At 63.4% G+C, this 111011-nt stretch carries 106 protein-coding genes, 1 tRNA gene and 2 pseudogenes (1 of these 109 cut by a window edge); 48 read left to right on the top strand and 61 right to left on the bottom strand.

Annotation, left to right across the window (positions count from 1 at the left end; genetic code table 11):
- Window positions 1–458: 458 nt before the first annotated feature.
- Window positions 459–1193: a class II aldolase and adducin N-terminal domain-containing protein gene (locus tag ACL9RJ_RS18505; protein ID WP_017129434.1), complete on the top strand. Its 735-nt coding sequence runs from the start codon at window positions 459–461 to the stop codon at window positions 1191–1193.
- Window positions 1194–1236: 43 nt separating this feature from the next.
- Here the strand turns inward: ACL9RJ_RS18505 and ACL9RJ_RS18500 are convergent, their stop codons facing one another.
- From ACL9RJ_RS18500 to ACL9RJ_RS18490, 3 genes are all read right to left on the bottom strand, one after another.
- A complete protein-coding gene (locus ACL9RJ_RS18500; protein WP_017129435.1) occupies window positions 1237–2268 on the bottom strand; it encodes a GlxA family transcriptional regulator in 1032 nt (343 codons plus the stop codon).
- A 30-nt stretch (window positions 2269–2298) separates the two neighbouring features.
- Window positions 2299–3960 carry a choline dehydrogenase gene (locus ACL9RJ_RS18495; RefSeq protein ID WP_422765535.1) on the bottom strand — a complete coding sequence of 554 codons (1662 nt, stop codon included), beginning with the start codon at window positions 3958–3960 and terminating at the stop codon, window positions 2299–2301.
- A 62-nt stretch (window positions 3961–4022) separates the two neighbouring features.
- Window positions 4023–5192: an aromatic ring-hydroxylating oxygenase subunit alpha gene (locus ACL9RJ_RS18490; RefSeq protein WP_017129436.1), complete on the bottom strand. Its 1170-nt coding sequence runs from the start codon at window positions 5190–5192 to the stop codon at window positions 4023–4025.
- A 272-nt stretch (window positions 5193–5464) separates the two neighbouring features.
- Here ACL9RJ_RS18490 and ACL9RJ_RS18485 point away from each other — a divergent pair, with 272 nt between their 5' ends.
- The 3 genes from ACL9RJ_RS18485 (at window position 5465) to ACL9RJ_RS18475 (ending at window position 7209) form a co-directional block, all read left to right on the top strand.
- Window positions 5465–5815, top strand: coding sequence for a hypothetical protein (locus tag ACL9RJ_RS18485; protein WP_042937104.1), 351 nt, complete (start codon window positions 5465–5467; stop codon window positions 5813–5815).
- Window positions 5805–6119, top strand: a complete 315-nt coding sequence (locus ACL9RJ_RS18480; protein WP_017129438.1) for a helix-turn-helix domain-containing protein — start codon at window positions 5805–5807, stop codon at window positions 6117–6119. The genes ACL9RJ_RS18485 and ACL9RJ_RS18480 overlap by 11 nt, the downstream gene beginning before the upstream one ends.
- A gap of 148 nt (window positions 6120–6267) precedes the next feature.
- Window positions 6268–7209: a cupin gene (locus ACL9RJ_RS18475; RefSeq protein ID WP_042937106.1), complete on the top strand. Its 942-nt coding sequence runs from the start codon at window positions 6268–6270 to the stop codon at window positions 7207–7209.
- Between the two features lie 6 nt (window positions 7210–7215).
- On the opposite strand, the gene ACL9RJ_RS18470 is transcribed toward ACL9RJ_RS18475, so the two are convergent.
- The 5 genes from ACL9RJ_RS18470 to ACL9RJ_RS18450 all read right to left on the bottom strand — a co-directional run bounded on the left by ACL9RJ_RS18470 (window position 7216) and on the right by ACL9RJ_RS18450 (window position 12172).
- Window positions 7216–8136, bottom strand: a complete 921-nt coding sequence (locus ACL9RJ_RS18470) for a LysR family transcriptional regulator (protein ID WP_177086687.1) — start codon at window positions 8134–8136, stop codon at window positions 7216–7218.
- A 44-nt stretch (window positions 8137–8180) separates the two neighbouring features.
- Complete coding sequence (gene hcnC / locus ACL9RJ_RS18465) at window positions 8181–9449, bottom strand: cyanide-forming glycine dehydrogenase subunit HcnC (RefSeq protein ID WP_177086685.1); 1269 nt, start codon at window positions 9447–9449, stop codon at window positions 8181–8183.
- 3 nt (window positions 9450–9452) lie between these two features.
- Complete coding sequence (gene hcnB / locus ACL9RJ_RS18460) at window positions 9453–10850, bottom strand: cyanide-forming glycine dehydrogenase subunit HcnB (protein WP_212809904.1); 1398 nt, start codon at window positions 10848–10850, stop codon at window positions 9453–9455.
- On the bottom strand, window positions 10847–11161 hold the full coding sequence (gene hcnA, locus ACL9RJ_RS18455; RefSeq protein WP_017129443.1) for a cyanide-forming glycine dehydrogenase subunit HcnA: 315 nt from the start codon (window positions 11159–11161) through the stop codon (window positions 10847–10849). The genes hcnB and hcnA overlap by 4 nt, the downstream gene beginning before the upstream one ends.
- 105 nt (window positions 11162–11266) lie before the next feature.
- Window positions 11267–12172 carry a LysR family transcriptional regulator gene (locus tag ACL9RJ_RS18450; protein WP_422765534.1) on the bottom strand — a complete coding sequence of 302 codons (906 nt, stop codon included), beginning with the start codon at window positions 12170–12172 and terminating at the stop codon, window positions 11267–11269.
- Between the two features lie 102 nt (window positions 12173–12274).
- Here ACL9RJ_RS18450 and ACL9RJ_RS18445 point away from each other — a divergent pair, with 102 nt between their 5' ends.
- The 3 genes from ACL9RJ_RS18445 to ACL9RJ_RS18435 all read left to right on the top strand — a co-directional run bounded on the left by ACL9RJ_RS18445 (window position 12275) and on the right by ACL9RJ_RS18435 (window position 15047).
- On the top strand, window positions 12275–13117 hold the full coding sequence (locus tag ACL9RJ_RS18445) for a type 1 glutamine amidotransferase domain-containing protein (RefSeq protein WP_177106589.1): 843 nt from the start codon (window positions 12275–12277) through the stop codon (window positions 13115–13117).
- Window positions 13118–13234: 117 nt separating this feature from the next.
- Window positions 13235–13606, top strand: coding sequence for a hypothetical protein (locus tag ACL9RJ_RS18440; RefSeq protein ID WP_017129446.1), 372 nt, complete (start codon window positions 13235–13237; stop codon window positions 13604–13606).
- Window positions 13593–15047 carry a hypothetical protein gene (locus ACL9RJ_RS18435; RefSeq protein WP_212809906.1) on the top strand — a complete coding sequence of 485 codons (1455 nt, stop codon included), beginning with the start codon at window positions 13593–13595 and terminating at the stop codon, window positions 15045–15047. The genes ACL9RJ_RS18440 and ACL9RJ_RS18435 overlap by 14 nt, the downstream gene beginning before the upstream one ends.
- Before the next feature lie 41 nt (window positions 15048–15088).
- Here ACL9RJ_RS18435 and ACL9RJ_RS18430 read toward each other — a convergent pair whose 3' ends face one another.
- From ACL9RJ_RS18430 to ACL9RJ_RS18415, 4 genes are all read right to left on the bottom strand, one after another.
- Window positions 15089–18208, bottom strand: a complete 3120-nt coding sequence (locus ACL9RJ_RS18430) for an efflux RND transporter permease subunit (protein ID WP_422765533.1) — start codon at window positions 18206–18208, stop codon at window positions 15089–15091.
- Window positions 18205–19455, bottom strand: coding sequence for an efflux RND transporter periplasmic adaptor subunit (locus tag ACL9RJ_RS18425; protein WP_178990812.1), 1251 nt, complete (start codon window positions 19453–19455; stop codon window positions 18205–18207). Before ACL9RJ_RS18425 ends, ACL9RJ_RS18430 begins: the two co-directional genes overlap by 4 nt.
- Window positions 19452–20717 carry a TolC family protein gene (locus ACL9RJ_RS18420; RefSeq protein WP_177086669.1) on the bottom strand — a complete coding sequence of 422 codons (1266 nt, stop codon included), beginning with the start codon at window positions 20715–20717 and terminating at the stop codon, window positions 19452–19454. Before ACL9RJ_RS18420 ends, ACL9RJ_RS18425 begins: the two co-directional genes overlap by 4 nt.
- A gap of 100 nt (window positions 20718–20817) precedes the next feature.
- Entirely contained in the window at window positions 20818–21159 is a 342-nt protein-coding gene (locus ACL9RJ_RS18415) for a hypothetical protein (protein WP_017129451.1), read from the bottom strand.
- A gap of 142 nt (window positions 21160–21301) precedes the next feature.
- Here ACL9RJ_RS18415 and ACL9RJ_RS18410 point away from each other — a divergent pair, with 142 nt between their 5' ends.
- Entirely contained in the window at window positions 21302–21847 is a 546-nt protein-coding gene (locus tag ACL9RJ_RS18410; RefSeq protein ID WP_177118795.1) for a hypothetical protein, read from the top strand.
- Window positions 21848–21885: 38 nt separating this feature from the next.
- On the opposite strand, the gene ACL9RJ_RS18405 is transcribed toward ACL9RJ_RS18410, so the two are convergent.
- Window positions 21886–22308: a hypothetical protein gene (locus tag ACL9RJ_RS18405; protein WP_017129453.1), complete on the bottom strand. Its 423-nt coding sequence runs from the start codon at window positions 22306–22308 to the stop codon at window positions 21886–21888.
- A gap of 127 nt (window positions 22309–22435) precedes the next feature.
- Window positions 22436–24985 (bottom strand): ATP-binding protein, encoded by a 2550-nt coding sequence (locus ACL9RJ_RS18400; protein ID WP_017129454.1) that lies wholly within the window; start codon window positions 24983–24985, stop codon window positions 22436–22438.
- Window positions 24986–25283: 298 nt separating this feature from the next.
- Between ACL9RJ_RS18400 and ACL9RJ_RS18395 the strand changes: the two genes are divergently transcribed.
- The 7 genes from ACL9RJ_RS18395 to ACL9RJ_RS18365 all read left to right on the top strand — a co-directional run bounded on the left by ACL9RJ_RS18395 (window position 25284) and on the right by ACL9RJ_RS18365 (window position 31218).
- Complete coding sequence (locus tag ACL9RJ_RS18395; RefSeq protein ID WP_017129455.1) at window positions 25284–25832, top strand: hypothetical protein; 549 nt, start codon at window positions 25284–25286, stop codon at window positions 25830–25832.
- Between the two features lie 67 nt (window positions 25833–25899).
- The gene (locus tag ACL9RJ_RS18390) at window positions 25900–26481 is read left to right on the top strand and encodes a hypothetical protein (protein ID WP_146049236.1); all 582 of its coding nucleotides are present in this window, start codon (window positions 25900–25902) and stop codon (window positions 26479–26481) included.
- Between the two features lie 37 nt (window positions 26482–26518).
- Complete coding sequence (locus tag ACL9RJ_RS18385) at window positions 26519–26860, top strand: hypothetical protein (protein WP_017129457.1); 342 nt, start codon at window positions 26519–26521, stop codon at window positions 26858–26860.
- Between the two features lie 126 nt (window positions 26861–26986).
- Window positions 26987–29773: a hypothetical protein gene (locus ACL9RJ_RS18380; RefSeq protein ID WP_422765532.1), complete on the top strand. Its 2787-nt coding sequence runs from the start codon at window positions 26987–26989 to the stop codon at window positions 29771–29773.
- Window positions 29760–30356, top strand: coding sequence for a phage tail protein (locus ACL9RJ_RS18375; RefSeq protein WP_158683279.1), 597 nt, complete (start codon window positions 29760–29762; stop codon window positions 30354–30356). Before ACL9RJ_RS18380 ends, ACL9RJ_RS18375 begins: the two co-directional genes overlap by 14 nt.
- A 59-nt stretch (window positions 30357–30415) precedes the next feature.
- Window positions 30416–31075: a glycoside hydrolase family 19 protein gene (locus ACL9RJ_RS18370; protein ID WP_017129460.1), complete on the top strand. Its 660-nt coding sequence runs from the start codon at window positions 30416–30418 to the stop codon at window positions 31073–31075.
- Between the two features lie 67 nt (window positions 31076–31142).
- A tRNA-Asn gene (locus ACL9RJ_RS18365) sits at window positions 31143–31218 on the top strand.
- Between the two features lie 136 nt (window positions 31219–31354).
- On the opposite strand, the gene ACL9RJ_RS18360 is transcribed toward ACL9RJ_RS18365, so the two are convergent.
- From ACL9RJ_RS18360 to ACL9RJ_RS18335, 6 genes and pseudogenes are all read right to left on the bottom strand, one after another.
- On the bottom strand, window positions 31355–32716 hold the full coding sequence (locus tag ACL9RJ_RS18360) for a cytochrome c (protein WP_017129461.1): 1362 nt from the start codon (window positions 32714–32716) through the stop codon (window positions 31355–31357).
- A gap of 12 nt (window positions 32717–32728) precedes the next feature.
- Complete coding sequence (locus ACL9RJ_RS18355; protein WP_042937110.1) at window positions 32729–34504, bottom strand: GMC family oxidoreductase; 1776 nt, start codon at window positions 34502–34504, stop codon at window positions 32729–32731.
- 2 nt (window positions 34505–34506) lie between these two features.
- Entirely contained in the window at window positions 34507–35250 is a 744-nt protein-coding gene (locus tag ACL9RJ_RS18350; protein WP_017129463.1) for a gluconate 2-dehydrogenase subunit 3 family protein, read from the bottom strand.
- Window positions 35251–35412: 162 nt separating this feature from the next.
- Window positions 35413–35901: pseudogene (locus tag ACL9RJ_RS18345) on the bottom strand (methyl-accepting chemotaxis protein); the annotation flags it as partial.
- Between the two features lie 369 nt (window positions 35902–36270).
- Window positions 36271–36978, bottom strand: a pseudogene (locus tag ACL9RJ_RS18340) (cache domain-containing protein); the annotation flags it as partial.
- Window positions 36979–37219: 241 nt separating this feature from the next.
- Window positions 37220–38140 carry an alpha/beta fold hydrolase gene (locus tag ACL9RJ_RS18335; protein ID WP_422765531.1) on the bottom strand — a complete coding sequence of 307 codons (921 nt, stop codon included), beginning with the start codon at window positions 38138–38140 and terminating at the stop codon, window positions 37220–37222.
- Window positions 38141–38248: 108 nt separating this feature from the next.
- On the opposite strand from ACL9RJ_RS18335, the gene ACL9RJ_RS18330 reads away from it, so the two are divergent.
- Together ACL9RJ_RS18330 and ACL9RJ_RS18325 are read left to right on the top strand one after the other, a co-directional pair.
- The gene (locus ACL9RJ_RS18330; RefSeq protein WP_422765530.1) at window positions 38249–39145 is read left to right on the top strand and encodes a LysR substrate-binding domain-containing protein; all 897 of its coding nucleotides are present in this window, start codon (window positions 38249–38251) and stop codon (window positions 39143–39145) included.
- Between the two features lie 182 nt (window positions 39146–39327).
- Entirely contained in the window at window positions 39328–39948 is a 621-nt protein-coding gene (locus ACL9RJ_RS18325; protein WP_017129467.1) for a glutathione S-transferase family protein, read from the top strand.
- Between the two features lie 13 nt (window positions 39949–39961).
- On the opposite strand, the gene lepB is transcribed toward ACL9RJ_RS18325, so the two are convergent.
- The 3 genes from lepB to ACL9RJ_RS18310 form a co-directional block, all read right to left on the bottom strand.
- Window positions 39962–40630, bottom strand: a complete 669-nt coding sequence (gene lepB, locus ACL9RJ_RS18320; protein ID WP_017129468.1) for a signal peptidase I — start codon at window positions 40628–40630, stop codon at window positions 39962–39964.
- A 104-nt stretch (window positions 40631–40734) separates the two neighbouring features.
- Window positions 40735–41508 (bottom strand): L-iditol 2-dehydrogenase, encoded by a 774-nt coding sequence (locus ACL9RJ_RS18315; RefSeq protein ID WP_017129469.1) that lies wholly within the window; start codon window positions 41506–41508, stop codon window positions 40735–40737.
- 58 nt (window positions 41509–41566) lie between these two features.
- Window positions 41567–42883, bottom strand: a complete 1317-nt coding sequence (locus ACL9RJ_RS18310) for an ABC transporter substrate-binding protein (protein WP_422765528.1) — start codon at window positions 42881–42883, stop codon at window positions 41567–41569.
- A gap of 287 nt (window positions 42884–43170) precedes the next feature.
- Here ACL9RJ_RS18310 and ACL9RJ_RS18305 point away from each other — a divergent pair, with 287 nt between their 5' ends.
- Entirely contained in the window at window positions 43171–44121 is a 951-nt protein-coding gene (locus ACL9RJ_RS18305; protein WP_017129471.1) for a helix-turn-helix domain-containing protein, read from the top strand.
- A 95-nt stretch (window positions 44122–44216) separates the two neighbouring features.
- Here the strand turns inward: ACL9RJ_RS18305 and ACL9RJ_RS18300 are convergent, their stop codons facing one another.
- The 8 genes from ACL9RJ_RS18300 to ACL9RJ_RS18265 form a co-directional block, all read right to left on the bottom strand.
- Window positions 44217–45551, bottom strand: coding sequence for an acetamidase/formamidase family protein (locus ACL9RJ_RS18300; RefSeq protein WP_017129472.1), 1335 nt, complete (start codon window positions 45549–45551; stop codon window positions 44217–44219).
- A gap of 75 nt (window positions 45552–45626) precedes the next feature.
- Entirely contained in the window at window positions 45627–46685 is a 1059-nt protein-coding gene (locus tag ACL9RJ_RS18295; RefSeq protein ID WP_422765527.1) for an alpha/beta fold hydrolase, read from the bottom strand.
- A 31-nt stretch (window positions 46686–46716) separates the two neighbouring features.
- Window positions 46717–47463, bottom strand: a complete 747-nt coding sequence (locus ACL9RJ_RS18290; protein ID WP_422765526.1) for a putative DNA-binding domain-containing protein — start codon at window positions 47461–47463, stop codon at window positions 46717–46719.
- The gene (locus tag ACL9RJ_RS18285; protein ID WP_422765525.1) at window positions 47460–48311 is read right to left on the bottom strand and encodes a DUF692 domain-containing protein; all 852 of its coding nucleotides are present in this window, start codon (window positions 48309–48311) and stop codon (window positions 47460–47462) included. Before ACL9RJ_RS18285 ends, ACL9RJ_RS18290 begins: the two co-directional genes overlap by 4 nt.
- A 158-nt stretch (window positions 48312–48469) precedes the next feature.
- Entirely contained in the window at window positions 48470–48736 is a 267-nt protein-coding gene (locus ACL9RJ_RS18280) for a hypothetical protein (protein WP_017129476.1), read from the bottom strand.
- A gap of 47 nt (window positions 48737–48783) precedes the next feature.
- On the bottom strand, window positions 48784–49548 hold the full coding sequence (locus ACL9RJ_RS18275; RefSeq protein ID WP_103033063.1) for an alpha/beta fold hydrolase: 765 nt from the start codon (window positions 49546–49548) through the stop codon (window positions 48784–48786).
- 64 nt (window positions 49549–49612) lie between these two features.
- Window positions 49613–50050 carry a DoxX family protein gene (locus ACL9RJ_RS18270; protein WP_017129477.1) on the bottom strand — a complete coding sequence of 146 codons (438 nt, stop codon included), beginning with the start codon at window positions 50048–50050 and terminating at the stop codon, window positions 49613–49615.
- Window positions 50047–50322, bottom strand: a complete 276-nt coding sequence (locus ACL9RJ_RS18265; protein WP_017129478.1) for a DUF2282 domain-containing protein — start codon at window positions 50320–50322, stop codon at window positions 50047–50049. The genes ACL9RJ_RS18270 and ACL9RJ_RS18265 overlap by 4 nt, the downstream gene beginning before the upstream one ends.
- 300 nt (window positions 50323–50622) lie before the next feature.
- Here ACL9RJ_RS18265 and ACL9RJ_RS18260 point away from each other — a divergent pair, with 300 nt between their 5' ends.
- The 4 genes from ACL9RJ_RS18260 to ACL9RJ_RS18245 are packed head-to-tail and all read left to right on the top strand — an operon-like array spanning window position 50623 to window position 53676.
- Window positions 50623–51846 (top strand): SpoIIE family protein phosphatase, encoded by a 1224-nt coding sequence (locus tag ACL9RJ_RS18260; RefSeq protein WP_042937205.1) that lies wholly within the window; start codon window positions 50623–50625, stop codon window positions 51844–51846.
- The gene (locus ACL9RJ_RS18255; protein ID WP_017129481.1) at window positions 51839–52408 is read left to right on the top strand and encodes a SiaB family protein kinase; all 570 of its coding nucleotides are present in this window, start codon (window positions 51839–51841) and stop codon (window positions 52406–52408) included. The genes ACL9RJ_RS18260 and ACL9RJ_RS18255 overlap by 8 nt, the downstream gene beginning before the upstream one ends.
- Before the next feature lie 19 nt (window positions 52409–52427).
- The gene (locus ACL9RJ_RS18250) at window positions 52428–52817 is read left to right on the top strand and encodes a DUF1987 domain-containing protein (protein ID WP_017129482.1); all 390 of its coding nucleotides are present in this window, start codon (window positions 52428–52430) and stop codon (window positions 52815–52817) included.
- 22 nt (window positions 52818–52839) lie between these two features.
- On the top strand, window positions 52840–53676 hold the full coding sequence (locus tag ACL9RJ_RS18245) for a GGDEF domain-containing protein (RefSeq protein WP_017129483.1): 837 nt from the start codon (window positions 52840–52842) through the stop codon (window positions 53674–53676).
- Here the strand turns inward: ACL9RJ_RS18245 and ACL9RJ_RS18240 are convergent.
- The 3 genes from ACL9RJ_RS18240 to ACL9RJ_RS18230 form a co-directional block, all read right to left on the bottom strand.
- The gene (locus ACL9RJ_RS18240; RefSeq protein WP_017129484.1) at window positions 53655–54980 is read right to left on the bottom strand and encodes an OprD family porin; all 1326 of its coding nucleotides are present in this window, start codon (window positions 54978–54980) and stop codon (window positions 53655–53657) included. The genes ACL9RJ_RS18245 and ACL9RJ_RS18240 overlap by 22 nt on opposite strands.
- Window positions 54981–55397: 417 nt before the next feature.
- Window positions 55398–56372, bottom strand: coding sequence for an ornithine cyclodeaminase (locus ACL9RJ_RS18235; protein ID WP_178992052.1), 975 nt, complete (start codon window positions 56370–56372; stop codon window positions 55398–55400).
- Window positions 56369–57502: an aminotransferase class I/II-fold pyridoxal phosphate-dependent enzyme gene (locus tag ACL9RJ_RS18230; RefSeq protein ID WP_177086645.1), complete on the bottom strand. Its 1134-nt coding sequence runs from the start codon at window positions 57500–57502 to the stop codon at window positions 56369–56371. The genes ACL9RJ_RS18235 and ACL9RJ_RS18230 overlap by 4 nt, the downstream gene beginning before the upstream one ends.
- A gap of 278 nt (window positions 57503–57780) precedes the next feature.
- Here ACL9RJ_RS18230 and ACL9RJ_RS18225 point away from each other — a divergent pair, with 278 nt between their 5' ends.
- Window positions 57781–58476: a helix-turn-helix transcriptional regulator gene (locus ACL9RJ_RS18225; protein ID WP_177086643.1), complete on the top strand. Its 696-nt coding sequence runs from the start codon at window positions 57781–57783 to the stop codon at window positions 58474–58476.
- Here the strand turns inward: ACL9RJ_RS18225 and cfa are convergent.
- Window positions 58458–59645, bottom strand: a complete 1188-nt coding sequence (gene cfa / locus ACL9RJ_RS18220; protein WP_017129488.1) for a cyclopropane fatty acyl phospholipid synthase — start codon at window positions 59643–59645, stop codon at window positions 58458–58460. The genes ACL9RJ_RS18225 and cfa overlap by 19 nt on opposite strands.
- 376 nt (window positions 59646–60021) lie before the next feature.
- Here cfa and ACL9RJ_RS18215 point away from each other — a divergent pair, with 376 nt between their 5' ends.
- A complete protein-coding gene (locus ACL9RJ_RS18215) occupies window positions 60022–60483 on the top strand; it encodes a DUF1640 domain-containing protein (protein ID WP_177086641.1) in 462 nt (153 codons plus the stop codon).
- Between the two features lie 123 nt (window positions 60484–60606).
- On the opposite strand, the gene ACL9RJ_RS18210 is transcribed toward ACL9RJ_RS18215, so the two are convergent.
- Window positions 60607–61803, bottom strand: coding sequence for an amino acid aminotransferase (locus ACL9RJ_RS18210; protein WP_017129490.1), 1197 nt, complete (start codon window positions 61801–61803; stop codon window positions 60607–60609).
- A gap of 325 nt (window positions 61804–62128) precedes the next feature.
- Here ACL9RJ_RS18210 and uvrB point away from each other — a divergent pair, with 325 nt between their 5' ends.
- Window positions 62129–64144: an excinuclease ABC subunit UvrB gene (gene uvrB, locus ACL9RJ_RS18205; protein ID WP_017129491.1), complete on the top strand. Its 2016-nt coding sequence runs from the start codon at window positions 62129–62131 to the stop codon at window positions 64142–64144.
- 51 nt (window positions 64145–64195) lie between these two features.
- On the opposite strand, the gene ACL9RJ_RS18200 is transcribed toward uvrB, so the two are convergent.
- Window positions 64196–65005: a sulfite exporter TauE/SafE family protein gene (locus tag ACL9RJ_RS18200; RefSeq protein ID WP_422765524.1), complete on the bottom strand. Its 810-nt coding sequence runs from the start codon at window positions 65003–65005 to the stop codon at window positions 64196–64198.
- Between the two features lie 109 nt (window positions 65006–65114).
- Here ACL9RJ_RS18200 and ACL9RJ_RS18195 point away from each other — a divergent pair, with 109 nt between their 5' ends.
- The gene (locus ACL9RJ_RS18195; protein WP_422765523.1) at window positions 65115–65891 is read left to right on the top strand and encodes an AraC family transcriptional regulator; all 777 of its coding nucleotides are present in this window, start codon (window positions 65115–65117) and stop codon (window positions 65889–65891) included.
- Between the two features lie 26 nt (window positions 65892–65917).
- Window positions 65918–67156, top strand: coding sequence for a cytosine deaminase (codA, locus tag ACL9RJ_RS18190; protein ID WP_017129494.1), 1239 nt, complete (start codon window positions 65918–65920; stop codon window positions 67154–67156).
- Window positions 67157–67175: 19 nt separating this feature from the next.
- On the opposite strand, the gene ACL9RJ_RS18185 is transcribed toward codA, so the two are convergent.
- Window positions 67176–67634: a GNAT family N-acetyltransferase gene (locus ACL9RJ_RS18185; protein WP_017129495.1), complete on the bottom strand. Its 459-nt coding sequence runs from the start codon at window positions 67632–67634 to the stop codon at window positions 67176–67178.
- Window positions 67635–67717: 83 nt separating this feature from the next.
- Between ACL9RJ_RS18185 and ACL9RJ_RS18180 the strand changes: the two genes are divergently transcribed.
- A complete protein-coding gene (locus ACL9RJ_RS18180) occupies window positions 67718–68689 on the top strand; it encodes a hypothetical protein (RefSeq protein ID WP_422765522.1) in 972 nt (323 codons plus the stop codon).
- Window positions 68690–68695: 6 nt separating this feature from the next.
- Here ACL9RJ_RS18180 and ACL9RJ_RS18175 read toward each other — a convergent pair whose 3' ends face one another.
- Both ACL9RJ_RS18175 and ACL9RJ_RS18170 read right to left on the bottom strand, forming a co-directional pair.
- A complete protein-coding gene (locus ACL9RJ_RS18175; protein WP_017129497.1) occupies window positions 68696–69286 on the bottom strand; it encodes a hypothetical protein in 591 nt (196 codons plus the stop codon).
- A gap of 196 nt (window positions 69287–69482) precedes the next feature.
- The gene (locus ACL9RJ_RS18170; protein ID WP_422765521.1) at window positions 69483–70475 is read right to left on the bottom strand and encodes a diaminopimelate epimerase; all 993 of its coding nucleotides are present in this window, start codon (window positions 70473–70475) and stop codon (window positions 69483–69485) included.
- A 165-nt stretch (window positions 70476–70640) separates the two neighbouring features.
- On the opposite strand from ACL9RJ_RS18170, the gene ACL9RJ_RS18165 reads away from it, so the two are divergent.
- On the top strand, window positions 70641–71294 hold the full coding sequence (locus ACL9RJ_RS18165; protein ID WP_177086629.1) for a carboxymuconolactone decarboxylase family protein: 654 nt from the start codon (window positions 70641–70643) through the stop codon (window positions 71292–71294).
- On the opposite strand, the gene gudD is transcribed toward ACL9RJ_RS18165, so the two are convergent.
- Window positions 71291–72643, bottom strand: a complete 1353-nt coding sequence (gudD, locus tag ACL9RJ_RS18160) for a glucarate dehydratase (RefSeq protein ID WP_177119318.1) — start codon at window positions 72641–72643, stop codon at window positions 71291–71293. The genes ACL9RJ_RS18165 and gudD overlap by 4 nt on opposite strands.
- A 28-nt stretch (window positions 72644–72671) precedes the next feature.
- Complete coding sequence (locus tag ACL9RJ_RS18155; protein WP_017129501.1) at window positions 72672–74027, bottom strand: MFS transporter; 1356 nt, start codon at window positions 74025–74027, stop codon at window positions 72672–72674.
- Window positions 74028–74376: 349 nt separating this feature from the next.
- Here ACL9RJ_RS18155 and ACL9RJ_RS18150 point away from each other — a divergent pair, with 349 nt between their 5' ends.
- Window positions 74377–75093: a FadR/GntR family transcriptional regulator gene (locus ACL9RJ_RS18150; protein WP_422765520.1), complete on the top strand. Its 717-nt coding sequence runs from the start codon at window positions 74377–74379 to the stop codon at window positions 75091–75093.
- A gap of 76 nt (window positions 75094–75169) precedes the next feature.
- Here ACL9RJ_RS18150 and ACL9RJ_RS18145 read toward each other — a convergent pair whose 3' ends face one another.
- Entirely contained in the window at window positions 75170–75613 is a 444-nt protein-coding gene (locus ACL9RJ_RS18145; RefSeq protein WP_103033061.1) for a winged helix-turn-helix transcriptional regulator, read from the bottom strand.
- 98 nt (window positions 75614–75711) lie between these two features.
- Here ACL9RJ_RS18145 and ACL9RJ_RS18140 point away from each other — a divergent pair, with 98 nt between their 5' ends.
- Window positions 75712–76926 carry an MFS transporter gene (locus ACL9RJ_RS18140; RefSeq protein ID WP_177129402.1) on the top strand — a complete coding sequence of 405 codons (1215 nt, stop codon included), beginning with the start codon at window positions 75712–75714 and terminating at the stop codon, window positions 76924–76926.
- A gap of 140 nt (window positions 76927–77066) precedes the next feature.
- Here the strand turns inward: ACL9RJ_RS18140 and ACL9RJ_RS18135 are convergent, their stop codons facing one another.
- Both ACL9RJ_RS18135 and ACL9RJ_RS18130 read right to left on the bottom strand, forming a co-directional pair.
- Window positions 77067–77606, bottom strand: coding sequence for a cytochrome b (locus ACL9RJ_RS18135; protein ID WP_178963875.1), 540 nt, complete (start codon window positions 77604–77606; stop codon window positions 77067–77069).
- On the bottom strand, window positions 77603–78682 hold the full coding sequence (locus tag ACL9RJ_RS18130) for a catalase family peroxidase (RefSeq protein ID WP_422765519.1): 1080 nt from the start codon (window positions 78680–78682) through the stop codon (window positions 77603–77605). Before ACL9RJ_RS18130 ends, ACL9RJ_RS18135 begins: the two co-directional genes overlap by 4 nt.
- A gap of 181 nt (window positions 78683–78863) precedes the next feature.
- Between ACL9RJ_RS18130 and ACL9RJ_RS18125 the strand changes: the two genes are divergently transcribed.
- Window positions 78864–79370: an RNA polymerase sigma factor gene (locus ACL9RJ_RS18125; RefSeq protein ID WP_042937213.1), complete on the top strand. Its 507-nt coding sequence runs from the start codon at window positions 78864–78866 to the stop codon at window positions 79368–79370.
- Window positions 79367–80116 carry an anti-sigma factor family protein gene (locus tag ACL9RJ_RS18120; RefSeq protein WP_017129508.1) on the top strand — a complete coding sequence of 250 codons (750 nt, stop codon included), beginning with the start codon at window positions 79367–79369 and terminating at the stop codon, window positions 80114–80116. Before ACL9RJ_RS18125 ends, ACL9RJ_RS18120 begins: the two co-directional genes overlap by 4 nt.
- A gap of 58 nt (window positions 80117–80174) precedes the next feature.
- Here ACL9RJ_RS18120 and ACL9RJ_RS18115 read toward each other — a convergent pair whose 3' ends face one another.
- Window positions 80175–81014, bottom strand: coding sequence for an IclR family transcriptional regulator (locus ACL9RJ_RS18115; protein WP_177086884.1), 840 nt, complete (start codon window positions 81012–81014; stop codon window positions 80175–80177).
- A 241-nt stretch (window positions 81015–81255) separates the two neighbouring features.
- On the opposite strand from ACL9RJ_RS18115, the gene ACL9RJ_RS18110 reads away from it, so the two are divergent.
- From ACL9RJ_RS18110 to ACL9RJ_RS18080, 7 genes are read left to right on the top strand one after another with little or no spacing between them, the layout of a single operon-like run.
- Entirely contained in the window at window positions 81256–82284 is a 1029-nt protein-coding gene (locus ACL9RJ_RS18110) for an ABC transporter ATP-binding protein (RefSeq protein ID WP_177086617.1), read from the top strand.
- Window positions 82281–83156 carry an ABC transporter permease gene (locus ACL9RJ_RS18105; RefSeq protein ID WP_017129511.1) on the top strand — a complete coding sequence of 292 codons (876 nt, stop codon included), beginning with the start codon at window positions 82281–82283 and terminating at the stop codon, window positions 83154–83156. The genes ACL9RJ_RS18110 and ACL9RJ_RS18105 overlap by 4 nt, the downstream gene beginning before the upstream one ends.
- Window positions 83157–83951 carry an ABC transporter permease gene (locus tag ACL9RJ_RS18100; protein WP_017129512.1) on the top strand — a complete coding sequence of 265 codons (795 nt, stop codon included), beginning with the start codon at window positions 83157–83159 and terminating at the stop codon, window positions 83949–83951.
- Window positions 83952–83958: 7 nt separating this feature from the next.
- Complete coding sequence (locus tag ACL9RJ_RS18095) at window positions 83959–84249, top strand: (2Fe-2S)-binding protein (protein WP_017129513.1); 291 nt, start codon at window positions 83959–83961, stop codon at window positions 84247–84249.
- Window positions 84246–85601, top strand: coding sequence for an FAD-dependent oxidoreductase (locus tag ACL9RJ_RS18090; protein ID WP_422765518.1), 1356 nt, complete (start codon window positions 84246–84248; stop codon window positions 85599–85601). The genes ACL9RJ_RS18095 and ACL9RJ_RS18090 overlap by 4 nt, the downstream gene beginning before the upstream one ends.
- Entirely contained in the window at window positions 85598–86713 is a 1116-nt protein-coding gene (locus tag ACL9RJ_RS18085; protein WP_177107615.1) for an NAD(P)/FAD-dependent oxidoreductase, read from the top strand. The genes ACL9RJ_RS18090 and ACL9RJ_RS18085 overlap by 4 nt, the downstream gene beginning before the upstream one ends.
- Before the next feature lie 33 nt (window positions 86714–86746).
- Complete coding sequence (locus tag ACL9RJ_RS18080) at window positions 86747–87799, top strand: ABC transporter substrate-binding protein (RefSeq protein ID WP_017129516.1); 1053 nt, start codon at window positions 86747–86749, stop codon at window positions 87797–87799.
- Between the two features lie 18 nt (window positions 87800–87817).
- Here the strand turns inward: ACL9RJ_RS18080 and ACL9RJ_RS18075 are convergent, their stop codons facing one another.
- From ACL9RJ_RS18075 to ACL9RJ_RS18040, 8 genes are all read right to left on the bottom strand, one after another.
- On the bottom strand, window positions 87818–88789 hold the full coding sequence (locus tag ACL9RJ_RS18075; RefSeq protein ID WP_017129517.1) for a Csu type fimbrial protein: 972 nt from the start codon (window positions 88787–88789) through the stop codon (window positions 87818–87820).
- A 16-nt stretch (window positions 88790–88805) separates the two neighbouring features.
- Window positions 88806–91115: a fimbria/pilus outer membrane usher protein gene (locus ACL9RJ_RS18070; protein ID WP_422765543.1), complete on the bottom strand. Its 2310-nt coding sequence runs from the start codon at window positions 91113–91115 to the stop codon at window positions 88806–88808.
- A 58-nt stretch (window positions 91116–91173) separates the two neighbouring features.
- Entirely contained in the window at window positions 91174–91968 is a 795-nt protein-coding gene (locus ACL9RJ_RS18065) for a fimbrial biogenesis chaperone (protein WP_017129519.1), read from the bottom strand.
- Window positions 91969–92003: 35 nt separating this feature from the next.
- A complete protein-coding gene (locus ACL9RJ_RS18060; RefSeq protein WP_422765517.1) occupies window positions 92004–92504 on the bottom strand; it encodes a Csu type fimbrial protein in 501 nt (166 codons plus the stop codon).
- A gap of 5 nt (window positions 92505–92509) precedes the next feature.
- Entirely contained in the window at window positions 92510–93046 is a 537-nt protein-coding gene (locus ACL9RJ_RS18055) for a Csu type fimbrial protein (RefSeq protein WP_042937119.1), read from the bottom strand.
- A gap of 20 nt (window positions 93047–93066) precedes the next feature.
- A complete protein-coding gene (locus tag ACL9RJ_RS18050; RefSeq protein ID WP_017129522.1) occupies window positions 93067–93591 on the bottom strand; it encodes a Csu type fimbrial protein in 525 nt (174 codons plus the stop codon).
- Window positions 93592–93693: 102 nt separating this feature from the next.
- The gene (locus ACL9RJ_RS18045) at window positions 93694–94206 is read right to left on the bottom strand and encodes a Csu type fimbrial protein (protein WP_017129523.1); all 513 of its coding nucleotides are present in this window, start codon (window positions 94204–94206) and stop codon (window positions 93694–93696) included.
- 248 nt (window positions 94207–94454) lie between these two features.
- Window positions 94455–94793, bottom strand: coding sequence for a hypothetical protein (locus tag ACL9RJ_RS18040; protein ID WP_212809923.1), 339 nt, complete (start codon window positions 94791–94793; stop codon window positions 94455–94457).
- A 332-nt stretch (window positions 94794–95125) separates the two neighbouring features.
- Between ACL9RJ_RS18040 and zapE the strand changes: the two genes are divergently transcribed.
- The gene (gene zapE, locus ACL9RJ_RS18035) at window positions 95126–96265 is read left to right on the top strand and encodes a cell division protein ZapE (RefSeq protein ID WP_177086602.1); all 1140 of its coding nucleotides are present in this window, start codon (window positions 95126–95128) and stop codon (window positions 96263–96265) included.
- Between the two features lie 70 nt (window positions 96266–96335).
- A complete protein-coding gene (locus ACL9RJ_RS18030) occupies window positions 96336–97646 on the top strand; it encodes a leucine-rich repeat-containing protein kinase family protein (protein ID WP_017129526.1) in 1311 nt (436 codons plus the stop codon).
- 179 nt (window positions 97647–97825) lie between these two features.
- Here the strand turns inward: ACL9RJ_RS18030 and ACL9RJ_RS18025 are convergent, their stop codons facing one another.
- Window positions 97826–98530, bottom strand: a complete 705-nt coding sequence (locus ACL9RJ_RS18025) for a YebC/PmpR family DNA-binding transcriptional regulator (RefSeq protein ID WP_017129527.1) — start codon at window positions 98528–98530, stop codon at window positions 97826–97828.
- 216 nt (window positions 98531–98746) lie between these two features.
- Between ACL9RJ_RS18025 and ACL9RJ_RS18020 the strand changes: the two genes are divergently transcribed.
- Window positions 98747–100630 carry a type VI secretion system Vgr family protein gene (locus tag ACL9RJ_RS18020; RefSeq protein WP_422765516.1) on the top strand — a complete coding sequence of 628 codons (1884 nt, stop codon included), beginning with the start codon at window positions 98747–98749 and terminating at the stop codon, window positions 100628–100630.
- Window positions 100631–100658: 28 nt separating this feature from the next.
- On the opposite strand, the gene ACL9RJ_RS18015 is transcribed toward ACL9RJ_RS18020, so the two are convergent.
- Entirely contained in the window at window positions 100659–101516 is an 858-nt protein-coding gene (locus tag ACL9RJ_RS18015) for a LysR substrate-binding domain-containing protein (RefSeq protein ID WP_422765515.1), read from the bottom strand.
- 113 nt (window positions 101517–101629) lie between these two features.
- Between ACL9RJ_RS18015 and ACL9RJ_RS18010 the strand changes: the two genes are divergently transcribed.
- Both ACL9RJ_RS18010 and phnX read left to right on the top strand, forming a co-directional pair.
- Complete coding sequence (locus tag ACL9RJ_RS18010) at window positions 101630–102799, top strand: 2-aminoethylphosphonate--pyruvate transaminase (protein ID WP_177086596.1); 1170 nt, start codon at window positions 101630–101632, stop codon at window positions 102797–102799.
- A 5-nt stretch (window positions 102800–102804) separates the two neighbouring features.
- A complete protein-coding gene (phnX, locus tag ACL9RJ_RS18005; protein WP_177129431.1) occupies window positions 102805–103632 on the top strand; it encodes a phosphonoacetaldehyde hydrolase in 828 nt (275 codons plus the stop codon).
- Window positions 103633–103654: 22 nt separating this feature from the next.
- Here phnX and ACL9RJ_RS18000 read toward each other — a convergent pair whose 3' ends face one another.
- Window positions 103655–104758 (bottom strand): DUF2855 family protein, encoded by a 1104-nt coding sequence (locus ACL9RJ_RS18000; protein WP_422765514.1) that lies wholly within the window; start codon window positions 104756–104758, stop codon window positions 103655–103657.
- A 55-nt stretch (window positions 104759–104813) separates the two neighbouring features.
- Between ACL9RJ_RS18000 and ACL9RJ_RS17995 the strand changes: the two genes are divergently transcribed.
- The gene (locus ACL9RJ_RS17995) at window positions 104814–105476 is read left to right on the top strand and encodes a TetR/AcrR family transcriptional regulator (protein WP_017129532.1); all 663 of its coding nucleotides are present in this window, start codon (window positions 104814–104816) and stop codon (window positions 105474–105476) included.
- 3 nt (window positions 105477–105479) lie between these two features.
- Here the strand turns inward: ACL9RJ_RS17995 and ACL9RJ_RS17990 are convergent, their stop codons facing one another.
- Complete coding sequence (locus ACL9RJ_RS17990; RefSeq protein WP_017129533.1) at window positions 105480–106037, bottom strand: NADPH-dependent FMN reductase; 558 nt, start codon at window positions 106035–106037, stop codon at window positions 105480–105482.
- Between the two features lie 217 nt (window positions 106038–106254).
- Here ACL9RJ_RS17990 and ACL9RJ_RS17985 point away from each other — a divergent pair, with 217 nt between their 5' ends.
- Window positions 106255–106494: a hypothetical protein gene (locus ACL9RJ_RS17985; RefSeq protein WP_017129534.1), complete on the top strand. Its 240-nt coding sequence runs from the start codon at window positions 106255–106257 to the stop codon at window positions 106492–106494.
- A gap of 100 nt (window positions 106495–106594) precedes the next feature.
- Window positions 106595–107491, top strand: a complete 897-nt coding sequence (locus ACL9RJ_RS17980; RefSeq protein ID WP_177086590.1) for a LysR family transcriptional regulator — start codon at window positions 106595–106597, stop codon at window positions 107489–107491.
- A gap of 31 nt (window positions 107492–107522) precedes the next feature.
- Here the strand turns inward: ACL9RJ_RS17980 and ACL9RJ_RS17975 are convergent, their stop codons facing one another.
- The 3 genes from ACL9RJ_RS17975 to dnaQ form a co-directional block, all read right to left on the bottom strand.
- Complete coding sequence (locus tag ACL9RJ_RS17975; protein WP_042937128.1) at window positions 107523–108083, bottom strand: GNAT family N-acetyltransferase; 561 nt, start codon at window positions 108081–108083, stop codon at window positions 107523–107525.
- 14 nt (window positions 108084–108097) lie between these two features.
- On the bottom strand, window positions 108098–110353 hold the full coding sequence (locus tag ACL9RJ_RS17970) for an Orn/Lys/Arg decarboxylase N-terminal domain-containing protein (protein ID WP_177107607.1): 2256 nt from the start codon (window positions 110351–110353) through the stop codon (window positions 108098–108100).
- Between the two features lie 118 nt (window positions 110354–110471).
- Window positions 110472–111011, bottom strand: partial view of a DNA polymerase III subunit epsilon gene (gene dnaQ / locus ACL9RJ_RS17965; RefSeq protein ID WP_017129538.1) — the 3' portion only. The gene runs 216 nt beyond the window's last position; 540 of the gene's 756 nt are visible here — the last part of the coding sequence; the start codon falls outside the window, past its right edge; it ends in the stop codon at window positions 110472–110474.

Below are 111011 nucleotides of genomic sequence, written 5' to 3'. Positions count from 1 at the left end.
TCGCCATTGAGGCGGGCATTGTCCTGCAGCAGGGCGCGATGGTGGCTGGCACGTACAAATATCATGGGGAGGTCCGTAGCTGAGGCTGATGCCATCTTGCCACTCATGATCCGTGCCAGTTGCCGGGGCCTTTAAAATCAAGGCCTGTGAGAGGCCTGGAGTCGTTATGACTCGATGAAAAATGCGGTCATATCGACCATGGGAGTCAGTATGACTACCATGGGCTTGTGGCGTTCTGGAGGTCCTCTTCGCGGGCGAGCCCGCTCCCACAGTGTTCGAGTCGAGGCGAGGGTTTGTGCACGACCCGAAACTTGTGGGAGCGGGCTTGCCCGCGAAGGGGCCGGCAGCCTTTACCCCCCATCGGAAACAATCACGTCAACAAAAGTCGCTTCCCATCAAGCCTTGATCCCCAGCCGCCCTAGACTCTGCAGCATCCGCCGATTGCCCAGGAGCCCGCCATGCCTTCGCCCCTCGATCACCCGTCGCTGCGCAGCCAACTGGCCTGCGCCTTTCGCTGGGCCGCACGCCTGGGCCTGCACGAATCCATCGCCAATCACTTCAGCGTGGCCGTCTCCGACGATGGCCGGGACTTCCTGATCAATCCCTATGGCCGGCATTTTTCACGAATCCGTGCCAGTGACCTGCTGCTGGTCAAGGCCGATGACCCCAGCACCCTCGACCGCCCGGATGCCCCGGATATCACCGCTTCGGCCCTGCACGGCGCGCTGCATCGCAACCAGCCCCAGGCCCGCTGCATCCTGCATGTCCACTCGAAATACGCAACGACCCTGGCCTGCCTGGCGGACTCGCGCCTGCCGCCCATCGAGCAGAATTCCATGCGTTTTTTCGAGCGGGTGGTCATCGATGAAGGTTTCGATGGCATGGGGTTGGGCGACGAGGCCGAACGGGTCAGCCGCCTGCTGGGGGACAAGCCGATCCTGCTGATGGGCAATCATGGCTTGCTGGTCGCCGCGCCCAGCGTGGCCCAGGCGTTCGACGACCTGTACTACTTCGAGCGGGCCTGCGAGGTGTATGTCACGGCGCTGTCGACAGGACGCCCGCTGCGTATCGCCAGCGATGAGGTGGCACGCAAGACGGCACGACAATGGCTCGACTACCCGGGATTTGCCGAGAAGCATTTCGCGGCCCTGCGGGGGATCCTGGAGGAGGAGGAACCGGAGTTTGCACGGTAGGAACCGGCTTGCCGGCTCCCACACAGGTATTACCGGCAACCTGTCATTCTTCGATCAGCGAAGAACGCAGTTCACGGCTCAGCGGCTGGCGCATCACGGGGGCACTGAACACCTGGCTGCGATCCTCGCTGGGCGGGCAACCGAAACGTGCCCGGTAAGTGCGGGAAAAATGCTCCAGCGAACCGAACCCGGAACAGGCCGCGACCTGGGCCACGCTCATCTGTGTCTGCTGCAACAGGCTGTGGGCCCGCGCCAGGCGCAGGGTCATGTAGTACTTGAGCGGCGACAGGCCGGTGTGCTGCTTGAACTGACGTTCCAGCTGGCGCTGTGACAACCCCACCTGGCGAGCGATGGCTTCGCAATCCAGCGGTTCTTCCAGGGCCTGCTCCATCAGCATCACCGCCCGCCGCATCTTCGCCCCCTGCAGCCGCGGGCTGGCCGGACCATCGTCGAGCTGGTTGTCCATGGGCTGGCGTACCCGCCCCATCAGCAGGTGCATGGCGATCTCCCGCGCCAGGTCGCTGTCGACGCTCTGCCCCAGCCAGGCGATCATCATGTCCAGGGTCGAGGTGGCACCGGCACAGGTCAGACGCTGGCGTTCCAGGGTGTAGAGCTGGGGCCGGGCCTTGACCCGGGGATAGCTTTCCTGGAAGCCCTGCAGGTTGTCCCAGTGCACCGCCGCTTCGTGGCCGTCGAGCACCCCGGCCGCGGCCAGCAGCTCGGTTCCGGTTTCCACGCCCATCAGCACCGCGCCGAACAGTGCCTGCTTGCGCAGCCAGCTTTTCAGCGACTGGTTGCGGCTGTGCTTGTGCACATCGAAACTGGCGATCACCAGGCAGGCATCGAAGCCCTGCCCGGCCTCGGGACAACCACTGACCGCCGTGCTCAGGCCGTTACTGGCTGGAACGGGCTGACCATCGAGGGACAGCAGCGTCCATCGGAACAGCGTGCGCTGGCTCAACCAGTTGGCAATCGCCAAAGGCTCGATAACCGCCGCCAGCCCCAACTGGGAAAAGGCCGGCAGCAGCAGCACGGCGATATGCAGCGGCGGTGTATCGCGTGACTCGTGGCTCATCAGTGAACTCCCTCCACCCAACCCGCAGGCTCAGCGTTGCTGGCTCTGCCAGTGCGGATGCACCCACACCGGCACCGAGAGCGCCGGCAACGGCGGTTGCCCGCGGATCATATCGCTGGCCTTCTCGGCAATCATCACCGTCGGCGCATTGGTATTGCCGCTGACGATCATCGGCATGATCGAGGCATCCACCACCCGCAGCCCTTCCACGCCATGGACCCGCAACTGCGGATCGACCACCGCCGCGGCATCGGCGGCGGGTCCCATCTTGCAGGTGCCGCTGGCATGGTAACCGGTTTCCGTGACCCGCCGGGCCCAGGCATCGAGTGCCTCATCGCTCTGCACATCCGGACCGGGCACCAGCTCCTCGCCGGCAAAGGCCGCCATGGCCAGTTGCCCGAGGATTTCGCGCACCAGTCGCGCACCGGCACGCATGTCGGCACGGTCCTGCTCGGTGCTCAGGTAGTTGAAGAGGATCTTCGGTGGCTGGCGCGGATCGCGACTCTTGAGGGTGACACTGCCCAGGCTGGTGGGCCGCATCAGGTCGATATGCACCTGGAACGCATGGGCAGGCACCAGGTCCACCGTGCCCGGTTGCACCGCCAGGGGCATGAAGGTCAGTTGCAGGTCCGGGTGCTCGACCCCGGCCCGCGAACGGATAAAGGCCCCGGCCTCGAAATGGTTACTGGCCGCCAGGCCGTCATGGCGGATGAACCAGCGCGCGCCGATCCACCACTTGCCCGGTGCGCTGGTCCACGGGTACAGCGACACAGGCTTCTTGCACAGGTACTGCACCACCGTATCCGGATGGTCGTTGAGACGCTTGCCGACGCCGGGCAGGTCGTGCAGGACCGTCAGCCCCAGGTCACGCAGCTCCGCGGCCGGGCCGATGCCGGACAACAACAGCAACTGCGGCGAACTGATCGCCCCGGCGGTCAAGAGCACTTCGCGCCGGGCCCGGGCCTGCCAGACGTGACCGTTCTGCTCGTACTCGATACCACAGGCCCGCTTGTCCTTGAACAGGATGCGCAACGCCAGGGCACCGGTCGCCACCTGCACATTGCCGCGCTGCAAGGCTTCGCGCAGGTAACCGCGGGCGGTGCTCCAGCGCCTGCCGTGGCGAGTCGTGCGGTCCACCGGGCCGAAACCTTCCTGGCGATAGCCGTTCAGGTCGTTGCTCGGCGCATAGCCGGCCTGCTCCCCGGCCGCGACGAAGGCGGCACACAACGGCGTGCTGATATCCCCCGGCGTGACATGCAGATGCCCCTGCGCACCGCGATAACTGTCAGGTCCATCGGCATGGTTCTGCGCGCGGATGAAATACGGCAGCACTTCCTGGTAGCTCCAGCCGACGCAGCCCTGCTCCGACCAGTTGTCGTAATCCCGGGCATGCCCGCGGATATACACCATGCCGTTGATCGACGAGGAACCGCCGAGGGTACGCCCACGGGGCGTGCCGATCCGGCGGCCGTCGAGCCACGGTTCGGGTTCCGAGCTGAAACCCCAGTTGTAGCGCGTGCCGCCGACGACCACCCCCACGGCGGAGGGCATGTCGATGGTCCAGCTGTTGTCGGCCGGTCCCGCCTCCAGCAACAGGATCCTGAGCTCAGGGTCTTCCCCCAGGCGGTTGGCCAGGACACAGCCGGCGGACCCGGCGCCGACAATCAGGTAATCGAATTCGTGCTCGGACATGACCGGGCGTGCTCCATCAGAAGGTCTGGGGCGATCGGCGACGCCGATCGCGACAAGCGAACTCAACGGTCGGCAGTACCGTGGATACCCTGGAACACCAGGCGGTGAAAGTGATGCACCAGATGCTCGCTTTCATTGCTGCGCTGCGCGTCGATCATGTAGCGACCCTGGTCGTAGCCCAGCGAGCGCAGGCCCTTCTGCACCGAGATATTCAGCGCGATATCTTCCGGTCCCAGGTCCTCGTTCATCCACTTCATGCAGGCGGTGCTGACCTCGGCCGTGCGGGCGTTGGAGGAGTAGTAGCCGAAGCGCAGCAGCGAGCGCTCGGCATCCAGTGGAATCATCATGAACGAGCCGAGGAACTCGGAAAACGGAAAGGTATAGAAGGTGTTGTTCGGCCACATGCCGATATTGAAGAAGCACTCATCGGGATTCAGGTCGCTGCGCAGCTTCACCCCATAGGCTTCGGTCGCCGACAGGTTGGCCGGGGCCGCATAGGTCCACCAGTTGTCCCGCTTGATCAGCTCGTAGCCCTTGAAGTCGATCAGTCTGGCCAGGTCGATGTGGCACGGGCCGGAGAGCTTGAAGTGATAGCCCTCGATGGAGTTGTCCATGATCACTTTCCAGTTGGCCGGCACGATCACGTCCTGCTCGTCGATCAGTTGCATCTGTTCCAGGTCCGGGAAGACCCGGCGCATTTCCTCGTCGGCGCCGGGGAACAGTTCGCGCAGGGACGGCGCCTGGGGATCGAGGTTGAAGTAGATGAAACCGCCCATTTCCTCGATCCGTACCTTGGGAATATTGAACTGCTGCAATTCGAAGTTCTTCATCCGTTCGCAACGGGGCGCGCCGCGCAGGCTGCCATCCATTTCATAGCACCATGAGTGATAGGCACAGCGCACCACTCCGCCGGTGGTACCGCGCCGCTCTTCCAACAGGCGGTTGCCGCGATGCTGGCAGACGTTATGGAAGGCATGGACCTGTCCTTCACGGTTACAGGCGACCACGATGCTCTGGTCGAACAGGTCGCAGACCACGTATTGCCCGGGCTGGGCGAACTCGTTCCTGTGCCCCGCCACGTGCCAGGCGTGCATGAAAATATTGTCGCGCTCGGCCTGGAACAGTCCCTCATCGAAGAAATAACGCGATGGCAGGGTGAAGGCCTCCTCGGGATTCTGCTGATCCCAACCTTCGACCCGGGATTGTTGTTTCTGGATATGAATAGGTTGCATGGACGTGCTCCTCGACCAGAGTTGAGCGCTCGGTTCGGCTGCCGGCGTTGGAACCTAATCTAGAGCGCCATCCCTGGCCGGGATTGATGGAAAACGACCCGTTGGGCAGGAAAAACATCAATCGCCCTTGACCACCATCCTCTGGCAGGTGCCGCCGCCTAAAGCTGCAAAACGGCAGGAAAAGTCCTGCAAATGAGCTGTCAGGCCTCAACTAGGGTGAAGAGCAGACATATTTTTCCCCTTTATATCCATACGTAAGTAGCGTACAAATAATGAATGCTTTGTTTATCGAACTGCCGCCCTTCGAACGCCATCGCAGAGACTACCTGGGCGACGAGGCATTCCGCTGTCTCCAGCTCGCCTTGCTGCACAACCCAGAAGCAGGCGAGGTCATCCAGGGCACCGGCGGGCTGCGCAAGGTCCGTTGCGTTGACCTGCAACGACACAAAGGCAAACGAGGCGGCATCCGGGTGATCTACTACAGGTGGCCGCAAGGCTCCCAGTTCTGGCTATTCACCCTGTACGACAAGGACGAACGGGATGATTTGAGTCCACAGCAGAAGCACATCCTGAAACAACTGCTGAACAGAGAGATAGAGGCGAGAAACCACCATGAAACGTGACATTTTTGCAGAACTGGTCGAGGGCTTCGATGCACTGGCCGACCAGCGCCAGGGGAAAGTCACCCTGCGTACCCACAAGGTCCAACTGGGCAAGCTGCAACCGATCAGCGCCGATGAACTGGTGGCGATCCGCACCCAGTTGAAACTGTCTCGGGCAGTGTTCGCCCTGTACCTGCGCACCAACACCCGGACCCTGGAGAACTGGGAGCAGGGCCGCGCCAGGCCCAATGCCCAGGCCACCACGCTGATCCGGCTGGTGGAGAAGTACCCCGAAACCGTCGAGCACCTGGCCTCCCTGGGCTGAGGCAACATGAGGATTTGCAACCGGGCATCACGCTCTCACTGCCCTTTTGCACATAACTGCTGTTCCCCACGGGGCCTTAATCCCCGTCGGCGGGCTTCGTATAGTGAGCGCTCAGTGCCCCATAACCAGAACGTCGAGAGGCCCGAGCATGAACCGTCCACAGCCGATGATCGCCAGCACCGAACTGCCCGCCTGCGAGCAGGACGCCGAATACTTCGAATACAGCAAGGCCGCCAACCCGATCAGCGCCGGATTGATCTCGCGCATCCCCTACCAGGACTTCCCCGCCTCGCTCTACGACAGCGGGCCGTCGCGGCTCGTGCCCCTGGACCTGAGCGAAGCCCTGGGTTGCGAAGGTCCGGCTACCGGCCCCGGGCTGTGTGCCAACTTTATCCGGCTCAACGCCGGTGACACGCTGACGCTGCAACCCAACGCCACCTCCCAGGTGCTCTATGTGATCGCGGGACATGGCAGCCTGGCCCAGGGCGAGAGCCGGTTCGACTGGTACAAGGGCTGCTTTGTCGCCCTGCCCGGCCGCCAGTCGGTGGAACTGGCCGCCAGCGAGGACAGCCGTTTCTACTACGTGCATGACGAACCGTTGCTGCGTTACCTCGGTGTCAGCAGCCAGCAGGATCGCTTCAGCGCCACCCTGTACCCGGCGCAGATCGCCAACGCCAAGCTGCGCGAAGCCGCCGACGACCCGCGCGCCCAGGACCGCAGCCGCATCAGCATCCTGCTCGGCAACCGGCATTTCCCCCAGACCCGCACCGTGACCCATGTGCTCTGGGCGATGTACGGCCTCCTGCCGCCGGGCTCGGTCCAGAAACCCCATCGCCACCAGTCGATCGCCCTTGATTTCATCATCGACTGCCCGCCCGGTTGCTACAGCCTGGTGGGCACCGACGTCGACGAACAGGGACAGATCCGCAACCCGACCCGGGTCGACTGGGCGCCTGGACTGGCGTTCGTCACCCCGCCGGGTTACTGGCATGCGCACTACAACGAGTCGGACCGCGAAGCCTTCCTGATCCCCATCCAGGATGCCGGTCTGCAGACCTACCTGCGCGCCCTGGATATCCGCTTCAGCTGAGCGCTCTCAACGCTGCCAGTAAGGCGGTGTGCCGATACGTTCGAGCATGAAGTCGATAAAGCTGCGCACCTTCGACGAGACGGTGCGCTTGGGCGGATAGACGAACCACAGCGACGAGGCGATCTGCGTGGCCTGGGCCTGCCAGTCGGGCAGCCAGTGCAGCAGTTCGCCCTGCCTGAGCAAATCATTCACCAGCCAGTCCGGCAACAACGCCATGCCCAGGCCCTGGCGCACCGCCAGCAGTTGCGCATCCAGATCGTTGATGCGCAGATCCCCCCTGAGCACGACACGCTCGGCCTGGGCCCCTGGCGCCTGCCGCGGCACAAAAAACACTTCGTCGGGCAGGTTGCCGTTCAACAGCGTGCCACACTCCGCCAGCTCCTGCGGTGAGCCCGGTGCCGGATGCTGCCGGGCATATCCAGGGCTGACGCACAGCAGCGTGTGTTCGGCCGCCAGCTTGCGGGCCTTGAGCGAAGAGTCCGGCAACACACCGACGCGCAGCGCCAGGTCGACGCCGGCACTGATCAGGTTGACGTGGCTGTCTTCCAGGGTCAGCTCCAGGCGAATTTCCGGAAAGCGTCTGGCAAAGTCGCCGAGCAGCGGCAACACATGGTGGCGGGCGAAGGCCGGCGGCAGGTTGAGCTTGAGCAGGCCCCGGGGTTGCTGGTTCAGCGCCGAGGTCGCGGCCCTGGCCTGATCCAGTTCGGCCAGTACCCGCAACGCATGGTGCAGGAAGGTTTCACCACCCTCGGTCAGGCGCAGGGTACGGGTCGAACGATTGAACAGGGCGATCCCCAGGTCCTGCTCCAGGTCCTTGATGTAGCGCGATACGGTCGAGGCCTTGATCGAGAGCTTCTCGGCCGCCCGGGAAAAGTTGTTGGCCTGGGCGGCTTCGACAAAGGCCGTCAACGCGGCGAAATAGTCCATACGGGTATCCACTCGGGGGCGGCTCGGCGCTTGAGCCGCGGGAACTACCGAGTAGATACCGCTATCTGCCGCCTTTGGGCAAGCCCGTCGGCAAAATCGAAGCGATCCGCCAGGAACGGCGTGATGTCCAGCGGCAACGACTGCTGATGGAGCAGGCGTTCGAGCATGACCCCGGTGATCGCCGACGTGAGAATGCCGGTGCGGAAATGCCCGCAGGCATTGAGGTAGCCGTCGACACCCGCCATCGGCCCGAGGATCGGCAGCTCGTCGGGCGACCCGGGACGCAGGCCGGCCCAGCAGCGCTTGAGATTGATCTCCCCGAGTTGCGGCACGCAGCGAATCGCCCCCTGCACCAGCGCCGTTACCTCGGGGAAGGTGGTACTCACGTCGAAGCCCTTGTCCTCGGTGGTGCTGCCAATGAGGATTTCCCCGTTGTCCTTCTGCGCCATGTAGCAGTCACTGGTGGTCAGGCAGCCCTGCAACAGGCTGGGCAGGCGCTCGGTCAGGAGAATCTGGCCCTTGACCGGCCTGACCGGGATCGCGATGCCGGTGGCCTGCCGGCTGAGCTCGGCCGCCCAGGCGCCGGCGGCGTTGATCAGGGTCGCGCAATGGAACTCGCCCGCCTCCGCGGTCCGCACGCCACTGACACGCTCGCCCTGATGCAGGACTTCGGTGACGTTGGTATTGAAGTACAGGTCCACGCCATTCTGCCGCGCCGCCTCGGTATAGGCATCGGCCAGGCGGAAGGGACTGACCTGGTGATCACAGAGAAACTCCAGCGCGCCTTGCGCCTCGGGGCTCACCGCCGGCTCGGCTTCGCGCAGGGACTCGCGATCCAGCCAGCGCAACTGGTCCGCCAGGTGCGGGATGCGCGAAACGATATGCTCGGCATACAAACGATCTTCATCGTCGTAGATCACGTATTTCAGGCCGGTGCGTTCGAACTTGAAATCCATGCCATGGCGCTCGATCAGCTCGCGATGCAGTTCCGGGTACAGCGCATTGGACTGCAAGGCAAACTCGAAGAAGGCCGGTGGCAGGATATGCGGCGTGCTGGCGTCCACCGCCACCGCCGCGCCATGGGCCTCGCGACGGCGTTGGGCGGACATCATGCGAAAGAAGATCACCCCGCAGCCCAGCCCCACCGATTCGCCGATGGCCCACAGGCCGCCGGCCGAAGCGCGGGTCGCGTTGCCCGGACGCTTGGCGTCGATCAGGGCAATCCGCAGTTTCTTCTGGCGCGACAGATGATAGGCACAGGAAGCACCGATCACACCGCCACCGGCAATCACGACATCGTAGGTTCTGCTCATGGTTCAGGCGTCCTTGCCCAGGTGCTGGAAAGCGGAAAAGGGAATCGGCTCGATGGGAAAACGTGGCCGCAACCAGCCGACATCGGCGCGCCCGGTGGCCTCGCGCAGACGGTCGCTGCAATAGCCGACACACATCCGCCCCTGGCAATCGCCCATGCTGACGCGGGTGCGCATCTTCAGGCCGGCCATGTCCTCGACACCCTGGGACAGCGCCCGGTCGATATCGGCCCGGGTCGCATGTTCGCAACGGCAGATCACCGTGTCGGCCTTCGCCAGGTCGATCTGCCGGATACCGCGCCGGGTGTAGCGGTCGACCCCCGAGCGGAATTTCCTGATGCCCGCCAGCTTGTCGAGATAGACCTGGCGCAACGCCAGGGCGGCCTCGGCGTCGAGGACATCGCGTTGCATCAGGATCGATACCGCGGCGATCCGCCCGGCCAGCATCGCCGCCTCGCCACCACGAATACCGCCCATGTCCCCGGCCAGGTGGATATGCGGCTCGCTGCTCTGCTGCCAGATATTGGTCTCGGCACACAGGTAGCCGTCGGCATTGAAGCCATGGCCCAGGCCCATCTGCTGGCTGAGCTGGGTGCGCGGGATAAATCCGTAGCCGACGGCCAGGGTCTGGGCCTCGACCTGATGGGCACGCCGCAGATCCGCTTGCCAGTCAGCGGAATAAGGCGCCAGGGTCACGCGCATCAACTCGTCCTGGCCCTGTGCCTCGACCACACCCCAGCCATAGTGCATGGCGATGCCGTGCAATTTCAGGTAGGCGAGCATGCTCAGGCCATCGAGGAACATCTGCGGCTTGTGCAACAGCGCCAGGCTTTCGCGGGCGATCCGAGCGAAGGCACTGGCCTCGTAGACACCGGCAATCGCTACGCCCGCCGCGTGCAACTGGCAGGCCACCAGCGGCAGCAACGGCCCGGTACCGGCGATCACCGTGGCCCCCAACGGCTTGACCACGCCGCTCTTGATTTGCAGTTGCAGGCCGCCCAGCAGCATCACCCCGGGCAGGGTCCAGCCGGGAAACGGCACATTGCGCTCATGGCAGCCGGCCGCCAGCAGCAACTGCGGGTACTCGATCTGTTGCAGGGACTCGTCGGCATCCAGCGCCATCAGCGTCCGCGCGCCCTCACCGCCGACGATACGGGTGTTGCAACGCACCTCGACGCGATCGACGCAGGTGGCGAATTCACCGTGGAGTTTCTCCAGGGTCGCGCTGTAGCGCGCGCCCAGGTAACCAAGGTCGACCCCGCTGCGCAGCGGCCCGCGATAGACCACGCCTCCCAGCCGCGAGGCCTCTTCGAACAGCACGCTGGACACCCCGTGGCGGGCCAGTTCAACCGCGGCGGCCATGCCTGCCGGGCCACCGCCGACGATCACTGGAGGCAGGCTCATAGCACCTCCAGCACGGCAAACCGGCTGACTCCGGTCTCGATGCGCATGCCCGGCCGGACCAGGGTCTGGCAGGCCCGGCGCTTGAGCCGGCCGTCAATCGATACCAGACAGCTCTGGCACACCCCCATGCCACAGAAGGCACCTGCCACTTGCCCGTGATCGTTGCGCGAAACCTGGCGCAGTCCGACCGACTGGAGTACCGAGAGCACTGTCTCGCCTGCCGCCGCCACTACGCTCTGGCCGTTCAGATGGAGGGTCATATCCGCCCGGACAAGGGGCTGGATATCGTATTTTCGATCCAGGTCGTGCATGGTCCGTATCATCCGTGATTGACATAATCGTCCATCACGATAAGGAGTCTGCCCGGGCAAAACCTTGATCCAGGCCAGTAAAGCCTTGAAAAGCAGGACCGTGTATCAGCTCGCCACCGCCGTGCTCATGAAATCGATAAAGGCCCGGCACGCCGCCGACAGTTGCCGGTGTGGCGGATAGATCAGCGAGAACGGCCGGGTACGTCCGCTCCAGGGCTCCAGCAGCTTGACCAGGCGGCCATTGGCAAGGCGCTCGCGGACGATGAACTCGTAGGTCTGGCAGAGACCCAGGCCGTGCTCGGCCAGGGACACGATGCCCAGCACATCGTCGGTCACCTCGATACCGGCCGCCGGCGCCCAGTCGACCTCCCGCTCACCGTCGCGAAACAGCCAATGGCCGACACGCCCGCTGCTGGGCATGACAAAGGGCAGGCACTGGTGCCGGGCCAGTTCCCCGAAATGCAGCGGCGTGCCGCAGCGCTTGAGGTAGTCCGGCGCGGCCACCACACAGAGCAGCGCATCCTCCAGCTTGCGGCCGATCAGACCGCTGTCGGGTAACGCCCCCAGGCGAATCGCCAGGTCATACCCTTCGGCAACCAGGTCGACATTGCGGTTGGTGATGCTCAATTCGATCCGCACACCGGGATGCGCTGCGTGGAAGCGCTTCAGTAACGGTGGCAGACGATAGTGGCCGTAGGTGGTCGGTACGCTCAGGCGGATGCGCCCGCTCAGCGCGCCATCCTGTCCCTGGATGGCGCGCTCGGCGTCGTCGATCAGGCTGAAGGCCTGGCGCGACTGCTCCAGATACAGACGCCCGGCCTCGGTCAGGCTCAGGCGCCGGGTAGTGCGCCGCAGCAACTGGACGCCGAGCCGGCTTTCCAGCCGCGCAATCGCCCGGCTGATCACCGAGGGCGTCGTTCCCAGAGCCACGGCCCCGGCACTGACGGTGCCCTGCTCGACCACCGTGACGAACGCCTCGACATCGCCAAGGTAATCGAATCGCCGCGCCATTATTGCCTCCAGAGGCCAGATGAATTCCTGCAAGGCTACTTTATCGCCCATCCAGGCATCAATAAAGTCGTCAGCCTGTTCATTCGCACTTCGGAGCCTCACATGAAACCCACACTCAAACTGGCCATGGCCATCACCCTCGCCACCGCCAGCCTTGGCGCCCAGGCCGCCAATGTGCTGGTGGTGCTGTCGGATGCCAACCATCTCGACCTGCAGGACGGCAAGGTATTCCCCACCGGTTTCTATCTCAACGAACTGATGCAACCGGTCAAGCGCCTGCTGGACGCCGGCCACCAGGTGACCTTCGCCACGCCCAATGGCGATGCCCCGACGCTGGACAAGAGTTCGCTGGACCCGATGTATTTCAATAACGACCAGGCGGCAATGAATACCCACGCCGCGTTGCTGGAACGGCTCAAGCTGACCTCGGCCGGGGAATCGCCGGTGATCAGCCTGTCGCGGGTCGAGCAGATCGGCTATCGGCATTTCGATGCGGTCTATATCCCCGGCGGCCATGCGCCGATGCAGGACCTGCTGACCAGCCCGCGCCTGGGCAAGCTGCTGGCGGACTTCCATGCCCGCGGCAAGACCACGGCACTGGTCTGTCACGGGCCGATTGCCCTGCTCTCGACCCTGGCCGACGCCGACGGTTTCAAACAGCAGATGGAAAACGGCGGGAAAGCAGCCGGCAAGCCGGACTGGATCTATGCGGGCTACAAAATGACCGTGATCAGCAATCAGGAAGAAGAACTTGCCAAGGGCCTGCTGGCCGGCGGACGCATGAAGTTCTATCCGCAGACCGCCCTGGAACAGGCTGGCGGGCTGTACAGCAGCAACACCTCACCCTGGGCCGCCCATGTGGTGGTCGACCGCGAACTGATCACCGGCCAGAACCCGGGCTCGGCGACCGCGGTGGGCGATGAGTTGCTCAAGCGCCTGAAGTGATCACTGCACAGCCTTGAAAATCCATGCCCCTGGGCACCGACTAACGGTTTGACAGGATTGGAGCTAGTCTTCAGGCGCACCTGACCCACTCGCGCCTGCCGACCGATGGAGCACGCCATGCTGGTGATAAGAGAGGCTCAATGGCGCGCAATCGAATCGTCGCTCCATAGCGCCTTCGAGACGCGCGCAATCGCGCAGTTGCGCGCGTCCCGTGCACACCACCTGCACGAGCTCGACGATGACACCTTGCGCATCTGTGTGCACAACGGGATCCGTGTTGCAGTGGATCATGGCATTTCGGATGAAGCGTTCGTCATGGCCCTTCTCGAACTGATGGTCGATTTTGGCTGGAACTTTCAGAGTTCCACGCAAACCTCATGGGCAATGGACATTCTTTCGCGGAGCGAACTCACGGAAGACGAGAAAATCGCCGAGCTGCTGCGTCACCGGTTATCCCTCATGCTGGAGAAACGGAATGCGCTCGGTTGACCCCGACAATATCAATAAGATTGCCTTCGACAGGGCATCGCACGCCGTCTTCATCAAGACTCGCGGACGAACGAATACTCCCGACACGGAGGAGCTGCGTGAACTCTGGTTCAACCGCTATGAGGAAGAAGGCGGAAAAGTCATCATCGTCAAGAAACAGGAGAAGCCCCTGACTCCCATGGTGGTGCCATGCGAGGCCAGCAAGCCACTACCAGAGCCCAAGGTCATCCCTCCCCTCACGCTCAAGATCATTGAACTGACGTTCCTCTCGGACCATGGGCTGCTCAAGGACAATACGACCGACTGGAAAAACACCGGTGCCTTATATACCAAGCCGGATTGGACGCCGGGCAAATCCAATATGATCAGCCACAGCATCAACACGAAATTCCGCGTCCGGATTGTGATCGAGGCCGAGGGAGAAGCGCCGGATGACGGTAGCATCGAAGGGGCTGTCGGACCCGTTCGATTTTCCTCCGCCGCCGTAACCTTCAACATCGGCAGGAACACGCTGGATCTGACCTCGGACTCAGAACTGCCGAACATCGCCAGCGGAGTGTTCAAGATTGCCTGGACGGCCACCACCAGGCGTGGAGCACAGGTGTCGATAGGCGCCACAAGCAATCATCTTTTTCTGACCTTTTCGACCCCACGTTTGCGCCCATCCGAGCCGGATGATGGGGTTACCTCCTACCGCATGAAACACTCGATCGCGGCAGTCAAGACGATCGGGCTGAGCGCGCCCCACAAGATCGTCGAGACACTGATGGGCTATTTCCCGACCTATACGCTTGAAAAGAACGCGAATGTTCCCGACGAGCTCGGTCATCCGTATTACACACATCCGGAAATCGGCGCCTGGGCCCTTGGCCAGTATCGGAAATACACGGCTGAGTGCCAGGCCATCTGCCGGTTCGTGCGTGGCCTCCTCGAGCAGATCGGATGTCCCGGTACGGTCGAACCTATCGTCGTGTGGGCCGATCCGTTGGACAAGATAGTGAAAGAAGCAGAGTACGGCAGCTCGAGAAGCGGCCTGCGCTTCGTGACCAAGACGGTTCAAATCGAAACGGAAGTGGACGAGGAGTACGAGGTTCCACCCACCGGACTGTTCGGGTCGATCTTCGGCAGTCCGACCAAAAAAATCAGGAAGAAAAAAATCAGGGTGCCGCAAACCTGGAACGCATTTCTGACCACCAGCGCTGCGACGGTCGGGGAGGATGCAACGGACAGTGGCCTGAACCTGTACGAAGCCTGCCTGAAATTCACCCACGCGGGGATCGTCAGATACTACGGGGGTGGAGCGGGAGTATTCAAGACGAAAGAGAAGGTCGTGGCAGCCTTCCATTCGCTGATCTGGGTTCACAGGAAAGCACAGGATCCGGACGACAGGCTCAGCCCGATGATCCCGGTCTGCAAGGAAATATTCCATAGCTGGCGCTAGCGGACGCGTTCCCACGCAGAGCGTTGGAACGCTTTCATGGCCTAGCGCCGACGCTTCATCAGCCAATACGCCGCCGGCAGCACGAGCATCGACAACAGGGGGGCGGTGATCATCCCGCCGACCATCGGCGCGGCAATCCGCTTCATCACCTCGGAGCCGGTGCCGCTGCCCCAGAGAATCGGCAGCAGGCCGGCGATGATCACCGCCACGGTCATCACCTTGGGCCGCACCCGCAGCACCGCGCCCTCGCGAATGGACTCGAGCAGGCCGGCGTTGTCATCCCGCCCCTCCTCCAACCGCGTGGCCCAGGCGTTCTTCAGGTACAGCAGCATGATCACGCCGAATTCCGCCGACACCCCGGCGAGGGCGATAAAGCCCACGCCGGTCGCCACCGACTGGTTGAACCCGAGCAGATAGAGCAACCACACCCCGCCCGACAGGGCGAACGGCAACGTGACCATGATCAGCCCCGCTTCGCTGAAGCGCCCGAAGGTCAGGTACAGCAGCACGAAGATGATCAGCAAGGTCGCCGGCACCACCCACATCAACCGCGCATTGGCCCGCTCCAGGAACTCGTACTGGCCGGAGTAGGACACGGTCATCCCCGGCTTGAGCTGTACCTGCTGCGCCACTTGCTGTTGCAGGTCGCGGGCGGTGGACGCCAGGTCACGGCCACGCACATCGACATAGATCCAGCCGGACAAGCGCCCGTTCTCGCTGCGCAGCATCGGCGGCCCGGCGCTCACGCCGATATCGGCCACCGCGCCCAGGGTGATCTGCTGGCCGCCAGCGGTCAGTATCGGCAATTGCCTGAGGGCCTGGGGACTGTCGCGCCATTCCCGTGGATAACGCAGGCTGATGGGATAGCGCGCCACACCTTCGACCGTCTCGCCGACCGTGCTGCCACCTACCGCCCCGGAGACCACCGCCTGCACATCGGCGATGCTCAAGCCGTAGCGTGCCGCCGCCAGGCGATTGATCCCGATATCGAGATAGCTGCCGCCGGTCAGGCGTTCGGCCAGGGCCGAGGTCACGCCGGGCACCTGCTTGGCGACGCTCTCGATCTGGTGGGCGATGTCATCGATATCGGCCAGGGAAGTACCGGCCACCTTGACCCCGATCGGGCTCTTGATGCCGGTGGCGAGCATGTCGATACGGTTGCGAATCGGCGGCACCCAGAGGTTCGACAGCCCCGGCACCTTGACCGCCTGATCCAGGGCCTCGATCAGTTTTTCCGGGGTCATGCCCGGCCGCCACTGGTCACGGGGCTTGAACTTGATGGTGGTCTCGAACATCTCCAGCGGCGCCGGATCGGTGGCGGTCTCCGCCCGCCCGGACTTGCCGAAGACATGCTCGACTTCCGGCACGCTGCGAATCATCCGGTTGGTCTGCTGCAGCAGTTGCGCCGCCTTGCTGACCGGCAGGCCGGGCAACGCCGAGGGCATGTAGAGCAGGTCGCCTTCGTCCAGCGCCGGGATGAACTCGCCTCCCAGCTGGCTCAACGGCCAGAAGCTGGACAGGAAGATCACGGTCGCCAGCGCCAGGGTCAGTTTCGGCCATTTCAGTACCGCTTCCAGCACGGGCCGATAAGCCGCGATCAACCAGCGATTGAGCGGGTTCTGCTGCTCGGTGGGAATGTGCCCGCGAATCCAGTAGCCCATCAGTACCGGCACCAGCGTCACCGACAAGCCCGCCGCCGCCGCCATCGAATAGGACTTGGTAAACGCCAGCGGACCGAACAACCGCCCTTCCTGGGCCTGCAAGGTGAACACCGGCAGGAACGACAGGGTGATGATCAACAGGCTGAAGAACAGTGCCGGGCCGACCTCCGCCGCCGCCTCGCCGATCACCCGCCAATGGGTTTCGCCCTGCAGCTTCTGGCTGGGGTGTCGCACTTGCCAGGCCTCGATATGTTTATGGGCGTTCTCGATCATCACCACGGCGGCATCGACCATCGCGCCGATGGCAATCGCAATACCGCCGAGGGACATGATATTGGCGTTGACGCCTTCGATGCGCATGACGATAAACGCCATGAGCACCCCCAGCGGCAAGGTGATGATCGCCACCAGCGAGGAACGCAGGTGCCAGAGAAACACCAGGCACACCAGCGCCACCACGCCGAACTCTTCCAGCAGCTTGAAACTCAGGTTGTGGATCGCCCGGTCGATCAGTTGCGAGCGATCATAGGTGGTCACCAGCTCGACACCCGCCGGCAGGCTGGAGCGCAGGTCGGCGAGACGGGCCTTGACCGCTTCGAGGGTCTCGTGGGCGTTCTTGCCCGAACGCAGGATGATGACGCCCCCCACCGCCTCGCCTTCACCGTCGAGTTCGGCGACTCCCCGGCGCATTTCCGGGCCGAGCTGGATCGTCGCGACCTGCCCGAGCAGCGTCGGCACGCCGGTGGCCGAGGTCTTCAGCGGGATATTGCGAAAGTCATCCAGGGTCTTCAGGTACCCGGTGGCGCGCACCATGTATTCGCGCTCCGCCAGTTCCAGCACCGAACCACCGGCTTCCTGGTTGGCATTGCCCAGGGCCTCGCCGACCTGCTGCTGGGTGATCCCGTAAGCCACCATCTTCTGCGGGTCGAGCAGCACCTGGTATTCCTTGACCATGCCGCCGATGGTGGCGACTTCCGCCACGTTGGGCACGGTCTTGAGTTCGTACTTGAGGAACCAGTCCTGGATCCCGCGCAACTGCGCCAGGTCATGCTGGCCACTGCGATCCACGAGGGCGTACTGGTAGATCCAGCCGACCCCGGTGGCATCCGGCCCGAGGGCGCTGGTCACCCCCTTGGGCAGGCGTCCCTGGGCCTGGTTCAGGTACTCCAGCACCCGCGAGCGGGCCCAGTACAGGTCGGTGCCGTCGTCGAAAATCACATAGACGAAGGAGTCGCCAAAAAACGAGTAACCACGCACGGTCTTCGCCCCCGGCACCGAGAGCATGGTACTGGCCAGCGGGTAGGTGACCTGGTTCTCGACGATCTGCGGTGCCTGCCCGGGAAAGCTGGTGCGGATGATCACCTGGGTATCGGAAAGGTCCGGCAGCGCATCCAGCGGGGTGTTGCGCACCGACCAGATACCCCACGCCACGATGAACAGGGTCGCCAGCAGCACCAGGAAGCGATTGCCGATGGACCAGTGGATCAGGCGCTTGATCATTTCATGCCCTCCATCGCGTTCATCGATGGCGTGGCGGACGTCGCTTCCTGCGGCTCGGCGAGGCCTTGCAGGCTGGCTTCGGAATCCAGCAGGAACTGGCCGGAAGTCACCACCTGCTGCCCTTCGGTGAGGCCTTCGAGGACTTCGATGCGCCCTGCCGACTCACGTCCGGTACGGACTTGCACCGGTTTGTAGCGCCCCTTGTCCCCGGCCAGCATCACCAGGTCGCGCTTGCCGGTACGGATCAGCGCTTCACTGGGGATCAACAGGCTCGGACGCGGGTCGGTCGCAGCGAAGCGCACCGAGGCAAACATGCCGGGACGCAGGCTGCCGTCGGTATTGGGCAACTGGCTGCGCACCGTCAGGGTACGGCTCTGCCCATCGACCCCCGGCAGGATCGCCAGCACCTTGCCCTGTACCCCACGACCGGGATAAGCCGACAACGCCACCGCGACCTGCGCGCCCACCGCCACCGAAGAAGCCAGGGCCTCCGGCACCGAAGTATCGAGCCAGACGCTGGACAGGCCATTGATGCGCGCCAGGCTCATCCCGGCGGAGACGGTCATCCCGGCACGCACTTCGAGGCTCTGCAGTTCGCCGGCAATCGGCGTGGACAGGGTCAGCACCGGACGGACCTTGCGGGTCTTCGCCACCTGGGCGATCACCTCGTCGGGCATGCCCAGCAGGCGCAGGCGCTCGCGGGTGGCCTGGACCAGCCGGCTGTCACCGGTGGCGAGTACCGCGACAAACTCCAGTTGCGCGGCGGACCATTCCGGGATCAGCAGATCCACCAGCGGTGCGCCGGCCTGCAGGACATCGCCGGGTGCGCGATCGTAGACCCGCTCGACAAAACCGGCGGCACGGGCTTGCAGGTTGACCACGTCGCGCTGGTTGTAGGCCAGCGCGCCGACGGCCTCCAGGCCGCCGGGCAGAGATTCGCGAACCACCGCGGCGGTACGCATGCCGAGGTTCTGCGCCAGTTGCGGCGATACGCTGATGGACGTGCTGTCCTCGGCGGCATCGACATACTTGGGCACCAGTTGCATGTCCATGAACGGTGACTTGCCCGGGGCATCGAAATGCTGGGTCGGGTACATCGGGTCGAACCAGTACAGCGCCGGGCGTTCCTTCTTGCCGGCATCGGTGGTGGCGGACATCGCGGTCCCGCCGTGGCCGAGCCAGTAGCCACCGGCAACACCCAGTCCCGCCAGCGCGAGGGTCAGTACGGAATAAGCGAGCGTCTTCATTTGAGGCCCTCCACATAGGCGAAATAGAGGCTGGCGGACAGTTGGCCGAGTTGGGCCTGCTGACTGATCTCGCGCAGGTGGGCTTCGATCAGTTCGCGGCGCGCGCTGATCACCGCGTTCAATGGACTTTTCCCGGCCTTGTAGGAGGCCAGTTCCAGGTCGCTGCGCCGGCTGGCCAGCGGAATCGACGATTGCTGCGAACGTTCGACGGCTTTTTTCAGGCGCTCGAGCTCGGCCAGACCACTTTCCAGTTCGGCCCGATGCTCGCGCAACATCACTTCCTGCTCGGCTTCACGCTGTTCGAGCGCGTGTTGCCGGGCATTGATTCGCGGCCCCTGGCGGGAGCCGACGAACAGTGGCAGGTCGAAAGTGAACTGCAACGACGCCATGTCGCCGCCAAACTGGCGGTCGCGATGGCCGTATACCAGCTCGACACCCCAGTCGGGTTTCTTCTCGGCGATGGCCTCGGCCAGTTCGGCATTGGCTTCGCCGACCCGGGCGGTGGCGGCTTGCAGGTCCGGATGACGACCCAGGGTGTGTTGGCTGTGGGGCAGGATTGGCGCCCAGGTCGGTGGCCCGTCCTGCAGCGGTTGATCGGCGTCGGCACCGATCCAGCGGCGCAGTTTCGCTCGGGCGACGGCGATGTTCTGCACCAGCTCGTCGCGACGATCCGCCAGGCTCAGCGCTTCCTGGTCAGCCTGCAGCAGATCCCCGGCCTGGGCACCGCCACCGGCGATGCGCGAGGCGGTGGTGGTGCGCAGCAAGGCGACCTGATGGTCCAACTGATCGAACAGGCTCACGCTGCGCTCGGCGTAATAGACCCCGAGCCAGGCCAGTGCGGTTTGCCGCTTGACCTCCAGCAGGGCCGCGCGCTGCTCGGCCTCGGCGACGTCGACGGACGCCAGGGCGAGGTTCTTGCGGGCCAGGCGCTTGTCGCTGTTGGGAACTTCCTGGCGCAGCCCGATCTGCCGTTCGGTCATCGAGTCACCGTTGAACGAATAGCGACCGGAGCCCTGGATCGGCAGGTCCTGGATGCCCAGCATCAGCTTGGGATCGGGCAGCGCATCGGCCGGCCCGACGGAAGATTGCGCCGACTGCACCTGTGCCATGCGGGCAAGGTTCTCCGGCGCGGTATGTTCGGCGAGTTGCTGTGCCCGCTCGAAACTCAGGGGCTCGGCCTGGACGGCCAGCCACGGGCTCGCGCCCAGGACAACAGCGATCACACCGGCCAGCAGGCGGTGTGAGGGAATGAAAGCGAACATGCGTTCGTCTCCAATGCAGATGATCGAGGTGTCCGCCGTCACAGGCGCACACACAGGCCCCCGCGCCCTTTACAGGGAACGTGGAATGAACATCAGGGCATCAGACGTAACGCGGAGGGCGCCACAGGTCGGCCGGCTCGGACTGGAGCACGGTGGGCGTTGGCAGGGTGAGCGGCAACGGTGGCAGCGAAGAGAAGGTGCCGATATTCAGGATCCGGACCAGGCCGCCGATCTTGCACTCCTCCCCCGACTTGCATGGCGACTTGGAGACGGTGCCGTGCTGCATGTCATTGCAGCAGGGGGCATGGCTCATTGCCGAGCCGTCATGACTCATCAGTGGCATCGGGCAGGGTTCGGCAAAAGACGCGGCCGCGGCCACGCTACCGAAGATCGGCAGCATCAGGCTGAGCACCAGGGTCAAGATCAATCGAAACCTGAACATCGGAAACGCCAACTGAAAAGGAGGGTTGAGGGAAAAGATACGCTATTTGAAGGGGCGCGGGTTAAGTAGAGATTAATGTTCTACGCTTCGTTGCGCCGAAGCCGCACGGACTTCCGGCTGTCCCGTTCCCAAGGAGCTCTTCATGGCCATCACACTGCACAATCAGACCGGCTATATCAGCCAGTTTGTCGTCAAACAGGGAGATCTGATCATCGCCCGTTTACCGGGGCTGGAACCCGATGCAACCCTTATCGTCCCCTTGGATGACACTCGCCAAGTCAATGCCAGCACGGTGATCGACGGCAATACCTATGTTTCGGCCCCGCTGGAAATACGCGGCAGCATGGGCTTTCTCGCTCAGGTCCTCCAGGTGCCCAGCCAGGGAAGCTATGAGTTCGAGGTCGTCGAATCACCGAGCCCGGTGGCTGACCAACTGAGCTTTCAGAAAACCTGCCTCAACCCGGTGACATTTACCCTGACCAGGGACGATAAACCTCTGCAAAACGTGGTGGTGAGCGATTCTTTCAGGGTCGAGACACTGAACATCGGCCATACCTTTTCCGCCTATGCCATCATCAACGGGATCACCACGGCTACCGTCTCGACCAGCAATCCCAACGCGACCATCAGCGCAGTGCAGGACACCTCCACGCTGGAAAGCGGCTACTTCACCCTGGTCGTTCAGTAATCAAACAGCATGCAGAGGGCAAGGACGCCCATGACGCGCTATTCCGCAACCGCCTGCAACATCCACCCGCCTTCGCGCTCCTCGATCAGGCCGCAAGCCAGCAACAACGGACGCAGGCGAATATGCAACTCGGGTTTGACGAACTCCTGTACTGCCGGGAGGTCCAGCAGTCCGGGAACCTCCAGGTCGGTCTTGAAGAACGACAGCCAGGCCTTCTTCAGCACCAGCAGGACCTCGCTCGGGGTGGTCCTGGCGAACTGGCGGTTGACCACCTTGCCCAGTTCGAAGGTGTGCTGGAAGGCATAACCGCTCTCGCTACCCGCCGCGTCCACGCAGCGCATGCACTGGCACGGCCCATCGGCAAACGCCTGGAGCAGGAAGGCATTGAAGTCCGTCACGGGCTTGAGGGAGAGCCGCTTGTCTACCTGGAACAAATCGTCCTGCTGTGCCATTTCGGCCATCGTGCCCTTCCTTAACAATAGAGTGCGCGTGCCCGCGAACGTCGGGAGTCGCGGGTAAAAAGTCGCGAAGTTAATACCTCGACTTTCGGAAGTCAAAGCAACCCGTGTTTCGCCTGACACCCGGCGCTCAATCCTCCAGTTCGGATGCCGTCGGCATCACCTGCTCGACGGATTGCCTGGACAATGCCAGAGTGCAGAACATCTCACGGTCCATGCGGGCGCCTTCGACCATCAGTCGGGAAATGAATGGTTTGTCCAGGCGTTTGAAGATCATATGCGAGTTGCGCACACGGATTCTTGTCGTGCCGAAATCCCGTGCCCCCGCGGCGTCATAGGCAAGCTTTGCATACCCCATCAGGCGGGCGGCAGCGGCGAGCCGGTTCTCCAGTGCCGCCAACCAGACAAAAAGATCGGTATACAGACCGAACCACTCCCAGCCCAGGCGCCTGGACTCGGCCACGAAGTCCACCAGCACCTTGCGCGCCTCGCGCATTTTGCCCAGCGAGAGCAAAGCCATCGCCATCGTGGCCAAGGCATGTGGCAGGACGATGTTTCGATGGATACCACGCTGGCGGCACAATGCCTGACTGCGCTGCAGGGCACGCTCATACTCGCCCCTGGCCAGGTTGAGCTTGGCCTGGGCATTGAGTGCCAGCCGCTCAATGCTTTCCAGCCCTGCCGACAGCGCCAACAGGTGCAGGGACTCCAGGGCGAAACAGGCTTCTTCGGGTTGCTCGCAACGCTGGTACAGGCTGACTTCCGCAATCAGTCGCTCGGCCCGCAGTCGAGGCGACCAGTCGGCAGACTCGATTTCGATAATCTCCTCGAGAATGCAAGGTGCCTCGCCAGATGGCAGGAACGCACAGTCCATGGCTCGACACAGCGCCAGGAAAACCCCACGCGGATCATCCAGCGAGCGATAGAACGCCAGTGCCCGGGGAGCAAAATCCGTCGAACGGCATGTGCCGTTCCCCGCATGCAGCCGACTGAACTCCAGCCAGTACCTGGCCAGCAGTGTCTCCAGCTCGAAGGGTGAAGCCTCCAGCACAAGAGTCCGATCCAGTGCCAGGGCAACGGACTCAAGCGCAAGAAAACGCTGGCGACCTTCACTGACCAGCCCTTGCTGGAAGAACAGCGGGCCGGATACACCAAGCAACCTCAAGGCCAGTTCCGGCTGGTGTTCCAGGCTCCAGTCCAATGCCGCCCGGACGTTGTCGGTGTCCGCTGCATAGTCCTCCAGCCAATACTTGTCACCGCAGTCCCAGTAAGCCTCATACGCCCGGATCATCAACTCGGTGCAACTCAACGCGTGCCGATGACGCAAAAGCTCTGTTTCCCCCGCCTGGTGCAACCTGGCCCTGGCGTACTCGACTACATACTCGCAAAGTTGGTAACGCCGGACCGGACCGTCCTGAACCTCGACCAGCGATCGATCCACCAGGGCATCCAGGGCATCTATCGCGGTCCATTTATCCAGCGTGATCTCACCACATACCGCCGTCGCCAACTCCAGGGTGAAGCCTGCGACAAACACCACGCAGCGACGCAACAAGGTCTGCTCCGGGGTAGAGAGCAGGCTATAGCTCCAGTCGAGTCCCGCACCAACGGTCTGCTGGCGACTACCGCCGCCACCTCGCCGGAGACCGTTCAACATCCCCAGACGTTCCCCCAGCCGCGATGCCACGCCTCGCACCCCGAGCAAGGGCAACCTGGCGGCAGCCAACTTGATCGGCAAGGCCATGCCGTTGAGCTGCCGACACACGGAAATCACGGCGGCGACATTCTCGGGGGTGACCCTGAAGGTACGGTCGACCGCCTGTGCCTGGTCGGCGAACAAGCTCACCGCCCCATACTGCATGGCTTCGTGGGCCGACACATCGGTGCCGGGCACCGACAGGCCTGCGAGCCGAAAGACCCGCTCGCTTTCGCCCCTGATCGCGGCCTGGCTGGTAATCAGCAATCGAACTCCAGGCGCTTTCTTGCCAACGGCCCCGGCGAACCGGGCGATGGCCTCCAGCAGATGTTCGGCGCCATCAAGGACCAGCACGGCCCCGAGGGGGCCCAGGGCCAGAAGTAATTCGCCCAGTGGCTCATCGGTTCGGATCGGCAGCATCGCAGCGCGCGCAATCGTCTGCACCAACTGCTCCGGATCGGTGACACCGGAGAGCTCGACCCAGACGGCAGGTTTCAACTGGTGGGCCGCCGCCAGCGCCAATGCACTCTTGCCTATCCCCGCCGCCCCGACGACAGACACCAGCGGGTAAGCCTGGACGAGCTCCAGCAGATCGACGAGCTCTCGATCCCGCCCCATGAGTTTTCGCAGCGCCGCGGGCAGGCTTGGCACAAGCGCATCAACGGCCCCGGCAGAGGGTAAAGGCGGTTCCTCCACCACCATTGCAAAGCGGTAGCCCTGGCCAGTCACCGTGACCACCGCCTGTCCTCCCAACACCTTGCGCAATGTCGAAACCTGAACCTGCAGGTTGTTTTCCTCGACGAACAGGTTCGGCCACACCAGCTCAAGCAGCTCGCCTTTGGTCACCATGCGCTCGCGGCGCTCGATCAAGGCCAGTAATACATCAAAAGCACGAGTTCCCAAGACAATGGGACTGCCATCGACATACAACCTCCGCTCGGCTGGGCGAACTTCAAATCGTCCAAATCGGTAGTCGCGCGTCATTTTCTTCCCTGTAAACAACCTGCTCGAGCCTCTGCCCCTTCGAGCCAGGGCGAACATCGATCTTCAGAAAATTTCAGCCCGATTTCAGGGCGCTTAAGGACTTGGGCCCCCTCCTTACCCGAAAGTCACTTCCGTCAACCGGCCAGGCCTCCAGAGCACCGATCCTGAGCCAGGATTGCGCTGACACAACAAAACTGACAACCCGGTTTTCAAGTGTGTTGGAACCGGAAACCGACACGTTGCACAGGCCACCCAACCCCATTCGGGCGAAGGCCAAGCCCACACCCAGGAGCTGTTCATGACTATTACCTTGCTCAACCAGACCCAGTTCGATGCCCAGTACGTCGTCAAGAAGGGTCAGCAGATCATTTCCAACCTGCCGGCCATCCAACCGAACGCCATGCAAACCGTCCCAGTGGGCGACACCTACCAGATCACCGCTACCACCCTGATCGAAGGCAACACCTACACCTCTGCACCACTGGATGTGTCAGGCAGCATGGGCTTCCTGGCGCAAGTCCTGCAGGTCAAGGCTCAGGGAACCTATGAGTTCGATGTGGTTGAATTCCCGAGCAACGTCTCCAACCAGCTGAGCTTCCAGAAAACCTGCATCAATCCGGTAACCTTCACCATCCTCAAAGATGGCAAGCCGCTGCAAAACATCGTGGTGAACGACAGTGGCCAGAACCAGACCCTGGACATCAGCAACACGTTCTACATCTATGCCGTGATCAACGGTGTCACCACCGAGACACTGGTGACCTCCAGTCCTAAAGCCACCGTCACCGCCGTCACCAACGGTTCGATCCTTGAGCGCGACTATTACTCGCTGACCATCACCGGCTAAGCAGGCATCAGAAGCAGCCATAATGGCACATCGCCCTTATGGCTGCCTTGCCGCCAGGATAATTCCCGTGACTCTACACGCTCGGACGTCCGCTCTCAGGGTTCTCAATCGCAGTCTTTGTGCCGTGCAGCTCAGGTTCTACCAGGAAAACTGCCTGATCTGGGACTCCTGGCTCGGTGCCGGTGCCGGCCTGTCGATTCCCGATCCCGAGGGCAGTGGCATCGATATCCGAGCCTATTTCACCGATGAAAACACTTGCGTGACCCATATGGCTCCCGCGCATCCGCCGGCAAAACCGGGACGTCTGGTCGCCAAGATGCAAGCCCGGGGGGATACCTACCAGTTCCGTCTCGACGACGAAGCACCAGGCACCGCCGAAGGTATCGAGCTGTACAACCAGTGTGCGGGCAGCGTGCGGTTTGAAGTCCGCTTCCTGCGCAGTCCTTTCGCCAGGACATTCGAGTTGCCGAGTAGTCGTAGCACTCTGCTGGCCGCAGCGGGCATGGAAGTCGTGGCCCTCGTCAATGGGGTCACCACCGCCCGTGTACCGATCAAGCAGTGGTACAGCGACCTTCTGATCGATACCCGGACACACCAGGGCAATACCAGCCCCATCATCAACCTGATAGTCCGCAGGCATCACCGATGATGCCCGACACCTACGCCTTCTGGCAGGAATGAACAACATGGCCGACCCGACAAAACTGACACTCACCGCCGACACTACGGACGCCCAGGTGACCTACCTGATAGCCGACGACAAGGATCAACTGACCATGCTGACGCTACCGCCCGGTGGCCAGGCGACTCACCCGACCGATCCGGACAGTGGCGGATGGCGCGCGTATGCCATCGTCACTTCGAACAAAACCAAGGTCAGCATCCTGACACCCGAACTGAGCCCGACCTCCGCCAACGCAACGCTTTTGTGCTCGGCAGTGGCGGACGAGGCCACGTACAGGCTGACACAGGTCACCCAGGGCGATGAGGCCAAAGCCGGCGACACCAGGCCGCCTCAAGACAACTGAACGCATCAAAAGGACAGCCCATACCGGACAGCGCTCTCATGCACGGCGCCAGCCGCCCTCTCCATGCCTTCGGAGTCAGGACAACTGGCCCAAACCGCTGCCCAGGACTTATTGCAGGAGCACACCATGAGCAACAACGAAGCGGTGGAGATGGCGCACCGACAGTCCCCATGGAAAATCGTCGCACGCGGCGGTATCGAGCTGGAAATCTCCTGGATCGTGGGCGATGACAAGACCTCAGTCAGTGGTCAGATCCTCTACCGCAACCTCAACGAAGCATACCCCTTCCAGCTCGGAACCCCTGCTCACCCGGAGCGCTGGGTGGAAAAAAAGGTAGGCAACATAGAAGTCACACTGACACTGGATATCGCCCCCGGGGAAGCGCACCTGATAGGCAACCTGCCCCTGAGCCATGACAAGTTTCTCAACACCGCCATTGGTGGCTGGTTACTGGACGCCCAACCTCACGAGCTCATTGACGAAGACGGGCAGTCATTCACCGAAATGCCTCACGAGGCCATGGATCTGCCGCCCTTCATCTGGCTGCATCCACTCACGCCGGGTGAACGCGCCGACATGCAACTGCGCTTCATCCGCCTCAAGTCACCGGAGAGCCTGCCGCTCTATACCAGCCTGAGCCAGTGCACCAATACGGCCGAAAAACAGGCCGCCGCCCTGGCGTTCGGCGGTTTCATCAGTGATATCTCGACCCTGCCGGCCCCCATCAACCGCTTTCCGGCACTACGCCTGGAGTTGCTGGCCACACTCCCCGGCGAACAGTCATTACCCGATATCTGGAAACAGACCGAGTTGCTGCTGGGTGAAGAGATCGATCATTTCCTCGCCAGCGCGGACTGGACCAGCAGTCAGGCCAGCGTCTGGCAAAGCCTGTTTGTCCTGGCCCTGACAGGTACAAGCCAACAGGCCGGTCTCGCAGCGCAGTTGATCGACATATTGCGTACAGGACACTTCCTCGACCGCCTGGAGCAGTGCGACCCCCGCCTCGAAGCCCCCGGGACACGGACACTGGTACTGTCGGCAATCACCGCACTTCCCGACGCCGTCACCACCACCGACCTGGCCCTTGCGGCGCCCGCGACCGACAGCACATGGAGCATACTGGGACCGGCCACGCTGAAGCGCGCGCACCAGTGCCTGCTGGGTTATAGCCCGGGGGAACTGGCCGATGTCGTCAACGTCATGCCCCATGAGCGCCAGGAACATCAGGAACAATCGCGCAGCTATCGCCAGGAGCACGACGACAACGACACCGAGCGGCAAAGCGTACGTGACCAGAGCCAGCAGACATCCGCCAGCAGCGACCTCACCAATGCCCTTCAGGAAGTCATGGCCAGCGAAGGGGTTGCACGCAACCTGAGCGATGTCTCACCGAGCTATGAAAACCTCAATGAGTACCTCAGCGGCAGTTGGACAGGCGCCAACGCCGGTGCCTCGTGGGCAGAGCAGGATCGCTCGCAACGGATACAACAACTGACCGAAAAGGCCGCCCGGCATATCGGCGATCGGGTGACCCGGCATCGTGGGCATGTCTGGCGGCAGGCCTGCGAGCGTCGCCGGAGCAGTCTGATCGACAATGCCGGCAACCAGCGTCTGGTTGGCATCTATCACTGGGTTGACAAGTTGATGCAGGTGCATTTGGTGGATATCGGCCGGCGCCTGGTGCTGGAGTTCAAGATAAAGGAACCCGCCCAGAGCTGGACCGAACAAGTTCTGCAGTCCTGTTCCCCACCCCTTTGCGCGCCCCTTTCCCTGGCCGACTCAACGCCTGCAATCGACAGTTACAGTGATGTGCTGCCGAGCAATTATCAGGCCCTGGGCGCACAATACGGGCTCAGCGACATGGCCCCACCGCCGGCGGACACGCGCCGAGTGGTCGTCACGGTCAACCAGATGCTGGTGGGTGACCTGAGCGTCCTGAGCGTTCCCAAAGGTTATCTGGGCGTTGACGGGCAGATGACCCTTGCCCTCCTGGACAATCAGCACAACCTGACCTGCGCCGTTGCCGGCCAGGTCCAGACTATTCCCGGCACAACGAGCACACCCGCGGTACTGACCGTCGTCACACCGAGCACCAACAGTTCGACCAGCGTGGGCAACGTGGTGATCACACCTACGCCGATGCCGGTCTCGCAGGTCAGCAGCGTGGAACTGCAGCATGTCGCAGGTCTCATCGGGGCTATTCCCGTGACAGCCATGTCGGCCGCCGCCGTCTGGGGTGTGACGCTCGAAGTGAACTGCAAGCGCGACACCACAAATGGCGACCCATTGCTGGTGTCCTGGCAAGTGCGTACCTACGAACGTCTGCAGCAGGCCTGGCAACAGGCCCAGGATGACTATCAGGCGGCACTGGCCCGACAGATCGCCAGTACCAGCGCCGGGCATACCACTGAAATACAGCGTACAACCCTGATGCAGGGCTGCCTGGCATTGCTGGCACCCGCCCCGGCTACCGACGCCGGGTACCTGGCGGCACAACTGCGCTGGACTGAAATGGGTTGGCATTACGAAGCGCAGATCGTTGGGGAGGACCCGGTGGGCGCTCTTGCCATCACCGCGTCCACCTCCGAAAAACTGTTCACGCGCTTCTTGCAAGCCAGCGTTGCCACCGCACGGATACCGGTCGCTCCGGGGCATGAGGCCCGACTGCTGTTTGCCCTGCAATTCCCCCAGCCCTGGATCGGTGATATCCACTGCACTCCCGTCACCGAAGGCACGCTCTTTTTGCTGGAAGAACTACAGGGACCAGAGCCCGACTACGTCGCGCGCACACGTCGGCGTTGGACCGTACGGCTACCGACCTCGCTGCTGTACTTGCAGCAAGGGGCGCAACTGCCGGCAATGCCGACCACCGCTCAAGAGCCGACACAGGCGATCAATCATGGACATGAATGATTGTTTCCCGGTGGGAGCGGTTGTCCCCTATGCGGGTCCCCTGGCCAGCTCCGATTCCGGGGATGGCGTCAACCTGGATCAGATCAGGACCAACCTTGCCCGCGCCGGTTGGTTGTTCTGTAACGGCGCCTCATTGAATCGTCAGGATTATCCGGAGTTGTTTGGTGTGATCGGCCAGGCATATGGCTACAAGGATGCCGATCATTTCAATCTGCCAGACCTGCGCGGTCGATTCATCCGGGGCGTCAGCGCCGATAGTTCGACAGACCCCGACAAAGATTCGCGCAAGGCATCGAGTTCCGATGGAAAAGGGGCGGTCGGCAATCGGGTCGGGACATTGCAGGCCGATGCCTTCCAGGGGCACGAACACCATTACACCGCCCTGGTCCAGAAAGGGCCGCCGGCAGTCGGGGAAGGTACGCCAGGCTGGATCCTCGACCCTGCCCCCAAAACCACCGCCGACATTGTCGAGGACACCAGCCCGGACTACGACACGCCACGCACGGCCAAGGAAACGCGCCCGGTCAATCTGTATCTCAACCACATCATTCGTTATCGGTATCGCATCCACCATCGCGGTTGAGCAAAACCGACAGCCCGCCGCGCAACACCGTGCAGACATAACTCTCAGAGGAAACAGGGATGACCATCACTCTAGAAGTATTACGGGCGATCCTGCCGAAATCGGGCGACTCCGCCGCCTTGTTCATCGCCCCTCTCAATGAAGCCATGCAGAGGTATGCAATCGACAGCCCGCTGCGTATCGCCGCCTTTCTCGCCCAGGTAGGTTATGAAAGTGAGCAGTTACGCATACTGAGCGAAAATCTCGACTACAGCGCAGCCCAGTTGATGCTTCTCTGGAAAAATCGCTTCAATTGCAAGACAGCCAATGAATGCGCGTACAAACCAGACATGATCGCCAACATCGCCTACGCTTCCCGCTACGGCAACGGGCTCGCCAATACGGGAGACGGCTGGAAATACCGCGGGCGCGGCCTGATTCAACTGACCTTCCGCGATAACTATCGCGATTGCGATGCAGAACTCGAACTGGGCCTGATCGACAACCCTGGCCAGCTTGCCGAGCCATCGGGAGCTGCGTTGTCCGCCGGCTGGTTCTGGAAATGCAACAATCTCAATCACCTGGCGGACCACAGGTGTTTTGAGGAAATCACCCAAATCATAAACGGCGGTTCGAATGGCGCAGACCAGCGACTGGCGCTTTACCACACCGCCCTGCAAGTGCTGAAAGTACCTGTCGAGTCAGATGCCGCCGATAACCCGACCCCTGACCGGAGATAGGTCGCGATTTGCGCGCATCACTTTCCAGGCTTGACTTCTCTTTTTATATCAGTAACATACATCTCATTCCGCGATAGCTCAGTTGGTAGAGCAAATGACTGTTAATCATTGGGTCCCTGGTTCGAGTCCAGGTCGTGGAGCCAGACAAGGTTGCGGGGAAGGCTTTAAAAATCTCTGAAACCACCGAAAAAACCGCCTTCTGGCGGTTTTTTCGTTTTGGCCACATCGGCAAGGCTGACGCCTTGCACGTCAGCCCACCCTCTTCAACTATCGCACCGCCTATGGCCTGGCGATATCCGTGCGCGAAACATCAGGTGACGACTTCGGCAAAGTGTCCCGCAGTTGCTTGACCTGTGCTGCGTTGACGGTCGGCGCCTGGTTGCCCCAACTGGTGCGGATGAAGCTCAGCAGTTGTGCCACTTCTTCATCCGACAGGCGCCAGGCGAAACCCGGCATCCCCAGCTCAGAAGGCGCGGTAGTGGTGGCAGGTAATTTACCGCCCGCCAGCACCAGGCGGATCATCGACACCGGATCTTCAGACAGCACCGACGAGTTACCGGCGATTTTCGGGAATACCCGCGCGTCGCCCTGACCGTTGGTACGGTGGCAGGCCGCACAGTTGTCGATGTACAGCTGCGCACCACGGCTGCCCTCCTGACCCGCAGCCAAGGCCTTGGCGGTGGCCGGGTCGGCGCTGAAACCCGATACCTGACGCTCGCCGGCAGGCAGCGTTTTCAGGTACGCCGCCATCGCGTGCAGGTCGCTATCGTTGAGGTTCTGGGTGCTGTGAACCACCACATCGCCCATCGCACCACCCAACACTGCATGGGTTTCGCTGCGGGCACTGCGCAGGGTCGCGACAATGTCGTCGAGGCTCCAACTGCCCAGGCCGTCCGCCGGACTACCGCGCAAATTCACTGCCAGCCAGCCATCGATCACTGGTCCACCAGACAAGTAGGCCGGACTGGACTCATCCTGCGCCTTCTCCTGCAAGGTCACCGCACGCGGTGTGTGGCAACTGCCGCAGTGGCCCAGGCCCTGGATCAGATACGCACCACGTGCCACCCCGGCGTCCTTGTAGCCATCGGCCTTGAACACCACCGCATCGGGGTCGGGCGCAAACACCTTGCGCCAGATCGCCAGCGGCCAGCGCATGGACAACGGCCACGGCACCGCGTTGGCGCGGTTCTCGGCATTGACCGGCGTGACGCCGTGCATGAAATAGGCGTAGAGCGCCCGCAGGTCATCGTCGTTGACCTTGGCATACGCCGGGTAAGGCATGGCGGGGTACAGGCTGCTGCCATTGGCCGCGATACCGTGACGAACCGCGCGGTCAAAATCCTCCAGTGAATAACCGCCGATACCTGTGGTTTTGTCTGGCGTAATGTTGCTGCTGTAGAGCGTGCCGATTGGCGAGGCAATCGCCAAGCCACCAGCGAACGGTTGCCCCCCCTTGGCGGTGTGACATGCCGTGCAATCACCTGCGTCAGCCAGGTAGCGCCCTTTCTCGATCAACGCGGCCTGCCCGGCTTCAGGTGCCGTTTGCAATGCCCGTGTGTGTGTCGGCCAGAAAGCGAACACCAACAATCCAACCAAAACCGCCACAGCCAATCCAACCAGGCTCAGGAGAAACTTTTTCATCGGTCTTTCTCCTTATGCCTGAACCAGCGGGCCGGGGTTTTTGAGGTACTGCTCACGAATCGCCGAGGCAGACCAATACGCCAGTGCGCCGACCATGCCGGTCGGGTTGTAACCGTTGTTTTGCGGGAACGCGTTGGCGCCTATGGCGAACACGTTATGCACGTCCCACGACTGCAAGTAGCGGTTCAATGCCGAGGTTTTCGGGTCGCTGCCCATGATCGCGCCACCACAGGTGTGGGTACTCTGGTACTTGGTGATGTTGTAGTGCTCACCCGGCTTCTTGGCGTCGCCGGCCATGGCGGTCGGGTTGAGGATCTTCGACATTTCCAACGCCTTGCCGACCAGGAATTGCGACGCCTTGATCTCGTTGTTGTGCCAGTCGAAGTTCATCCGCAGCAGCGGCCGACCGAAACCGTCCTTGTAGGTTGGGTCCAGGCTCAGGTAGTGCTGGCGGTAAGACATGCAGGCGCCCTGCACTTCGAAGTAGAACGAGTGACGGAACGCATCGCTGGCCGCCTGTTTCCACTGCGTGCCCCAGGCGGGCGTGCCCGGCGGTACGTTGATCCCGCGTACCGGGCCGGCACCCGGCTGGCGTGCCCAGATGATCCCACCGCCGACAAAACCGGCCTTGGCATTGTCCAGCTGGTTACCGTTGAGGTTGTCCATGGTGGTGCCCGCGCCGCCGATCCCGATGAATTGGTTGGCCTGCACTTCCTTGCCAAAAAACAGCACCACTCGGTTGAGGTTCTGGTAGGAGTAATTGCGCCCGATGGTGCCTTCACCGCTCAGTGGGTCGTAGGGTTTGCCGATCCCCGAGAGCAGCATCAAGTGCACGTTGAACAACGAAAATGCGCAGAGCAGCACCAGGTCGGCCTGTTGCTCCACTTCACGCCCCTGGGCATCCAGGTACGTCACACCAGTGGCCTTCTTGCCATCGCTGTCGAGATTGACCTTGAGCACTTGCGCATGGGTACGCAGTTCAAAGTTCTTGCGCTGGCGCAGCACCGGCAAGATGCTGATGTTCGGGCTGGCCTTGGAGTAGTTCAGGCAACCGTAATCACTGCAGAAACCGCAGGCGTTGCACGGGCCCATCTGGCAGCCGTAGGGGTTGACGTAAGGCGCCGATGCATTGGACGCAGGGATCGGGTACGGGTCCCACCCCATCTCGCGGGCCGCACCGTAAAACATCTCTGCACCAAGGTAATCACGGTTCGGGCCCAGCGGGAACTCACGCGAGCGCGACCCTTCGAACGGGTTGCCGCCCGCCTGTTTCACCCCTTGGATCACACCGGCCTTGCCGGACGTGCCACACACGTGTTCGAAATGATCGAAGTGCGGTTCGAGGTCTTCGTAGCTGACCGGAAAATCCTGGATGGTCATGTCGTCGGGAATGAATTTGGCGCCATAGCGCTGCTCGGTATTGCTGCGCAACTTGAAGTCTTCCGGCAGCGCGCGGAAGTGGCAGCCAGACCAGTGGCTACCTGCCCCGCCGACACCCGTGCCCGGTTTGAACGAGCCCATCTGCCGATACGGCACAGCCGTGGAGGTCAGGTTGTGCCGCGCGGTGACGGTTTCCTGGGACAAGCTTTGCAGGTACCGGCGATGTACCGAACCTTCAAGCTCATCGACCACTTTCGGGTAAGCGAAATCAGGCTGCGTGTCACGGTCGGCGCCGCGCTCAAGTACCACCACATGCAGTCCTGCATCGGTGAGCTCCTTGGCCATGATCGCCCCGGTCCAGCCCATACCTACAATCACTACGTCTGCTTTTGCCTTGATGTTCGCCATGCTCAACCCCTTCGCCCGGCCAGATCAACCGGCGGCAACGGGTACGGCTTGTCACGCACCGTTACCCAGTCCATGTAATCGGCACGCATGCCGGGATAACCGATCATCTTCCACGCCCCCATGTTTTTATTGCCGCCGTGGGACGGGTCGGCGAAATAGCCGTTGCGCACTTCGTTGAGCAGGTTGCTGAAAAACAGCTTCGAGGAAATGTCTTCCAGCGCCAGCTTGCCGCTCTCGGCGTTTTTCAACAGGTCTTCCTGCTGGGCGGTCGAGAGCTGGGCGAAGGCTTTGCCGGCGAAGTTTTTCTGGCAACTGGCGTCAATGGCCTTGATCCCGACCCGCAGGGTTTCGCGCAACGTGAGGCGGCCCTGGTAGCCAAACTCCGGCGCCGCTTCGATGAATGGCCCCTGCATGTACCAGATGCCGCCATTGGCATAGGGCGTCTGCATGTGCCGGTCGAGAAACTCCGGTACGCCGAGTTCGACGGCACCAGGGCCAACCTGATCGGACGGAATCAGGCGGTCGCAGGCTGCAATCAGGAAGGCCCACTCCTGCGGGGTGAAGAACGTCGGTTTGTAGTCAGCGACCTTGGCTGGTACCGGCGTACCGGTCTGGCTGTCGCTTGCCGGGGTCTGCGCGAAGGCGCCAGTGGAAAGGCCGGTACTGGCCAGTGTGACAACAGGGATCATCGTCAACGACTTGCGTAGAAAGTCGCGACGCCCTGGGGAGGTATCGTTCTCGGACATCGGTTACTCACTCCTGGGTCTAAACACGGGTGTACATGGGTTTTTCTTATGATTTGCCGTGGGAAACGGCAAATTGATTGCTACCTAATTATTATCAAGCTAACAAATAACCCGTAGCTAAAACGGTTATCACCACCTGTTTCAGGGTAATGGCGCACTTGTTCAGATCTTGAATTGGCGTACCAGGCCGTTCAGGTTGGCACCCAGCGAAGACACATCACGCATGGTGCGCGCGCTTTGCTCGGTTTCATCGGCCAGGCTTTCCACCGCGCCAGCAATCTGATGCACGCTGCGGTTGATCTCTTCGGCGACCGAGGTCTGCTCTTCGGCGGCACTGGCAATCTGCGCGTTCATCGCGTTGATCGTGCCGATCAGGTCCGAGATCGAATCCAGCGAAACCCCCACTTCGTTGGTCTGCTGGTTCGCACCCTCGCCGGCTTCGGTCGAACGATGCATCGCGGCGACCGAGGCAGTGGTACCCGCTTCCAGGCGCGTGATCATGTCCTGGATCTCTTGAGTGCTTTGTTGCGTGCGGCTGGCGAGTGCGCGAACTTCATCGGCGACCACCGCAAAACCACGACCGGCTTCACCAGCACGCGCGGCTTCAATCGCGGCGTTGAGCGCCAGCAAATTGGTCTGGTCGGCAATCGAGCGAATCACATCGAGCACCGAGACAATGGAGCGCACGTCCTGTTGCAGGTTGTCGAGGCTGGTACCGCTCAGGCGAATATCCGATACCAGTGCGCTCATTCCCTTGATGTTGTCGCCCACTACCTTGCGCGCGACATGGCCTTGCTGGTCGGTCTCTGCCGCAGCCTGGGCAGCACGCTGGGCACTGACCGCGACTTCCTGGGCTGCCGCCGACATTTCATGGATAGCGGTGGCGACCTGGTCGGTCTCGTTGCGCTGGCGCTGCATCGCTTGTTCAGAACGCAAGGTTTGCTGGGTCGCCTGATGCACCAGACCGTCGAGGTCGGTAGTCATCTTCGCCACCTGGCTGACCATGGTGTGGATCTTGTCGACGAACCGGTTGAACGAGGCGGCGAGATCACCCAACTCATCGTTGCTGGTGATCGCCAGGCGATGGGTAAGGTCACCGTCCCCGGCGGCAATGTCATCCAGGTTGGTCTTGAGCACACGCAGCGGGCGGACAACACCATTGGCGGTCCAGATACCGGCCGTTGCGGTTACCAGCAACAGCACCAGGGTCACCAGGAAGATGCTGCCCAGCAGAGCGCGGGTGCGTTCGGTTACCGCTGCCTGCTCCAGCACCATGGCGGCGTCGATGTCATCCATATTGATTGCGCTGCCGAGCACCATGTCCCATTTTTCCAGGTAAATGGTGTAGCCAAGCTTGGGCACCTGAACACTTTCCTGGCCTGGTTTTGGCGCGAAGTAATCGACGTAGTGCTTGCCGTTTTTAGCCACTTCGACAAAGGTCTGGTAGTGGAAGGAACCGTCCGGATCCTTGGTGTCCCAGAAGCTCTTGCCGATCCCGGCGGTGCTGTCGCCACGGAAGATGCGCACGCCTTTGGTGTCGTAACCGAAGAAGTAGCCTTCCTCCCCGAACTTTACCGGTTTGAGCAATTCGAGGGCCTTGTCACGGGCCGCCATATCGCCCTTTGCCGAGGCATCGTGCAGCGGCTTGATGGTGGTCAGGGCCACCTCGACATAGTTCTTCAGCACGTCACGATTGCGCTTGATCAAACCCTCCCGGGTTTCGAGCATTTGCTGGTCGGCAGTGCGCTGCAACATCCACGACGCAAGGCCGCTGATAATCAATGCGAACAACAACGAGGGGATGATAGCCAGACACAGCAATTTGCCTTTGACTGTAAGCTTCATGAACGATATGTCCTCCAGGTCAGTGTGGTTTTTCAGCGTATCGACCCGGTTAGAAATATCTTGATAAAAATGATGGCATTTTGACGTCAAAAATTAATCGACGTACTCCGCGTATGAAAATTCCTCAGCGCCTCTCCTCTATAACCGGCAGCTCCCGAGTCCCGGCCCTGAGAAACCTCAGGATCTCGTACGCGACAATCTCCGGTGCCTCACGCTGGGGAAAGTGCCCCGCTCCGTCGATCAGCACGCGTTCGTAGCGCGCCGAGAAGTAGCCTTCGCGTCCCTTGGAACTGTCCGGGTGATTGCAACTGTCCGCGCCACCGTGCAGCACCAGCGTGGGCACCGACAATACCGGTGCCGGGTTGAGCCTGGCTTCTTCGGCATGGGAGGCCGGGTCACCGTCGACGAAACCCCAGCGATGCCGGTAGGAATGCAATACCACCGCAGCCCAGTCCGGCCCTGCGAAGGCGCGACAGGCGGTCTGGAAATCCTGCTCCGTGTACCAGCCGGCGGGCGACCAGGTGTCCCACATCATGCGGGCGAAGACATTGCGCTCGTGCTCGACGACCTGCTGGCCGCGGGGTGTCGCTATGAACCAGTGGTACCAGTAATTGCGCGCCTGCTGCAGGGAAATCACCTGGTTCGGATCGTTGGTGCCGTAGCCGACCGACAGCATCACCAGCCCCGCGGCCACACCGGGCCTGAGTCCACAGGCATTGGCCACGGCCCTGGCGCCCCAGTCATGCCCGACCAGTACCGGACGATCGAGCCCCAGGGCATCGATGAAATCCAGCAGGTCCATGCCCAGCGCTGCCAGCGCGCCACTGCGCGGCGTATCGTCATGGCGAAAACGCGTCGGTGCAAAACCCCGGAGTGCCGGCGCCAGCACCCGGTAGCCGGCTTCGGCCAGATGGCCGGCAGTGCGTGTCCAGGTCTCGGGACTGTCCGGCCAGCCATGGACCAGCACGGCCACCCGGGCTCCAGCGGGGTTCCACTCCAGGTAGGCGATGTCCAGCAATGGCGTAGTGACAAATGAGTAGTTCATGGCGATTCCTGCGGAGTTGGCGGTTGTCTGGAGAAAGACTACCGTCGCCACCACGAATCATTCATGATGAGTAAAGGCCTATTATCAATTTTTCAAGTTGAATCAGTGATGAACACGGACCGCTCCCTCGTCGCCCTTTCCGCCTCCCTCGACATTGCCTTGCTGCGCACGTTTCTCACGGTGGTCGACACCCACAGCTTCGCCTCGGCCGCCGACCTGCTGGCGCTGACACCCTCGGCGGTGAGCGGGCATATCAAGCGCCTCGAAGACGATGTCGCGGTGAAGCTGCTGTCGCGTACTACGCGCCGCCTGTCCCTGACCGCCGAGGGCGAGATCCTCTACACCTATGCCCGCAATATCCTCAGCCTGGAACGCGAGGCCCGGGCAAAACTGCGGGGTACCCATATTCAAGGGCGGATCCGCGTCGGCTCCTCGGAAGACTTTGCCGGCACCTGGCTGGCCGCCGTGTTGCAGTCTTTCAGCCGCAGCCATCCACGGGCCTCCATCGAGTTGAAGGTCGGCATCACTTCCGATCTGGTGCAACAGCGGCAACTCGGCCAGCTCGACGTGGTGTTCGGCAAACAGTGCAGCCGGGTGGACGAAGGCGGCGAGTTGCTATGGGAAGAACCGCTGGTCTGGGCCTACGCCGCGAAAATCCCCCTGGATACCGCGATCCCCTTGCCCCTGGCCGTCTTTCCGGAACCTTGCGTCTACCGGGAGGCCGCCATCCAGGCGCTGGCCCTGGCGGGAACGCCCTGGCGCCTGGCGTTTGAAAGCAGCAGCATGGCCGGTTGCATTGCCGCGGCCCTGGCGGGCTTCGCCGTAACCCCGATTGCCCGCAGCCAGTTGCGCGACGGACTCAGGGAGCTGGGCCCGGCCGAGGGTCTTCCAGCGCTGGCGAACGCACGTTTCCATGCCTTTTCCGACCGCGCCGACCCGGCCATCCATGCGCTGATCGAGTCCGTGCAGGAGATCGGCAGGCGCCGGCGTTTCATCGATCAATAAGCTTCGACCTCCCCCCACGTATCACAGTGTGTACAGCCTTGCGCCGGACACACTGACTCAAGCTGTCGCCGCCAGCGGACACACCGTGGATACATCCACGCGATGAACTGTGCCGGTCCCAAGCCACCCGCACCGGGTGGCCCGATCATCACAGTGCAGGGTTCACCCAGGAGGTCATCATCATGAGCATCACCCTTTACGGCTACAGCGGCAGCACCTACGTGCGCACCGTCAGAATGCTTCTCGCCGAGAAAGGCGCGGACTATGAACAGGTTCCGGTCGATGTCCTCCAGGGCGAACCCCACTCTCCCGAACACCTGTTGCGTCATCCCTTCGGCAAGGTACCGGTGATCGACCATGACGGTTTCCGGGTGATCGAGAGCGGAGCCATCACCGCCTATCTGAACGAGGTGCTGCCGGGACCGTCACTGATACCGGAAACCGCCCGGGACCGCGCCCGTGCCAACATGGCCATCGGTATCTACGACTCCTATGGCTACGGTGCGCTGGTGTCGGTGGCCGGTTATCACCTGTTCCCCGACTTTATCGGCGGGCAGAACGAAGAATCCCGGCGCAACGGCATAGAGAACTCGCGCCGGGTCCTGCGCGAGCTGATGAAGATCAAGGGGCAAGACCGCTTTATCGCCGGGCCGAATGTTTCGCTCGCCGACTTCTACCTGGTGCCGTTCTGCACCTATATCGCCCTGACCCCGGATGCCGCGCAGGTATTCGACGTCGAGGGTTTTGCCCAGTGGTGGCAACAGGTGCAGGCCCTGCCCAGCTTCAAGGCGACGCTGCCCTGAAGCCTGTCCTGCCTCAGAGAATACGCTTGCCGGTGCGATCCAGGCGCGGCATCCAGTGCCCGAGGATATCGGCCGAAACCACGATGTGATGGGCCCGGCCGATCAGCAGGTGGCGTGGCACGAAACCGATATAACGCGAGTCGGCACTGTTGTCGCGGTTGTCGCCCAGCATGAAGTAGCTGTCCGCCGGCACGGTGATCGGCCCGAAATCCCGCGCGGCGGCAACGCCGCGCAGGAACTGGACCCGGCGCACGCTGCTGTCCGCCGCCTCGGTGACGGACACGCCGGGAATGCTCGTGTCGTGGGCACCCGGCTCGGCGATATCGCGCGCATCGCTGTAGTGGGCCGCCACACCGTTGACGAACAGCACCTCGTTGCGCATTTCCAGCACGTCGCCCGGCACCCCGACCAGCCGCTTGATCAGCCGCACGCCGTCCTTGGGCGAGGTGAAAGTCACCACATCGCCGCGCCGGGGAGTACCCAGGGCCGCGAGGGAGATATCGCTCAGCGGCAGCTTGAAGTCATAGGCCAGCCGGTTGACCAGCACCACATCGCCTTCAAGCAGGGTCGGTCGCATCGAACCCGACGGAATCGGGTTCCAGTCCGCCATGGAAGTCCGAAAGATGCCGAAGCACAGGAGAAAGATCAGCAGCCCGCGGTTATTGACGATCCAGCGCTTCATATCGACCTCTGAAAGGAATAACGTTTTCAGCGATTCTTGTAGCACCGTGCCTCGGGCCGAGCCAAGTCCCTTGTACGCCGATCAGCGAGTTTTCATGATCGCTGCTAGCTCATCCAGTTGCCGCCGTCGACGTTATAGGTTTGCGCCACGACGAAGTCGCTCTCGGCACTGGCCAGGAAGATCGCCATGCCGGTCAGGTCCTCGGCGGTGCCCATGCGGCCATAGGGCACTTCCTGTCCCACCAGTCGTTTCTTTTCCCCCAGCGGCCGCCCCTCATGCCTGGCGAACAGGGCATCGACACCGTCCCAGTGCTCGCCGTCGACGACGCCAGGCGCGATGGCATTGACGTTGATGCGATGGCCGATCAGGTTCAGGCCCGCCGATTGCGTCAGGCTGATCACCGCCGCCTTGGTGGCGCAATACACCGCCACCAGCGCTTCGCCGCGCCGTCCGGCCTGGCTGGCCATGTTGATGATCTTGCCGCCGTGGCCCTGGCTGATCATCTGCCGGGCAGCCGCCTGCAGGGTGAACAGGGTCCCGGCGACATTGATCGAGAACAACCGGTCATAACTGTCGCGGGTGATCTCGGTAATCGGCGCCAGGTCGAACAGCGCGGCATTGTTGATCAGGATGTCCAGCTTGCCGGCATGCCCGACCACCGTGGCGATGGCCGCGTCGATGGAGCCCTGGTCGGTCACGTCCATCTTCACCGCATAAGCGTTCGGTCCCAGTTCGGTGGCCGTGGCCCGGGCACGCGCCAGGTCGATGTCGGCGATCGCCACGGTGGCGCCTTCGCCGATGTAGGCCTGGGCGAACGCTCGCCCGATACCACGGGCAGCACCGGTCACCAGGGCACTCTTGCCTTCCAGTCGTTTCATTGAGGGTTCATCCATTGCGTCAGATTGGGGGAATGCGCCCGGCGACGGGCGCCGGCGATCAGCCCTTTTTCGGGTAACCCGCACGTTTCATTTCACGCTCGGTATTGGCCTGGGCTTCGGCCAGGGCCTGCTCGACCGTCACCTGCCCGGTCAGCGCCGCCGAGAACGACTTGCCGACCGAAGTGCCGATGGCCTGGAACTCGGGAATGGTCACGTACTGGATCCCCACATACGGCACCAACTGCGCCGAGGGGTGCGTCGGGTCGGCGTGCTGCATCATCTGCAGGGTCACCCTGGCGAACGGCGCGGCCTTCAGGTAGGCGTCGCTGTAGGTGGACAGGCGGGTGCCCGGTGGTACGTTGGTGATGCCATCGGTGTCGGTGACCAGCTGGATATATTGCCTGGAGGTCGCCCACGCCACGAAGGCCTTGGCCGCCTCCTTGTGCCGCGAGGTGGTGGGTATCGCCAGCGACCAGGCGTACAGCCATGAGGAGCCCTTGTCGGTCGCCTGCGTCGGCGCCGCGACAAAGCCGACGTCGTCGGCCACCTTGCTCTGCGCCTTGTCGGTGGTGAAGGAACCGGCGACGCTGGCATCGACCCACAGCGCACACTTACCGCTGTTGAACAGCGCCAGGGTTTCGTTGAAGCCATTGCTCGATACGCCGGGCGGACCGTATTTTTTCAGGGTATTGACGTAGAAATCGGCGGCGGCGGTCCATTCCGGGCTGGTCAACTGCGGCTGCCACTGTTCGTTGAACCAGCGCGCACCAAAGGCATTGGCCATGGTGCTCAGCAGCGCCATGTTCTCGCCCCAGCCGGCCTTGCCCCGCAGGCACATGCCGTATTGCTCCTTGTCCGGCTGATTGAGCCTGGCGGCGAATTCGCCGAGCTGGGTCCAGGTCGGATGCTCGGGCATGCTCAACCCGGCCTGCCTGAACAGGTCGGTGCGGTAATAGGTGACCGTACTTTCGCCATAGAACGGCAAGGCATACAGCGTACCGCCGACCGACAGGCCCTGGCGCACCGAGGGGAAAATGTCCTCGACATCATAATCGGCGGGCAACCCGGTCATCGGCTCCAGCCAGTGCTTGGCCCCCCACAGCGGTGTTTCGTAGGTGCCGATGGTCAAGACGTCGAACTGGCCGCCCTGGGTGGCGATATCGGTGGTCAGGCGCTGGCGCAGGACGTTTTCTTCCAGCACCACCCAGTTCAGCTTCACCTCGGGGTGCTGTTGCTCGAATACCCTGGACAGGCGTTGCATGCGGATCATGTCACCGTTGTTGACGGTGGCGATGGTCACGGTCTCGGCGGCCTGGCAGGCCCAGGCGGCCGAGAGGCCAGCGGACAGGGCAAGCGCGGTGGCAATCAACTTCATCGTGTTCTCCGGCCTGGGCGCCAGGCACTGTTATTTTTGTTGTTGACCACGGCCGGACGAACGCTGGCCAGCGGTGGCGGACGCTTCGATTACAGCAACTTCCACCGGGACGGACAAACGAATCGGGGATGCCCTTCCGATACTTTTTTAACCGGCCACGGTGAAGCCCCCGGCGATCAAAAAAGTACCGGTCGTGGGCAGGACAGGCGCTAGCGAACCCGGGTGGAGACGGCGTATGGTCAAGGGCTGCACGACAATGAGCTGCATAACAACAAGAGGCACAAGCCATGGCTGACAGTCGAACAGCCCTGTTCGAGCAACGACCGGCCGAGCTGGAAGTGATCCTGCCGCAACCCGACCACGGCTTTCGCTGGCATGAACACGACTATCCTTCGCCGCTCGCCCGCTGGAACCATCATCCCGAATTCGAGCTGCACCTGATCCGCCATGGCAGCGGCAAGCTGGTGGCGGGCGACTACATCGGTGCGTTCGGTCCCGGCCATGTCGCGCTGATCGGTCCCGACCTGCCCCATGACTGGATCGGCGACCTGACGCCCGGCGAGTACCTGGTGGGCCGCGATGTCGTCCTGCAATTCGACGGCGCCGCCCTGCTCGCCCTGCGTGCCACGCTACCGGAACTGGGGAGCCTGCAGAGCCTGTTCGAACGCGCCCGGCGCGGCCTGGAGTTCACTGGCGCGACCGCGTTGCAGGCTGCCCGGCTGATGGAGCAGATTGGCCGCGCCGAGGGCCTGGAGCGCCTGATCCTGTTCCTGCAACTGATCAATACCCTGGTGCAGGCTCCGGAGCCGGAGGTGCATCTGCTGGCCAGCGTCTGTTATGCCCCGAGCCTGGATGCACGCAGCTCCGAACGGATTCACAAGGCCTTCGACTACCTGCTGACGGAACTGACCGGCGACCTGCGGCTGTCGGTCATCGCCCAGCGCCTGGGGATGAGCGAGCCGGGCTTTTCCCGCTTCTTCAAGCGCATCACCGGGCACGGCTTCATCGACCTGATGCGCAAGTTGCGGGTGCAACGTGCCTGTCGGTTGTTACTGCAGAGCGAGATGTCGGTGGCCGATATCTGCTTCGAAGTCGGTTACGGCAACCTGTCCAACTTCAACCGGCACTTTCGCTTCGAGATGAACCAGACGCCCAGCGACTATCGGCGTGGAGCGGCCATGACTCTGCTCCGGCACAACGGCGCCTACCCGTCCCTGCCTGTGGGTCAGCGGCATTGAGCAGGCGAAAAAAACGGCCCCGATCGAAGAGCCTGATCGGGGCCGGGGATACAGACGTCTATCCAGACTTGCAGGGAGCACTGCGTGATGGAGGTCTAGGCCAACTGATACTTTTCCCGCACCAGATGGCCGATGCCCATCCGGTCCAGCACCGGCAACGGACACAGGAAGGTCACCCGTACGGTACCGGGCAAGCGGCTGATGTCGATGGAACCGTTGAGCGTGGCACGATTGAGCACTTCATCGTAAGGCAGGCCGGTGGCCGCGGCGGCACGACGCAAACCGTTCTCCGTCGCCACATTGAGGTTCACGCCACTGCCGATAAAGGTGATCGGGCCGCTCTCCTCGACCTCGTGCTGGCCCCACAGGGCCCCCAGCTCACGGACCTTCTGGCGCTGTTCGGCGTTCATCGGCCGGGCCATGGGCGGCAGGTCATCGAGATTCTGCAACAGGATCGGGCCATCGATCGCCAGCCCCTTGATCACCTCTACCGTCAGTTCGGTTTCGCCGGAGACGTCGGTGGCATGCCCGGCGATTTCGCCATTGCCCTGCTGCGCATGCATATCCCCCATGTACACGCCGGCCCCCGGCACTTTCACCGGGCAGATCAGCACGCAGCCTTCGCGGACCGAGTTGGTGTCCATGTGGCCGTCGGTCTTGGCTTCGTGCAGTTGCTCATGGGTCATGCCATAACGATGGGGCGCGCCCACGAGGTACTGGCCGAAATCCGCGCAGTTGTGCGAGTCCGGCAGGTCCCGCGACGGTGTGGTGCCGATGTTGCCGAGAAACGGCCGCATGTGTGCCGCCAGTCCCGGAATGTCGGCACGGGCCAGTGACAGGATCGAATGCTGTGCAGCCATGTCCGGCAACGCCGACATCTGCGCGGCATTGCCCGCCAGCCGGTCGGCGACCGCCTGGTTGACGGTGAGACTGACCTGGTTCTCGGCATCCAGCACGATCACGTAGCCATGGCTGAAACGAAACGCGCTGACTTCCGCACCGCAGTTGTTGCAACGGATCGCGTCCTCGCCGATGCCCTCGACATGGCTGGCCGGATGTTCGGTACCGCAGGCCGCGCAGAACTTGGCGACAAACGGATCGCCGTGATAACGCCCTTCGACAAAGCTCATCACGCCCGAGGACGTCGCCAGGGAAGTGACTCGCATGCGGCGGATCTTCAGGGCGACGGCATCGCCCACTTCGGCGCCGGCAATCGCCACTGGCTGCGTCACTTCATGGCCACCCTGGAAGGCCGGCGTGATCATCGGCCCCCAGCAGCCCGGCGGCGTGCCGGTAATCAGGGTGCCGCCATCGGCCAGCGGGCCGAGCATGGCCTGGCTCGGGCCGATCAGGCCCTGGGTGTAACTGTCGACACGCAAACGGTCTACCGGCGTCGGTGCGGCGCTTGCTTCAGAGAGGGTGTTGTTCATGTTCTATCTCCTTGCCTCCACGGATACGGAGGGATCAACCAGGGGTGGGACAACAGGCTGCGCCGGGGCAGCCGATCAGGTTCGCCATTTGCCGCCGCGCACCAGTTCGGTCACGGCGTCGGCAAACACCTTGGGGGCTTCCTGGGGCAGGTTGTGACCCACGCCGGGAACCTGCCGATGACTGCGCGGACCGCTGAAACGCGGCGCCGAGGCCTTGCCGTCGGTGGCCGCGATCACGCCATCGGCGACACCGTCGAGGGTGATGGTCGGCACGCTGATCGCCGGCAACAGCGCGAGCTTCTGCTCGGCCTCGGCGTAATCCGGATAACCCGCCGCCAGCCCCATGCGATGGCGATAGGAATGGATGACTACGTCGACATAGTCGGGGTTGTCAAAGGCCTCGGCCGCGCGGTCGAAGGTGCGGTCATCGAAGTGCCAGGTCGGCGAGTTGTTGCGCCAGAGGATCCGCGCGATATCGCGACGGTTCGCCTCGAGCCCCGCGCGACCGCGCTCGGTCTGGAAGTAATGCTGGTACCAGAGTCCCCATTCGACATGCGCCGGCAGCGGGCTGGCAGCCTTGGCGATGTCCTGGATCAGGTAGCTGTTGACCGAGACCAGGCCGACCACGCGACTCGGACGCAAGGCCGCCGCGACACAGGCCGCACGACCGCCCCAGTCGTAGCCGGCGAGCACCGCCTCGGGGATATGCAGCGCATTCATCAGGTCCAGTACATCCTGGCCGAGCGCCGCCTGCTGGCCCGAACGTGGCGTGGCACTGTCGAGGAAACGGGTGCTGCCGTGCCCGCGCAGGTGCGGCACGACCACTCGAAACCCCTGGGCCGCGAGCAGTGGCGCGACCTCGACATAACTGTGGATGTCGTAGGGATAACCATGCAGCAGGATCACCGGCCGACCGTTCTCCGGGCCGGTCTCGTGGTAGCCGATATCCAGCAGGTCGGTACTGACCTGGCGAATCGGAAAACGCGTCAGCGGCTTGCTCGACCGATGCTGGTAAGGCGCCGTGCCCTGGCTCGCCGACGCCAGTGCCGGGGTCATATCCGCCAGGCCGATGGCCGCCGCTCCGGCAGCGGCGGACAGCAGGAAACGACGACGATTGAACGGGTACTCGGACATGATGGGGTTCCTCGGATCAGGGGGACAGGAATCAGGTGATATCGACGATCAGTTCGCTGGCGAGCCAGCCGGCCAGCAGCGCACCGGCCCGGGCAACGCCCTCGGTTTCACCGAGGCGCTCGACCAGCCACTCGCACAGGGCGGCGAAACTGCCGTTGGCCTGCAGGTGCAGCAAGGCTTCGTATTCCAGTTGCTCCAGCGGACGCAGCCGCGAGGTGAATTGCCGACGCCAGACGATCACCCCGCCCGGTTCGGCGAGCATCTCGCTTTCCGGTGGTGTCGCCTCGTCACACAACGCGGACCAGATCGCCTCGGCGTTGGTGGTCAGGGCATGGCTGCGCAAGGACGGCGCCAGGCGCAGCCGCGCCGAATCCCAGTCGATCGTCGCCAGGGCCTCCAGTGACAGGGCCTCGGCATCCGCGGCGACAAACGCGTCATTGAGTGCCGCCTCGATCCAGGCCAGCTCCTGGACATCCGGGTTGTTCGGGAACAGCTCCACCAGGCTGGCGTGAAAACCCTCGGGATAGGCATCCAGGGTCCAGGCGTGGGGCGGTTGCCGGTCGATATGACTGACCGCTGCGGCGAGGAACGCCTCGTCGCCGAGCCAGCGGCGCAATTGCGTAAACGCCTGTTCCAGGCAACCCACCAATTGCGCACGATAGTTGTTCTGGTACACCGCCAGGCCCGCGGCCACGTTGCTGCCGAGGCGTCGCGCGACACTCTCGTCCGCGCTGACCAGCCAGTGATGGAACTCGCGTTGCAACTCGGCCAGGTTCATGACGCCCTCCTTGAGCAGCCGCGGGTGTCCAGCGAGCCGAGGGCACGGGCCATGTCCAGCTCCTTGAGCAGGTCGGCCAGCGGCGGGATCCGGTCGTCCCGCTCGATCATGGTGGCGACCGGGCCGAAGCGTGAAACCGCCAGGGCGTAGAGTGCCCAGACCTCCTGGCAGACCGGACTGTCGTGGGTGTCGATCAGCAACTCGGCCCCCTGGCTGTGTCCGGCTAGGTGGATCTGTCGCACGCGATCAGCCGGCAGGCCGTCGAGAAAGGCCAATGCGTCGAAACCGTGGTTGGTCGCACTGACGAAGATATTGTTGACGTCGAGCAACAGCCCGCAGCCGGTGCGCTCCGACATCCGCGCGATGAACTCCCATTCGGTCATCGTCGCACCGTCGAAGGCCAGGTAGCTCGACGGGTTCTCGAACAGCATCGCCCGGCCAAGGAAATCCTGGGCCATGGAAATATTGCGGCAGACGCTGTCCAGGGCCTCTTCGGTATAGGGCACCGGCAGCAGGTCATGGGAGTTGAACCGGTCGATGCGCGACCAGCTCAGGTGATCGGAAACGAACAGCGGATCGATCTCGTCGACCAGCGCCTTGAGGCGGCGCAGGTAGTCGGGGTTGAGCCCGTCCGCCGAGCCGATGGACATCGACACGCCATGCAACGCCACCGGATGCCGCTCGCGGATCTGGCGCAGGATATGCCGGGGCTGGCCGCCCGCGACCATGAAGTTCTCGGAGATGACCTCGACGAAATCGACAGGGACCTCGGTCTCCAGGAAATCCCGATAGTGTTCCTTGCGCAGACCCAGGCCGTAGCCCGGAAAAACAGGAATGGAGATGGACATTGCGCGTGCTCGGCTTGAGAGAAAGGGAAGACCGACCGAAGAACACCACGCCCCTGTGGGAACCGGCTTGCTGGCGATACAGACGACACGGTCTGGCAGACACAAGGCGTCGATACCCTCGCCAGCAAGCCGGCTCCCACGGGGTCATGGATTCAGGCTTACTTGGGCTCGGTCAGGGTGCCGCCGGCCTTCAGGCACTCGCTTGGGGTCTTGACCACGACGCCCTGCCCCTTGCAACTGTTCAGGCCCTTGCAGTCATTCTTGGCGGTGGCGCAGAGGCTTTCGCCCTTGCAGCTGTTGACGCCGTAGCAGCGGCCCGGCTGCTCCTTGTCGGCGGCGCTGGCGGAGACGGTGAAAGAAGCGCAAGACAGTGCGATCAGCGCGGCGGCGGTAGCGATGCTCAAGCGGGAAGCGGTGGTAGCCATGGTGTTTCTCCAGATAGATAAGGGTTGCAACAGGTCGGGTTGGGGGTTTACTTGGCGTTCAGCGCGGCTTCTTCGATGACTTTCGCCACCGCTTCTGGCTGCGAGATGTACAGGGTGTGGCTGGCCTTGATCTCGGTGACCTTGGAGCCGGCACGCTTGTACATCCAGCGCTGCAGGTCCGGGTTCAGGGCCTTGTCTTCGGTGGCGACAATCCCGTAGCTCGGCTTCTTGTGCCAGGCGGCGGCCCAGTTCTGCGCCCCGAAAGTGGCGGTGGTCGCCGGGACCTGCGAAGCGGCCAGGAAGTCGGTGCGGTTGGTGGTCTGGTCGGCGGCGAAGTCTTCGCCGAACTTGGCGCGGTCGACGAACAGCAGACCGTCGCGGGTGCCATGGATGTCGTTGCTCGGTGACGGCATCGAACTCAGCAACTGGCCCAGGGTCTCGCCGACTTCCGGTTGCAGCGCGGCGACGTAGACCAGTGCCTTGACCTTGTCCCGCTCGCCAGCGATACCGATCACCGCACCGCCGGAACTGTGGCCGACCAGCACCACCGGGCCGACCTGCTGGTCGAGGATTTCCCGAGTAGCGGCCACATCGGCGTCCAGGCTGGTGGCCGGCTGATGCACGACGCTGACGTGGTAGCCCTTGTGGATCAGGATGTCGTGGACCACCCGCCAGCCCGAGCCGTCGACGAACGAGCCGTGCACGATGACGATGTTCTTGGCACCTGTCGGCGGAACCGGATCGGCCGCACTGGCAAACAGTGGCGCGCTCATGGCCAGGGCACTGAGGGCCAGGATGGGTAACTTACGCATGGTGCTTCTCCTCAAGCCTTCGGCCTGATGTTGTGGTTGAAAGTCATGTTCCGAGAGGGCGGTGTCAGGCCGGTCGGCGGCGCAGCAGCGCATCCAGCGACCAGTTCCCGCCGCCATGGGCGATCAGCGGCAGCAGCAGACCCGCCCAGCTCAGGTGCGTCGGCCATGCATCGGGGTACACGAACACCTCGATCACCGCGGTCATGCCCAGCAAGGCCAGGGCCGCGGGCCGGGTCAGCAAGCCCAGCACCAGCAGGACCGGGAACAGGTGCTCGGCATAGGTCGCCAGGTGGGCCGCCAGGTCCGCCGGAATCAGCGGCAGCGCGTACTCCGAGCGGAACAGCACGTAGGTCGAAGGTTTCAGCGTCAACAGGCCTTCGACCTTGGTGCGTCCCGACAGGAAGAACACCGAGGCGATCCCGACACGGGCTACCAGCAGCAACAGGGACTCGGGCAACAACCGGCCGAGGCCGGCACTCACTGCCCCGGCGCCGCGGCTCATGGCTGCTCCGTCAGGGACCCGAAGCCCTTGGGCGTCTTGATCTGGGTGCAGGTGCCCTTGTCCACCAGGACCCAGGCATTGCCCTGGTAGTCGGCGGTGGCGGTGCCCGCGCAGGAAGTGCCTTTGCCGGCGGCGCAATCGTTCTGACCGGCCTTGGACACGCCGTAGCATTTTTCCTGGGGAGTCTGTCCATCGGCGGCCTGGGCACCGACGGCAAACGCGCTGAGTGAAATGGCGAGGGTGGCTGCGAGGGCCGCGTATCTGCTCTTCATGGATATCTCCCGATCAACAATGGATTGAGCGAATCAGCAGCGTCTTGGGCTGCGTTGTTCGACCAGCAAAGTTAATCGCGAGCGTGTATCCCTTCTGTGTCCCGGAACCGGGCAGGAGGTCGCGGGATGTATCAGCCCCGAGTTCGTACACACTCTGATACACGAAGGGCGGTATACGACCCCCCGTCGCCGCTCGGCGACCCAGCGAAGATTCGTAACATAAGGTTCATATTGCGGGGATAGCATTGTGCCTTCACTTTGCCCGGCGACCCCAGCATGCGCGCAGAAACCTTCTCCTTCATGCGTCCACAACGGCCCAAGGATCACCGCTGTGCCGGCGATCTGTGCACGGAAGTGCCAGCGATCGACTGGAGCAGCAGCAATGCCCTGGTCATGGAGACTTTCAGCTCACAGAAGGAGATGGTCTGCCTGGCGGTGCTGGAAGATGAGCGGCCCATCGGCCTGATCAATCGCAATATCTTCCTGTCGATGATGAGCAAGCCGTTTCACCGCGAGCTCTACGACAAAAAAAGCTGCATTGCCTTCATGGACAAGGAACCGTTGATCGTCGATGCCGGCATGAGCATTGAAGAATTGACCTTCAAGACCGTGGAATCCGGCGAAAAGACCCTCGCGGACGGTTTCATCATTACCCGCAACGGCCAGTTCGCCGGGCTGGGCAACGGCCTGCAACTGATGGCCGTGGTCGCCGCCATGCAGGCCGAGAAAAACCGCCAGATCATGCAGAGCATCGAGTACGCGAGCGTTATCCAGCGCTCCATGCTGCGAGCCTCGCGCGATACCTTGAAGTCGACCCTGGAAGACGCCGTCCTGTTGTGGGAACCGCGGGATGTGGTCGGTGGCGACTTCTATCATTTCTGCGCCTATCCCGACGGCTGGTTCGGGGCAATTGCCGACTGCACCGGCCACGGCGTTCCCGGTGCCTTCATGACCCTGATCGCCTCCTCCTCGCTGACCCAGGCCCTGGTGCGCTTCGGTCCACGGGATCCGGGCGTGCTGTTAGCGGCGGTGAACAAAAGCGTCAAGGAACTGCTGGGACAGGTGCAGAGCGGCGCGCAGATCCCCGAGTCCGACGATGGCCTGGATGCCGCGTTTCTCTGGTTCGACAACGCCAGCCAGACCCTGAGCTTTGCCGGTGCGCGCATGGCCCTTCATGTCTTGCCGCCCGACGCCCGGCAGATGGAAACCCTGTCCGGGCAGCGCGTGGGTGTCGGCTACGTGGACAGCGCCATCGACTACCAGTGGCCGGTCAGCCGCATCGCACTGTCGCCGGCCAGCCTGGTGTTCATCGCGACCGACGGCCTGACCGACCAGATCGGCGGCCCGCGCAACATCGCCTTCGGCAAGAGCAAGGCCTTCGACACGATACTGGAACATCGCAATCAGCCGGCGACCGTCATCTGCGAAGCCTTGCAACGCACGCTGGCCAATTGGCAGGGAGAGCAAACCCGCCGTGACGATCTCACCCTCTTCTGCGCGCGTCTTGGAAACGATCATGATTAATCCGAATGCTGTCCACTCCGACTGCCACTTCTTCGACCTGGCCCAACAGCGCAATGTGATTTTCTATCACATGGGGTATTTCTCCCACACGATCATCACCGCCATGGCCGAAGTGGTCCGGCTGCAGCTGGAAATCTCGGGGGTCAATGGGCCGACGCGACGCAAGCTGTTCTCGTCTTTCGTCGAGCTGTCGCAAAACATCATTCACTACTCCTCCGACTCGTTGCCCACCGACCCCGGTGACGAATCGTCGCTGCGCCAGGGCGCGGTATGCATCAGTGCGGACGGCGATCGCCACCTGATGCTCTGCGCCAACCCGATCGCCACCAGCGACGTCGATCGCCTGCGTGAAAAGCTGGAGCCCCTGCGCAACATGTCGCTGGAAGAGATCAAGCAGGCCTACAAGGTGACCTTGCGCGCGGAAACCCCCGTCGACAGCAAGGGCGCCGGCCTGGGTTTCCTGACCATGGCGCGCGATGCCTGTGCCCCGCTGGAATTCGATTTCTACCCGAGAGCGGACGAGCCCGGAACCACGCTGTTCTGCCTTAAAGCCACCATTTGAGTAGAGTGACGCAATCACCATGGATAATTTCTACATCGAAGCAACTGCCACATCGCCGGAAGTCGACTTCCGTTTCGATCAGAACCTGCTGACGATAAAGGGCGAGTCCTATCCGGAGAACGCCGCCGCCTTCTATGCCCCCGTGCTCCAGCAACTGCGCGGCTACCTCGCCTCCCGCGAGGACACCACCATCAACGTCCATATCGCATTGGCCTATTTCAACAGTTCCAGCACCAAGATGCTGTTCAGCATCTTCGATGCGCTGGACAAGGCCGCGCAATCGGGCAACGAGATGCAGGTGAACTGGTACCATGACGAAGAAGACGAAACCATTTTCGAGTTCGGTGAAGAACTGAAGGCCGACTTTACCGCCATCATCTTCAACGACCACGCCACGACTCTCCAATGACACCCCGAGAAGGATGATGAGCATGACCGCTTCAGTCACTTTCGCTGGCGCACAGGATGACGCTGAACCGGACCTGTTCAAAAGCGAAACTGACGCGCTTGAACATGCCCGTTCCATTCTGGCCCTGACTGAAGCAGAGGCTCCGGTGTACCAGCAGGCACTCGCCGACCTGACCGTGCACTTCGAGCGACTCATGCGCGAGACACGCCGCCTGATACGCCGCAGCGACCGTGCCGAGCGCGAGATGAACGCGCTCAATGCCCAGTTGCAGACCCTGGCCCATCAGCTCGAATACCGCGCCACCCACGATGCGCTGACTGGCGTGCTGAACCGTGGCGCGGTCATTGACCTGACCGTCCAGGCCCTGCAGAAAACCGGTGCGGTGATGGTGGTGCTGGATATCGACCACTTCAAGCAGGTCAACGATGAGTTCGGCCACCCCGCCGGCGATGCGGTGATCCAGGGCATCGTCGGTTGCCTGCGGCGTGTCGTCGGCAATGGCGGATTCATCGGGCGCGTGGGCGGCGAGGAATTCACCGTGCTGATGCCCGCCGGCACGCTCGAAGAAGGCCTGGCCCTGGCCGAAACCCTGCGCGACACGATTGCCTCGCATGTTTTCGGCCAGCCGGTAAACCGCCGGATCACCGCGAGTTTCGGCGTCAGCGCCAGCCCCGTCGGCACCCGTTTCGACAGTGCCTATGGGCTGGCGGATGCGGCGTTGTACCAGGCCAAGCGCTCCGGCCGCAATCGCGTCGAGGCGGCGCGGGCAGACGCCGCGGCCTGTACGCCGGAACACGCGAAAGAAGAGAACCCGCGCCCTCCTCTTCCCGTTCCCGATCAGAAGATCGAGATAGGGTAGTCGGCGATCAGGCGCAGCTCGTTGTTGTCGCCTTCGGCCTGGTCGGCATTGCCACGGTGGATAGACTCGCGCAGGCGCAGGGACAGGTCCTTGGCCGGGCCGTTCTGCACCACGTACTTGGCTTCCACATCGGTCTCGTGGTGCTCGCCGTTGGCGCCATAGCCGTAGGCATGGTAAGGGCTGTCCGCGGCTATCTTGCTGCCGTCGATATCATCGCCGTGGATGTAGCGGGTCATGAAGCTCAGGCCCGGAACGCCGTAGGTCGCCATCTTCAGGTCATAACGCGCCTGCCAGGATTTCTCGCCAGGACCGTTGAAGTCCGAGTACTGCACGGAGTTGGCCAGCAGGATCGAGTCGCCGCCGTCGCCAGGACCGTTGGTCCCGAAACCGACATAGTCGAACGGGGTATTGCCATGGACTTTCTGGAAAGCCAGGGTCACGGTGTGGGCGGTCAGGAAGGTGTACGCGGTGGCGAAGGAGAACGCGGTGTTGTTGATCGGGCCGGCCTTGGCCTCGCCCTCATCCAGGGTGCGGTAGAGGTTGAAATCGAAGTTCAGCGACTGTGCCTGGGAAATCGGCAAGGTGTAGTTGGCGTTGGTGTAGTACTGGCGCCAGACGTCCTCGAACTCGGAACCGTAGAGGGTGAAGTTGAGGTTGTCGTTGACGGTGTATTTGCCGCCCAGGTAGTTGACGGCACTGGTGGTGACGTTGGCATAGGTGGCGAACAGGTCATGGTCGCTGCTGGTGGTGACCACCCCGGTACCACTGGTGAAGTGGCCGGCTTCCAGGTCCAGGTCCTTGATCTCGCTGCTGAGCAGGTTGAAACCGGTGGCGGTTTCCGGGATCAGCCGCGTACCACCGGCAGCGAACACCGGTGCGGTGGGTTGCATGTCACCGTAGAGCAACTCGGTCTTGGAGACGCGGATCTTCACCGCGCCACCGGCCTTGGCGTAATCGTCTTCGGGAGAGCCGTTGCGTCCCACCGGCAGGTTGCCGGTACCGGCCGTGCCCGGCCCGCCGTCGAGCTTGATGCCCCAGTAGCCGAAGGCGTCGACGCCGAAACCGACCGTACCCTGGGTGAAACCGGAGCTGTAGTTGCCAAAGATCCCCTGGGTCCAGTCACTGAGGTCGGACTTGTCATTTTTCCGGTCGCGGTTGAAGTACTGGTTCTTGAGGTGCAGGTTCAGACTGCTGTCGTCGACGAAGCCCTTGGCGTCGCTCTGGTCGGTCACGGTGGTCGCCATGGCGAACTGGGTCATGCCCAGCGACACCGCCAGTGTGAGCAAGTTGATTTTTACCGACATCGTTGTAATTCCCCTGGTTAATAAAGTTTCACTCTCTTGTTAGTGCGAACGACAGAACGCACTCCGTCATCCGCGAGGAGAGTGGAAACATGGAACAATCAATGGCAGAAGTGCCCGAAGGCCAAAGACAATCTTCGCTGCTGCAGAAGGTGGGTCAGGTCGAGCTCTTGCCGGGTGTGCTCCGGAGCACGCCCTGCGGCCACTGACGCGCAGGCGACAGTTGCCTTGCAGGGCATGTGCAATACAGGAACGGAACACTTCGGAGAATCAACCAATGGCCTCTATTGTTATTTTTGACTGCCAGCTTCTATATATATTTTTTTATTACAGCGAGCCATGTTCGTCGGGTTAATTAGCCATGAAAGATTTTTCATTGATATTAACTCGACTAGGGGAAGCAATTAACCAGAGGGGGGATCAGATCGCGTTGCGCGTATCCGGGTCCTGCAAGGCATCAATGGCCAGGGTCGCGATGGCAACGTCATGGGCCGCCAGTCCGGTCAGGTCGACAAGGGTGATGGCGTCCTCGCTCTCGCGCCCCTTCACCTTGCCCGACAACACATCACCCAGCAGCACTATCGAGGCGGGTTCCAGCAGGCCGTCACGGACGGCATGGCCGAGGTCGCCACGATCCGTGCACTGCCTGATATCGTCCGCCACCACCCGGCCGGCGACCTGGAACAGCTGTGGATCGATCTCCTGTTTGCCATGGCTGTCGGCACCCAGCGCGACGATATGGGTGCCGGGCCTCACCGCCGCGGCAGGGAACAACGGCTCGGTCGCCGGGGTGCAGGTGATGATCACGTTGCACTGGCGCAGCAGGTCCTCGACCCGCACCGTCGGGTGGGCATCGATCCCCTCCTCGCGCAGGCGAGCCGCCAGGGCCTCGGCCTTGTGCGGGTCGCGGCCCCAGATGACGACCTTGTCGATGCCCAGCGCAACGGACGCCCACAAGGCCTGGAGCTCCGCCTGATGGCCGCTGCCCAGGATCCCCAGCGCGGTGATGTGCCTGGGGGCCAGGGCGACGGCCGCCAGGGCACCCGATGCGGCGGTGCGCCAGCTGGTCAGCCAGCCTTCGTCGTTGAGCAGTGCCAGGGTCTGCCCGGTGCGGGCATCGAACACCGCCATCAGGCCGTTATTGGTCGGCAAGCCGTGCCGGGCATTGTCGTAGAAGCCCATGGCGATCTTGATGACGAAGACCGGGCCGCCCTTGAAATAGCCGTACTTGATATGGCAATCACCGGGTGGCTGGTCGAACAGCAGCTCGCCGGGCGCGGGCGATACCACCTGGCCGTCGGCATGCCGGATAAATGCTTCACGGATGGCAGCCAGTATCGCATCGTGCCGCAGGACCGCGCGCAAGGCCGGCCAGTCATGCACCGGCAACATCATGCCGCTCCTTTCAGGTAACGCCGGAACACCTCCAGGCCCTCTTCGATATTCGCCCGCCCGTAGCCGATCCGGAAACGATCCGTCGGCACCGGGCCGAGCGCCGAGGTATAGATGCTGGACGGCAGCAGCAACACCCCGGTGCGCTCGACCAGGTCGGCGGTAAAGCTTTCCACCCCTTCCCCGCCCAGGTAGCGCGGATAGGCAATGCAGCCACCGTCCGGGCGATACCAGTCGAACCGCTCGCTGAACTCGGCGAAGAAACCGTCCAGCACTTCCAGGTTGTGTGACATCAGCTTGTGGATGCGCGCGAGGATCCGCTCGCGGGCCTTGAGGGCGATGATCGAGAGGATTTCGCTGGGACCCGAGTTGCAGATGGACAGGTAGTGTTTCATCCGCTCCATGCGCACCAGCAGCCCGGCGTCCTGGCAGGCGATCCAGCCGATACGCAGCCCGGGCAGGCCATAGGGCTTGGACATCACCGCCAGCGACAAGCCACGCTCGTAGACGTCGGCAACCGCCGGCAGTTGCTCGCAGTCACCGACACCGATCAGCCGATAGGCCTCGTCGCTGAACAGATAGAGGCCGTGTTTGCGACACAGTTGCACCAGCGCGTCGAAGCGCTCGCGCTCGAGGATCTTGCCCGTCGGGTTGTGGGGAAAGTTGATCGAGACCAGTTTGGTATTCGGCCGGATGGCCGCGGCCACCGCGTCGATATCCAGGGTCCAACCACGCGCCGGGTCGAGGGGCACGCCGGTGACCTCGCAGAGGCTCAAGGGGATGGTCTCGGCGGACTGGTAGTTGGGTGTCACGACGATGGCGTGGTCGCCTTTTTCCAGCAAGGCCTGCATCGCCACATAAAGCCCTTCTTCAGCACCGGCAAAACACAGGATATCGGACGGCCGGACCTTGTCGTAGGTCGCGGCGATCGTCTCCCGCAGCGCCGGAGCGCCATAGGTCTGAGTGTAGCCCAGCGAAAGGTTCTCGAACGCGGCGCGGTCACTGTCGCTGGCCAGGGCCAGCAACTCCGAGAGCGTCATGCTTTCGGCATCGGAAGCGGTCATGTGGTAGCGGGCGGTGAATTCCCACTTGGAGAAATAGGTCTCCAGGCGGAAGTCTGGAAGCGTGGCCATGCGATGTCCCCTGCTGAGCTGAGCGATAGGTCGTCCACCGGCCGCGGACGATCTCGCGGATGCCCGGTCGGTGGCAGTACCCGCAAGACACTATCCCGACTTATACATATTGTCTAATTTATTTTTTATGTCTAAATTAAGCTCAGCACCTGCCTATCAAGCCGCTCAAGGCTGTTCCAATATCGCCCGGGAGTACGGTAACGTGCGCACGCCTGGACGAAAGGCACCGGCCCTCCCTGTCATCGCGGTTGCTGTCCACCTGAATCGAAGGCTTGCAGATGTCCTACATGAATTTCATCAATGCCACGGCACAAGGCATCGCCGGATTGCTCTACCCGCATCTGGAGGCCGTGGTACACGATGCCAGGACGGGCCTGATCGCCCATATCGCCAACAATTTTTCCAAGCGCAAGGTCGGCGATCCCTCGCTGATCGAGGATATCCCGCAGCTCGAAGCCGGACCGGATGTGATCGGCCCCTACGAAAGCAACGGGATCAATGGCCGGGTCCTGCGCTCGATCACCATTGCCGCACGGGACGACCATGGTGAGATCATCGCGTTCCTGTGCCTGAACTTCGATGTGTCGGTGATCAACCAGGTGCAGCAACTGCTGGGCAGCTTCGCCGCCGGGTTCAACACGCAAACCCGGCCGGAGGCGCTGTTCAAGGCGGACTGGAGAGAGAAGCTCAATGAGATCGTCGAACGGATTTCCCTCGAGACCTCAGTGCGCAAAAGCGAGTTCGGCCGCCGCGAAATCACCCTGGCGCTGGCCGAAGCCCGGGCCAGCGGGCTCCTGGAAATACGCAACTTCATGGAATACCTGACCGACTACTTCGAGATCTCCCGGGCAACGGTCTACAACTACCTCAAGGCGGTGCCGGAGCCGTTGATTGCCGCAGGCACGGCGACGATCAAGGCTCCCGCCGGCAGCAGGAAGAGCACGAGGAAGACGGCTCAGGACACGCGCTCGTAGCCGCCGACCACGCCTTTTTTCGAGAGTACCCACTGCCACAGCTGGATATCCCTGGCCCGGAAAGCCCCCGCGCAGGACAGCAGGTAGTAGCGCCACATGCGGTAGAAGCGCTCGCCCATCTGCCCGGCGAAGCGTGGCCAGGCCGCTTCGAAGTTCTCGCACCAGGCCATCAGCGTCTTGTCGTAGTCGGCCCCGAAGTTGTGCAGGTCCTCGACCACGAACAGACCGTCGACGGCATCGCCGATCTGGCCGATGGAAGGCAGGTCGCCGTTGGGGAAGATGTACTTGTCGATCCAGCGGTCGGTACTGGAGTTGCGGCGGTTCTTGCCGATGGTGTGCAGCAGGAACAACCCGTCGTCCTTCAGGCAGCGCTCGGCGGTTTCCATGTAGACGCGATGGTTCTTGCGCCCGACATGTTCGAACATGCCAATGCTGACGATGTGGTCGAACTGCTCGTCGACATCGCGGTAGTCCTGCAGGCGGAACTCCAGGGGCAATCCGGCGTAACGCTGGCGGGCCCACTCGGCCTGGTCCCGGGAGATGGTCACGCCGACACACTCGACGCCGTAGTTCTGCGCCGCGTAGGACATGAAGCTGCCCCAGCCACAGCCGATATCCAGGACCCGCATGCCCGGCTCCAGGCGCAGCTTGCGGCACACCAGGTCGAGCTTGGCGTTCTGCGCCTCGACCAGGTCGGTTGCCTCGCGCCAGTAGCCGCAGGTGTAGGTCATGCGCGGATCGAGCATGCTCGCGTAGAAATCGCTGCCAAGGTCGTAGTGCTGCTCGCCGACCTGCCAGGCACGCTTGCGGTTCTGCAGGTTGAGCAACTTGACCCGTGCGGCGTGAAACAGCATGGCCATCGGGTTGACCCCATCGGCCAGGCCCGAACGCATCAGGCGGGCAAAGAACTCGTCCAGCTGATCGGCGTCCCAGTCGCCGTCCATGTAGGCCTCGCCGAGGCCCAGGCTGCCCTCGGACAAGGCCCGCTCGGGAACCCCGGGCCTTTTCAGCTTCATATCCCACGGCGCGTTGCCGTTCAGGCGCAGGCCCGCCTTGTCCAGAAGCTCCTCGGCCAGTCGGTAGGAACTGCTGTGGGACGTATCCTCGGTGGAGACACTGGAAGTACTGGAAGAACGGGTGGCTAATGAATCTTCGCACTTTGACTGCATCGTGAATCCTTACTTCTTGCTTGCACTGAAGTGGACAGCGAGGCCATTGTTCGAATCGATCATGGTTCAAACCGTTGACGCAGGCGCTCAAGGTTGACTTTCGAAGCTCGGGAAAGCTTAAGTCGAGGCTTCGGAGCAAGACAAACGAGGATTTGATAAAAGTGCTTTGCGCAATCTGCAATAATTTGCAACAAACCCTGCAAGCAGGCGAGTTTGCTTTACAGACGCGAAGCTAGGCACGAGCCTACAAAATCAGGGGAAATAGCTGGCTATATCATCCAACAGGTTTGAGTCGAAGATTGGTTTCAGAACGCTATCGTCGGCAGCACCGGCAGTCAGAGGGCGTTTCCAGGCCATTGTTATCGCAGGAGCCAAGATGACATTCTCACTCAACCTGTATGACGCGCTGACCGCCATCAGCATCCCAGCCGGCAAGGCCAAAGGCGTGGTGGATGCCTGGGAGGACGAAATGCAGAATTTCGCTACGAAATCGGACCTGCTTCACACCGAGACCCGCCTGAACGCATCGATCTCGGAATTGAGGACTGATATGAACGCCCTGGGTGTGGAGCTGCGGGCGTTGATCAAGGAACAAGGCGCGGAACTCCGAGAATCGATGGCGACCCAGAACTCGGAGCTTCGTGAATTGATATCGACACAAGGCTCGGAGCTTCGTGAATCGATAGCGAAACAAGGCGCGGACCTGCGGTCATCGATCACCTCACTGGAGGCCCATCACAAGCTCGTGCATTGGCAGTTTGGTATTATTTTTCTCTGTATCAGCATTCCCTCCATCAAGCTGGCCTACGACTTCCTGAGCAAGGCTTTCCTCGGCTGAGCCAACCCGACCGGACCAGGCAGCAGGCCTGCCGGATAGAAAGATCACACAATAAAAAAGCCCGCATCGCTGCGGGCTTTTTTCAATCGGGTGGTACGACAGGGACAATACCCCATTCGCCCATCAGATCACCTGGACAATCGCCTTCACCACCGCTTCGATATTGCGCTGGTTCAACGAGGCCACGCAGATACGACCGGTATCCAGTGCGTAGATCCCGAACTCGTTCTTCAGGCGTGCCACCTGCTCCACCGTCAGGCCGGAGTAGGAGAACATCCCGCGCTGGCGACCGACAAAGCTGAAGTCACGCTTGGCGCCATACTGGGCCAGCAGGTCGACCATCTGCATGCGCATGCCGCGAATCCGCAGGCGCATTTCAGCCAGTTCCGATTCCCACTGGGCACGCAGCTCAGGGTTGTTCAGCACGGCCGCGACGATGCTCGCCCCGTGGGTCGGCGGGTTGGAGTAGTTGGTACGGATCACGCGCTTGACCTGGGACAGGACACGGGCGGTCTCTTCCTTCGATTCGCTGACGATCGACAGCGCACCGACACGCTCGCCGTACAGCGAGAACGATTTGGAGAACGAGCTGGAAACGAAGAACGTCAGGCCCGATCCGGCGAACAGGCGCACGGCGGCGGCGTCTTCCTCGATGCCATCACCAAAGCCCTGGTAAGCCATATCCAGGAACGGAACCAGGTCCCTGGACTTGACCACGTCCAGCACGTCCTGCCAGTCGGCCGGGGTCAGGTCGACGCCGGTCGGGTTGTGGCAGCAGGCGTGCAGTACGACGATCGACTTGGCCGGCAGCGCGTTGAGGTCTTCCAGCAGGCCGGCACGGTTCACCCCGTTGCTCGCGGCATCGTAGTAGCGATAGTTCTGTACCGGGAAACCGGCGGCTTCGAACAGCGCGCGGTGGTTCTCCCAGCTCGGGTCGCTGATGGCAACGGTGGCGTTCGGCAGCAGTTGCTTGAGGAAATCGGCACCGATCTTCAGCGCGCCGGTACCACCGACAGCCTGGGTGGTCAGTACACGACCGGCGGCGATCAGCGGCGAACCTTCACCGAACAGCAGGGTTTGTACCGCCTTGTCGTAGGCGGCAATGCCGTCGATCGGCAAGTAGCCACGGGAAGCATGCTGAGCCACGCGCTGGGTCTCGGCGTCGACAACGGCACGCAACAGTGGAATTTTCCCACTTTCGTCACAGTAAACACCTACACCCAGATTGACCTTGTCGGTACGGGTATCGGCATTGAATGCTTCGTTGAGGCCCAGGATAGGATCGCGTGGTGCCATTTCGACAGCGGAGAACAGGCTCATTATTGCGGCGGCTCTGAATGGGGGGTGGAGGGGGTGACAACGCTCCGGCCGATTGCACTAGAGCGGTGCACAAACGGGGAGCTAGTATAGAGCCCATCACCGGCGAGGGCGACCGACTATTGTCGGATTCCGGCAAGTTTTTTGATTTATTTTACGACCGACAATCGAAATGCAACATTAACGTCCGACAGACACCCGCCTTGAAAGCTGTCGGACGCAACACCACATCTAGGCTTATCATGCTTTTTCCCTGCGACCTGCTGTTGCAGGCGATCTTTTTCGTTGCTGCGCGGCTTGCCGGGCAGGCGTGACCCAGAGGTACGTTATGTCCGAATTCCAGCTCGTCACCCGCTTCCAGCCCGCCGGCGACCAGCCCGAGGCCATCCGCCTGATGGTCGAAGGCATCGACGCCGGCCTGGCCCACCAGACCCTGCTCGGGGTGACCGGCTCGGGCAAGACCTTCAGCATCGCCAACGTGATTGCCCAGGTCCAGCGCCCCACTCTGGTGCTGGCCCCGAACAAGACCCTGGCCGCGCAGTTGTACGGCGAGTTCAAGGCGTTCTTCCCGAACAACGCCGTCGAGTACTTCGTTTCCTACTACGACTACTACCAGCCGGAAGCCTACGTGCCCTCCTCCGATACCTTTATCGAGAAGGATGCGTCGATCAACGACCATATCGAACAGATGCGCCTGTCGGCGACCAAGGCCCTGCTGGAGCGCAAGGACGCCATCATCGTCACCACGGTGTCCTGCATCTACGGCCTGGGCAGCCCGGAAACCTACCTGAAGATGGTCCTGCACGTGGACCGTGGCGACAAGCTCGACCAGCGTGCCCTGCTGCGTCGCCTGGCCGACCTGCAATACACCCGCAACGACATGGACTTCGCCCGTGCCACCTTCCGCGTGCGCGGCGACGTGATCGACATCTACCCGGCCGAATCCGACCTGGAAGCGATCCGGATCGAGTTGTTCGATGATGAAGTGGAAAGCCTGTCGGCCTTCGACCCGCTGACCGGCGAAGTCATCCGCAAACTGCCGCGCTTCACCTTCTATCCGAAAAGCCACTACGTGACGCCGCGGGAAACCCTGCTCGACGCCATCGAAGGGATCAAGGCGGAGTTGCAGGAACGCCTGGAATACCTGCGCAGCAACAACAAACTGGTGGAAGCCCAGCGCCTTGAGCAACGCACCCGCTTCGACCTGGAGATGATCCTCGAACTGGGTTACTGCAACGGCATCGAAAACTACTCGCGCTACCTCTCGGGACGCGAAGCCGGCGCACCGCCACCGACACTCTACGATTACCTGCCGGCCGATGCGCTGCTGGTGATCGACGAATCCCACGTCAGCGTTCCGCAGGTCGGTGCCATGTACAAGGGCGACCGTTCGCGCAAGGAAACCCTGGTGGAGTACGGCTTCCGCCTGCCCTCGGCACTGGACAACCGGCCGATGCGCTTCGACGAGTGGGAAGCCATCAGCCCGCAGACCATCTTCGTTTCCGCAACCCCCGGCAACTACGAGGCCGAACACGCCGGCCGGGTCGTCGAACAGGTGGTACGCCCCACCGGCCTGGTGGACCCGCAAGTGGAAATCCGCCCGGCACTGACCCAGGTCGACGACCTGCTCTCGGAAATCTCCAAGCGCGTGGCCGTGGAAGAGCGGGTACTGGTCACCACCCTGACCAAGCGCATGGCCGAGGACCTGACCGACTACCTCGCCGACCATGGCGTGCGCGTGCGCTACCTGCACTCGGACATCGACACCGTCGAGCGGGTGGAAATCATCCGCGATCTGCGCCTGGGGACCTTCGATGTGCTGGTGGGGATCAACCTGCTGCGCGAAGGCCTGGACATGCCGGAAGTCTCGCTGGTGGCGATTCTCGATGCGGACAAGGAAGGCTTCCTGCGCTCCGAACGTTCGCTGATCCAGACCATCGGTCGCGCCGCCCGTAACCTCAATGGCCGGGCCATCCTCTACGCCGACCGGATCACCGGCTCCATGGAGCGCGCCATCGGTGAAACCGAGCGCCGTCGCGACAAGCAGATCGCCTTCAACCTGGCCAACGGCATCACCCCCAAGGGCGTGTTCAAGGACGTCGCCGATATCATGGAAGGCGCCACCGTGCCCGGTTCGCGCAGCAAGAAGCGCAAGGGCATGGCCAAGGCCGCCGAGGAAAACGCCCGCTACGAAAACGAACTGCGCTCGCCGAGCGAGATCGGCAAGCGCATTCGCCAGTTGGAAGAAAAGATGTACCAACTGGCCCGCGACCTGGAGTTCGAGGCGGCCGCGCAGATGCGCGACGAGATCGGCAAGCTGCGTGAGCGATTGCTGACGGTCTGATCCAGAGATTGTCCACAGTCCTTGTGGGAGCCGGGCTTATTGATAGCCCGTTCAGTCCAGCAACATCGCCAGCAGCACCAACGCCAGCAAGCCGGTATAGATCCCGGCATGCAGGCGGTCCGGAATGCGCCCGATCAGGGGGCTCACCAGGCGCATTCCCGCCAGCGATCCGAGGATCAGCACGCCGAATGCCGGCAGATCCACATAGCCGGCGAACCACGGCCCCAATCCCAGCGGGCGGAACCCGGCGAGAGCGATATAGGTCAGGGTCCCCACCACCGCCACCGGCACGCTCAGCGGATTGGCCATCGCCGTCGCCAGCGTCATGCTCAGGCCATTGCGGCGCAACAGCGGCACGGTCATGACACTGCCGCCGACTCCGAGAAAGGTCGCCACGGCACCGATCAACAGGCCACCACCCACCGTGACGACAGGTTTGAGCGGTTTCGCCGGGGAGACCAGCGCCTGCTCCATGAAGCCGCGCCGCGCCAGGCAATCCACCAGGGTCAGGCCCAGGTAAACGATAAACGCCCAGCGTACCGCCTCGCTGCTCACCAGGCTCGCCAGCACCGCCCCCGATACCGAGCCAAGGCCGATGAATCCCGCCAGGGGCCAGATCCACGCGCGCCGCAGGTTACCGGCACGCCGGTGCTTGCCCGTGGCGATCAGGGCATTGACGATCATCACGCAGGTCGAGGTCGCCGCGGCGATCTGCATCGCCGCTCCGCTGATCGCCGGGTCCGGACTGTCGCCCAGGATGCGGTACAACAACGGCACCACGACAAAACCGCCACCGAAACCGAACAGCACGCTGGTCATGCCAGCCAGTGCACCAAACAGCGCCAACAGCCCATAGAGCATCACATCGGGTCCTTTCTGGAAGAGAGAAGCCCACCTTAAGCCGGCAACATCTGGCGTGCTTGCGCAAGCCAGTCAATACTGTTTGAGTTTCGGCCAGACAAATCCCGCCATGCGCAATACCGCCCTCGCCCTCTACGATCACCTGCCCCAAACAGTGATCGCCATCGGCACCGATTATCCCCACGGTCACCTGCTGGCCCGCCATCAGCACCGGCGGGCGCAATTGCTCTATGGCGCCACAGGGGTGATGCATGTGCTGACCGATGACGGTAACTGGATCGTCCCGCCACAGCGTGCGGTCTGGATTCCCCCCGGGGTGCCGCACCAGGTGCTGATGCTCGGGGTCAGTACCCGCAGCCTGTACATCGAGCCCACGGCCGCCGGGGCGATGAGCCCGACGTGTCAGGTGCTGGAAGTCTCTGCCCTGCTGCGGCAACTGCTGATCGCCGCCGTCGAGATGCCGGTGGCGTACGATGAACAGGGCCGCGATGGCGCGTTGATCACGCTGGTGCTGCATGAACTGGCCAGCGCCAGCAGCCTGCCACTGCATATTCCCCTGCCCCGGGACCCGCGCCTGCTGCCACTGTGCCAGGCCTTCGTCGAGCAACCGGATATCCGCCAGTCGCCCCAGGCCTGGGCGGACCGCCTGCATCTTAGCCTGCGCAGTTTCGGCCGGCTGTTCCAGGAGCAGGTCGCCCTGAGCTTTTCACACTGGCGCCAGCGTGTCTGCGTGGTGCAGGCCCTGGCCCGCCTGAGCGCAGGCGAAGCGGTGACACGGATCGCCCTGGACTTCGGCTACCAGAGCCCGGCGGCGTTCTCCACCATGTTCCGCCGGGTGCTGGGTCGATCCCCCAGCAGTTTCCTGCACACTTCGGCTACCTTATGACGACATGCCCGAAAAGGACCACGCCCATGCATATCCTCAACGCCCGGCTGCGCCACCGCGAAGGCCTGTACGACCTGCACCTGGAGGACGCACGGATCGCGAGCATCACCCCGCAAACCGGCCTGCTGGCAGCCGGCCCGGCGGACCTCGACGCCCAGGGCAACCTGGTGGTGCCGCCGTTCGTCGAGCCGCATATCCACCTCGACGCGACCCTCACCGCCGGCGAACCGCGCTGGAACATGAGCGGCACCCTGTTCGAAGGCATCGAATGCTGGGGTGAACGCAAGGCCACCATTACCCACGAGGACACCAGGACGCGGGCGAAAAAGACCATCCGCAACCTCGCCGCCCACGGCATCCAGCATGTACGCACCCACGTCGATGTCACCGACCCGGAACTGACGGCGCTCAAGGCCATGCTCGAGGTGCGCGAGGAAACCCGGCACCTGATCGACCTGCAGATCGTGGCCTTTCCCCAGGAGGGCATCGAGTCCTATCGCAATGGCCGCGAACTGATGGTCGAGGCGATCAATCTCGGCGCCGATGTGGTCGGCGGTATTCCGCATTTCGAATACACCCGCGACCAGGGCGTCTCGTCGGTGATGTTCCTGATGGACCTGGCGGAGAAGACCGGCTGCCTGGTGGACGTGCATTGCGACGAAACCGACGACCCGCACTCACGCTTTCTCGAGGTCCTCGCCGAAGAGGCCCGCAGCCGTGACATGGGTTCGCGGGTGACCGCCAGTCACACCACGGCCATGGGTTCCTATGACAACGCCTACTGCGCCAAGCTGTTCCGCCTGCTCAAGGCCTCGGGCATCAGTTTTGTCTCCTGCCCCACCGAAAGCATCCACTTGCAGGGCCGCTTCGACAGTTTTCCGAAACGCCGCGGCGTGACCCGCGTGGATGAGTTGCTGCAAGCCGGGATGAATGTCTGTTTCGGCCAGGACTCCATCGTCGACCCGTGGTATCCACTGGGCAACGGCAATATCCTGCGGGTGCTGGAGGCCGGGTTGCATATCTGCCACATGCTCGGTTATCGCAATCTGCAGAACGCCCTGGACCTGGTCACCGACAACAGTGCCAGGGCCATGGCCCTGGGCGATCGCTACGGCCTGGAAGCCGGGCGCCCGGCCAACCTGCTGATCCTCCCGGCCGACAACGACTACGAAGTGATCCGCAGCCAGGGGCTGCCGCTGTATTCGATTCGCCAGGGAAAAATACTCATGCGACGCGAACCGGCGCGGGTGGAACTGCTGGAGTGATCCACACAGCAGCGGATCGCTACAGCGGCTTCAGGTTCTTCGTCATGTAGACCCGCTGAAAACCCGAGTCCGCGGCGCGGTGGGTTTCGACATAACCCAGCCGCGCATACAGCACCAGGTTCTCGCTCATGGCCTCGTTGGTATACAGACGAATCGCCGGACACCCCGCATCGAGCGCGGCCTGTTCGGCGAACGCCATCAACACCCGACCCAGCCCGCGCCCCTGATATTCAGGAGCAAGCGCCACGTTATCGAGCAACATGACACCCTGCTCGCGGATCAGCACGAGGATCCCGGCCACTTGCCCGGACACCTCCAGCACAAACAGGTGCCCGGCCTGCAGCACGGCGGCATAGTCCTCCAGCATGGGGCCGGGCTCTCGCCCCATTCGCGGGATATAGATACGGTAGGCCGCATCCACGATGGCCTCGACCCGGGGCAGGTCGCGTGCTTCAGCCAGGCGCATGATCGATTGCATAGTGGGGACTTTCCTTGATCGGCAGGTGCATGGAAAAAGATTGCCTGATATTAATGCCTTACTCCGCCGCCGATGGACCGAGCATGAAATTCGACAAAGCCTACTGCGTCAGCCTGGACGAGAAACTGACGATCTACGATGTCCGCGACCTGAACTTCGACGAGACCGTGGCGTTCGATTCGGCCAGGGAGTGCTTCCAGTGCCCGAACGATGCCTGCCGTACGGCCTTCGACAGCACCAACCAGTTGACCACCTACAATGCCACGAATGTGCGTTTCAAGCGTACCCCGCACTTCAGGAACATGCCCAGCACCCGGCACCTGGCGGACTGTCCATACCTGAGCCCGGAAACCGCCCCCGGCGTCCTCGACCCCGATCATCCGCAGGACGAGATCGAGGGCGAACAGAACTTCCCGGTCGAACTGCTGCTGACCCGCCGCGTCTACACGCGCAAGGCGCCCGCCGGCAACGACACCCGCCTGCCGGCGGCGGCACCCAATGTCGTGCTACAGCCAGCCGAGAGTAGCGCCGACAACGCGCCCAAGGCGGTGCCGAACCGCACCAGCGTATTTGCCCATCCGGTGGAGTGCTTTGTCTCCAACTTCGCCAACAGGGAACTGCTCAAGCGCATGCCGCTGACCATCGGCGAGCAGAGCCTGAACTACCAGGCCTTCTTCAAGAAAGTCGAGTACTGCCAGGACCGCAAGGGCCTGATCTACTGGGGCCGGATCAAGGAAATCAAGGATTACGGGAGCAGCTTCAGCATCGTCTTCGACAAACCGGTCTGGGCCGACAAGAAGCGCTGTTCGGTGAATGTCTACCTGAGCAAGGGCCTGATCGAAAACTACCGCCAGCGCACGGCGTTTCTTGCCGAAATCAAAAGCGTGATCGACCAGGCCGACGATCTCTACTGCTTCTTCTACGGCGTAACCCCGGAGTTGAAACAGGTGCCGAGCAAGAAAAACCCGGAGCAGACCTTCAGTGTCTTCAGTTGTGAAATCGAGAACCTGGATCACTTCCTGATTCGCCAGGCGCCAGGACTCGACGCGGGTTGAACCGGCTCACTCGGACGCGGTGGAAAGACCGGCCGAGGGCCCCGCCCACTGGTAGGTCTTGTGGGCCGCGCAGCGGGTGTCGGCGGCCTTGGAGCGGTCGAAGACGAACTCGAACGTCACCGCCCCCTGATAATCCGTGCGCACGATACGATTGATATCGAGCATGTGCCAACTGCCATCCTGCTTCAATGAGTCCGGCGAGTGATAGGCGTCGCTGCCCCTGACCACACCCTGCCGGTTCAACGTATCCAGGTGAAAATTGATATTGGCCTTGTTGCCGCCGCCCTGGCCGTCGCTGCGGACGATCCGGTAGCGCACCGCACTGACATCGAAATACGCCGTGTTGCCGGCGGAGGCGAACACCACCCTGGCCTCCAGCTCCCCGCGAAAGCGTCCCACCGAGCAGGAAAAATAATCGGTGCGACTGCCCACCAGCAGTTCCGCCGGCGTGGACTCGATGCCGTCGGTGGCGGTGGAAGATGCCGCGATCCTGTCGCTGGAGTCCAGCCCGGGCCCCGGCTGCGCGCTGCTGGAACAGGCCGTGAACACCAGGCCGGCACACAGCCATGTACTGAATAAACCTCTGACAGCTCTCATCAACGAATTCCCTTTGAATGAATCGAAAACCCGGGCCCGTCTCCACGGCCCGATCCGGGCGAGGCCGTCATCGGCCTTCACCCCATCGACTCATTCAAGCCAAAACCGCCCGCTGCGGACAAGAGCACAACCGCACCGCCGCGGGACGGGCGAGTCCGATCCCGGTGTCGGAGTCGAACCGCGCCCGTGCCGGTCGTCAGCCCTGGCGCCGGGCAGCGCCGAACAGATGGACGCTCTGCAGCTCGCCCGCCTGCGCCACCAGGCGAATCGGCGCGGTGCCGCCGGGCATGCTGACCCGGACCTCGCCCGCCGCGACCCAGCCGGCTCGCCAGGCCGCACAGGCCACGGCACTGGCGCTGGTGCCCGAGGACGCGGTCGGCCCTTCGCCGCGCTCGAACACCCGCGCTTGCAGGTGCCCGGGGCCCGCGAGCGTCGCCCACTGCAAATTGACACCGGCCGGACACGGCACGCCAGTCCCCACGGGCGGCGCAAAGGCAATCGCGGTCAAGCCGGTTTCCAGGGCCGGTTCGAGCATCTGCGCATTGCTCGGCAACGCCGATGCCTCGTCGACCAGGGTCACGCAATGGGGATTGCCGATCCGCACGAACTGGCTGCGCTGCCAGGCGCTGTTCAGCCTCGCCAGACCCGGGATATGGCTCAGGTGGCGGCCATTCGACCCGGCATCCCCCATACCGGCGGCCGCGACGGCAGCAGGACCGAACGCCGGCTTCCCCAACGCCAGCCAGAAACCCTGGATACCTTCGACCTGTGCCGGCTCGACCACCGTGACCACGGGAGAGCCGCCGCCCGGCTGATCGTGATGGACCCGCAACCGACAGCTTCCTTGCGCCGGCAGCAGGCCTTGCTCGGCCAGCGCCTGGGCGAAAATCGTCAAGCCGTTGCCGCTGCGTTCGGCCAGGGTGCCGTCGGTATTGATGATCAGCAGATCGAAGGGGGCTGCGGACTGGAACGGCCCCACCAGCAGTCCATCGGAACGATGGTGCTTGCCACCTCGCCCGGGTGCCTGGTCGCCCCAGCCGCACAACGCCTCCACCGCCCCCGCGGTCCAGGTCAGCCGCTGCGAAGCCGCCTGCGCCGCGTCCAGCGGCACCTCGAAGCCCAGGCCACGCACTTCATCGGGGCTCGCCACGGCATAGATATTCCCGCGTGCGTCGTAAAACGTCGGCATACGCCCTCTCTGCAAGCGTTCACTGGAGCCCACCACTCTAGCCTTGATCGGTCGCGGAAAAAATATTCCCGCACAGGCATTTTCCCGCGGATTGGCTAGGCTCCTGTCTGTCGATGTCCTGCTGTCGTCGACGCGCGAACCCCTATCTTTCGCAGAGGACATACCATGAACAGCAAGGACCCCGTGGCAGAGCTGTACCGTGAAGGCCGCAAGCAGTTTATCGAGTTGGTACCTGATGGCGGCGCACGCCTGGATGCGCTGTTTCATACCGCGCCGGCATTGGGCGAATTGGCGGTCGGCGTCGTCTACGGCCATCTGCACGAGCGCCCCGGTCTCGATCCGCGGTTGCGCGAAGCCGCGACCTTCGCCGCCATCGTTGCCGCCGGCATGGTCGGGCCACCGCTCAGCGTGCATTTCAAGACCGGCCTGGCTTCGGGCCTGGCTCCCGGCGAATACACCGAACTGCTGTTGCAGGCCTCTGCCTTCACCGGCTTCCCACGCGCGGTAGCCACCGCCGACCAGCTCAACCATCTGTTTGCCGACGCCGGAATGGTTTCGCCACCGGCCAGGCCGCCAAGGGCCGTGGTGCTGGCGTTCTGTGACACGGTGCGGGAAAACCATGACCACAGCCCTTTCCCGCTCCCACCGGCAGCACGGGATCTGCTGCGTAAACCCCATCAACTCCAGGCCACCGCCACGGCGGCGGACCGGGTGCTGGTGGAATGCTACCAGGCAGGTCAGCCGGCCCCCCGTGGCGTGTTGCAGTTTCGCGTCGAGGGCGAACAGATCGTCGCCGTGACGCTCTTCACCCCCGACTAGCGCACCAGGCACGGACGCTTGTTGTCGAACGACCAGCCCGGGATCAGGAACTGCATCGCCACGCTGTCATCCCGGGCGCCAAGGCCCATGTTCCGGTAGCACTCATGGGCCCTGGCTACCGCGTCCAGATCCAGCTCGATGCCCAGGCCCGGCTTTTGCGGGACCTGGATAAAGCCGTCGACGATCTGCAACGGCTCGCGGGTCAGGCCCTGGCCGTCCTGCCAGATCCAGTGGGTGTCGATGGCGGTGATCTCACCCGGCGCCGCGGCCGCGACATGGGTAAACATCGCCAGGGAAATGTCGAAGTGGTTGTTGGAGTGCGAACCCCAGGTCAGGCCCCATTCATGGCACATCTGGGCAACCCGGACCGAGCCCTGCATCGTCCAGAAATGCGGATCGGCCAGGGGGATATCGACCGCGTGCAACTGGATCGCATGGCCCATTTCCCGCCAATCGGTGGCAATCATGTTGGTCGCCGTCGGCAGCCCCGTGGCGCGGCGGAACTCGGCCATCACCTCGCGCCCCGAGTAACCGTGTTCCGCACCGCAGGGATCCTCGGCGTAGGCCAGCACATCATGCTTGTCGCGGCACAGGGCAATCGCTTCCTTGAGCGACCAGGCACCGTTGGGGTCGAGGGTGATTCGCGCCTGGGGGAAACGTTCGGCCAGGGCCGTCACCGCCTCCATCTCCCGGGCACCGTCGAGCACGCCGCCCTTGAGCTTGAAATCATTGAAACCGTAACGTGCCTGGGCAGCCTCGGCCAGACGGACAATGGCTTCGGGGGTCATCGCCTGCTCATGCCGCAGGCGCAACCAGGCGTCGTCGGCCTCGGCTTCATTGCGATAGGCCAGGTCGGTCCGGGCCCGGTCGCCGATATAGAACAGGTAACCGAGAACCTTGACCGCCTCCCGCTGCTGGCCCTCGCCGAGCAACGCCGCCACCGGCACGCCGAGGAACTGGCCGAGCAGATCGAGCAACGCCGCCTCCAGCGCCGTCACCGCATGAATGGTGATACGCAGGTCGAAGGTCTGTTGCCCGCGCCCGCCCGAATCCCGTTCGGCGAAAGTCTGGCGGACCTGGTTGAGCAGCTTCTGGTAATTGCCGATGGACTGGCCCAGCAGCAGCGAGCGGGCATCCTCCAGGGTGGCGCGAATCCGCTCACCGCCGGGGACTTCGCCGACGCCCGTGCGCCCGCTGCTATCGGTAATGATCACGATATTACGGGTAAAGAACGGGCCGTGGGCACCGCTGAGGTTCAGCAACATGCTGTCGTGGCCGGCCACCGGGATAACCTGGAAACCGCTGATCACCGGCGTCTGGCCGGCGGCATTGAGGGGCTGTGTAGTCATGGTTCGTACCTGTCGGCAAAAGCGTCGTTCAATGGGGTTTGTTCAGGGCCGGGCTGACGATCCCCGGCAGCGCGTGGGAAGTCTTGGGCCGGGTACGGGCATAGAACACCAGGATCGCCGCCAGCACCGAGGTCGCGGCCAGGCCGTAGAGGCCGCCCTGGATCGAACCGGTGCGCTCCTCCAGCAAGCCGAAGGTGGCCGGCGCGACAAAGCCGCCAAGGTTGCCGGTGGAGTTGATCAGGGCAATGACCCCGGCTGCGATCCGCGCATCCAGGTAGGCCTGGGGAATCGGCCAGAACAGCGACGAGGCGGACTTGAAGCCGATGGCGGCGAAACACACGGCGACAAAGGCGAACACCGGACCGCCGGTGGTGGACATGAACATCCCCGCCGCCGCCACCAGCAGCGCCGTGGCGACCCAGGCCTGCTGGTGCTTCCACTTGCCCGAGGCCGCCGCGAAGGCGTACATGGCAATGATCGAGATCAGCCAGGGAATGGAGTTGAAGAAGCCCACCTGCAGGTCGCTCAGATCGCCCATTTTCTTGATGATGCTGGGTAGCCAGAAGGTCGCGGCATAGATGGTCAGTTGAATGCAGAAATACAACAGGCAGAACAGCACGATCTGGCGGTCCTTGAGCAGGGTCCAGATCGACGGCTTGACCGGCATCGCCGCCTCGCGGGCACGCTGTTCATCCTCGATCACCTGCACCAGCACGTCCTGCTCGGCGGCGCTCAGCCACTTGGCGTCGCGGGGCGTGGAGTCGAGCCAGAACCAGGTGAAACCGCAGAGCACCACCGAGGCCAGGCCTTCGATGATGAACATCCATTGCCAGCCGTGCCAGCCGAAACCCTCGATCTGTAGCAAGGCCCCCGACAACGGGCCGGAGATCAGTGACGCCACGGCCGAACCGCTGAGGAAGATGGCAATCGCCTTGCCCCGCTCCACACCGGGCAACCAGCGGGTGAAGTAGTAGATCACTCCGGGAAAGAACCCGGCCTCGGCCACACCGAGCAGGAAACGCAGGATATAGAAGTGGGTTTCGTTCTGGACAAAGGCCATCGCCGTGGCGACCAGGCCCCAGGTGAACATGATGCGGGTCAGCCAGAGCCGCGCCCCGACCTTCTGCAGGAACATGTTGGAAGGCACTTCGAACAAGGCATAACCGATGAAGAACAGTCCGGCGCCAAAGCCGTAGGCCGCGGCGCCGATGCCCAGGTCATGCTCCAGGTGCGTGCGCACGAAGCCGATATTCACCCGGTCGATGTAGTTGACGATAAACATGATGACGAACAGCGGCAGTACATGGCGCTTGACCTTCGCCACGGCGACGGCCAGCAGTGAATCACGCTCCGGTATTCCGGACGGATCGAGGGTGTTGTTCACGACGGTCTCCCACGGGTTATTTTTGTGTGCGGGGTGCTGGCTCAGCCGAACCAGTCGACAGTCATCATACGAGTAGAAAAATCTGCTAACAAGTCCCTTCGAATTGCCTGGTGCTTGGAGATTTTTCAAAGCAATGACAGAACAACAATCAACCTATTGTTTTTATTATAAATTTATCAGATAAACCGATTAGATCATGGCACCATGCAGCTTATCATCGTTTGAAAATCATCAGAAAATCACCAGGGAACGGCTGCGAAAACCAAGCTTGTCATACATGTTTAACAGCCCTGTGCACAGCTTGTCTGACGAGTGTTAAGCTCGTGCTTCACTCCTGCGCGACACGACCATGAGCCTTGATACCGACCTCCCTGCACCACGCCGCAAGCGCACGCCCAACCTGGCTACCGACCTGGTCAATCACCTGACCCAGCAGATCCGCCTGGGCCAGTTGAAACCGGGGGAAAAGCTGCCATCGGAAAGCACCATCGTGCGTGAACACAAGGTCAGCCGCACGGTGGTCCGCGAGGCGATCTCCAAGCTGCAGGCCTCGGGCTGGGTGGAAACCCATCACGGGGTCGGCAGTTTCGTGCTGGAACGCGAGGAAGCCCATGGCCTGCGCCTGAGCGCCGACACCGCGCTGAGCGTGCGCGACATCCTCGAACTGCGCCTGGGCCTGGAGACCCAGGCCGTCGCCCTGGCGGCACGGCGGCGCAGCACCGAACACCTGCGGCAGATGCGCGAAGCCCTCGACGAATACCAGAGCCTGCTGGCCAACAACGACAGTTGCGTGGCCGCCGACCAACGCTTCCACCTGTTGATCGCCGAGGCCACCGGCAATCCGTATTTCGCCGAGATCCTGTTGCACCTGGGGCAGTCGATGATCCCGCGGACCCGGGTGCAGGGGGCCGAGCGCGGCGACGCCGACCTTGCGCAACTGGGGCAGTTGGCCAATCAGGAGCATGAAGCGATTCTGAACGCGATCCAGCGCCAGGATGCCGATGCGGCACGGGCGGCGATGTGGACCCACCTGAGCAACAGTCGGGAACGGTTCTCCCGGGAATAACACGCCGATCGTTCCCACGCCCTGCATGGGAATGCCTCACTGGACACGCTGCGTCCGCTTTTGTGATGCAAAACGCTCAGACCGGAATCCGTCGACAGTCCTCCGGCCCCAGCAGTCGCCCGTCTGCAGCCCGCAGCTCCAGCGGCCTGAGGGGCAAGCCCTGTTCGCGGTCGACCATCCGCGAATGCTGTTCCTGTGGGCCGTAGAAATAGGTCTCGCCCCACTGGCGCAAGCCGATGATCAGATTGAACAACCCCCTGCCCTTTTCCGTCAGCACATATTCCTGGTAGGCACTGCCATCCGAGGCCGGAACGACCGTCAACACGCCGTGCCCCACCAGGTTTTTCAAACGGGCGGCAAGGATGTTCTTGGCCAGGCCGAGGTTGCGCTGAAACTCGCCAAAACGCCGGATGCCGTCGAAGGCGTCGCGGATGATCAGCAGCGACCAACCGTCGCCTATGGCATCCAGTGAACGGGCTACCGGGCATTCGGCGGCTTCCAGGCTGGAACGCTTGACCATGACTCGGGCTCCTGTGGAAAAATGTGGTTGCAATATAAAACCACTCCCTCTAGGGTACAACTGGTTTTAAAAAGCAACCAGATAACCAGGAGTCCATCATGGCATTGGAAGTCCCACTCACCACCGATACACAAGCCCCGGCCACGGGGCTTGGCGCGGCAGTCGTGCTGCTGTTCGCCGTCGCCTGCGGGCTCTCGGTGGGCAATGTCTATTTCGCCCAGCCGCTGCTGGATGCCATGGCCGAGACCTTTGCCATGGACCACGCCCTCGTGGGCGGCGTGATAACCCTGACCCAGGTCGGCTACGGCCTGGGACTGCTGTTGCTGGTACCCCTCGGCGACCTGCTCGACCGCCGGCGGCTGATCGTCGGGCAGATGCTGGTGTCGGTGCTGGCGTTGCTGCTCAGCGCCCTGGCTCCCGACAGTTTCTGGCTGCTGCTGGGCATGGGCCTGGTCGGACTGCTGGCGGTGGTGACCCAGACCCTGGTGGCCTATGCCGCCCAACTGGCAGCGGCGGGTGAACGGGGCAAGGTGGTCGGCACGGTGACCAGCGGCATCGTGGTCGGCCTGTTGCTGGCGCGCAGCGTTTCCGGCGGCATGGCCGACCTGGCCGGATGGCGTTCGGTCTATCTGCTCTCGTCGGGACTGACGCTGGTCATGGCGCTGGCGCTCTGGCGGGTGTTGCCCAGGCACGAACCGGCCAAGGCGCGGCAGGCGTACGGAGCGCTGATCCTGTCGGTGTTCAGTCTGTTCCGGGAGGAAAAGATCCTGCGTGACCGGGCCGTGCTGGCGATGCTGATCTTCGCCGCCGGGACGGTGCTGTGGACACCGCTGGTCCTGCCCCTGAGCGCCCCGCCGCTGTCGCTGTCGCATACCGAGATCGGCCTGTTCGGCCTCGCCGGGGCAGCCAGCGCCCTGGCCGCCGCCCGCGCCGGACACTGGGCGGATCGCGGCCGGGCGCAATGGACCAGCGGCCTGTCGCTGCTGCTGATGCTGTTGTCGTGGCTGCCGATCGCCTTTACCCAATCGTCGCTCTGGGCCTTGCTGCTGGGGGTGATCACCCTCGACCTGGGCTTGCAGGCGGTGCACGTCACCAGCCAGGCCCTGATCTACAGCGTCAGGCCACAGGCGCAAAGCCGGTTGGCGGCGGGCTACATGCTGTTCTATTCGATCGGCAGCGCAGCCGGGGCCCTCGGGGCCACGGCGATGTACGCGTGGGCGGGCTGGCTGGGCGTGTGCCTGCTGGGGGCGGGAATCAATGCCGTGGCGCTGGGGTACTGGGGGTGGTCACTGCGGGTGGTGAAAAATCCTTGAATAAGGGCCGCCTGGGCCGGCCTATTCGCGGGCAAGCCCACTCCCACAAGGGGTCGGGCCAACCACAAATACCGCACACCCCGCTGTCCCTGTGGGAGCGGGCTTGCCCGCGAAGGCGCCAGCCCTGGCGCCCAAGGGTTTCAATCCTTGCCGCGTACCATGCTTTCCAGCACGCCATCCCGACGAATCCAGCCATGGAACAAGGCTGCCGCCAGGTGCATCAGCACCGTCAGGAACAACAGGTACGCCAGGTAGCCGTGGGCCTTGCGCAGGAATGCAAAGGTCGTGGCATTGGCCGAGAGCAGTGGCGGCAGTTCAATCGAACTGCTGAGCATCACCGGATCACCGGCCGCCGAAATCATCGCCCAGCCCAGCAGCGGCAATACCAGCATCAAGGCGTATAGCAACACGTGGGACAGCTTTGCCGCCAGCACCTGCCAGCCCGGCAGATCCTCTGGCAAGGGCGGTTGACGGGTGCTGAAGCGTACGACCAGACGCACGATCACCAACGCCAGGATCGCGATGCCCAGCGGCTTGTGCAGATGGATCAGCCACTCATGCCGGGCCGACACCGACGCCACCATCCCGGCACCGATAAACAGCATCGCCAGGATCATCAGCGCCATCAGCCAGTGCAGCAGGCGCGCCAGGGGGGCGAAATGCTTCGAAGGGGCGCTCATGGGCGTGACTCCTGTTTGGCGTGACCGGCAGGCAGTTGGTCGACCTCACTGGTACGACGCAGATAGGAACTGGCATAGGCCGCCGAGCGCGCCGCCAGCAACGGATCGGCCGAGGCCTCGATGCCACTGGGCAGTACCAGCGGGTCGTAGTTGATGTCGCGGCAATCGCCGCTGTCTTGCGGTTGCGTGCTCTCCAGCACCAGGGTCCCGGCGTTGAGTACCTTGTGCTCGCCGCTCCAGGCCTTGCTCGCGTCATCGGTCGGATCGCCGGGATTGGCCAGGGTAATGCGCAATTGCCATTTCAACGGACCGGCCGCCAGTCGCTGTTCCAGGTCCTGGTTCAGGAAATCGGCACCTGCCGGGGCCACGGCACCCGGGGCATCCTGGCTCAACGGTACATACCCCCAACGGACCGCCTGGCGCTGGCCGGCGGCGTTCACCAGGTAGAAGGCGTTCAGCCCGTTGTAGCTTTCGGTGGCATAGCTGGCCGATGGCCTGGCGGTCTTGACCCACTGCAGGAACGGCGCGGTTTCCGGGTGACCGGCAAAAAACGCCGCCATTGCCGCCGGATTCGGCTTGCCGGTAGTCGGGTCCGGCGCGGAAGCCTTGAGCTGCTCGAAGAAGGCTTCTGGCGTGCCCACCGGGAATACCGGCATGCTGTTCATCCCGGTGCGCCATTGCTGGCCGTTGGCGAGGATGAAACGCAGGCCCAGGCTGCGGATCGGCACACTGCTGTCCGGCGCGTAGGGGTTGCCGCTGGGCAGGGCAAAACGTCCTTCCACCGGCACGCTGCCCGCGGCGAACACCTTGGCAATCGAATACGGCCGCGCTTCATCGCTGCTTTCGAAATAACCGGCGACGCACACACCCTTGGCATGGTTGCGCCGGAACCCCGGATGCAGGCCGTTGTTTTTCTCGAAGGTATCGACAATACGCGTCGGTGTCAGGCGCTGCGGGTCGAGCCGGCCGCTGACGTAGGCAAAGGCCCCGGCCAAGGCCGCGACCACCACGGCGATAGCGGCCAGGCGCAGGGCCTTGCTCGAACCGCTGAGGGGCGGCGGGGTGTGATCTACCATGAAAAAACTCCAGGGCCTCAGGCGGCCACACGGTGAAGGAGCTATAAGACGAAGGTCGCGATGGTTTATTCCAGGCGCCCCGATTTATTTTTCGAATATTTATTTTCCGGCCATTGGAATAACCTTCGAGTCCAGACGTCTTGCTAGTCCAAGATGACAGGTGAAGAACCTGCAGGATTCCATGAACGATCTCGACGAACAGCTACGTGAACTGATTCCCCGCATGCGGCGCTTCGCCGTGTCGCTGACCCGTAATCCTAGCAGCGCCGACGATCTGGTCCAGGCCAGCCTGGAGCGGGCGTTGTCCAGTTGGGGCGAAAAACGTCCCGAGGGCGATCTGCGGGCCTGGCTGTTCTCGATCCTCTACCGGCAATTCCTCGACGCCCACCGTCGCAACCGGCGGTATGCGCGGATGCTCGAGTTCTTCACCGGGCGCGACGATGCCCAGCCTTCGGTGGAGCGCACGGTAGTGGCGCAATCGACCCTGGAAGCCTTCGAGCAACTGCCCACCGAGCAACGGGCCCTGCTGCTCTGGGTTTCGGTGGAAGGCTTGAGCTACAAGGAGGTCGCCGAGATCCTCGACGTCCCCACCGGCACCGTGATGTCCCGCCTGTCCCGCGCCCGCCAGGCCTTGCGCCAGATCAGCGACGGCGAAATCACCAGCCCTTCCCTGCGGATACTGAAATGATCACGATTCCTCCCAGCGAACGCGATTTGCACGCCTATGTCGACCATCAGCTCAGCGATGCCGACCGGCAAATGATGGACACCTACCTGGCCACCCACCCGGAACTGGCCCGGCAGGTCCGCGACTGGCAGCGCGATGCCCAGCACCTGCGTGCCGCCCTCGGCGGGGCGCTGCAGATGCCGGCCAATCCGCAACTGGACCCGGCGATGATCCGCCAACGCCTGCGCGGCCAGTCGCGCCGTCACCTGGCAAGCGCGGCCGTGCTGCTGATCGCCGTGAGCGTCGGTGGCCTCGGCGGCTGGCAGGCGCGGCAGATGAGCTACCCGACCCCGGCACCGATGGCCGACGCGGTGCAGGCCTACCGCATGTTCGCCACCCAGGACATCCTGCCGGCGGACTTCAAGGTCGAACAGAACGGCGACCTGCAAGGCTGGCTCGACCGCTACTTCACCCGCGCCAACCGCCTGCCGAACCTGCAGGGCGCCGGATTCAAGCCGGTCAGCGCGCGCTTGCTGAGCACCGAGCAGGGCGCGGCAGCGATGGTCCTCTACGAAGACCCGCAGGGGCTGCGGATCAGCTACTACATGCGTCCGCCAGGACCGCAGAACCACCTGCTGGAGCGTGGCCGGCGGCGTGACGGCGAACTCCAGGCCGAGTACTGGTCCGGCGGCGGCTACAACTACGCGATGGTCACCCCGGCCGACACACCGGCGGCACAGGTGCTGCAACAGACCACGCAGTTCTGAGCGCACTGATCGCTCCCGCGCAGAGCGTGGCAACGCTCCTCGAATCCGGCGCGCCCGACTACTCGGGCGCGCCGAAGATCTGCGAAGGCCGGCGCAGCAGCGGATCGAACGGATTGATCCGCGGCCCGATCACCGCCGCTTCACGCTTGAGCAATTCCACCACCGTCGGCAGGCGGTCCGGCCCGAGGCGGTCACTGATGGTCGCCACGCTCAAGGCGGCGACCGCCCGGCCCTCGCGATCGAGGATCGGCACCGCCACCCCCGCCATTCCCTGCAACACGCCGGTATTGCGCCCGGCGTACCCCAGCTTGCGTACGTTCTCCACTTCCGAACGCAGGAAGACCTCGTCGTACAGGTGAAAATCCCGCAGTCGCGGCAGGTTGTAGCGAATCACCGTCTCCCGCTCATCCTCCGGCAGGAAGGCCAGGATCGCCAGGCTGCCCTGGCCGACGCCCAGCGCCACGCGACCGCCGATATCACCGGTAAAGGTGCGGATCGGAAACGGCCCTTCGCTGCGGTCCAGGCAGATCGCATCGAAACCGCTGCGCGCCAGCAGGAACAGCGAGTCACCGAGGGAGGCCGACAAGCGCAGCAACGCCGGACGCACCAGTTCGCGCAGATTGCCGCTCTGCCCGGCCCGGGCCGCCAGGGCGAAGAACTCCAGGCTCAGGCGATAACGCTTGCTGCGCCCGTCCTGCTCGACCATCCCTTCCTCCACCAGGCTGCGCAGCAGGCGGTGGGTGGTTGGCTGGGACAAGCCGATGTTCTCCGCCAGCTGGGTCACCCGCTCGCCGTTTTCCGGTGTCTGTCCCAGGCTGCGCAGTACCGCGAACAGCCGGGACACCGCACCGACACCGACTTCATTTTTATTTTCATTCCGCTCAGTGGAATTCATCAGCGTATTTCCAATGTTTAAATTTGCTGAATGAATGAAAGTGAAAATAGTCATTCCTTCAGTGAAATTCAGGCTTTCGCACATCCTAGGCTTCGTCCTACTCTGCGTCCACAAGGGGCGATTCGAACAACACCGGTAGCCGACACACGTCGAGCACCACGCACCCCCGCAACGTCCTTTCGTCTCTGCCCATGACAAAAAAGCGCGCCCCGGCGTGCACAACAAATACAGGTGGAACGCAGTTATGGCCTTTCTACGACTTGAAGGCGTGTGCAAGCGCTATGGCGCCATCGAAGCGGTGGTCGCCACCCAGCTTTGCGTGGACAAGGGCGAGTTCGTCTCGCTGCTCGGTCCCTCCGGTTGCGGCAAGACCACGACCCTGCAGATGATCGCCGGCTTCGTCGAAGTCAGCGCCGGCCGGATCCTGCTCGACAACCGCGACATCACCCACGCCAAGCCCAGCAGCCGCGGCCTCGGCGTGGTGTTCCAGAGCTACGCGCTGTTTCCCCATATGACGGTGCACGACAACGTTGCCTTCGGCCTGCGCATGCGCAAGGTGCCGACGGCCGAAGTCCAGCAGCGGGTGGCGAAGGTCCTGCAGTTGGTACGCCTGGACCGCCACGCCGAGCGTTATCCCCGCGAGCTGTCCGGCGGCCAGCGCCAGCGCGTCGCCCTCGCCCGGGCCCTGGTGATCGAGCCGCCGGTGCTGCTGCTCGACGAGCCGCTGTCCAACCTCGACGCCAATCTGCGTGAAGAGATGCAGTTCGAGATTCGCCGCATCCAGCGCGAAGTCGGCATCACCACGCTGATGGTCACCCACGACCAGGCCGAGGCGCTGTCCATCAGCGATCGCGTGGTGGTGATGGAGGCCGGGCGTATCACCCAGATCGACGAGCCCTACAAACTCTACGAACACCCGCGCACCCGGTTCATTTCCGGTTTTGTCGGCAAGGCCAACCTGCTGCCCGGGGACCGCGACGCCAGCGGCTGTCCGCAAGTGCGCCAGTTGCCGGGCGACGGGGCGTTGACCCTGAGCCTGCGCCCGGAAAAGATCGACCTGCTGGAAGCCGGCCGCGGACGTCTGCAAGGCCGCATCCTCAGTCGTTTTTTCCTCGGCAGCCAGTGGCTGTACCGCGTCGACAGCATGATCGGCGAAGTCACCGTGGTCCGTCGCAATGACGGTTCGGCGCCCCTGGACGAAGGCGTCGCGGTCGGCCTGGACTGGCCGAGCGAACTGCTGCGGGTCCTGGAAAGCGGCGAGGTGCCGGCATGAGCCTGCTGGCCCGCATGCGCGAGGGACGCCACGGCTACCTGCTGTCGGCACCGGCCCTGGCCCTGTATATCGGCCTGCTGGTGCTGCCGCTGGGACTGACCGCCGTCCTCTCGTTCAACGTCTTCGACTACCAGACCGGCATCAAGGGCGATGCCTACACCCTGGAACACTACGGCGTGCTGCTCAGCGACCCGTACTTCTACGAAATATTCCTGCGCACCTTCTGGATCAGCGGCCTGACCACCCTGCTCTGCGTGGTGATCGGCGTGCCCGAGGCCTACATCCTCAGCCGCATGGGCACGCCGTGGCGCTCGATCTTCCTGATCCTGATCCTCACGCCGCTGCTGATTTCGGTGGTGGTCCGGGCCTTTGGCTGGAGCCTCCTGCTGGGTGCCGACGGCCTGGTCAACCAGAGCCTGCAAGCCATCGGCCTGGCGCCGATGAAACTGCTCTACACGCCGTTCGCGGTGGTGATCGCCCTGGTCCACGTGATGCTGCCGTTCATGATCATCCCGGTCTGGACTTCGTTGCAGAAGCTCGACCCCGCCGCCGAACAGGCCGCGCTGTCCCTCGGCGCCAGCCACGCCAAGGTGATGCGCCTGGTGGTACTGCCACAGGTCATGCCCGGGGTGTTGTCCGGCACGCTGATCGTGTTCGGCCTGTCCGCCAGTTCCTTCGCGATTCCCGGCCTGCTCGGCGGGCGACGGCTGAAGATGGTCGCGACGCTGGTCTACGACCAGTACCTGTCGGAACTCAACTGGCCGATGGGCGCGGCGATCGCCGTGGCGCTGCTGCTGCTCAACCTGCTGATCATGCTGTCGTGGAACCGGATGATCGAGCGTCGCTACAAGAAATCCCTGGGGGCCGCGTAAATGTCCAGAAACGGCCCGTTGGCCCTGTTGTTCCACAGCCTGATCGTGGTGTTCATGATGGCCCCGCTGGTGGTGGTGTGCCTGGTGGCCTTCACTCCGGAAAACACCCTGAGCCTGCCGACCACGGATTTCTCGTTGCGCTGGTTCCGCGCGGTGTTCGAACGCGCAGACTTCGTCCAGGCGTTCTACAACAGCCTGATCCTGGCCTTCAGCGCCGCCACCCTGGCAACCCTGATCGCCGTCCCGGCCGCCCTGGCGATGACCCGCCATCAGTTCCCCGGGCGGGACTTTCTCAATGGCCTGTTCCTCTCGCCGATCATCATCCCGCACCTGGTCCTCGGGGTGGCGCTGTTGCGGCTGTTCGCCCTGATGGGGGTCAACGGCAGCTTCAGCTGGCTGATCTTCGCCCATGTGCTGGTGATCACGCCCTATGTGCTGCGCCTGGTCCTGGCCGCCGCCATCGGCCTGGACCGCAGCGCCGAGCAGGCCGCCGAATCCCTCGGCGCCGGACGCTTCACGCTGTTCCGCCAGATCACCTTGCCGATGATCCTGCCCGGCGTGGCCGGCGGCTGGCTGCTGGCCTTTATCAACAGTTTCGACGAGGTGACGCTGTCGATCTTCGTCACCTCCCCCGCGACCCAGACGCTGCCGGTACGCATGTACGTGTACGCCACCGAATCCATCGACCCGATGATGGCGGCCGTTTCGGCCCTGGTGATCGCGCTGACCGCCTTGACGATGATTCTGCTCGACCGGGTCTATGGCCTGGATCGGGTACTGGTAGGAAAACAATGAGGGCGATATGGCGCTGCTGAAACGACTGGCCGAAGGCGACCGCCCGGCCCTGGACTTCACCCTCGACGGCGAGCCGGCCAGCGGCCTGCTGGGCGATACCCTGCTGACCGCGCTGCTCACCCGTGGTGAATACCTGCGCCACAGCGACTTCAGCGGCGAGCCCCGCGCAGGCTTCTGCCTGATGGGCGCCTGCCAGGACTGCTGGGTTCGACTGGCCGACGGGCGTCGGGTGCGGGCCTGTTCGACCCTGCTCGAAGCCGGGCAACAGGTCAGTCGTGAAGGAGGCGTACGCTCATGAGCGCTGTGGTGATCGTCGGTGCCGGACCGGCCGGGATTCGTGCCGCCCAGACCCTGGTCGAGCATGGCCTGCGCCCGGTATTGCTGGATGAGTCCGCCCGCGGTGGCGGCCAGATCTATCGGCGCCAGCCGGAGAACTTCCGTCGCTCGTCGCAACAACTGTATGGTTTCGAAGCCCGCAAGGCCGACGCGATTCACCAGAGCCTCGATAACCTGCGCGGGCAACTCGACTACCGTCCCGATACGCTGGTGTGGAACGCCGAGGACAACGCCCTCGATACCCTGCAACAAGGTCGGGCCGGACGCCTCGACTACGCTGCCGTGATCGTTGCCACCGGGGCCACCGACCGCGTGCTGCCGGTGTCCGGCTGGACCCTGCCGGGAGTGTTCAGCCTCGGCGCGGCGCAGATCGCCCTGAAATACCAGGGGTGCGCCATCGGCCAGCAGGTGGTGTTCGCCGGCAGCGGTCCCCTGCTCTACCTGGTGGCCTATCAGTATGCCAAGGCCGGGGCCTGGGTCGTCGCGGTCCTCGACAGCTCGCCCTTCGCCGCACAGTGCAAGGCCCTGCCGCGATTGCTCGGGCAGCCGCTGACCCTCGCCAAGGGCCTGTACTACCGGGGCTGGTTGAGCGCGCATGGCATCCCCGTGCACCAGGGCGTGCAACTGGAACGGATCGAAGGCGAGCAACGTGTCCGTGCGCTGCACTGGCGCCAGGCCGGTCGCCTGCAGTCGCTCGAGTGCGATGCCGTGGCCTTCGCCCATGGCCTGCGCAGCGAGACCCAACTGGCGGACCTGCTGGGTTGCCATTTCAGCTGGAACCCGTTGAACCGCAGTTGGCTGCCGGACCGCGATCGCGCCGGTCGCAGCAGCGTGACCGGGATTTACCTGGCGGGCGATGGCGCCGGCATCATGGGCGCCGACGCGGCGGAAATGGCCGGTGAACGTGCGGCCCTGGCGCTGCTGGAAGACCTGGGGCACAGCGTCGACCCGGCACGCGGCAGCCGCCTGGAACAACGCCTGGCCCGCATCGAGGGTTTTCGCCAGGGCCTGGAAAGCGCCTTCCCGTTTCCCTCGCAATGGGCACAGGACGCCCCGGACGAACTGATGCTCTGTCGTTGCGAGGAGGTGCGGGTCGCCGACGTCCGGGCGGTGGTCCGCGAGGGCCACTGGGAGATCAATCGGGTCAAGGCCCATTGCCGGGTCGGCATGGGCCGCTGCCAGGGGCGGATCTGCGGCGCGGCGGCGGCGGAAATCATCGCCAGCGAAAGCGGCCTGGCCCTCGACACCATCGGCCGCCTGCGTGCCCAGGCGCCGATCAAGCCATTGCCGTTCGGCGTGGAGATCGCGCCATGATCGACGTCGAAGTAGCGATTCTCGGCGGCGGCATCGTCGGCGCATCGGCGGCCCTGGCCCTGAGCCGCCAGGGCCGCGGCGTGGTGCTGCTGGAGCGGGATTTCTGCGGTTCCCATTCCAGCGGTGTCAACTACGGTGGCGTCCGTCGCCAGGGCCGGCCGCTGTCGCAGTTGCCGCTGTCCCAGCGTGCCCACGGGATCTGGAGCCGCCTGCCGGAACTGATCGGCATCGACGGCGAATACCAGCGCTCCGGGCATCTCAAGCTGGCCCGCAGCCTCGACGATCTGGCCGCCCTGCAGGCCTATGCCGACAGCAGCCAGGGCTTCGGCCTCGACCTGCAGATACTCGATCGCGCACAGTTGCACCGGCGTTTCCCCTGGGTCGGGCAGATCGCCGAGGGTGCGTCGTTCTGCCCCGATGACGGTCACGCCAACCCGCGACTGGTGTCCCCGGCGTTTGCCCGTGCGGCCCGCCAGCTCGGGGCAAACGTACTGGAACAGAGCGAGGTCAGCCAGGTCGAGCATGATGGCCGGCACTTTCGCCTGCGCACGCGCAACGGCCACGAGATCCGTGCCGCCTGGCTGCTCAATTGCGCCGGCGCCTGGGCCGGCAGCCTCGCCGCGCAATTCGGTGAAACCGTGCCCCTGCACTCCGGTCACCCGGCGATGCTGGTGACCGAACCGTTGCCTCTGGTGATGGACGCCAGCACCGGTGTCGAGGGCGGCGGCATCTATGCGCGCCAGGTCGCTCGCGGCAACTGCGTGCTGGGCGGCGGCCAGGGTTTTGCCCTTGATGATGCCCGGGCCCGCCCGGGGCAGACCGCCGTACTGGAGATTCTGCGCCAGGCCGTCGAACTCTATCCGTTTCTCGAAGGTGCCCAGGCGATTCGCACCTGGAGCGGCACCGAAGGTTACCTGCCCGACCGCCAGCCGGTGATCGGCCCGAGCGCAACCCAACCCGGCCTGCTGCACGCCTTCGGCTTTGCCGGGGCCGGTTTCCAGATCGGCCCGGCGGTGGGCGAAGTCCTCGCCGAGCTGGTGTGCCAGGGCCGCTCGTCAACGCCGATCGAGGCGTTTTCCATTACCCGTTTCCACGCCACTCCCGCCGTCTGAGCGGGCCGTCAGAACCCAGAGGAAGATCGCGCCATGAAGAATGCCCCACGCAACGCCCTGATCGGTTTGTCCTGCCTGCCTCTCACTGCCCTGCTGCTCGCCGCGCCGGCCCGGGCCGAGCCCACGCTGTACCTGGGCATGAACGGCGGGACCATGGAACGCCTGTACAGCGACAAGGTGCTGCCGCCCTTCGAAAAGGCCAATAACGTCAAGGTGGTCATCGTCCCCGGCACTTCCGCGGACATCCTGGCCAAGGTCCAGGCAAGCAAGGACAACCCGCAGATGCACGTGATCTTCCTCGATGACGGGATCATGTACCGGGCGATCTCCATGGGCCTGTGCAGCAAGCTCGCCGACAACCCGACCCTGGCGCAGATCCCGGCCAAGGGACGGATCAAGGACGAAGCGGTGGCGGTCAGCCTGGGCGTGACCGGACTTGCCTACAACACACGCCTGTTCAAGGAAAAAGGCTGGGCCGCGCCGACCTCGTGGATGGACATGGCGGACAGCAAGTACAAGGACAAGCTGGTGTTCCAGTCGATGTCGTCCTCGACCTTCGGCCTGCACGGGTTCCTGATGTTCAACCGGCTCCAGGGCGGCAGCGAAACCAATGTCGACCCGGGCTTCAAGGCCTGGCCGAACAGTGTCGGGCGTAACGTGCTGGAGTACATCCCGAGTTCGGCCAAGCTCTCGGAGATGGTCCAGACCGACGAGGCAGCGCTGTTCCCGCTGACCCCGACCCAGGTCACCGCGCTCAAGCTCAAGGGGATCCCGGTGGAATACGCCCAGCCCAAGGAGGGCGCGGTGGTGCTGAACGTGGCCGAATGCGCGATTGCCAACAACACCCAGCCCGAACTGGCGCAGAAACTCGCCGAGTTCCTGTTGACGCCCGAGGCCCAGGCGGCGGCGCTGGAGGATGGCGACCAGATTCCGTCCAACCCCAACACGCCGACCACCGACCGTACCCGCGGCCAGGTCGAGGCCATGAAAAAATACCTGGATACCGCGGTGGCCATAGACTGGGACCAGGTCAACCTGCTGCGCCCGGAATGGAACGCCCGCTGGAACCGCAGCATCGAGCGCTAGCCAGCACGACCGGGCCTGTCAGAACCCCACGTCGAGAATCACGTTGTCGGTGTAGGTGCCGGCCGGCGGCGTGTTCTGGTCGGGGTAGACCTTGGCGTTGTAGTTGAACACCTGGCTGCCCAGGCCCAGGCCGTTGCCCGGATTGACCTCGGCGTCGCTGCTCGAGCGACGGGCCGGCCCGACGCTGCCCCAGACCGTGGTGCCGGCACTCTTGAAGATGTCGTAGGACAGGAAGTTGCCCCCCGAGACCATCCGCCGCCGGCCGCCGCTGGCGTTCTGGCCGGGGTCCAGGCCGACCGTGTAGGGACTGCCCTTGGTGCACGACACATTGATGGTCTGGTTGATCGTCCCGAAGGCGCTGATCACCGGGGCGCCACCAAAACTGATATTCGGCGCGCTCACCGTGCAGTCGTTGCTGACGGTCATGTTCACGGTCAGGCTGGCCGTGCCGGTGCTGACGTCACGCCCCAGGCAGATACCCAGCGCACCGATGCCGGCACAATAATTCCAATCCCAGTAGATGCTCAGGGTCTCGGTGTAGATCCCCGCCGCGACGTTGCTGCCGATTATTGTCCCGAAGTAGATCGGCACGGTCTTGGGCGTCGAGCCGCCGAGCAGACCCAGCAGGTCGATGATGCCATTGCGGGCAAAATCATAGGGCGTGTTCCGGGTGATCAGGTAGGCCGCGCCGGTATTGTTGCTGGCGTAGATGTTGTAGCTGATGACATCGCCGGTGGGACCGACCATGCCAGCAGTGCTGGAACTGATGGTGGCATAGAAGTGATCGTTGGTGGTCAGCAGGGTCAGCAGCGAACCGGTACACCTCAGCCCGGCATTGGTGGTCGACGTCGATTGCACCGTGGTCCGTGTCAGGATCGAACTCACCGGACCGAAACCCGCCGCTGTCGTGGCAACCACCGAACACAACGCCTGGGCCTGGGACGCCAACCCGCTCAACAGCAGAACCGAGACCAGACTACGCACCTTCATTCGACACCTCCTGTGTCTATCGACAGACCAGCGGACCGACCAGGGGCACCTGCTCGGCAGACTCCTGCATGGCGAACTGCACCCGGCAGGTGCCGCCATCGGCCAGGGTCACCTTGAGGCTGTTCTGCTTCGCCAGGTTTTCCAGGTAGACCAGGCCATCCCAGCCCACCACGGCTGCCGCCCCGGTCTGCTCATGGATGACGTTGGCCCCCAGGGGCAACGGCTGGTTGTGGCTATCCACCAGTTCGACGCTGGCGGCAACGATCCGGCTCAACGGGAATTTCAGCAGGTAGCCGCTGCCGCGACGGACCGCAACGCGCTGCTCGACCGTCGGGCTCTGGACGTTGGCCGGCAGGTTCAGCGGATCGATTTCGTATTTGCCGCGATAGTAGCCGCTGCTCCAGGGCACCAGCAGCCGCCCGGACTTGTCGGTCTCGCCCACCAGCTGGTTTTCGTAGCGCACCGGCACCTTCGGGTAACCGTCGGTGCTGACCACCACGAATGCGTCGTTGATGCGGTTGGCGGCGAAGACCTGCTTGTCCATCCACACCAGCGAACCGCTGGCATCGGCCCAGCGGGTCTCGGCCTCGCTGCTGCCGTAGACGCCGGCCTGCAACTGCACCGACTGCAGGCGCCAGGTCAGGTCGGCCTGGCGGTAATCCGGGCCCCGACCATGACCATAGCCGAGGTTGTAGCCCACACCGCCCTGGCTGGGTACGGCGCGACTGTAATTGACCCGCTCGAGGCTCGCGCCGCTCTTGTCACGCTCGACACTCATGCTCAGGCTGCCGTTGAGGTCGAAGGGAATCACGACCTGGGCCTGCACCGCCCAGTTGCTGTCGCCGATTTCACGGTTGGCCGACAGGTAGAAACTGCTGTTGCCCCACAGCGGACGGTTCCAGGTCAGGTTGAGCAGGCGGGTGCGAGAGTCGTCGGCGGCACGGATATCGAAATAACCGGCGCCCAGGCTGCCCCAGCTGTCAAGGTTGAGGCTGGCCGTGACCTGCTCGCTGCGTTTGCTCAGGCTGATCGACGGCGTGTCGATGACCGTCAGGTCGGCGTATTGATCGTGACGCTCCAGGCGCTGGTAGGACAGGCTGTAGCGCTGGCTGCTGTACTGGTAGCCGAGGCTGACCTGCTGGCCCTGGCGACCGTCGAAACGGCTCTGGCTGACAGCGCTGTTGAGCACGCCGAAGTTGCCCAGGCGCAGGTTGCCGCCGACACCGCCCAGGGTCAGGTCGCTGGACGCCTCGACGTGGCTTTCCAGGGTGAAGCTGTCGCTCAGGCCATAGCGCAGGCTGCCGGAGGTCACGCCCGGACCGTAGCCGAAATCCCGCTGCGCATAATCGCGGCGCAGGTTACCGGCGGCCACCGAGAAATCCGCCAGGCCCTTTTGCAGCAAGGTGCTGGTGACATAGAACGGCACGGTGGTGGACACCTGTCGCCCGAGGGCATCGGTGGTCACCACCACCGCCTCGCCCGCACCGTTGATGAAGGGGATATTGGTCAGGGTGTAGGGACCGGGCTGCACATTGTCGCTGGACGACTTGAAGCCGTTGATGAACAGATCCACCGAGGACGGCACCGCCGCTTCACCGGCGAACTGCGGCAGCGGATAGGTCACCAGGTCGGGGCGCACACCGAAATCCCGAGACAGTTGCACACCGCCCAGGCGCACCGAGTTGCTCCAGGGCAAGGCGCCGCTGACCACGTCGCCGGCCTCGTAGGTCAGCAGGCGCTCATCGTCGGAATAACGCCAGGTGGTGTCATAGCGCAGGTAACCGTTGTCCAGCCCGCCGCCCGTATTCGTGCCGAAACTGCGGCGGTACTGCCCGGTGTTGGACAGGGTGCCCCAGGTGTCGAACACCCGCACTTCGTTCCAGGCCGCCAGGTAGGTGCCGGCGTCGTCGGTGTCATTGAGGTACAGGTCATAATTGAGCATCGCGCCAAAGCTGGTCAGCGCCTGGGTCCGCGGATAGGCCTGGCGGTTGCCGAGGAACTGCGCCGGCAGCCAGTCCGCCGGTACCGTCAATAGCAGGCGCTGGCCATGGCTGTCGTATTCGCTGTGCAGGCCCGGCAACTGGTCGAGGGCGACTTCGGCGGAGACCGACGGCGGCAGTTTCATGCCGATCGCCTGCAGGTCCGAGGCCGACAGGAACAACTGGCCGGCCCGCTGCTCGACGACAATCACCTTGCCGGTGTCCATCTGGTTGACCAGCAGCTCAAGGTACAGTTGCGCATCGGGGATGGCCTCCAGGCTGGTGGGTGGCGGCGGCAGTTCACCGGCCCCGACCCGCGGGAGGAACACCAGCCAGCAACAGCCCATGGCCAGCCATGGCAGATAGTGGATATGACGAGCCCACACTCAGCTCACTCCCTGTTCTTCACTGATCCGCCTTGACGCTCTGGACCTGTGGTGCACCATTGACCCGCAACAGCAGTTCCTGGCCGCCGGCCAGGGGTTCCGGTACCGGCCAGCGCATGGTCGCCCCCGGCAGGACATACCCCATCAGGCCCTCGACCACCGGCCGGGGCTGGCCGCCCTGCCTGAGCGCCACATCGGTCAGTCGCGCATGCACCGCGCCGCGATTGCGGATCTCGATATAGGAACGCCCGCCCTGCGCCACCTTGCGCCAGCTCAGGTCAGGGACCCCGGCACTTTTCGGGTCGCGCTGGCGCGTCAGGTCTTCCTTGCTCCAGAGCCCCGCGCCATAGGTGAACAAGGGCACCGAGTAACGCATCTGGAACTGGATCGCCGCCGCCGTCTTGCCTTCCGAGGCGGCGGTATCCGGCGATTTCGCCGAGGGGATCTCATCGATGATGATGCGGTAGGCCTGCTCCCGTCCCGGTGGCACGTCGCGGGTCCGGGTCAGGCGCACCAACTGCTTCTGGCCCGGCTCGATGCGCGCCACCGGCGGACTGCCGATCACCTCGCGCTGGTTCTGGTACTGGTCGTCGAACCCGTTCTGGCTCCAGGCGAAGACCCGGATCTGCAGGTTGGTGGTTTCATTGCCGCGATTCTCCAGCCACAGCGCGCTGGCCTGCTGGTCGGCCTCCAGGACCGGGTCGATCGGCCAGATCAATACCGAGCTTGCCGCCCAGGCCTGGCCCGCGCCCAGCAAGACCATGGCCAGCACTCCGTCACGCACGGCCCGCAAGTGCCGGGAGGGTGAATACATACGCAAACTCCTTGTCGCTTCAATTGAACCGCCCCCTACCAGGACAGCTGTACCTGCAGCACATCGCTGTAGGTTCCCGCCGGCTGATTCCCCGGTAATACCACCCTGCCGTAGATCGGCAGGCTGATGTTGTTCGCATTGCCGTAGGCCACGTTCACGCTCTGGCTGATCCCCAGCGCCTGGCTCAGGCCGGCGTCGCTGAACAGCTGGTACGCCACCAGGGCGGTGCCGCTGTTGAGCTTCAGGTGACGGCCACTGTTGTTGTTCTGCCCACCATCGACACTCATGCTCAGGGTCACCCCCGGCGTGCATTGCAATTGCACTCCGCTGGTCAGCGAGGTCGACACCGTACTGGTCGACAACGCCGAGTAGCTGCCGTAGTTCAGGTTGCCGTAGTTGGAGCCCCCGCCCACCACCAGGCAACCGGCGATAATGCTGGCACTGACCTGGAAACTCGCACTGGTAACCGCCGCCAGCGGCAACGGCAGGCTGCTCGCGCAGGCCAGCAGCACGAAGGCGCATCCATGGCCGGCCATCGCACTCAGAAGCTCAATTGCACGGAGATGGTGTCGCTGTAGGTCCCGGCCGGCAGCCCGGGTTTACCCACCGCCTTGCCCCAGAGATTGATGGTCTGGGCCGCGCCGGTACTGGCCGCGAGGTTGATCACCCCATTGCTCGCCAGAATGTTGTTGTACCCGGAGTCGGTGTAGAGGTCATAAGGCACGAAGTGCGACACCCCGTCGTACAGGGCCCGGGTCCCACCGGTGGACTGCCCGTCGTGCAGGCCGCCCTGGATGGTCACGGTGGGCGTGGTGCCGGCCGAGCACTGGATCGACACCGCGCCACCGCCGGCGGCCACCAGTTGGGTGCCGGTCTGGGTGAACAGGCTATCGGTGGTACCGAAATTCAGCGTACCGAAGTTCAGGTTGGTGGCACCGGCCCCGCCGTTGACCAGGCAACTGCTGGTCAGGATCAGGGTCGAACTGATCTGCCCGGTGACGGTGGTCGCAGCCTGGGCAGCGGTGGCCAGTGCCAGGCCGAGCACTGATAAAACAAGACGCGAAGCAAGTTGCTGCATGATGCTCATCCTCTGTTGAGTTACCAGTCCAACGTGACCGTCAGCGTGTCGCGGTAAGTACCTGCCGGCAGTGCGTTGGTATTCGCCACCACGGCGCCATAGACCGGAATCGGCCTCTGGGCTCCGGTGCTGACGGCGAAATTGCGTTGTTGCCCGATGCTGTAGCTGTCGGTGCCGGCGGCATCGACGGTGAGTCGGTAGGGAATGGTCTGGCGGCCGTTGCTCAGGCGCCGGGTGGTGCCGTCACCGTTGACACCACCATCGATGGTCACGGTGAAGCCACTGACCGAGGTATTGCAGGTGACTTGCAGGGCCCCACCGCTGCCGGTGATCGCTGCGTTTAGCGGACGGGTCCAGGTCGGCCCCGAACTGCCGAAATCCAGTCGCCCGAGATTCCCGGGCATGGGCGCCACCCCGGCATTCACCTCGCAGGCCGGTGAAATGACCAGCCGGGCCTGGATGGTCCCGGTCATTACCGCCTCGGCACCGCCCGCCAGCAAAAGCAGGGGCGCGAGGGCGAGCACGACGCGGTTGCGGTATTTCATATGCCGATCCTACTTCCATCAGGATAAAACCGATTGGCCGCCCGCTCGCGGGCGACATTCCTTTTCCTGCCGGGTCCACCCGGCAGAGGTTGCTGCAAACGCCTACCAGGTGACGGTCACCTTCACGATATCGGTGTAACGGCTGACGCGCGGCACCTGGGCCAGGGGTTCGATCCGCGCATACAACGGCAGCTCCACCGAACCGCTGTCGGGCACGGTGCCGCTCAAGGCTTCGTTGACCGGCAACGCAGTACGCCGCGCGGCATCGCGGTAGAGTCGATAGGGAATCGGGCTGCTGCGGGAATCGCCCGCCAGGTAACGCACTTCACCGATGCCGCCGTGCAGGCCGCCGTCGATGCGCACTTGATAAGGGGTGTCGGGATTGCATTCCAGGCGTGGCAGGCGGGCACTGGTCAGCGCGGCGCTCAAGGGCCCCGCCGGATCGTTGAGACGGGCGGTGTTGCCAAAGTCGAGCACGCCCAACTGGTCGATGCCCGCCTCGCGGGTCACGCCGACCAGCTGGCAGCCGCGCATCACATTGACCCGCACCTCCACCTGGAGCTGCGCGGCCAACGCCTGGGCGCTGCACAATGCGCTCACGACTGCCAAAACCATAGGTCCTTTCACGGCCTCAATCCTTTTGAGGGATGGCTTGCTAACATCAGGTTAGCAGTGAAGGACAAAGCTGCCAGCTGAGTCAGAAATTCAGCCACATATTTGCAGTACTTTTCCTAGGTCTTTTCACTCAAGACCCTGTAGTTCTTCTCGGAAAAAGCTGTATTCACAGTAGAATTTCGTTCAGAGGTGCCGGGATTCAACGGAACGGCCTGGAACATTTTGTTTCGATTAGGCGAGCGACTCGGCTACCAACCCAACGTCACGACGACCGTATCGCGGTAGGGTCCGGCAGTCCGCGTGCGAGCGCTATCAAGATCATGGACCCGGGTGTCGACCTTGACGGTGAACTGGGTCGGACTGTTGGGCGAAGAACCACAGCTCACCGCCAGGTGGTCCCGGATCCCGGGCAATCGGGGGTCGAGCGGTTTGCTTCGATCCAGGCCCGCCCCGGCGGCGTGGCTGACTTCACAACCGGCAGTGATCACCAGGCGGGCCTCGATCTGCCCGCCAACAGCCGCCCGGGCACTGTCGGGCAGCAGGCAGAACGCGCCCAGCGCGAGCAACAGTCGATGGATGGAGTGCATGGGTCGGTCCCGTTCTTAAGGCATTCGCACGGGCTCCGCTCAATGGCTCAATCCATTTGAGCGGCGGGGACCTTGACGAAAAAAGCCGAGCGATGAAAAGCGCCTCAGAATAAACGGTATGGCCATATGCCTGCATTGGTTTTATGTGCAAGCCGACATATGGCAGCGCAAAACATCGTCGCGCGCCCTTCAGGAATTGCTGACTGCCACATTTTGTATGGTTAAATTAGCGCGACTGTCGCCAAGATAGCCTTGCGCCATCTGCGCGACGACGCTTGCCAGGACACCATGACCGGGACGATCAGGATTTTCACCTAAGGGGACCTTCTCCGTTGGCCGCTCTACCTCCTCATCGCCCCGGCGTGAAATCCCGCTGGCCGGCCCTGCGCCGGTTGTTCGGCAAGGCCCTCTCCGGCAAGGCCGGCGTGGTAGCGCCGCACCATGACGTGCACGAGTATTTCCGGCACAAGGCCAGCCATCAGGGTTATACCCTGAGCCACAGCCAGCAGCGGGTCATCGAACGCATGGCCCAGCAGGCCACCGCGCTGTTGCAGGCCTCGCCCCAGCAGCGCCAGCGCAGCCTGTACCTATATGGTGCCGTCGGTCGCGGCAAGAGCTGGTTGCTGGACGGTTTTTTCCAGGCCGTGCCGATTGCCGAGAAACAGCGCCTGCATTTCCACGATTTCTTCGCCCGCCTGCACCAGGGCATGTTTATCCATCGCGAAGAACCGGATGCCCTCGGCCGCACACTCGACGAACTGCTGGAGGGATGCCGGCTGCTGTGCTTCGACGAATTCCATGTCCATGACATCGGCGATGCCATGCTGATCACCCGGCTGTTCAAGGCGCTGTTCCAGCGCGGCGTGCTGTTGGTGGTGACGTCCAATTACCCGCCCCAGGGCCTGCTGCCAAACCCGCTCTATCACGCGCGGTTCAAACCGGTGATCGATCTGATCCACGCGCGGATGGATGTCATGGAAGTCGGCGGCCCCCACGACTACCGCAGCCAGCCGCGCAGTCATGCCCAGCAGCAATTCACCCACGGCCAGTACATCTGGCCCGGCAGCCTCGAACAACGCCAGGCCCTGCAACTGCCGGAGCGCGGGGCCGCGGCCTCCCCGCTGGTGGTCGGTGCGCGTCAACTGAGGGTGCGCCAGAACCAGGATCGCCACGTGCGCTTCGAGTTCGCCGACCTGTGCGAAGAACCCACCGCGGTGATGGACTACCTGGAGCTGTGCCGGCGTTTCGATACCTGGATCATCGACGAACTGCCCAGCCTCGAGAACTGCTCGATCGCCGCCCAGCAGCGTTTCATCAACCTGATCGACGTCCTCTACGACCAGGACAAGCGCCTGCTGCTGATCGGCGCACAGCCGCTGCGCGACAGTCTCGGCGGCAATGCCATCGACCTGGCGCGCACCCGTAGCCGCCTGGGCCAGCTGGTGGAAGTCGGTCCCCGAACGCAACCATGAGCAAGGTCGCCTCCACACCGTTATGATGGCGGCCTTTTTCGCTGATCGTGACCCGTACGGACCTCCGCTTATGGATACCCTTGCCCAACTGCGCGCCGGCCAATTGACCGGCATCAAGCGACTCGACCTGTCCTGCGGGCTCACCGAGTTTCCCCGGGAAATCTTCCAGCTGGCCGACTCCCTGGAAATCCTCAACCTGAGCGGCAACCAGTTGAGCAGCCTGCCGGATGACCTGCATCGCCTGCCGCACCTGCGCATCCTGTTCTGTTCCGACAACCTGTTCACCGAGCTGCCCGCCTGCCTGGGCCAGTGCGCCCGGCTGAGCATGGTCGCCTTCAAGGCCAATCGCATCGAACACGTGCCGCCGGCGGCATTGCCGCCACTGTTGCGCTGGTTGATCCTGACCGACAACCGGATCGGCGAACTGCCCGATGAACTGGGCCGCCGCCCCCTGCTGCAAAAGCTCATGCTGGCGGGCAATCGCCTGCGACACCTGCCGGCGACCCTGGCCGATTGCCACAAGCTCGAACTGATCCGCATCGCCGCCAACCAGTTGAGCGAACTGCCGCAGTGGCTGCTGACCCTGCCCAGCCTGGCCTGGATCGCCTATGCCGGTAATCCGCAACTCGATCACACCGGCGAGGTCCTGGCCGGTGACAGCACGCCGAATATCGGCTGGGCCCGGTTGCAGCTCGGGCAACGGCTGGGCGAAGGTGCTTCCGGCGTCATCAGCCAGGCCCTGTGGACCCGGCCTTCGGCACCGGACCAGGCCGTGGCGGTCAAGCTGTACAAGGGCAGCATGACCAGCGACGGTTCGCCCCAGAATGAAATGAATGCCTGCATCGCCGCCGGCCTGCACCCGAACCTGATCCGGGTCGAGGGTCGTATCGTCGATCATCCCGATGGCCAGGCCGGCCTGGTGATGGAACTGATCGATCCGCAATTCGCCAATCTCGCGGCGCTGCCCAGCCTCGACTCGTGCAGCCGCGATGTGTACCGGGACGAGACCCGCTTCAGCGCCGATCAGGCCTTGCGCATGGCGCGGGGAATCGCCTCGGTGGGTGCGCACCTGCATCGCCTGGGGCTGTGCCACGGCGACCTGTACGCCCACAATATTCTCTACAACGAAGCCGGGGATTGTCTGCTCGGGGATTTTGGCGCCGCATCGTTCCATGCCCCGACCGACAGCCTGGAAACCCGCGCCCTGCAACGTATCGAGGTGCGTGCGTTCGGCATTTTCCTGGGGGAGTTGCTGGAGCGGATCGACGGGGAAATGGACCGGCCCGCGCTTGAGTCGCTGCAGGCCTTGCAGTTGCGCTGCGTCCAGCCGGATGTACTGGCCCGGCCGGGGTTCGAGGCGATCTGCGCGGATTTGCTGTAGCAGCAGCGGGAGGCCTGCTGAGACTGGCCTTGCCGGTCAGGCCGCTATCGCCAGCAACCGGCTCCTGCAAGTTCGTCGCACCACAAGATATCAGTGTGCCCACGGCCCTGCAGGAGCCGGCTTGCTGGCGATAAGGCCACTAAGAACGGCTCCTGCAGCAAGCCGTACATAGCCTGAAATCAGCCCGCCAGGCCGACGAACATGTCCTGCACGTCATCATGGTTGTCCAGGCCTTCGAGGAAGGCTTCGACTTCCGCCATCTGCTCGTCGCTCAAGCCGCTGACCGGGTTCTTCGGCTGGTAGCCCAGCTTGGCCGACAAGACGGTGAAACCCTGCTCGGGCAAGGCTTTCTGCACGGCGTCGAGATCGGTCGGCTCGGTGATGAACAGGGTCGCGCCCTCTTCGCCCGCCTCGAAATCCTGCGCGCCGGCTTCGATGGCCGCCACTTCCGGGTCCGCATCCGGGGTATCCGGCGCGGCTTCGATCAGGCCGACATGGTTGAAGTCCCACGCCACCGAACCCGAGGCACCCAGCTGGCCCTTGCGGAAGGCCACGCGGATTTCCGCCACGGTACGGTTGATGTTGTCGGTGACGCATTCGACGATCAGCGGCACCTGATGGGGGGCGAAGCCTTCATAGGTCACACGGTGGTACTGCACGGTCTCGCCCAGTTGGCCGGAACCTTTCTTGATCGCACGTTCCAGGGTCTCACGGGGCATCGAGGCCTTTTTCGCCTGCTCCACCACCAGGCGCAGGTGCGCGTTGGTGGTGATGTCCGCGCCATTGCGCGCGGCGATGGTGATTTCCTTGACCAGTTTGCCGAACAGCTTGCCCTTGGCGTTGGCTGCCGCCTCTTTGTGTTTAACCTTCCACTGTGCGCCCATTACTCACTCTCTCGATCAGTGGCGTCGTGACATCTATTGGCCGACGCTTTGCGCGCAGTTTATACGGCAAAAAGTCGCTGATCGACCAAAACCTGACAATCGCTACGACTCTACCCAGATCATCGTAGGCAAATTCCCAAAAGCCGTTTTGCTATGTCCAGGCGTCCGCGGCATTTCGTACCCTCTGCCGCAAAATCCCCTATAAGAAGAGATGCAATGGCTCAGGACAAGGAACGACTGATCTCACTGGCGATTCTCCCTTTCGCGACGCCCTTCCAGGTCATTCACTTCAGCGGGCGCGAGGCCCTGAACCGGCCCTATCGTTTTGAAATCGAACTGCTGGGCGATGATCCCGAGCTGGACCTGAACCTGCTGCTGCAACAGCCGGCATTCCTCAGTTTCGGCCGGGCCCGGGAAGGTGCCCACGGCCTGATCCATGAAGTCAGTCGTCGCCATCTCAACCCGGAGCTGTGCCACTACCGGATGGTCCTGGGCCCGCGCCTCCAGCTTCTCGAACGCAATGCCAGGCGCCGGGTGTTCTACGACCTGAGCGTCCCCGAGATTCTTCGCCAGTTGCTCGAGAGCCACGGCCTGACCGCCGCCGACTATCGCTTCGAACTCCACCAGGGCATCTACCCACCGCGTCCGCAATGCCAGCAACACGACCAGGACGACCTGCAGTGGCTGAACCGGCTATGCGAGGAGGAAGGCATTCACTATCACTTCGAACACAGTCCCCGACAGCATGTCGTGGTATTCGCCGAAGATCCCCAGGCCTTTCCCGAGCGCGCCGGTACCGTACCCTACCGTGAAACCCCGCCTGACGACGGGCAGCCGGTGATCAGCCGACTTCACGAACGCCACGCGATGCTTTCCCACGCCGACCCTCAGCGGCCGGCCGGGGTCGTTTGTCCGCACTGGTCGGCACAGGCCTGGAACCCTGCACCCGAGCCTGACGGTGCGGCCAATCAGGCAGGGGCCTATGGCCCGCCCCCGGCGATTGCCGATCCGCAGCAACGGCATGCCCTGCAACGCAGCCGGCGAACCCTGGAGCGGTTGCGCTGCGAAGGCCGGCAGGTCCTGGGCAACAGCAACCTGGGGGAACTGCACAGCGGCGATGTACACCGGCTGAGCGGCCACCCCCGTGCGACACTCAACGACCAGTGGCTGATCATCGAAGTCCAGCACTGGGGCGAGCAACGACTGAATGGCGAGGCACTCGGGCCGCTCGGTGACGAATACGGGCAGACACCCTTGTCGGATGAGCACTTCGAGGCCGGGGGCTACGGCAATCACTTCCGGGCGATCCCCTGGGCCACACCGTTTCGCCCGGCCCTGCGCCAGAAACGACCGCGGCAACAGGGTTATCAACTGGGCACCGTGCTCGGCCCGCCAGGACAGTCGGCGCAGGCGGATGCCCAGGGACGCCTGCCTGTCCGGTTGCAGGGTGCCCTGCACTCGGCGGACCACCTTCCCGGCTGCTGGATTCCCCTGGGGATGGCCGAAGGAAAAGCTCCGCCGGTAGGCAGCCAGGTGCTGATCGACTGTGTCGACCATGACCCGGACCAACTGGTGATCTGCGGTTTCCTGGCCGGGCGGGAGAGCGATATGCCCCCCGCTGCCATGCCTGCCGAGCAACCGCCGATACGCCAGCAGGACCCCTGCCATCCCGTCACGGCGTCGGGCGCAGCCGATGCACCGGGAGAGATCCACCTCTACGAACAGCCGCAGAACCCTGGCCGCTGCCTGTGCGACAGCATCTGGTACATCGTGCGCATGCCTCGCCCGGGCCTCAAGGAACTGGCACGCCTGGGCCGTGACGACATCCTGCTCGAAGGCCGCAGCGATGCCCGCGGCGTCGCCATGCTCAGTGCGTACCAGAAACACCGGCTGGCGCTGGAGCTGGGTAATACCCCGGAACAGCTCTGGCTGCTCTACCCCGGGCAATGCGTGGCCCTGCACGACTACCTGACGCAACACTGGAGCCCCGCTCAACGCCAGGCCCTGCTCCAGGGCAGCCCGCACGACAGTTGCACGCCCTGTCGTGACGAGTTGAACAGCATCTATGAATGGTTGATCAAGCCTGCCGGACCAGACTGAGCCGGGCTGGACCGAATTGAACGGTCCCTCAGGGCGCCAGCCCGAGGAGCGCCTGGATCAGGCGCAGTTCGGTACGCCGCTCCAGACAACCGATCATGTGCCGGTTGCGCAAGCCATCACCGATGATCGGCACGGCGCGGATGCGCGGGTCATGGCTGACCTCCAGGGACGAGACGATCCCCAGTCCCAGGTCGGCCGCCACTGCCTCGGTCACCGCCTCGCGGCTGTCCAGCTCCAGCAACACCCGCGGGATGACCCCGGCCAGCCCACAGGCCTGGTCGAAGGTCCGGCGGGTAATCGACGAAGGCTCGCGCAACACCATGATCACCTGATCCAGGCGCTGCAGGGCGATACCTTCGCGCTCGGCCGCCCAGGGATGCCCGGCGGGCACCAGGACACAGATCCGCGACTCGCTCAAGGCTTGCAGGTGCAGCCCCTTGCGTGGCTCGACCTCGGTCAGCACCGCGACATCGGCATGCTCCGCGAGCAGCGCCGCCAATGTCTCCTGGGCATTGCCGAGCCGCAGGTTGACGGTGATTCCCGGATAACGCGCACGCAGGCTGGCCAGCATCGGCATGACCATGTGCGGCCCATCCGCCGCCACTTCCAGGCGCCCGGTGAGCAACTGGCGATTGGCTTCGAGCATGACCCGCGCCTCCTCGGCGAGCCCGAACATCGCCCGGGTGATGGCTGCCAGGCGGGTGCCCTGCTCCGTCAGTTCCACGCGCCGTGCCGTACGACGCAACAGGGTGATCTGGTAGTGCTCTTCCAAGGCCTTGATATGCCCGGTGACCGCCGGCTGGCTGATAAACAGCCGGGCGGCGGCACGGGTAAAGCTGCCCTCGCGGGCCACGGCATCGAATGCGCGGAGTTGGAACAGGTTCATTGCTATCGGCCTCACTTATAGCTCGCATAACAACAAACAATTTGATTGATGACAAGGCAAACTGCAATTTATGCCCTGTATCCCGTCAATGATCAGCGCTGCAAGGAAACCCCATGAGTACCGCCGCTCCCGTCATGTCCGGCCCTGTTCTTCTCACACCCGGCCCGCTCACCACCTCGGCCCGCACCCGCCAGGCGCTGCTGCAGGACTGGGGTTCCTGGGACGAGCGCTTCAACCGGCTGACCGCCAGTGTCTGCGAACAGTTGCTGGACATCGTCAACGGCACCGGGACCCACCATTGCATCCCGTTGCAAGGCAGCGGGACTTTTGCCGTCGAGGCGGCCATCGGCACCCTGGTGCCCCGTGACGGCAAGGTCCTGGTGCTGATCAACGGCGCCTATGGCAAGCGCCTGGCGACGATCTGCAAGGTGCTGGGCCGGGCCTTCTGCACCCTGGAAACCGCCGAGGACCAGCCGAGCGATGCCGCCGAGATCGAACGCCTGCTGCTCGCCGATCCGACCATCAGCCATGTCGCGCTGATCCATTGCGAAACCAGCACCGGCATTCTCAACCCGCTGCAGGAGATCGCCGAGGTGGTGGCCCGTTGCGCCCGACGCCTGATCATCGATGCCATGAGTTCCTTCGCCGCCTTGCCCATCGACGCCCGGCAGGTGCCGTTCGACGCGCTGATCGCCGCCTCCGGCAAATGCCTGGAAGGCGTGCCGGGCATGGGTTTTGTCCTCGCCCGCCAATCCACGCTGGCCATGGCGGCCGGCAACTCCCATTCATTGGCGATGGACCTGCATGACCAGCAGGACTACCTGGCGCGGACCGGCCAGTGGCGCTTCACGCCGCCGACCCACGTGGTCGCGGCCCTGCACGAGGCCCTGTTGCAGTATCGCGAAGAAGGCGGCCAGCCGGCGCGCCATCGACGCTATGCGGACAACTGCCGGGTATTGCTCGAGGAACTCGGCAAACTGGGCTTGCGCAGTTTCCTGCCGAGCGCGATCCAGGCGCCGATCATCGTTACCGTGCATGCGCCGCAGGACCCGCGCTATCAGTTCAAGGCGTTCTACGAACGGGTCAAGGCCAAGGGTTTCATTCTCTATCCGGGCAAGCTGACCGAAGTCGAGACCTTCCGCGTGGGCTGCATCGGCCACATCGACAGCCGTGACATGCGGGCCGCCGTCCAGGCGATCGGCGACGTGCTGCGGGAAATGGAAGTCCTGGCTGTCTCAATTCGATCACGCCCAGCCGATCATTACTTTTCGTCCTTGAGGTAACCACCATGAACTACACCCAACCGACCCGATTGCAGGCAGCCATCCTCGACTGGGCCGGCACCGTCGTCGACTTCGGCTCCTTCGCACCGACCCAGATCTTCGTCGAAGCCTTCGCCGAGTTCGACGTGCAGGTGTCCATCGAGCAAGCCCGGGGCCCGATGGGCATGGGCAAGTGGGATCATATCCGCACCCTGTGCGACCAGCCGCAGATCGCCGAGCGCTATCGCCAGGTATTCGGGCGCGTGCCGAACGACGCCGATGTCACGGCCATCTACCAGCGCTTCATGCCCTTGCAGATCGAAAAGATCGCCGAACATTCGGCCCTGATCCCCGGCGCCCTCGACACCATTGCCCAGTTGCGCCAGCAGGGCCTGAAGATCGGCTCGTGCTCCGGGTATCCGGCCCAGGTCATGGCCAAGGTCGTCGAACTGGCGGCCGGCAACGGCTATGTGGCCGACCATGTGGTCGCCACCGACGAAGTGCCGAACGGCCGCCCGTGGCCGGCCCAGGCCCTGGCCAATGTGATCGCCCTGGGCATCGACGATGTCGCGGCCTGCGTGAAGGTCGACGACACGGTTCCGGGAATCCTCGAAGGACGTCGCGCCGGCATGTGGACCGTCGCCCTGGTGTGCTCCGGCAATGCCCTCGGCCTGACCCACGAGGCCTATCGCGCGCTGGACAGCGCCAGCCTTGCCGCCGAGCGCCAGCGTATCCACGGCCTCTTCGCAGGCTCGCGTCCGCACTACCTGATCGACACCATCAACGAGCTGCCCCAGGTGATCGCGGCGATCAACCAGCGCCTGGCAAACGGGGAAATGCCCCAGGCCAGCTGACCGGAACGGCCCGCCAGCGATATCAGAGCTTGATGACATGTCCACGGTCAGGCGGCACCTGGCCGTGACAGAGCTGCGAGATCACTTGCCGTGCCGCCGGATAACCTTCATCCACCTGAACCTCCAGCAGCGGTTGCGGCCCCTGGGTGACAAACCGGTAGAACCGCTGCAGGCCCTCGCCGATATGTGCACTGACACGTCCCGGGCCCCAGTCCGCATTGCGCTTGCGAATCTGGATCGGCGCAAAGAAGAACACCGGCGTGGGCCCTTCCATGGCAGTCAACCGGGCCTCGCCGGTGGTCTGCGCGGAGCCGGCGAAGCAGCTGTAGACCAGCCGTCCGCCCAACTGCCGATGGACCCGGTCACGCAGTTGCAGGTCACCGGAAAAGTCCACATAAAGCGTCGGCTGCTCTTGCGTCAGCTCACTCAGTTCGTCATAGCCCAGGGTCTGCTCGTAACAGCCCAGGCCCACGACAAACGCCTTGTTGCCCGTCGATGTCAACGCGATGCGCTGCACTCCCGACTGCCCTTCCAGGCAGACGGCGGTGCTGAACGCGGTCTTGCTCGAGGCACTGGAAAACACCAGGCGCGTGGCACCGAAGAACTGGTTGTCCGCCAGGAAGTCCGCCAGCATCGAGGAGGTGAGGAACAACGGCTTGAGCAGGATCTGCAGGTTCTCGGTCGCCGGGCTGTAGTACGGGTCCCAACTGCAACGGGTGTACTGGTTATAGGCCGAGGTCAGTTCCTGGCGGTGCGCCGCACCATCGTAGAATCCGCGCTCGGTCACCCGCTCCGGCTTCATCCACAGGTGACTGGCAATCGGGAAGTAACCGTAGAAACGTTCACCGACCGTCACCCCTTCGACATTCGACGCCAGCACATCGGCGAAACCCCACACCGGCATATGACCCCAGTCGTCCTCGCCGGTAGGAAAAAATCCCCAGTAGTTCATCGAGTCGCCATAGGCCGCGTAGGTGATGTTATTGGTGGTCAGCGCACAGCGCTCGACCTTCAGGATGGCCTCACCCGGCCCGGGTACCAGGCTGCGCTGCACCTGATCGAGCAGGCTGCGGTCGAGGGCATTTTTGCGGGTGAGCAGCCGTGTTACCGTGCTGGTACTTGGCATGGTCAAACTCCTTTGGCTTGGATAATGGCGAATGCACTCAGAGTAATGGCAGACCATGAAAAACGGGTTCGGAAACGCCGGCAGGCCCACTGCCAGCAGCCTCAAGCCCCGGGCCAAACCGCTCAAGCGGCCCAGCCAGGCCCGGGCGATCTTTACCGTCGAGGCGATCTACCAGGCCTTTGTTCGGATTTGGCGGCGCGACGGCTGGAAGGCCCTGACCACCCGCGCGGTTTCCCTGGAAGCCGGGGTGGCCGTCGGCACCCTGTACGACTACTTCCCGAGCAAGGAAGCCCTGCTCTCGGGGTATGTGCGCCATAGTGTCGAGCGCCTGCTGCAACAGCTCGACGCACAGGTGATCCAGCCCACGGACCTTGACTGGCGGACCCGGGTAGAACGCCTGATACGCCTGAGCGGCCATCCCGCCGCGCCGGACCAGCCCTTGTTCGACTACGAGTTGTTGATGCTCGAACACCAGATCGCCGAGCCCAAGCACCACCAGCGGGTCTTCGAGGAATTGTCCAGGGCCTGGCACCAGGCCTTCGCGGCCTGCACCGACCTCGCACAGCCACCGACCGCCGGGCAGGTCGACGCCTGGCTGGTACTGGTCTGGGGCGGACGACGTTATTGCCGTCTCGCGCAGCTGTCAGCGGCGGCCATGGACAACTGGCTGGCGCAGACCCAGGCGCTGGTCACCCGGCACCTGGAGCCTGCGACCTGAAGGTCAGGCCTTCTTGTGCTGCTCGACCCACTGCGCGTAGGCATCGATAAAGCCCTGCAGGAACGGCTTGCTCTGTTCCGCCAGCCTGCCTGACTCATCGAAGGCGCTGCCCGCGCCGCCGAAATAGGCTTCCGGCTGCTGCATGCACGGCACATTGAGGAACACCAGCGACTGGCGCAGGTGATGGTTGGCACCAAAGCCCCCGATGGCTCCCGGCGATACGCTGATCACCGCGCCGGGCTTGCCGCTCCAGGCGCTCTTGCCATAGGGCCGGGAACCGACGTCGATGGCGTTCTTCAGCACGCCGGGCACCGAGCGGTTGTATTCCGGGGTCACGAACAGCACCGCATCGGCACTGGCGACCTGCTGGCGGAACGTCGTATAGGCCGCCGGCGGCGCGCCATCAATATCTTCGTTGTAGAGCGGCAGGTCGCCGATCTCGACGATCTTCAACGTAAGGTTGGCTGGCGCGAGAGCGGCCAGGGCCAGCGCGACCTTGCGGTTGAGCGATTCTTTTCTCAGGCTGCCGACCAGGACAGCGACGGTATGGACAGTACTCATGGACATTCCTGATAGTCGGGATAAGGGAGCTTTAGTTATAGATGATCAGGCGCCATGGCTCGCGCTATTTTCTTCCCGCCAGTCCGGCATTACCCCGCGCGAAACCGGAAGTCTGTAGGATAAGCGGACTATTTTTTCCACAGTGCAAAACTTCCCCCGCCAAATCACGGTCTACTGAGCCGCTAATCGGGTGTTCATTTCCAGAGGTTCTAAACAGATGGCCGCAGTACTCGTCGGACAATTTCATGCCAGGGACGCGGAAGGTCGCGTCTATTCCGTGCATGAGTTCCAGGAATCCACGCCTTCAGCCGAAGGCCTGGCCGGCACGGAGCCAGTCACCACCTACAAGCTCGCCATTGGCGACCGCGTCAATAAACTCGACGACAACGAGTTCCTGCTGGTGCAATCGGGGATAACCATCATCCGCGAGCCAGAGAGCAACGTTGTCGCTTCATAACTCATCGTTATCAGCTGTCACCCTGAGCTGCAGTCTTGCGCGCCAACTTGAGTTAGGATCAGTCCACTGACCTCCTCTGTGCTGGACATGGACTTCACGCATGCGTTTACGCCATATCGAAGCAATCCAGGCCATCCTGCAGACCGGCAACCTCGGCGCCGCCGCCGAGTTGCTGCAGCTGCCGGCGTCCACGCTCAGCACCACCTTGCAGGATGCCGAACAGCAACTGGGCTTCCTGTTGTTCGCCACCGTGCGCGGACGGATGCAGGCGACGCGTGAAACCCGCGAACTGCAACCGCTGATCAACCGCCTGTATCGGGAGCTGGAGCCACTGCGCCGCCTGGCCGGTGAGCTGCGCCAGCATCAGGAGCCGCCCTTGCGGGTGATCTGTACCCCGACCCTCGCCCAGCACCTGCTTCCGCAAAGTATCGCGGCCCTGCGTCGACGCTTTCGCGAAACGCCCTGCACACTGTCCAGCCAGCACACCCGCGACATCGTCCGCAGCCTGCTGTTGCACGAGATCGATCTGGGCCTGAGCCTGCACAACCCCGAACACCCGCAGATCCAGTGCGAAGCGTTGACCCAGGGCAAACTGCAACTGCTCGCTCCCCACGGCTGGCTGCAGCCCAGGCAGAAATACATTTCCCTGCAGGACCTGGCGGGACAATCGATGGTTGGCCTGGAGGAACAGGACACCCTCAGCCTGCTGCTCGATGGCAAGCTGCAGGCCCTGCGTCCGCAGCCGCTGGTGCAGACGCGGGTCCAGACCTACCAGATGATGCGCAGCATGGTCGAAGCCGGCGAAGGCCTGGCGATTGTCGACCCGTTCACCGCCGTGGGTGCCCGGGACGGCGGGCTGGATGCCTGTCCGCTATCGCCGGCCATTCCCATCACCCTGTACGCCCTGACCCTGAAGGAGCACGAGCCTTCGGCGGCACACAAGGCCCTGCTGGAAATCGTCGGCGAAAAAGCCACGGCGATGCTGGCACCGTCCTGATCCGCGGATCGACGGTCAGGCAGGGCCGTGGCTAGAACAGCAGATACCAGAACAGTGCCACCTCGGAAGTCTGGGCATCGATTCCGCGATAACGCAGGTGATCCATTCCGCCCAGCACATAACCGCAGCGTTCATAGAGCCGGCATGCCCCCAGGTTGTTGTTCTGGGTTTCCAGCATGATCCCCGGCAGGTTTTTCTTGTGGCTCCAGAACCGCACCACATCCAGCAGCGACTTGGCTACGCCATGGCGGCGCGCGCGGGCATCCACCGCCAGTTCGTCGACATGGGCGAAACCGTTCCAGTTGGTGCTGACCACCACATGCCCGACCGCCCGCCCATCGAGATAGGCCATGAAGATCGCACTGTCCGCCGCGCCCCGATAGCTGGCGAACTCCTCGGGGTCGATGCCATAGCACTTGCGATACGGTGCCACCGCGACCAGTGGCCACTGGTCGACCTTGCGGTTCATCTCGGCGCGGCCATAGGCCTTGACTTCGAAACTGAAATCGCTGCCCCAGATGTACTCGGAGAAGCCCTCGTCGGCCACCCGGACCGAGACGTCGGGGTCTTTCGGGTTCATGACTAAATGCATAGGGCGAACTGTCCTCAATCCTTGATGCAATCGACGGTATAGCAGCGGCCATGACCGTCGTCTTCATGTTGCAGGCCGTGCACGTCCGCGACAAAGCCGGGAAAACCGCTGTCGAAGGCGCGGGCGAAGGCCAGGTAGTCAATGATCGAACGGGTCGCTTCGGTAAAACGCTCACCGGGCATGATCAACGGGATGCCGGGTGGGTAAGGTACCAGCATTACGGCCGCGACCCGACCTTGCAGTGCGTCGATCGACACGGCCTCGACCTCGCCACGGACCAGGCGGTCATAGGCATCAGCGGGCTTCATGGCGATTTCCGGCAGCACCGTGTACATGCGCTTGAGGTGCCTGGCCGTGGCATTGCTGCGATAACAGCCGTGCAGTTGATCACACAGGTCGCGCAAACCCATCCCCTGATAACGCTGCGGCCCTTGTTTCGCGACGGACGGCAGGCAACTGGCCAGGCCGACATTGGCGTCGTAGTTGCGCTTGAACTCCAGCAACTCGGTCAGCAGGGTGCTCCATTTGCCCTTGGTGATGCCCATGGAGAACAGCACCAGGAACGAATAGAGACCGGTCTTCTCCACCACCAGGCCGCGTTCCCAGAGAAACTTGCTGACCACCGCCGCCGGAATCCCGCGTTCGCTCAGCGCACCGCCGGCGGTCAGGCCCGGCATCACCAGGGTGACCTTGATCGGATCCAGCAGCACGTAGTCCTCGGCGACATCGCCAAAGCCATGCCAGTCAGCCTGCGGCTCCAGCAGCCAGTCGGCGGTCTCGACCCGGTCGATACCCTCCACCCGTGGCGCCTGCCAGATACTGAACCACCAGTCATCGGCGGCAATGTGCTGCCTCAGGTTGGCCAGGGCCCGGCGGAAGCTCAGCGCTTCATCGAACATTTCCTGCAACAGCGAGCGCCCCGCCGGGCCTTCCATCATCGCCGAGGCGACATCCAGGGAGGCAATGATGCTGTACTGCGGCGAGGTGGAGATATGCATCATGAAGGCTTCGTTGAAACGGTCGCGGTCCAGTTGGCGCGCGCCTCCGTCCTGCACATGGATCATCGAGGCCTGGCTGAAGGCCGCCAGCAGCTTGTGGGTCGAATGGGTGGTGAACACCAGCGGGCTGTCCGGGGTTCGCGAGGTGCCCATGCCATAGCGTCCGGCGAAGAACTCATGAAAGGCGGCATAGGCATACCAGGCCTCGTCGAAATGCAGTACTTCGACACTGTTGCCCAGGCTCTGCTTGATCAGTTCGGCGTTGTAGCAGAGACCGTCATAGGTCGAGTTGGTAACCACCGCCAGCTTGACCTTCGGCACCCGGCCCCGGGTCAGCGGGCTGGCATCGATCTTCGCCTGGATCGACTCGCGGCTGAATTCGCCCAGGGGAATCGGGCCGATGATTCCCAGTTCGTTGCGCTCCGGACACAGGTACAGCGGGATGGCGCCGGTCATGATGATCGAATGCAGCACCGACTTGTGACAGTTGCGGTCCACCAGCACCAGGTCGTCGCGCCCGACCATCGAATGCCAGACGATCTTGTTCGCGGTCGAAGTGCCGTTGATCACGAAGAACGTGTGGTCGGCGCCGAAGTTGCGCGCCGCCCGCGCCTCGGCCTCGGCCAGCGGGCCGGTGTGGTCGAGCAACGAACCCAGCTCCGGTACGGACACCGACAGGTCGGAACGCAGGGTGTTTTCCCCGAAGAACTGATGGAACGCCTGCCCCACCGGACTCTTGCGGTAGGCCACGCCACCACCGTGCCCCGGCGTGTGCCAGGAATAGTTGGAGTCGGCGGTGTGCTGCACCAGCGCCCGGAAAAATGGCGGCAACAGGCCATCCAGGTAATTGCGCGCGGCCCGGGCCACCTGGCGCGCCAGGAACGGCACGGTGTCCTCGAACAGGTAAAGGATGCCGCGCAACTGATTGAGCTCGCTCATGGCATCGGCCGGCGCGTTTTCCAGGGTGACCTGTTCACCGAGGGCAAAGATCGGCAGATCGGGGGCACGGACCCGTGCCAGGCGGATCAGCTCGACCATGTTCTGCAGCAGGTGGGTGTTTTCCCCGGCGCCCTCTGCCGCGATCAGCATGCAGGCCAGGCCGTGGTGGGTCGAGGCGACCAGGCGCCCCTCGGCATAATCGACGGCGCAGAAAACGCTGAAGCCTTCCTGCTCCAGCTCTTTGGCGATTCCCCGTACCCGATCCCCGGCGACAGTGTCCGCCTTGATATCGCGGTGCACGATCAGGATCGGAAACTTCAAATCCTTGTACATGGGCTTTTCAGTCCTGAAGCGGCGGAACGTTGTCCGCCTATTCCTTCAGGGTAGAAGCTGTTTGCCCTACATGTGAACTGAAGCGAGATCTCTTGTAACAAAAGCCCGCTGAAAATCCCTAGTGCAACTGCGACTCGGCTTCGGCCAGTTGTGTCCACAGCGCCGGCGCTCCGGCGGACTTGGCAATCACTTCCAGGCGAGCCAGGTGCTCGGCCAGTTCGCTCTCGCTGGCACGGATGATCCGGCTCGGCTTGCGGTCCGCCGGCAGGCGACGGATCTCGGTGGCCTGGTTGCCCGAACCTTCGCCGGAACCATTGCCGTCGGTGGCGTTGCCGGCCAGGGACAGGCTGGTCTGGCCACCGGTCATGGTCAGGTAGACGTCGGCGAGGATCTCCGAGTCGAGCAAGGCGCCGTGCAGTTCGCGGCCGGAGTTGTCGACGCCATAACGCTTGCACAGCGCATCGAGGTTGTTGCGCTGTCCCGGGTGCCGCTCCCGGGCCATCATCAGGGTATCGAGGATGCTGCAGTGCTGGCTGATATCGGCCCGGTCGTGCTGCCCCAGCAAGGCGAATTCGTTGTTGATGAAGCCAACGTCGAACGCCGCGTTATGGATGATCAGCTGCGCGCCCTTGATGAACTCGAAGAACTCGTCGGCCAC

Origin of the sequence: Pseudomonas sp. Mn2068, assembly GCF_049319725.1 — a bacterium.
In the GTDB taxonomy this organism is placed as follows: Bacteria; Pseudomonadota; Gammaproteobacteria; order Pseudomonadales; family Pseudomonadaceae; genus Aquipseudomonas; species Aquipseudomonas gingeri.
The sequence above is the reverse complement of the archived record's forward strand: the minus strand, read 5'-3'. Positions and strand labels throughout refer to the sequence as shown.

Coding starts and splice junctions, on each gene's coding strand:
- ACL9RJ_RS18505 (WP_017129434.1), top strand. CDS start 459: ATGCCTTCGCCCCTCGATCACCCGTCGCTGCGCAGCCAACTGGCCTGC.
- ACL9RJ_RS18500 (WP_017129435.1), bottom strand. CDS start 2,268: ATGAGCCACGAGTCACGCGATACACCGCCGCTGCATATCGCCGTGCTG.
- ACL9RJ_RS18495 (WP_422765535.1), bottom strand. CDS start 3,960: ATGTCCGAGCACGAATTCGATTACCTGATTGTCGGCGCCGGGTCCGCC.
- ACL9RJ_RS18490 (WP_017129436.1), bottom strand. CDS start 5,192: ATGCAACCTATTCATATCCAGAAACAACAATCCCGGGTCGAAGGTTGG.
- ACL9RJ_RS18485 (WP_042937104.1), top strand. CDS start 5,465: ATGAATGCTTTGTTTATCGAACTGCCGCCCTTCGAACGCCATCGCAGA.
- ACL9RJ_RS18480 (WP_017129438.1), top strand. CDS start 5,805: ATGAAACGTGACATTTTTGCAGAACTGGTCGAGGGCTTCGATGCACTG.
- ACL9RJ_RS18475 (WP_042937106.1), top strand. CDS start 6,268: ATGAACCGTCCACAGCCGATGATCGCCAGCACCGAACTGCCCGCCTGC.
- ACL9RJ_RS18470 (WP_177086687.1), bottom strand. CDS start 8,136: ATGGACTATTTCGCCGCGTTGACGGCCTTTGTCGAAGCCGCCCAGGCC.
- hcnC (WP_177086685.1), bottom strand. CDS start 9,449: ATGAGCAGAACCTACGATGTCGTGATTGCCGGTGGCGGTGTGATCGGT.
- hcnB (WP_212809904.1), bottom strand. CDS start 10,850: ATGAGCCTGCCTCCAGTGATCGTCGGCGGTGGCCCGGCAGGCATGGCC.
- hcnA (WP_017129443.1), bottom strand. CDS start 11,161: ATGCACGACCTGGATCGAAAATACGATATCCAGCCCCTTGTCCGGGCG.
- ACL9RJ_RS18450 (WP_422765534.1), bottom strand. CDS start 12,172: ATGGCGCGGCGATTCGATTACCTTGGCGATGTCGAGGCGTTCGTCACG.
- ACL9RJ_RS18445 (WP_177106589.1), top strand. CDS start 12,275: ATGAAACCCACACTCAAACTGGCCATGGCCATCACCCTCGCCACCGCC.
- ACL9RJ_RS18440 (WP_017129446.1), top strand. CDS start 13,235: ATGCTGGTGATAAGAGAGGCTCAATGGCGCGCAATCGAATCGTCGCTC.
- ACL9RJ_RS18435 (WP_212809906.1), top strand. CDS start 13,593: ATGCGCTCGGTTGACCCCGACAATATCAATAAGATTGCCTTCGACAGG.
- ACL9RJ_RS18430 (WP_422765533.1), bottom strand. CDS start 18,208: ATGATCAAGCGCCTGATCCACTGGTCCATCGGCAATCGCTTCCTGGTG.
- ACL9RJ_RS18425 (WP_178990812.1), bottom strand. CDS start 19,455: ATGAAGACGCTCGCTTATTCCGTACTGACCCTCGCGCTGGCGGGACTG.
- ACL9RJ_RS18420 (WP_177086669.1), bottom strand. CDS start 20,717: ATGTTCGCTTTCATTCCCTCACACCGCCTGCTGGCCGGTGTGATCGCT.
- ACL9RJ_RS18415 (WP_017129451.1), bottom strand. CDS start 21,159: ATGTTCAGGTTTCGATTGATCTTGACCCTGGTGCTCAGCCTGATGCTG.
- ACL9RJ_RS18410 (WP_177118795.1), top strand. CDS start 21,302: ATGGCCATCACACTGCACAATCAGACCGGCTATATCAGCCAGTTTGTC.
- ACL9RJ_RS18405 (WP_017129453.1), bottom strand. CDS start 22,308: ATGGCCGAAATGGCACAGCAGGACGATTTGTTCCAGGTAGACAAGCGG.
- ACL9RJ_RS18400 (WP_017129454.1), bottom strand. CDS start 24,985: ATGACGCGCGACTACCGATTTGGACGATTTGAAGTTCGCCCAGCCGAG.
- ACL9RJ_RS18395 (WP_017129455.1), top strand. CDS start 25,284: ATGACTATTACCTTGCTCAACCAGACCCAGTTCGATGCCCAGTACGTC.
- ACL9RJ_RS18385 (WP_017129457.1), top strand. CDS start 26,519: ATGGCCGACCCGACAAAACTGACACTCACCGCCGACACTACGGACGCC.
- ACL9RJ_RS18380 (WP_422765532.1), top strand. CDS start 26,987: ATGAGCAACAACGAAGCGGTGGAGATGGCGCACCGACAGTCCCCATGG.
- ACL9RJ_RS18375 (WP_158683279.1), top strand. CDS start 29,760: ATGGACATGAATGATTGTTTCCCGGTGGGAGCGGTTGTCCCCTATGCG.
- ACL9RJ_RS18370 (WP_017129460.1), top strand. CDS start 30,416: ATGACCATCACTCTAGAAGTATTACGGGCGATCCTGCCGAAATCGGGC.
- ACL9RJ_RS18360 (WP_017129461.1), bottom strand. CDS start 32,716: ATGAAAAAGTTTCTCCTGAGCCTGGTTGGATTGGCTGTGGCGGTTTTG.
- ACL9RJ_RS18355 (WP_042937110.1), bottom strand. CDS start 34,504: ATGGCGAACATCAAGGCAAAAGCAGACGTAGTGATTGTAGGTATGGGC.
- ACL9RJ_RS18350 (WP_017129463.1), bottom strand. CDS start 35,250: ATGTCCGAGAACGATACCTCCCCAGGGCGTCGCGACTTTCTACGCAAG.
- ACL9RJ_RS18335 (WP_422765531.1), bottom strand. CDS start 38,140: ATGAACTACTCATTTGTCACTACGCCATTGCTGGACATCGCCTACCTG.
- ACL9RJ_RS18330 (WP_422765530.1), top strand. CDS start 38,249: ATGAACACGGACCGCTCCCTCGTCGCCCTTTCCGCCTCCCTCGACATT.
- ACL9RJ_RS18325 (WP_017129467.1), top strand. CDS start 39,328: ATGAGCATCACCCTTTACGGCTACAGCGGCAGCACCTACGTGCGCACC.
- lepB (WP_017129468.1), bottom strand. CDS start 40,630: ATGAAGCGCTGGATCGTCAATAACCGCGGGCTGCTGATCTTTCTCCTG.
- ACL9RJ_RS18315 (WP_017129469.1), bottom strand. CDS start 41,508: ATGAAACGACTGGAAGGCAAGAGTGCCCTGGTGACCGGTGCTGCCCGT.
- ACL9RJ_RS18310 (WP_422765528.1), bottom strand. CDS start 42,883: ATGAAGTTGATTGCCACCGCGCTTGCCCTGTCCGCTGGCCTCTCGGCC.
- ACL9RJ_RS18305 (WP_017129471.1), top strand. CDS start 43,171: ATGGCTGACAGTCGAACAGCCCTGTTCGAGCAACGACCGGCCGAGCTG.
- ACL9RJ_RS18300 (WP_017129472.1), bottom strand. CDS start 45,551: ATGAACAACACCCTCTCTGAAGCAAGCGCCGCACCGACGCCGGTAGAC.
- ACL9RJ_RS18295 (WP_422765527.1), bottom strand. CDS start 46,685: ATGTCCGAGTACCCGTTCAATCGTCGTCGTTTCCTGCTGTCCGCCGCT.
- ACL9RJ_RS18290 (WP_422765526.1), bottom strand. CDS start 47,463: ATGAACCTGGCCGAGTTGCAACGCGAGTTCCATCACTGGCTGGTCAGC.
- ACL9RJ_RS18285 (WP_422765525.1), bottom strand. CDS start 48,311: ATGTCCATCTCCATTCCTGTTTTTCCGGGCTACGGCCTGGGTCTGCGC.
- ACL9RJ_RS18280 (WP_017129476.1), bottom strand. CDS start 48,736: ATGGCTACCACCGCTTCCCGCTTGAGCATCGCTACCGCCGCCGCGCTG.
- ACL9RJ_RS18275 (WP_103033063.1), bottom strand. CDS start 49,548: ATGCGTAAGTTACCCATCCTGGCCCTCAGTGCCCTGGCCATGAGCGCG.
- ACL9RJ_RS18270 (WP_017129477.1), bottom strand. CDS start 50,050: ATGAGCCGCGGCGCCGGGGCAGTGAGTGCCGGCCTCGGCCGGTTGTTG.
- ACL9RJ_RS18265 (WP_017129478.1), bottom strand. CDS start 50,322: ATGAAGAGCAGATACGCGGCCCTCGCAGCCACCCTCGCCATTTCACTC.
- ACL9RJ_RS18260 (WP_042937205.1), top strand. CDS start 50,623: ATGCGTCCACAACGGCCCAAGGATCACCGCTGTGCCGGCGATCTGTGC.
- ACL9RJ_RS18255 (WP_017129481.1), top strand. CDS start 51,839: ATGATTAATCCGAATGCTGTCCACTCCGACTGCCACTTCTTCGACCTG.
- ACL9RJ_RS18250 (WP_017129482.1), top strand. CDS start 52,428: ATGGATAATTTCTACATCGAAGCAACTGCCACATCGCCGGAAGTCGAC.
- ACL9RJ_RS18245 (WP_017129483.1), top strand. CDS start 52,840: ATGACCGCTTCAGTCACTTTCGCTGGCGCACAGGATGACGCTGAACCG.
- ACL9RJ_RS18240 (WP_017129484.1), bottom strand. CDS start 54,980: ATGTCGGTAAAAATCAACTTGCTCACACTGGCGGTGTCGCTGGGCATG.
- ACL9RJ_RS18235 (WP_178992052.1), bottom strand. CDS start 56,372: ATGATGTTGCCGGTGCATGACTGGCCGGCCTTGCGCGCGGTCCTGCGG.
- ACL9RJ_RS18230 (WP_177086645.1), bottom strand. CDS start 57,502: ATGGCCACGCTTCCAGACTTCCGCCTGGAGACCTATTTCTCCAAGTGG.
- ACL9RJ_RS18225 (WP_177086643.1), top strand. CDS start 57,781: ATGTCCTACATGAATTTCATCAATGCCACGGCACAAGGCATCGCCGGA.
- cfa (WP_017129488.1), bottom strand. CDS start 59,645: ATGCAGTCAAAGTGCGAAGATTCATTAGCCACCCGTTCTTCCAGTACT.
- ACL9RJ_RS18215 (WP_177086641.1), top strand. CDS start 60,022: ATGACATTCTCACTCAACCTGTATGACGCGCTGACCGCCATCAGCATC.
- ACL9RJ_RS18210 (WP_017129490.1), bottom strand. CDS start 61,803: ATGAGCCTGTTCTCCGCTGTCGAAATGGCACCACGCGATCCTATCCTG.
- uvrB (WP_017129491.1), top strand. CDS start 62,129: ATGTCCGAATTCCAGCTCGTCACCCGCTTCCAGCCCGCCGGCGACCAG.
- ACL9RJ_RS18200 (WP_422765524.1), bottom strand. CDS start 65,005: ATGCTCTATGGGCTGTTGGCGCTGTTTGGTGCACTGGCTGGCATGACC.
- ACL9RJ_RS18195 (WP_422765523.1), top strand. CDS start 65,115: ATGCGCAATACCGCCCTCGCCCTCTACGATCACCTGCCCCAAACAGTG.
- codA (WP_017129494.1), top strand. CDS start 65,918: ATGCATATCCTCAACGCCCGGCTGCGCCACCGCGAAGGCCTGTACGAC.
- ACL9RJ_RS18185 (WP_017129495.1), bottom strand. CDS start 67,634: ATGCAATCGATCATGCGCCTGGCTGAAGCACGCGACCTGCCCCGGGTC.
- ACL9RJ_RS18180 (WP_422765522.1), top strand. CDS start 67,718: ATGAAATTCGACAAAGCCTACTGCGTCAGCCTGGACGAGAAACTGACG.
- ACL9RJ_RS18175 (WP_017129497.1), bottom strand. CDS start 69,286: ATGAGAGCTGTCAGAGGTTTATTCAGTACATGGCTGTGTGCCGGCCTG.
- ACL9RJ_RS18170 (WP_422765521.1), bottom strand. CDS start 70,475: ATGCCGACGTTTTACGACGCACGCGGGAATATCTATGCCGTGGCGAGC.
- ACL9RJ_RS18165 (WP_177086629.1), top strand. CDS start 70,641: ATGAACAGCAAGGACCCCGTGGCAGAGCTGTACCGTGAAGGCCGCAAG.
- gudD (WP_177119318.1), bottom strand. CDS start 72,643: ATGACTACACAGCCCCTCAATGCCGCCGGCCAGACGCCGGTGATCAGC.
- ACL9RJ_RS18150 (WP_422765520.1), top strand. CDS start 74,377: ATGAGCCTTGATACCGACCTCCCTGCACCACGCCGCAAGCGCACGCCC.
- ACL9RJ_RS18145 (WP_103033061.1), bottom strand. CDS start 75,613: ATGGTCAAGCGTTCCAGCCTGGAAGCCGCCGAATGCCCGGTAGCCCGT.
- ACL9RJ_RS18140 (WP_177129402.1), top strand. CDS start 75,712: ATGGCATTGGAAGTCCCACTCACCACCGATACACAAGCCCCGGCCACG.
- ACL9RJ_RS18135 (WP_178963875.1), bottom strand. CDS start 77,606: ATGAGCGCCCCTTCGAAGCATTTCGCCCCCCTGGCGCGCCTGCTGCAC.
- ACL9RJ_RS18130 (WP_422765519.1), bottom strand. CDS start 78,682: ATGGTAGATCACACCCCGCCGCCCCTCAGCGGTTCGAGCAAGGCCCTG.
- ACL9RJ_RS18125 (WP_042937213.1), top strand. CDS start 78,864: ATGAACGATCTCGACGAACAGCTACGTGAACTGATTCCCCGCATGCGG.
- ACL9RJ_RS18120 (WP_017129508.1), top strand. CDS start 79,367: ATGATCACGATTCCTCCCAGCGAACGCGATTTGCACGCCTATGTCGAC.
- ACL9RJ_RS18110 (WP_177086617.1), top strand. CDS start 81,256: ATGGCCTTTCTACGACTTGAAGGCGTGTGCAAGCGCTATGGCGCCATC.
- ACL9RJ_RS18105 (WP_017129511.1), top strand. CDS start 82,281: ATGAGCCTGCTGGCCCGCATGCGCGAGGGACGCCACGGCTACCTGCTG.
- ACL9RJ_RS18100 (WP_017129512.1), top strand. CDS start 83,157: ATGTCCAGAAACGGCCCGTTGGCCCTGTTGTTCCACAGCCTGATCGTG.
- ACL9RJ_RS18095 (WP_017129513.1), top strand. CDS start 83,959: ATGGCGCTGCTGAAACGACTGGCCGAAGGCGACCGCCCGGCCCTGGAC.
- ACL9RJ_RS18090 (WP_422765518.1), top strand. CDS start 84,246: ATGAGCGCTGTGGTGATCGTCGGTGCCGGACCGGCCGGGATTCGTGCC.
- ACL9RJ_RS18085 (WP_177107615.1), top strand. CDS start 85,598: ATGATCGACGTCGAAGTAGCGATTCTCGGCGGCGGCATCGTCGGCGCA.
- ACL9RJ_RS18080 (WP_017129516.1), top strand. CDS start 86,747: ATGAAGAATGCCCCACGCAACGCCCTGATCGGTTTGTCCTGCCTGCCT.
- ACL9RJ_RS18075 (WP_017129517.1), bottom strand. CDS start 88,789: ATGAAGGTGCGTAGTCTGGTCTCGGTTCTGCTGTTGAGCGGGTTGGCG.
- ACL9RJ_RS18070 (WP_422765543.1), bottom strand. CDS start 91,115: ATGGGCTGTTGCTGGCTGGTGTTCCTCCCGCGGGTCGGGGCCGGTGAA.
- ACL9RJ_RS18065 (WP_017129519.1), bottom strand. CDS start 91,968: ATGTATTCACCCTCCCGGCACTTGCGGGCCGTGCGTGACGGAGTGCTG.
- ACL9RJ_RS18060 (WP_422765517.1), bottom strand. CDS start 92,504: ATGGCCGGCCATGGATGCGCCTTCGTGCTGCTGGCCTGCGCGAGCAGC.
- ACL9RJ_RS18055 (WP_042937119.1), bottom strand. CDS start 93,046: ATGCAGCAACTTGCTTCGCGTCTTGTTTTATCAGTGCTCGGCCTGGCA.
- ACL9RJ_RS18050 (WP_017129522.1), bottom strand. CDS start 93,591: ATGAAATACCGCAACCGCGTCGTGCTCGCCCTCGCGCCCCTGCTTTTG.
- ACL9RJ_RS18045 (WP_017129523.1), bottom strand. CDS start 94,206: ATGGTTTTGGCAGTCGTGAGCGCATTGTGCAGCGCCCAGGCGTTGGCC.
- ACL9RJ_RS18040 (WP_212809923.1), bottom strand. CDS start 94,793: ATGCACTCCATCCATCGACTGTTGCTCGCGCTGGGCGCGTTCTGCCTG.
- ACL9RJ_RS18030 (WP_017129526.1), top strand. CDS start 96,336: ATGGATACCCTTGCCCAACTGCGCGCCGGCCAATTGACCGGCATCAAG.
- ACL9RJ_RS18025 (WP_017129527.1), bottom strand. CDS start 98,530: ATGGGCGCACAGTGGAAGGTTAAACACAAAGAGGCGGCAGCCAACGCC.
- ACL9RJ_RS18020 (WP_422765516.1), top strand. CDS start 98,747: ATGGCTCAGGACAAGGAACGACTGATCTCACTGGCGATTCTCCCTTTC.
- ACL9RJ_RS18015 (WP_422765515.1), bottom strand. CDS start 101,516: ATGAACCTGTTCCAACTCCGCGCATTCGATGCCGTGGCCCGCGAGGGC.
- ACL9RJ_RS18010 (WP_177086596.1), top strand. CDS start 101,630: ATGAGTACCGCCGCTCCCGTCATGTCCGGCCCTGTTCTTCTCACACCC.
- phnX (WP_177129431.1), top strand. CDS start 102,805: ATGAACTACACCCAACCGACCCGATTGCAGGCAGCCATCCTCGACTGG.
- ACL9RJ_RS18000 (WP_422765514.1), bottom strand. CDS start 104,758: ATGCCAAGTACCAGCACGGTAACACGGCTGCTCACCCGCAAAAATGCC.
- ACL9RJ_RS17995 (WP_017129532.1), top strand. CDS start 104,814: ATGAAAAACGGGTTCGGAAACGCCGGCAGGCCCACTGCCAGCAGCCTC.
- ACL9RJ_RS17990 (WP_017129533.1), bottom strand. CDS start 106,037: ATGAGTACTGTCCATACCGTCGCTGTCCTGGTCGGCAGCCTGAGAAAA.
- ACL9RJ_RS17985 (WP_017129534.1), top strand. CDS start 106,255: ATGGCCGCAGTACTCGTCGGACAATTTCATGCCAGGGACGCGGAAGGT.
- ACL9RJ_RS17980 (WP_177086590.1), top strand. CDS start 106,595: ATGCGTTTACGCCATATCGAAGCAATCCAGGCCATCCTGCAGACCGGC.
- ACL9RJ_RS17975 (WP_042937128.1), bottom strand. CDS start 108,083: ATGCATTTAGTCATGAACCCGAAAGACCCCGACGTCTCGGTCCGGGTG.
- ACL9RJ_RS17970 (WP_177107607.1), bottom strand. CDS start 110,353: ATGTACAAGGATTTGAAGTTTCCGATCCTGATCGTGCACCGCGATATC.